This is a genomic window from Aurantimonas sp. (genome assembly GCF_964217435.1).
Taxonomy (GTDB): Bacteria; Pseudomonadota; Alphaproteobacteria; order Rhizobiales; family Rhizobiaceae; genus Aurantimonas; species Aurantimonas coralicida.
In genome coordinates this window covers 1-109,386 of record NZ_CAXPJM010000054.1, presented here as the reverse complement: position 1 = coordinate 109,386, position 109,386 = coordinate 1, and the positions used below count along the sequence as shown (strand labels likewise).

Annotated in this window: 114 protein-coding genes, 1 tRNA gene and 1 pseudogene (1 of these 116 only partly in view); 59 read left to right on the top strand and 57 right to left on the bottom strand. The window is 67.4% G+C overall.

Features of this window, described 5'->3' with window-relative positions; genetic code table 11:
- Positions 1-141 carry the 5' portion of a nicotinate phosphoribosyltransferase gene (gene pncB, locus ACEQX1_RS18725; RefSeq protein ID WP_024349695.1) on the bottom strand. The gene continues 1,164 nt to the left of window position 1, outside the view, so only the first 141 of its 1,305 coding nucleotides appear in the window; its start codon is at positions 139-141; the stop codon falls past the left edge of the window.
- A gap of 257 nt (positions 142-398) precedes the next feature.
- On the opposite strand from pncB, the gene ACEQX1_RS18720 reads away from it, so the two are divergent.
- The 3 genes from ACEQX1_RS18720 to ACEQX1_RS18710 all read left to right on the top strand — a co-directional run bounded on the left by ACEQX1_RS18720 (position 399) and on the right by ACEQX1_RS18710 (position 2,708).
- Positions 399-1,076 carry a glutathione S-transferase family protein gene (locus ACEQX1_RS18720; RefSeq protein ID WP_370197343.1) on the top strand — a complete coding sequence of 226 codons (678 nt, stop codon included), beginning with the start codon at positions 399-401 and terminating at the stop codon, positions 1,074-1,076.
- A 124-nt stretch (positions 1,077-1,200) separates the two neighbouring features.
- Positions 1,201-1,926, top strand: a complete 726-nt coding sequence (locus tag ACEQX1_RS18715) for a class I SAM-dependent methyltransferase (RefSeq protein WP_370196070.1) — start codon at positions 1,201-1,203, stop codon at positions 1,924-1,926.
- A gap of 341 nt (positions 1,927-2,267) precedes the next feature.
- Entirely contained in the window at positions 2,268-2,708 is a 441-nt protein-coding gene (locus ACEQX1_RS18710; RefSeq protein ID WP_370196068.1) for a MarR family winged helix-turn-helix transcriptional regulator, read from the top strand.
- Positions 2,709-2,718: 10 nt separating this feature from the next.
- On the opposite strand, the gene ACEQX1_RS18705 is transcribed toward ACEQX1_RS18710, so the two are convergent.
- From ACEQX1_RS18705 to ACEQX1_RS18695, 3 genes are all read right to left on the bottom strand, one after another.
- The gene (locus ACEQX1_RS18705; RefSeq protein ID WP_370196066.1) at positions 2,719-3,465 is read right to left on the bottom strand and encodes an endonuclease/exonuclease/phosphatase family protein; all 747 of its coding nucleotides are present in this window, start codon (positions 3,463-3,465) and stop codon (positions 2,719-2,721) included.
- The gene (locus ACEQX1_RS18700) at positions 3,446-4,762 is read right to left on the bottom strand and encodes an NAD(P)H-dependent oxidoreductase (RefSeq protein WP_370196065.1); all 1,317 of its coding nucleotides are present in this window, start codon (positions 4,760-4,762) and stop codon (positions 3,446-3,448) included. The genes ACEQX1_RS18705 and ACEQX1_RS18700 overlap by 20 nt, the downstream gene beginning before the upstream one ends.
- A gap of 114 nt (positions 4,763-4,876) precedes the next feature.
- Positions 4,877-5,431, bottom strand: a complete 555-nt coding sequence (locus ACEQX1_RS18695) for a sugar transferase (RefSeq protein ID WP_370197341.1) — start codon at positions 5,429-5,431, stop codon at positions 4,877-4,879.
- A gap of 118 nt (positions 5,432-5,549) precedes the next feature.
- Here ACEQX1_RS18695 and ACEQX1_RS18690 point away from each other — a divergent pair, with 118 nt between their 5' ends.
- The 4 genes from ACEQX1_RS18690 (at position 5,550) to ACEQX1_RS18675 (ending at position 8,732) form a co-directional block, all read left to right on the top strand.
- Entirely contained in the window at positions 5,550-6,476 is a 927-nt protein-coding gene (locus ACEQX1_RS18690) for an NAD-dependent epimerase/dehydratase family protein (protein ID WP_370196062.1), read from the top strand.
- A gap of 86 nt (positions 6,477-6,562) precedes the next feature.
- Positions 6,563-6,739, top strand: coding sequence for a hypothetical protein (locus ACEQX1_RS18685; protein WP_370196060.1), 177 nt, complete (start codon positions 6,563-6,565; stop codon positions 6,737-6,739).
- A gap of 274 nt (positions 6,740-7,013) precedes the next feature.
- Positions 7,014-8,291 (top strand): 5-aminolevulinate synthase, encoded by a 1,278-nt coding sequence (gene hemA, locus ACEQX1_RS18680; RefSeq protein WP_024349687.1) that lies wholly within the window; start codon positions 7,014-7,016, stop codon positions 8,289-8,291.
- A 63-nt stretch (positions 8,292-8,354) separates the two neighbouring features.
- Positions 8,355-8,732 carry a cupin domain-containing protein gene (locus tag ACEQX1_RS18675; RefSeq protein WP_277020432.1) on the top strand — a complete coding sequence of 126 codons (378 nt, stop codon included), beginning with the start codon at positions 8,355-8,357 and terminating at the stop codon, positions 8,730-8,732.
- Here the strand turns inward: ACEQX1_RS18675 and ACEQX1_RS18670 are convergent.
- The 3 genes from ACEQX1_RS18670 to mscL all read right to left on the bottom strand — a co-directional run bounded on the left by ACEQX1_RS18670 (position 8,700) and on the right by mscL (position 11,535).
- Positions 8,700-9,800: an AbrB family transcriptional regulator gene (locus ACEQX1_RS18670; RefSeq protein ID WP_370196059.1), complete on the bottom strand. Its 1,101-nt coding sequence runs from the start codon at positions 9,798-9,800 to the stop codon at positions 8,700-8,702. The genes ACEQX1_RS18675 and ACEQX1_RS18670 overlap by 33 nt on opposite strands.
- Complete coding sequence (locus ACEQX1_RS18665; RefSeq protein WP_370197339.1) at positions 9,797-10,966, bottom strand: pyridoxal phosphate-dependent aminotransferase; 1,170 nt, start codon at positions 10,964-10,966, stop codon at positions 9,797-9,799. The genes ACEQX1_RS18670 and ACEQX1_RS18665 overlap by 4 nt, the downstream gene beginning before the upstream one ends.
- Before the next feature lie 131 nt (positions 10,967-11,097).
- A complete protein-coding gene (gene mscL, locus ACEQX1_RS18660) occupies positions 11,098-11,535 on the bottom strand; it encodes a large conductance mechanosensitive channel protein MscL (protein WP_024349683.1) in 438 nt (145 codons plus the stop codon).
- A gap of 228 nt (positions 11,536-11,763) precedes the next feature.
- On the opposite strand from mscL, the gene ACEQX1_RS18655 reads away from it, so the two are divergent.
- On the top strand, positions 11,764-15,237 hold the full coding sequence (locus ACEQX1_RS18655; RefSeq protein WP_370197337.1) for an ATP-binding protein: 3,474 nt from the start codon (positions 11,764-11,766) through the stop codon (positions 15,235-15,237).
- A gap of 64 nt (positions 15,238-15,301) precedes the next feature.
- On the opposite strand, the gene ACEQX1_RS18650 is transcribed toward ACEQX1_RS18655, so the two are convergent.
- Together ACEQX1_RS18650 and ACEQX1_RS18645 are read right to left on the bottom strand one after the other, a co-directional pair.
- Positions 15,302-15,958 carry a response regulator transcription factor gene (locus tag ACEQX1_RS18650; protein ID WP_024349681.1) on the bottom strand — a complete coding sequence of 219 codons (657 nt, stop codon included), beginning with the start codon at positions 15,956-15,958 and terminating at the stop codon, positions 15,302-15,304.
- A 116-nt stretch (positions 15,959-16,074) separates the two neighbouring features.
- A complete protein-coding gene (locus ACEQX1_RS18645; protein ID WP_370196054.1) occupies positions 16,075-16,497 on the bottom strand; it encodes a secondary thiamine-phosphate synthase enzyme YjbQ in 423 nt (140 codons plus the stop codon).
- Between the two features lie 107 nt (positions 16,498-16,604).
- On the opposite strand from ACEQX1_RS18645, the gene ACEQX1_RS18640 reads away from it, so the two are divergent.
- Positions 16,605-17,585 (top strand): alpha/beta hydrolase, encoded by a 981-nt coding sequence (locus tag ACEQX1_RS18640; protein ID WP_370196052.1) that lies wholly within the window; start codon positions 16,605-16,607, stop codon positions 17,583-17,585.
- 26 nt (positions 17,586-17,611) lie between these two features.
- On the opposite strand, the gene ACEQX1_RS18635 is transcribed toward ACEQX1_RS18640, so the two are convergent.
- Positions 17,612-18,067, bottom strand: coding sequence for a hypothetical protein (locus tag ACEQX1_RS18635; protein ID WP_370196050.1), 456 nt, complete (start codon positions 18,065-18,067; stop codon positions 17,612-17,614).
- A gap of 142 nt (positions 18,068-18,209) precedes the next feature.
- Here ACEQX1_RS18635 and ACEQX1_RS18630 point away from each other — a divergent pair, with 142 nt between their 5' ends.
- Together ACEQX1_RS18630 and ACEQX1_RS18625 are read left to right on the top strand one after the other, a co-directional pair.
- Positions 18,210-18,557, top strand: coding sequence for a DUF952 domain-containing protein (locus ACEQX1_RS18630; protein WP_024349677.1), 348 nt, complete (start codon positions 18,210-18,212; stop codon positions 18,555-18,557).
- Positions 18,554-19,651 (top strand): quinone-dependent dihydroorotate dehydrogenase, encoded by a 1,098-nt coding sequence (locus ACEQX1_RS18625; protein WP_370197335.1) that lies wholly within the window; start codon positions 18,554-18,556, stop codon positions 19,649-19,651. The genes ACEQX1_RS18630 and ACEQX1_RS18625 overlap by 4 nt, the downstream gene beginning before the upstream one ends.
- Positions 19,652-19,689: 38 nt before the next feature.
- On the opposite strand, the gene ACEQX1_RS18620 is transcribed toward ACEQX1_RS18625, so the two are convergent.
- The 3 genes from ACEQX1_RS18620 to ACEQX1_RS18610 form a co-directional block, all read right to left on the bottom strand.
- A complete protein-coding gene (locus ACEQX1_RS18620; RefSeq protein WP_230786485.1) occupies positions 19,690-20,127 on the bottom strand; it encodes a response regulator in 438 nt (145 codons plus the stop codon).
- A 2-nt stretch (positions 20,128-20,129) separates the two neighbouring features.
- On the bottom strand, positions 20,130-21,251 hold the full coding sequence (locus ACEQX1_RS18615; RefSeq protein WP_370196046.1) for a PAS domain-containing protein: 1,122 nt from the start codon (positions 21,249-21,251) through the stop codon (positions 20,130-20,132).
- A 130-nt stretch (positions 21,252-21,381) separates the two neighbouring features.
- Entirely contained in the window at positions 21,382-22,800 is a 1,419-nt protein-coding gene (locus ACEQX1_RS18610; RefSeq protein WP_370197437.1) for an MATE family efflux transporter, read from the bottom strand.
- Positions 22,801-22,896: 96 nt separating this feature from the next.
- Here ACEQX1_RS18610 and ACEQX1_RS18605 point away from each other — a divergent pair, with 96 nt between their 5' ends.
- Together ACEQX1_RS18605 and ACEQX1_RS18600 are read left to right on the top strand one after the other, a co-directional pair.
- The gene (locus ACEQX1_RS18605) at positions 22,897-23,799 is read left to right on the top strand and encodes a histone deacetylase (protein WP_370196043.1); all 903 of its coding nucleotides are present in this window, start codon (positions 22,897-22,899) and stop codon (positions 23,797-23,799) included.
- 118 nt (positions 23,800-23,917) lie between these two features.
- Positions 23,918-24,454, top strand: coding sequence for a hypothetical protein (locus tag ACEQX1_RS18600; protein ID WP_370196041.1), 537 nt, complete (start codon positions 23,918-23,920; stop codon positions 24,452-24,454).
- 34 nt (positions 24,455-24,488) lie between these two features.
- On the opposite strand, the gene ACEQX1_RS18595 is transcribed toward ACEQX1_RS18600, so the two are convergent.
- From ACEQX1_RS18595 to ACEQX1_RS18585, 3 genes are all read right to left on the bottom strand, one after another.
- Complete coding sequence (locus ACEQX1_RS18595; RefSeq protein ID WP_370196040.1) at positions 24,489-24,746, bottom strand: DUF6460 domain-containing protein; 258 nt, start codon at positions 24,744-24,746, stop codon at positions 24,489-24,491.
- 126 nt (positions 24,747-24,872) lie between these two features.
- Positions 24,873-26,549, bottom strand: a complete 1,677-nt coding sequence (locus ACEQX1_RS18590; protein ID WP_370196039.1) for a cisplatin damage response ATP-dependent DNA ligase — start codon at positions 26,547-26,549, stop codon at positions 24,873-24,875.
- A 100-nt stretch (positions 26,550-26,649) separates the two neighbouring features.
- Entirely contained in the window at positions 26,650-27,552 is a 903-nt protein-coding gene (locus tag ACEQX1_RS18585) for an exonuclease domain-containing protein (RefSeq protein ID WP_370196038.1), read from the bottom strand.
- A gap of 95 nt (positions 27,553-27,647) precedes the next feature.
- Here ACEQX1_RS18585 and ACEQX1_RS18580 point away from each other — a divergent pair, with 95 nt between their 5' ends.
- The 3 genes from ACEQX1_RS18580 (at position 27,648) to ACEQX1_RS18570 (ending at position 30,224) form a co-directional block, all read left to right on the top strand.
- Positions 27,648-28,604 (top strand): NAD(P)H-dependent flavin oxidoreductase, encoded by a 957-nt coding sequence (locus tag ACEQX1_RS18580; RefSeq protein ID WP_370196084.1) that lies wholly within the window; start codon positions 27,648-27,650, stop codon positions 28,602-28,604.
- 142 nt (positions 28,605-28,746) lie between these two features.
- Positions 28,747-28,822 (top strand) — tRNA-Thr (locus ACEQX1_RS18575).
- A gap of 235 nt (positions 28,823-29,057) precedes the next feature.
- Positions 29,058-30,224 carry a diguanylate cyclase domain-containing protein gene (locus tag ACEQX1_RS18570; RefSeq protein WP_370196037.1) on the top strand — a complete coding sequence of 389 codons (1,167 nt, stop codon included), beginning with the start codon at positions 29,058-29,060 and terminating at the stop codon, positions 30,222-30,224.
- A 138-nt stretch (positions 30,225-30,362) separates the two neighbouring features.
- Here the strand turns inward: ACEQX1_RS18570 and ACEQX1_RS18565 are convergent, their stop codons facing one another.
- The 8 genes from ACEQX1_RS18565 to ACEQX1_RS18530 form a co-directional block, all read right to left on the bottom strand.
- Positions 30,363-30,722 (bottom strand): DUF2934 domain-containing protein, encoded by a 360-nt coding sequence (locus ACEQX1_RS18565; RefSeq protein ID WP_370196035.1) that lies wholly within the window; start codon positions 30,720-30,722, stop codon positions 30,363-30,365.
- Positions 30,723-31,002: 280 nt separating this feature from the next.
- Complete coding sequence (gene gph, locus ACEQX1_RS18560; protein ID WP_370196034.1) at positions 31,003-31,689, bottom strand: phosphoglycolate phosphatase; 687 nt, start codon at positions 31,687-31,689, stop codon at positions 31,003-31,005.
- The gene (locus tag ACEQX1_RS18555) at positions 31,689-32,246 is read right to left on the bottom strand and encodes a thioredoxin family protein (protein WP_370197331.1); all 558 of its coding nucleotides are present in this window, start codon (positions 32,244-32,246) and stop codon (positions 31,689-31,691) included. The genes gph and ACEQX1_RS18555 overlap by 1 nt, the downstream gene beginning before the upstream one ends.
- Before the next feature lie 83 nt (positions 32,247-32,329).
- A complete protein-coding gene (locus tag ACEQX1_RS18550) occupies positions 32,330-33,115 on the bottom strand; it encodes an SDR family NAD(P)-dependent oxidoreductase (RefSeq protein WP_370196031.1) in 786 nt (261 codons plus the stop codon).
- Positions 33,115-34,161, bottom strand: coding sequence for a phosphotransferase (locus ACEQX1_RS18545; RefSeq protein WP_370196030.1), 1,047 nt, complete (start codon positions 34,159-34,161; stop codon positions 33,115-33,117). The genes ACEQX1_RS18550 and ACEQX1_RS18545 overlap by 1 nt, the downstream gene beginning before the upstream one ends.
- A 10-nt stretch (positions 34,162-34,171) precedes the next feature.
- A complete protein-coding gene (locus ACEQX1_RS18540; RefSeq protein ID WP_228239461.1) occupies positions 34,172-35,374 on the bottom strand; it encodes an acetyl-CoA C-acyltransferase in 1,203 nt (400 codons plus the stop codon).
- Between the two features lie 50 nt (positions 35,375-35,424).
- Positions 35,425-35,880 (bottom strand): MaoC family dehydratase, encoded by a 456-nt coding sequence (locus ACEQX1_RS18535; RefSeq protein WP_370196083.1) that lies wholly within the window; start codon positions 35,878-35,880, stop codon positions 35,425-35,427.
- Between the two features lie 56 nt (positions 35,881-35,936).
- Positions 35,937-36,755 (bottom strand): SDR family oxidoreductase, encoded by an 819-nt coding sequence (locus ACEQX1_RS18530; protein WP_230786623.1) that lies wholly within the window; start codon positions 36,753-36,755, stop codon positions 35,937-35,939.
- 118 nt (positions 36,756-36,873) lie between these two features.
- On the opposite strand from ACEQX1_RS18530, the gene ACEQX1_RS18525 reads away from it, so the two are divergent.
- The 10 genes from ACEQX1_RS18525 to ACEQX1_RS18480 all read left to right on the top strand — a co-directional run bounded on the left by ACEQX1_RS18525 (position 36,874) and on the right by ACEQX1_RS18480 (position 47,052).
- Positions 36,874-37,629 carry a TetR/AcrR family transcriptional regulator gene (locus tag ACEQX1_RS18525; RefSeq protein ID WP_370196029.1) on the top strand — a complete coding sequence of 252 codons (756 nt, stop codon included), beginning with the start codon at positions 36,874-36,876 and terminating at the stop codon, positions 37,627-37,629.
- Between the two features lie 17 nt (positions 37,630-37,646).
- Positions 37,647-38,876, top strand: a complete 1,230-nt coding sequence (locus ACEQX1_RS18520) for an acyl-CoA dehydrogenase family protein (protein ID WP_277021833.1) — start codon at positions 37,647-37,649, stop codon at positions 38,874-38,876.
- A 92-nt stretch (positions 38,877-38,968) separates the two neighbouring features.
- Positions 38,969-39,232 (top strand): BrnT family toxin, encoded by a 264-nt coding sequence (locus ACEQX1_RS18515; protein ID WP_370196027.1) that lies wholly within the window; start codon positions 38,969-38,971, stop codon positions 39,230-39,232.
- Positions 39,219-39,434 carry a type II toxin-antitoxin system BrnA family antitoxin gene (brnA, locus tag ACEQX1_RS18510; RefSeq protein ID WP_024349613.1) on the top strand — a complete coding sequence of 72 codons (216 nt, stop codon included), beginning with the start codon at positions 39,219-39,221 and terminating at the stop codon, positions 39,432-39,434. Before ACEQX1_RS18515 ends, brnA begins: the two co-directional genes overlap by 14 nt.
- 81 nt (positions 39,435-39,515) lie before the next feature.
- Complete coding sequence (locus ACEQX1_RS18505) at positions 39,516-40,484, top strand: NADPH:quinone oxidoreductase family protein (RefSeq protein ID WP_370196025.1); 969 nt, start codon at positions 39,516-39,518, stop codon at positions 40,482-40,484.
- Between the two features lie 78 nt (positions 40,485-40,562).
- Positions 40,563-41,609 (top strand): alcohol dehydrogenase catalytic domain-containing protein, encoded by a 1,047-nt coding sequence (locus tag ACEQX1_RS18500; RefSeq protein WP_370196024.1) that lies wholly within the window; start codon positions 40,563-40,565, stop codon positions 41,607-41,609.
- 156 nt (positions 41,610-41,765) lie between these two features.
- Entirely contained in the window at positions 41,766-43,541 is a 1,776-nt protein-coding gene (locus tag ACEQX1_RS18495) for an N-acetylglutaminylglutamine amidotransferase (protein ID WP_370196023.1), read from the top strand.
- A gap of 7 nt (positions 43,542-43,548) precedes the next feature.
- Positions 43,549-45,360 carry an N-acetylglutaminylglutamine synthetase gene (gene ngg / locus ACEQX1_RS18490; protein WP_024349609.1) on the top strand — a complete coding sequence of 604 codons (1,812 nt, stop codon included), beginning with the start codon at positions 43,549-43,551 and terminating at the stop codon, positions 45,358-45,360.
- Positions 45,360-46,514, top strand: a complete 1,155-nt coding sequence (locus tag ACEQX1_RS18485) for an osmoprotectant NAGGN system M42 family peptidase (protein ID WP_024349608.1) — start codon at positions 45,360-45,362, stop codon at positions 46,512-46,514. The genes ngg and ACEQX1_RS18485 overlap by 1 nt, the downstream gene beginning before the upstream one ends.
- Before the next feature lie 103 nt (positions 46,515-46,617).
- Positions 46,618-47,052, top strand: coding sequence for a hypothetical protein (locus ACEQX1_RS18480; protein WP_370197328.1), 435 nt, complete (start codon positions 46,618-46,620; stop codon positions 47,050-47,052).
- 21 nt (positions 47,053-47,073) lie between these two features.
- Here the strand turns inward: ACEQX1_RS18480 and ACEQX1_RS18475 are convergent, their stop codons facing one another.
- The 3 genes from ACEQX1_RS18475 to ACEQX1_RS18465 form a co-directional block, all read right to left on the bottom strand.
- Complete coding sequence (locus ACEQX1_RS18475; RefSeq protein ID WP_188076092.1) at positions 47,074-47,934, bottom strand: polysaccharide deacetylase family protein; 861 nt, start codon at positions 47,932-47,934, stop codon at positions 47,074-47,076.
- Between the two features lie 94 nt (positions 47,935-48,028).
- Complete coding sequence (gene fdhD / locus ACEQX1_RS18470) at positions 48,029-48,889, bottom strand: formate dehydrogenase accessory sulfurtransferase FdhD (RefSeq protein ID WP_370196013.1); 861 nt, start codon at positions 48,887-48,889, stop codon at positions 48,029-48,031.
- A gap of 106 nt (positions 48,890-48,995) precedes the next feature.
- Positions 48,996-49,880, bottom strand: coding sequence for a LysR family transcriptional regulator (locus tag ACEQX1_RS18465; RefSeq protein WP_370196011.1), 885 nt, complete (start codon positions 49,878-49,880; stop codon positions 48,996-48,998).
- A 108-nt stretch (positions 49,881-49,988) separates the two neighbouring features.
- On the opposite strand from ACEQX1_RS18465, the gene queF reads away from it, so the two are divergent.
- The 4 genes from queF (at position 49,989) to ACEQX1_RS18445 (ending at position 52,841) form a co-directional block, all read left to right on the top strand.
- Positions 49,989-50,450 (top strand): preQ(1) synthase, encoded by a 462-nt coding sequence (gene queF, locus ACEQX1_RS18460; RefSeq protein ID WP_024349603.1) that lies wholly within the window; start codon positions 49,989-49,991, stop codon positions 50,448-50,450.
- A gap of 165 nt (positions 50,451-50,615) precedes the next feature.
- Positions 50,616-51,743, top strand: coding sequence for a 3,4-dihydroxy-2-butanone-4-phosphate synthase (gene ribB / locus ACEQX1_RS18455; protein WP_230786540.1), 1,128 nt, complete (start codon positions 50,616-50,618; stop codon positions 51,741-51,743).
- 300 nt (positions 51,744-52,043) lie between these two features.
- Positions 52,044-52,349 (top strand): hypothetical protein, encoded by a 306-nt coding sequence (locus ACEQX1_RS18450; RefSeq protein ID WP_187389853.1) that lies wholly within the window; start codon positions 52,044-52,046, stop codon positions 52,347-52,349.
- Positions 52,350-52,421: 72 nt separating this feature from the next.
- Entirely contained in the window at positions 52,422-52,841 is a 420-nt protein-coding gene (locus tag ACEQX1_RS18445; RefSeq protein ID WP_370196010.1) for a hypothetical protein, read from the top strand.
- On the opposite strand, the gene ACEQX1_RS18440 is transcribed toward ACEQX1_RS18445, so the two are convergent.
- Together ACEQX1_RS18440 and pcaQ are read right to left on the bottom strand one after the other, a co-directional pair.
- Positions 52,822-53,436 carry a hypothetical protein gene (locus ACEQX1_RS18440; RefSeq protein WP_370196009.1) on the bottom strand — a complete coding sequence of 205 codons (615 nt, stop codon included), beginning with the start codon at positions 53,434-53,436 and terminating at the stop codon, positions 52,822-52,824. The genes ACEQX1_RS18445 and ACEQX1_RS18440 overlap by 20 nt on opposite strands.
- A 117-nt stretch (positions 53,437-53,553) precedes the next feature.
- Positions 53,554-54,477, bottom strand: coding sequence for a pca operon transcription factor PcaQ (gene pcaQ, locus ACEQX1_RS18435; RefSeq protein WP_370197325.1), 924 nt, complete (start codon positions 54,475-54,477; stop codon positions 53,554-53,556).
- A 98-nt stretch (positions 54,478-54,575) separates the two neighbouring features.
- On the opposite strand from pcaQ, the gene pcaC reads away from it, so the two are divergent.
- The 6 genes from pcaC to pobA are packed head-to-tail and all read left to right on the top strand — an operon-like array spanning position 54,576 to position 59,163.
- Positions 54,576-54,983: a 4-carboxymuconolactone decarboxylase gene (gene pcaC / locus ACEQX1_RS18430; RefSeq protein WP_370193342.1), complete on the top strand. Its 408-nt coding sequence runs from the start codon at positions 54,576-54,578 to the stop codon at positions 54,981-54,983.
- A complete protein-coding gene (pcaH, locus tag ACEQX1_RS18425; RefSeq protein ID WP_370197323.1) occupies positions 54,980-55,702 on the top strand; it encodes a protocatechuate 3,4-dioxygenase subunit beta in 723 nt (240 codons plus the stop codon). The genes pcaC and pcaH overlap by 4 nt, the downstream gene beginning before the upstream one ends.
- Entirely contained in the window at positions 55,702-56,328 is a 627-nt protein-coding gene (gene pcaG, locus ACEQX1_RS18420) for a protocatechuate 3,4-dioxygenase subunit alpha (RefSeq protein ID WP_370193343.1), read from the top strand. The genes pcaH and pcaG overlap by 1 nt, the downstream gene beginning before the upstream one ends.
- Positions 56,329-56,345: 17 nt before the next feature.
- Positions 56,346-57,203, top strand: a complete 858-nt coding sequence (locus ACEQX1_RS18415) for a CoA transferase subunit A (protein WP_370193344.1) — start codon at positions 56,346-56,348, stop codon at positions 57,201-57,203.
- Entirely contained in the window at positions 57,203-57,985 is a 783-nt protein-coding gene (locus ACEQX1_RS18410) for a CoA-transferase subunit beta (RefSeq protein WP_370197321.1), read from the top strand. The genes ACEQX1_RS18415 and ACEQX1_RS18410 overlap by 1 nt, the downstream gene beginning before the upstream one ends.
- The gene (gene pobA, locus ACEQX1_RS18405) at positions 57,982-59,163 is read left to right on the top strand and encodes a 4-hydroxybenzoate 3-monooxygenase (protein ID WP_370193346.1); all 1,182 of its coding nucleotides are present in this window, start codon (positions 57,982-57,984) and stop codon (positions 59,161-59,163) included. Before ACEQX1_RS18410 ends, pobA begins: the two co-directional genes overlap by 4 nt.
- A gap of 15 nt (positions 59,164-59,178) precedes the next feature.
- On the opposite strand, the gene ACEQX1_RS18400 is transcribed toward pobA, so the two are convergent.
- Complete coding sequence (locus ACEQX1_RS18400; RefSeq protein WP_370197319.1) at positions 59,179-60,066, bottom strand: rhodanese-related sulfurtransferase; 888 nt, start codon at positions 60,064-60,066, stop codon at positions 59,179-59,181.
- 176 nt (positions 60,067-60,242) lie between these two features.
- Here ACEQX1_RS18400 and ACEQX1_RS18395 point away from each other — a divergent pair, with 176 nt between their 5' ends.
- The 3 genes from ACEQX1_RS18395 (at position 60,243) to ACEQX1_RS18385 (ending at position 63,960) form a co-directional block, all read left to right on the top strand.
- Complete coding sequence (locus tag ACEQX1_RS18395) at positions 60,243-61,625, top strand: hypothetical protein (RefSeq protein ID WP_370197317.1); 1,383 nt, start codon at positions 60,243-60,245, stop codon at positions 61,623-61,625.
- Positions 61,626-61,817: 192 nt separating this feature from the next.
- Positions 61,818-63,350: a YifB family Mg chelatase-like AAA ATPase gene (locus tag ACEQX1_RS18390; protein ID WP_370193350.1), complete on the top strand. Its 1,533-nt coding sequence runs from the start codon at positions 61,818-61,820 to the stop codon at positions 63,348-63,350.
- Positions 63,351-63,357: 7 nt separating this feature from the next.
- Entirely contained in the window at positions 63,358-63,960 is a 603-nt protein-coding gene (locus ACEQX1_RS18385; protein ID WP_370193349.1) for a trans-aconitate 2-methyltransferase, read from the top strand.
- 328 nt (positions 63,961-64,288) lie between these two features.
- Here ACEQX1_RS18385 and pheT read toward each other — a convergent pair whose 3' ends face one another.
- The 5 genes from pheT to rpmI all read right to left on the bottom strand — a co-directional run bounded on the left by pheT (position 64,289) and on the right by rpmI (position 69,224).
- On the bottom strand, positions 64,289-66,703 hold the full coding sequence (pheT, locus tag ACEQX1_RS18380; protein ID WP_370197315.1) for a phenylalanine--tRNA ligase subunit beta: 2,415 nt from the start codon (positions 66,701-66,703) through the stop codon (positions 64,289-64,291).
- A gap of 120 nt (positions 66,704-66,823) precedes the next feature.
- A complete protein-coding gene (locus tag ACEQX1_RS18375; protein ID WP_024349587.1) occupies positions 66,824-67,237 on the bottom strand; it encodes a hypothetical protein in 414 nt (137 codons plus the stop codon).
- Positions 67,238-67,322: 85 nt separating this feature from the next.
- Positions 67,323-68,408, bottom strand: coding sequence for a phenylalanine--tRNA ligase subunit alpha (pheS, locus tag ACEQX1_RS18370; RefSeq protein WP_370196144.1), 1,086 nt, complete (start codon positions 68,406-68,408; stop codon positions 67,323-67,325).
- A 157-nt stretch (positions 68,409-68,565) separates the two neighbouring features.
- Positions 68,566-68,985 carry a 50S ribosomal protein L20 gene (rplT, locus tag ACEQX1_RS18365; RefSeq protein WP_009210961.1) on the bottom strand — a complete coding sequence of 140 codons (420 nt, stop codon included), beginning with the start codon at positions 68,983-68,985 and terminating at the stop codon, positions 68,566-68,568.
- A gap of 38 nt (positions 68,986-69,023) precedes the next feature.
- On the bottom strand, positions 69,024-69,224 hold the full coding sequence (rpmI, locus tag ACEQX1_RS18360) for a 50S ribosomal protein L35 (protein ID WP_009210962.1): 201 nt from the start codon (positions 69,222-69,224) through the stop codon (positions 69,024-69,026).
- A 345-nt stretch (positions 69,225-69,569) separates the two neighbouring features.
- Here rpmI and ACEQX1_RS18355 point away from each other — a divergent pair, with 345 nt between their 5' ends.
- Entirely contained in the window at positions 69,570-70,472 is a 903-nt protein-coding gene (locus tag ACEQX1_RS18355) for a hypothetical protein (RefSeq protein ID WP_370196145.1), read from the top strand.
- Between the two features lie 113 nt (positions 70,473-70,585).
- Here ACEQX1_RS18355 and infC read toward each other — a convergent pair whose 3' ends face one another.
- On the bottom strand, positions 70,586-71,125 hold the full coding sequence (gene infC, locus ACEQX1_RS18350; RefSeq protein ID WP_024349584.1) for a translation initiation factor IF-3: 540 nt from the start codon (positions 71,123-71,125) through the stop codon (positions 70,586-70,588).
- Positions 71,126-71,363: 238 nt separating this feature from the next.
- On the opposite strand from infC, the gene ACEQX1_RS18345 reads away from it, so the two are divergent.
- Complete coding sequence (locus ACEQX1_RS18345) at positions 71,364-72,164, top strand: alpha/beta fold hydrolase (RefSeq protein WP_370197313.1); 801 nt, start codon at positions 71,364-71,366, stop codon at positions 72,162-72,164.
- A 351-nt stretch (positions 72,165-72,515) separates the two neighbouring features.
- Positions 72,516-73,082, top strand: coding sequence for a transglutaminase-like cysteine peptidase (locus ACEQX1_RS18340; RefSeq protein ID WP_370196148.1), 567 nt, complete (start codon positions 72,516-72,518; stop codon positions 73,080-73,082).
- Between the two features lie 57 nt (positions 73,083-73,139).
- Here the strand turns inward: ACEQX1_RS18340 and yacG are convergent, their stop codons facing one another.
- From yacG to murA, 4 genes are all read right to left on the bottom strand, one after another.
- Positions 73,140-73,343 (bottom strand): DNA gyrase inhibitor YacG, encoded by a 204-nt coding sequence (gene yacG, locus ACEQX1_RS18335; protein WP_024349581.1) that lies wholly within the window; start codon positions 73,341-73,343, stop codon positions 73,140-73,142.
- On the bottom strand, positions 73,340-73,990 hold the full coding sequence (locus tag ACEQX1_RS18330) for a Maf-like protein (RefSeq protein ID WP_029702811.1): 651 nt from the start codon (positions 73,988-73,990) through the stop codon (positions 73,340-73,342). The genes yacG and ACEQX1_RS18330 overlap by 4 nt, the downstream gene beginning before the upstream one ends.
- A gap of 12 nt (positions 73,991-74,002) precedes the next feature.
- Positions 74,003-74,221, bottom strand: coding sequence for a translation initiation factor IF-1 (infA, locus tag ACEQX1_RS18325; RefSeq protein ID WP_024349579.1), 219 nt, complete (start codon positions 74,219-74,221; stop codon positions 74,003-74,005).
- A 204-nt stretch (positions 74,222-74,425) separates the two neighbouring features.
- Positions 74,426-75,718 carry a UDP-N-acetylglucosamine 1-carboxyvinyltransferase gene (gene murA / locus ACEQX1_RS18320; RefSeq protein ID WP_187389869.1) on the bottom strand — a complete coding sequence of 431 codons (1,293 nt, stop codon included), beginning with the start codon at positions 75,716-75,718 and terminating at the stop codon, positions 74,426-74,428.
- 197 nt (positions 75,719-75,915) lie between these two features.
- Between murA and ACEQX1_RS18315 the strand changes: the two genes are divergently transcribed.
- Together ACEQX1_RS18315 and ACEQX1_RS18310 are read left to right on the top strand one after the other, a co-directional pair.
- Entirely contained in the window at positions 75,916-76,557 is a 642-nt protein-coding gene (locus tag ACEQX1_RS18315) for a DUF5343 domain-containing protein (protein WP_370197310.1), read from the top strand.
- 1 nt (position 76,558) lies between these two features.
- Positions 76,559-77,140 (top strand): Swt1 family HEPN domain-containing protein, encoded by a 582-nt coding sequence (locus ACEQX1_RS18310; RefSeq protein ID WP_370194508.1) that lies wholly within the window; start codon positions 76,559-76,561, stop codon positions 77,138-77,140.
- A gap of 81 nt (positions 77,141-77,221) precedes the next feature.
- On the opposite strand, the gene lpdA is transcribed toward ACEQX1_RS18310, so the two are convergent.
- The 5 genes from lpdA to ACEQX1_RS18285 all read right to left on the bottom strand — a co-directional run bounded on the left by lpdA (position 77,222) and on the right by ACEQX1_RS18285 (position 82,600).
- Positions 77,222-78,619, bottom strand: coding sequence for a dihydrolipoyl dehydrogenase (gene lpdA, locus ACEQX1_RS18305; protein ID WP_370197308.1), 1,398 nt, complete (start codon positions 78,617-78,619; stop codon positions 77,222-77,224).
- Positions 78,616-80,007: a dihydrolipoamide acetyltransferase family protein gene (locus ACEQX1_RS18300; RefSeq protein ID WP_370197306.1), complete on the bottom strand. Its 1,392-nt coding sequence runs from the start codon at positions 80,005-80,007 to the stop codon at positions 78,616-78,618. The genes lpdA and ACEQX1_RS18300 overlap by 4 nt, the downstream gene beginning before the upstream one ends.
- 2 nt (positions 80,008-80,009) lie before the next feature.
- Complete coding sequence (locus ACEQX1_RS18295; protein WP_370194511.1) at positions 80,010-81,023, bottom strand: alpha-ketoacid dehydrogenase subunit beta; 1,014 nt, start codon at positions 81,021-81,023, stop codon at positions 80,010-80,012.
- A gap of 69 nt (positions 81,024-81,092) precedes the next feature.
- Positions 81,093-82,379 carry a 3-methyl-2-oxobutanoate dehydrogenase (2-methylpropanoyl-transferring) subunit alpha gene (locus ACEQX1_RS18290; protein WP_370197304.1) on the bottom strand — a complete coding sequence of 429 codons (1,287 nt, stop codon included), beginning with the start codon at positions 82,377-82,379 and terminating at the stop codon, positions 81,093-81,095.
- 62 nt (positions 82,380-82,441) lie between these two features.
- Positions 82,442-82,600, bottom strand: a complete 159-nt coding sequence (locus tag ACEQX1_RS18285) for a hypothetical protein (RefSeq protein ID WP_169513616.1) — start codon at positions 82,598-82,600, stop codon at positions 82,442-82,444.
- 236 nt (positions 82,601-82,836) lie between these two features.
- Between ACEQX1_RS18285 and ACEQX1_RS18280 the strand changes: the two genes are divergently transcribed.
- Positions 82,837-85,056 (top strand): methyl-accepting chemotaxis protein, encoded by a 2,220-nt coding sequence (locus ACEQX1_RS18280; protein ID WP_370197302.1) that lies wholly within the window; start codon positions 82,837-82,839, stop codon positions 85,054-85,056.
- 150 nt (positions 85,057-85,206) lie between these two features.
- Here the strand turns inward: ACEQX1_RS18280 and ACEQX1_RS18275 are convergent, their stop codons facing one another.
- From ACEQX1_RS18275 to betB, 3 genes are all read right to left on the bottom strand, one after another.
- Complete coding sequence (locus tag ACEQX1_RS18275) at positions 85,207-85,935, bottom strand: anti-sigma factor domain-containing protein (protein ID WP_370197299.1); 729 nt, start codon at positions 85,933-85,935, stop codon at positions 85,207-85,209.
- On the bottom strand, positions 85,932-86,465 hold the full coding sequence (locus tag ACEQX1_RS18270) for a sigma-70 family RNA polymerase sigma factor (RefSeq protein WP_228239495.1): 534 nt from the start codon (positions 86,463-86,465) through the stop codon (positions 85,932-85,934). Before ACEQX1_RS18270 ends, ACEQX1_RS18275 begins: the two co-directional genes overlap by 4 nt.
- Positions 86,466-86,601: 136 nt before the next feature.
- Complete coding sequence (gene betB, locus ACEQX1_RS18265) at positions 86,602-88,065, bottom strand: betaine-aldehyde dehydrogenase (RefSeq protein WP_370197297.1); 1,464 nt, start codon at positions 88,063-88,065, stop codon at positions 86,602-86,604.
- 293 nt (positions 88,066-88,358) lie between these two features.
- Between betB and ACEQX1_RS18260 the strand changes: the two genes are divergently transcribed.
- Together ACEQX1_RS18260 and ACEQX1_RS18255 are read left to right on the top strand one after the other, a co-directional pair.
- Positions 88,359-88,790 carry a glyoxalase superfamily protein gene (locus ACEQX1_RS18260; protein ID WP_370192283.1) on the top strand — a complete coding sequence of 144 codons (432 nt, stop codon included), beginning with the start codon at positions 88,359-88,361 and terminating at the stop codon, positions 88,788-88,790.
- A 130-nt stretch (positions 88,791-88,920) separates the two neighbouring features.
- Positions 88,921-89,286 carry a DUF427 domain-containing protein gene (locus ACEQX1_RS18255; RefSeq protein ID WP_370192280.1) on the top strand — a complete coding sequence of 122 codons (366 nt, stop codon included), beginning with the start codon at positions 88,921-88,923 and terminating at the stop codon, positions 89,284-89,286.
- Positions 89,287-89,334: 48 nt separating this feature from the next.
- On the opposite strand, the gene ACEQX1_RS18250 is transcribed toward ACEQX1_RS18255, so the two are convergent.
- Positions 89,335-89,622: a SelT/SelW/SelH family protein gene (locus tag ACEQX1_RS18250; RefSeq protein ID WP_187389878.1), complete on the bottom strand. Its 288-nt coding sequence runs from the start codon at positions 89,620-89,622 to the stop codon at positions 89,335-89,337.
- Between the two features lie 99 nt (positions 89,623-89,721).
- Between ACEQX1_RS18250 and ACEQX1_RS18245 the strand changes: the two genes are divergently transcribed.
- The 6 genes from ACEQX1_RS18245 to ACEQX1_RS18220 all read left to right on the top strand — a co-directional run bounded on the left by ACEQX1_RS18245 (position 89,722) and on the right by ACEQX1_RS18220 (position 94,006).
- Complete coding sequence (locus ACEQX1_RS18245; protein ID WP_187389879.1) at positions 89,722-90,540, top strand: potassium channel family protein; 819 nt, start codon at positions 89,722-89,724, stop codon at positions 90,538-90,540.
- A gap of 98 nt (positions 90,541-90,638) precedes the next feature.
- On the top strand, positions 90,639-90,989 hold the full coding sequence (locus ACEQX1_RS18240) for an ArsR/SmtB family transcription factor (RefSeq protein ID WP_370192279.1): 351 nt from the start codon (positions 90,639-90,641) through the stop codon (positions 90,987-90,989).
- On the top strand, positions 90,986-91,525 hold the full coding sequence (locus ACEQX1_RS18235; RefSeq protein ID WP_188076122.1) for an arsenate reductase ArsC: 540 nt from the start codon (positions 90,986-90,988) through the stop codon (positions 91,523-91,525). Before ACEQX1_RS18240 ends, ACEQX1_RS18235 begins: the two co-directional genes overlap by 4 nt.
- Entirely contained in the window at positions 91,522-91,947 is a 426-nt protein-coding gene (gene arsC, locus ACEQX1_RS18230) for an arsenate reductase (glutaredoxin) (protein ID WP_370192276.1), read from the top strand. The genes ACEQX1_RS18235 and arsC overlap by 4 nt, the downstream gene beginning before the upstream one ends.
- Positions 91,937-92,668, top strand: a complete 732-nt coding sequence (gene arsH, locus ACEQX1_RS18225; RefSeq protein ID WP_370192274.1) for an arsenical resistance protein ArsH — start codon at positions 91,937-91,939, stop codon at positions 92,666-92,668. The genes arsC and arsH overlap by 11 nt, the downstream gene beginning before the upstream one ends.
- Before the next feature lie 30 nt (positions 92,669-92,698).
- Complete coding sequence (locus ACEQX1_RS18220; RefSeq protein WP_370197295.1) at positions 92,699-94,006, top strand: arsenic transporter; 1,308 nt, start codon at positions 92,699-92,701, stop codon at positions 94,004-94,006.
- 6 nt (positions 94,007-94,012) lie between these two features.
- Here ACEQX1_RS18220 and gndA read toward each other — a convergent pair whose 3' ends face one another.
- The 5 genes from gndA to ACEQX1_RS18195 form a co-directional block, all read right to left on the bottom strand.
- Positions 94,013-95,437 carry an NADP-dependent phosphogluconate dehydrogenase gene (gene gndA / locus ACEQX1_RS18215; protein WP_188076126.1) on the bottom strand — a complete coding sequence of 475 codons (1,425 nt, stop codon included), beginning with the start codon at positions 95,435-95,437 and terminating at the stop codon, positions 94,013-94,015.
- Between the two features lie 87 nt (positions 95,438-95,524).
- Complete coding sequence (locus ACEQX1_RS18210; RefSeq protein WP_024349560.1) at positions 95,525-96,286, bottom strand: ABC transporter permease; 762 nt, start codon at positions 96,284-96,286, stop codon at positions 95,525-95,527.
- Entirely contained in the window at positions 96,283-97,209 is a 927-nt protein-coding gene (locus ACEQX1_RS18205; protein ID WP_009210988.1) for an ABC transporter ATP-binding protein, read from the bottom strand. Before ACEQX1_RS18205 ends, ACEQX1_RS18210 begins: the two co-directional genes overlap by 4 nt.
- 262 nt (positions 97,210-97,471) lie before the next feature.
- Positions 97,472-97,630, bottom strand: a complete 159-nt coding sequence (locus ACEQX1_RS18200; protein WP_081651831.1) for a DUF3563 family protein — start codon at positions 97,628-97,630, stop codon at positions 97,472-97,474.
- A gap of 148 nt (positions 97,631-97,778) precedes the next feature.
- Positions 97,779-98,255, bottom strand: a complete 477-nt coding sequence (locus tag ACEQX1_RS18195; RefSeq protein ID WP_188076129.1) for a GreA/GreB family elongation factor — start codon at positions 98,253-98,255, stop codon at positions 97,779-97,781.
- 14 nt (positions 98,256-98,269) lie between these two features.
- Here ACEQX1_RS18195 and ACEQX1_RS18190 point away from each other — a divergent pair, with 14 nt between their 5' ends.
- Positions 98,270-98,536, top strand: coding sequence for a hypothetical protein (locus ACEQX1_RS18190; protein ID WP_370192337.1), 267 nt, complete (start codon positions 98,270-98,272; stop codon positions 98,534-98,536).
- Between the two features lie 91 nt (positions 98,537-98,627).
- Here the strand turns inward: ACEQX1_RS18190 and ACEQX1_RS18185 are convergent, their stop codons facing one another.
- The 3 genes and pseudogenes from ACEQX1_RS18185 to ACEQX1_RS18175 all read right to left on the bottom strand — a co-directional run.
- Entirely contained in the window at positions 98,628-98,954 is a 327-nt protein-coding gene (locus tag ACEQX1_RS18185; RefSeq protein ID WP_230789760.1) for a hypothetical protein, read from the bottom strand.
- A 1,115-nt stretch (positions 98,955-100,069) separates the two neighbouring features.
- Positions 100,070-100,675, bottom strand: a complete 606-nt coding sequence (locus ACEQX1_RS18180; RefSeq protein WP_230789764.1) for a hypothetical protein — start codon at positions 100,673-100,675, stop codon at positions 100,070-100,072.
- Positions 100,676-100,819: 144 nt separating this feature from the next.
- A pseudogene (locus tag ACEQX1_RS18175) lies at positions 100,820-101,248 on the bottom strand (TniQ family protein); the annotation flags it as partial.
- 635 nt (positions 101,249-101,883) lie between these two features.
- Between ACEQX1_RS18175 and ACEQX1_RS18170 the strand changes: the two are divergent.
- From ACEQX1_RS18170 to ACEQX1_RS18150, 5 genes are all read left to right on the top strand, one after another.
- Complete coding sequence (locus tag ACEQX1_RS18170) at positions 101,884-102,597, top strand: TnsA endonuclease N-terminal domain-containing protein (protein ID WP_230789766.1); 714 nt, start codon at positions 101,884-101,886, stop codon at positions 102,595-102,597.
- Between the two features lie 268 nt (positions 102,598-102,865).
- The gene (locus tag ACEQX1_RS18165) at positions 102,866-105,085 is read left to right on the top strand and encodes a DDE-type integrase/transposase/recombinase (protein ID WP_230789767.1); all 2,220 of its coding nucleotides are present in this window, start codon (positions 102,866-102,868) and stop codon (positions 105,083-105,085) included.
- Positions 105,085-106,182 (top strand): TniB family NTP-binding protein, encoded by a 1,098-nt coding sequence (locus ACEQX1_RS18160; protein WP_230789770.1) that lies wholly within the window; start codon positions 105,085-105,087, stop codon positions 106,180-106,182. The genes ACEQX1_RS18165 and ACEQX1_RS18160 overlap by 1 nt, the downstream gene beginning before the upstream one ends.
- Entirely contained in the window at positions 106,182-108,023 is a 1,842-nt protein-coding gene (locus tag ACEQX1_RS18155) for a TniQ family protein (protein WP_230789772.1), read from the top strand. Before ACEQX1_RS18160 ends, ACEQX1_RS18155 begins: the two co-directional genes overlap by 1 nt.
- A gap of 186 nt (positions 108,024-108,209) precedes the next feature.
- Complete coding sequence (locus ACEQX1_RS18150) at positions 108,210-108,794, top strand: hypothetical protein (RefSeq protein ID WP_230789774.1); 585 nt, start codon at positions 108,210-108,212, stop codon at positions 108,792-108,794.
- Positions 108,795-109,386 lie beyond the last annotated feature (592 nt).

The following is a 109,386-nucleotide window of genomic DNA, read 5'->3' as shown; positions in this document are numbered from 1 at the left end:
CGCCTGCACGTCCGGGTGCTGGCCCCGGATCATCTGCAGCATCAGGAGCTTGTAGAAATCCGTATCGAGCAGGCTGCGCACGATCGGGTCGAGCTTGAACGTGTGGCTCCAGACCCGGGTTGCGATATCCGTGGCCACCATGCCGGCCTCCTCAAAGTTCCCGGATGCCGCCGCCCATGCCTGCGGCACCCCCTCCGTGCGGGTCCATCGGCAAGCCGTTACATGACTTGCCCATCGGGATAAAGCGTGCGGATGAAGCGCGTGCCGACCGGCCGATCGCCAGCAGCCGGCCGGCATCGCGTCGGCAGCCAACGATGAACGCAGCGTCGTCCTTGCCTTCGCCCCCCTCTGTCACAGCATATGCGGTCGACAATCTGCCAATGGGGGACCTCGCACAGATGCTGAAATTCTACTTCCACCCGACGCCGAACCCGATGAAGGTCGCGCTCTTCCTCAAGGAAGCCGGCCTCGATTTCGAGCTTGCGCCGGTCGACACGCTGAAGGGCGAACAGCACGAGGCCGCGTTCCGGAAGATCAATCCCAACGGCAAGCTGCCGGCGATCGAGGACGACGGCAAGCGCATCTTCGATTCCAACGCCATCCTGCTCTATCTCGCCGACAAGCACGGCAAGTTCGCCGGCAAGGCCGAGGACCGCGGCGAGCTCCTGTCCTGGCTGATGTTCATCGCCACCGGTGTCGGCCCCTATTCCGGCCAGTCGGTGCATTTCCGCACGGTCGGCAAGGACAAGTCCGACTATGCCGCCAACCGCTATCTGCGCGAGGCCCAGCGGCACTACCAGGTGCTGGACGACCACCTGGCGGGCCGCGAATTCTTCGTCGGCGACGACTACACCATCGTCGACATGGCGGCCTGGGGCTGGATCGACCGGGCGAAGATGGTGCTGGGCGAAGGCGAACTCGCCAACTATCCGAACCTGTCGCGCTGGTTCGCGGCCATCGATGCCCGGCCGGCCGTGGCCGAGGCCCGCAAGGTCGGCAGCGATGTCGGCTTCAAGTCCGAGCGCGACGAAGCCGCCCTGCGGGCGCTGTTCCCGCAGAACTACCCGGCCGGCTGATCCGGTCCGCCGGAGCGCCCCGGCGCTCCGGCCCTTGCTCGCTGGCCCTTGTTCGCCGGCGGTTGGCCGCTATCGTCGCGCCGGGCAGGAATCGTCCTGTCCCCGCATGCTGCAGGAACCGGCCATGAGCGATCCGAAGACCATCCAGAGCGCCCTGAACACCGCCTTTGCGGCCGGCGACACCGCCGCCGTCATCGGCGAGGTGCTGGCCGGGGAATCCGCCGGCTCCGTGCTCGACATCGGCTGTGGACGCGGCGCGCTCGCCCGCAGCCTCGTGAAGCGCGGCTTCGCCGTGACCGGGATCGATCCCAGCGAGGCGGCCATCGCTGCGGCCCGCGACAGCGTCCCGGAGGCCCGTTTCGAAGTGGCGGCCGCCGAAGCCCTCCCCTTCGACGATTCCGGCTTCGATGCCGCCGTGATCCTCAACGCCCTGCACCACGTACCGGTCGCCGCCATGGCGACGGCGCTTGCGGAGGCGGCGCGCGTCACGAAGCCGGCCGGCACGGTGCTGATCGTCGAGCCCCTGGCCGAAGGTCCGTATTTCGAGGCGATGCGCCCGGTCGAGGACGAGAGCGAGATTCGCGAGGCGGCCGGCGTCGCTGTGGCGGATGCGGTGCGCAACGGCAGCTTCGTCCTGCGCGGCAACGTCGTCTATCAGCGCAGCGAACGCTTCCGCGACGTCGCCCAGTTCATCGAGCGGCTGGAAGCCGTTGATCCGCTGCGCGCGGCTGCCGTTGCGGACAATCGCAGCGCGGTGGAAGCCCGCTTCGAGGCCGAAGCAGAGACCGAGGACGGCATGCGCGTCCTGGCCCAGCCGCTCCGCGTCTACTGGCTGCGCACGCCCGACTGATGCCGCCGCCCCCTATGCGCACCGGCCGCCCAAGGCCGTCCTCAATCTCGCCGGATTGAGCAGGCACATCTGCGGGCAGTCGGGCCGCAGCCGTCATCGATGCGAGCGGCCCATGAGGCCATTCCATGCACGACAGGACGCACGGCACGTGTCCGACACCAAGTCCCGCCACGATCTGACGCATGAGATACTTACAATTCTAAATACTGCCTGCACGGCTCCTTAGGACTGCAAGCAGGCATGATTGGATAAACTTCGTCGATCCTCATATATGCACGCCCAGCAAGGTTCGATGCAGGCAGGCATGCGGACGGGGCTCTCAGGAAGACAGCGGAATTTCGATGATACCCACGACGGATCTGGCCAGCCAGCTGGAGCAGATTGCGAGGCGCCTGCACTCGCAGGGATACGCGTCCAAGCTGTTCCCGGCGCAATGGGCGGCCCTGCGCTACATCCATTCCGCGCCCGTGCCGCTGCGCACGGCCATCGATCTCGCCCGGTTCCAGGGTCTCGCCTCGGGCGCCGTGGCCCGCACCGTGCGCACGCTGATCACCAAGGGCTACGTCACCAAGCTGGGCAGCGTCGGACGCGGCCGCGCCGAGGAACTCGGCCTGACCGACCGCGGTCGCGCGCTGCTGAAGAAAGACCCGCTGCAGCGCATCTGCGAGGCCCTCGAGCCGCTCGACGAAGACAGCCGCAAGTGCCTTGCCGAAGGTCTCGACATCGTCATCCGCTCGACCCGCCCGGATCAGGCGGGGGACAAGACCGAGCCGTCCGGCTAGCCCCGCGCCTTCAGACCCTCTCCGGCCAGGCGAGATCCGCCGTGACCGCCAGATGATCGGACGCGGGCCGCGAGGCATGGCCCGGTCCATGCGTGACCAGCGAGAACCCTTCCGAGGCGTAGATCCGGTCCAGCCGGAGCATCGGCCAGCGCGCCGGAAACGAGCGCGGCGCGGTGTGCACCGGCAGCCGCGGCGCCAGCGCGCCATGCAGCGCGCCCCCTAGCCTCAGATCGTTGCCGTCCCCCATCGCCAGCGTCGGCACGTCCCGCGCGTCGACGCGCTCGGCGAGGAACTGCGCCTGCGCCCGCCGCTGGCGCCGCAGCAGACCGAGATGGAATGCCAGCACTCGCAGGTGCCCCGAGGGCGCGGCGATCACGGCCTCGATGGCGGCGCGCGGCTCGACCCCGGGTTCCGGCAGGGCATGGATGGTCGCGCTGACGATCGGCCAGCGCGACCACAGCAGATGGCCGTAGTCGCGATCCTCGCGCGGAACGGTGCGCGCCTCGACGATCTGCGATCCCGCCGTCTTCAGAAGCTCCTGCCCCAGGGTCTCGAAGGCGCGCTGCCGGCGGCCGAGATGCGAACGGCCGTCGACCTCCTGCAGTGCCAGAATATCCGGGCCGAGCCGCGCGATGGTCGCAAGGGTGCGCTCCGGGTCGCAGCGCCGATCGGCGCCGATCGAGCCGTGGCAGTTCCAGGTGACCGCCCGGATGACGCCGCGTTCGGAGGTTTCCGGTTCAGGCTGCGAAGCGGCCATCGGCGGCATCGAGTTCGGCCCGCATCCGGGTCACGAGCAGGCTCTCGTCGGGGGCGCAATTGTCGTGGGTCAGAAGCTCGCCCGCCCTGATCGGCTGCACCACCTTCGCCTTTTCGACGAGCCCGATCGGCAGCGCCCGGCGCGTGCGCCCGTCCTCCCAGGTCATGGCGTAGCCGCGATAGTCGGCCTCGCCGATCCGGCCGAGCGTCTCGCCGGGCGTCAGGTCGCGCTTGGCCAGCGCGCCGCACTCGCCGACGGGCCGGTCGATCGGCACCATGTCGGGCCGCCGGTGGATGACCGCACGCACCGCCGAGAGCGGGGTCTCCAGGCTGGTCAGGTGGAACGGCCGGATCAGGCCGAAACAGGGGCCGGGACCGACCTTCAGATCGGCCATGCGCTCGATGGCGCGGGGATGGCGCGGCTTGACCACGCAGAAGACGCCGGGGGCCACGCCCTTGCCGATCGTGTAGTCGACGCAACCCGACCGCGACAGGATCCCGCCATCCTCGGTGGTGCAGAGCACCTGCCCCAGGTTCTCGCTGGTCGCTTCGGGTCCGTGCATGCCCGCAACGTCCGGCGTCAGGCCGGTGCAATTGGCGATGGCGGTCATCTCGACCATGGTCTTGGAGCCGTCGATGAACTCGACCAGCATGCGGGCATTCATGTTCCGCGCGCGGGCCTCCTCCTCGTATTCCTCGGGAATGGCGGAATGGCGCAGCGGGTTGTTCTTGCCCTTGCCCGCCGCGACGATCTCCATGCCGAGGCTCTGGGCGAAGGCGATGAGCTCCAGCGTCGAGGCCGGCTCGTCGCCGGCCGAACCCGTATAGACGCGGCCGGCTTCCTTCGCCTTGCGGGCCAGGAGGCGGCCGACGGTGATGTCCGCCTCGACATTCAGCATGACGATGTGCTTGCCGTTGCGGATCGCCTCCAGCGCGAGGAAGGTGCCGACCTCCGGGCTGCCCGTCGCATCGACGACGACGTCGATGCGTCCGGCGGCACAGAGCGCGCCGAGATCGTCGGTGACGGCGATGCGGCCCGCCTCGATGGTCCGGTCGATGTCGGATGCGTTCGCGGCGAAGCTGCCATGGTCGGCGGAATGGCCCGCCATGGCGATCGCTTCGGTCGGACGGCGCGGGCTGTTGGCGGCAATCGCCCCGATCCGCACGCCGGTCATCAGCGCCACCTGCACGACGATGTCCGTGCCCATCTGGCCGGCACCGGCGAGACCGATGGTCACCGGACCATGCCGGTCGGTATAGGCGGCGAGTTCGGCGGCGAAGCCGACGCGTTCGATCATGGAGCTGGCATCCTCGGATTGCTGGTGACGCGCATGCGGCGGGACGGATTGGAGCCCTCCCCGCTCCGCGCCGGACACCTAGCGGATTTCAGCGTGGTTGTAAGCCGCCCGGCCTCAGCCGCGCACCCGGTCGCCGCGACCGCCGCCGGCCACCGTCTGCAGGATCAGCGTCAGATCGCCGAGGAAGCTGCGGTTGTTCACATAGTGCGCGTCGATCTCGGCGAGGCGCACCGGGTCGGACATGTCGACACCCTGCACCTGCGCTTCCCCGGTGATGCCGGGGCGCACCGAAAGGACGCCGCGCCGGCCACGCTCCTCGATCAGCAGGGTCTGCGACGGCAGGCAGGGCCGCGGACCGACAAAGCTCATCTCGCCCTTCAGGACGTTCCAGAGCTGCGGCAACTCGTCGAGCTTCAGGGCGCGCAGCCTGCGGCCCAATCCGGTGACCGCCGAGGCCGGTGTCTCGTGCGAGGCGGCCGACACGGTAGTCCGGTGCATGGTGCGCAGCTTGTAGCAGGTGAAGACCGCGCCATCGCGGCCGACCCGCGGCTGGGCATAGATGCCGGGGCCGTCGCTGTCCCGCTTCACCAGGATCGCGAGAAGGCCGATCAGCCAGCCCAGACAGACAAGGCCGACGAGGCTGGCGGTGAAATCGAAGAGGCGCTTCATGGCCCTTCCGCTACAGCATCGCCCGCGATTGGCAAATCGGTTTTCGCCGCGCCGGCGTTGCGCATGGGCCGCGGCTTCGCCAGAACCGGTTCGAACGGTTCCACGGAGTGTCCTCGTCTTGCGCATCCTTCTGACAGGCAGCAGCGGTTTCGTCGGGCGCCGGCTCAAGACCGCGCTCGCGGCGGACGGCCACGACACCGTCCTCCTGCGCCGCGGCGGGCCGGGCGGCGATGGCGTCTTCGCCGCACCGACGCAGCTTGCCGACATCGAGACGGCGGCGGACTGGCCCCGGGGCATCGACGCCGTCGCGCATCTCGCCGCCGCCAATCCCGAGCGCGGCACGGCCGACGCCGCCGATGCCGCGGCCCTTGCGGCGGTCAATCGCGACGGCACCGCCGCGCTGGCGCGCCGCGCAGCGCGCGAGGGCGTCCGGTGGATGGTCTTCGTCAGCACGGCAAATGTCCACGCCGCCTCCCCCGACCCGGTCGACGAGGCATCGCCGATCGCGCCCCAGAGCGCCTATGCGCGCTCCAAGCACGAGGGCGAGCGTGCCTTCTGGCAGGCCCTGTCCGGCAGTGCGACGACGGGCTGCGTTTTGCGACCGGTGCCGGTGTTCGGCCCCGGCGGGCGGGGTGGCATCGCAGCGCTGGCGAAACTGGCCCGCATGCCGGCGCCGCTTCCGCTGGGCGGCTTTGCGGCGCCCCGTAGCCTCGTTGCCGTCGACGATCTCGTGCAGGCGATCGTGCTGGCGCTCACCGCGGAACAGGCCGCCGGCGAGACCTTTCTCGTCGCCGGCGATCCGCCGCTGTCGACCGCCGCGATCGTGACGGCCCTCCGCCACGGGCTCGGCCGCCCCCCTCGCCTGATCCGGGTGCCGCCCGCCTTGCTGCGAAAGCTCGCCGGACTGGCCGGGCGCGAGGCGATGGTGGCGACCCTCGACACACCCTTCGTCGTGAATGCCGGGCATCTGCGACACACGCTCGGCTGGGCGCCGGCCCGGTCGACGCCGGACGCGCTTGCCGCCATGACGACTGACGCGCGCTGAGGCCCCGACGGAACCGTCACGCCGCGGATCGATTGACCAAGCCAGCCTGCCGATCGCCGCAACGATCGCGAACAAGGTGCAGACAGATGAGCCAGGACGACACCGGAAGCACGCCGCCCAAACTCAGCCGGCAGGAACGGCTGGAGGCGCAATTGCGGGAGAATTTGCGCAAGCGCAAGGAACAGGCCCGCGCCCGCCGGCAGAGTGCGCAGGCATCGCAGATGGACGACAACCCTGACCCGGCAGGAGCGGGCGACGACTGACCGGAGCCCCAGCCGATCCGGTCACCACACAAGCGCGACGGCACGGCCGGCAGGCGCGGCTTTATCGCCCCGCCCTGCGACATTTCCGCTGGGCCGCAAAACCGCCGGGCATCGCGCCGCTGCGATCCCCATCTGCGCAGCGGCGGCGAAGTCCCTGTTCGCGCTTCGCTTCCCGGCAAAACGACAATTGAACGCATGGTGCCCGAATGCCCGGCCGAAGATGGACTTTGACTGGAACGGCTCTTAGAAAGGTTCTGACAAGGAGTATGGGATGATCGATTATCAGGGCCAGTTCGAGTCTGCGATCGAGGCTTTGCATGCCGAGAAACGCTACCGGGTCTTTGCCGATCTCGAGCGCATTGCCGGCCGGTTTCCGAAGGCCATCTGGCGCCATGACGGCGAAGCCACCGAGATCACCGTGTGGTGCTCCAATGACTATCTCGGCATGGGCCAGCATGCGGATGTCATCTCGGCGATGACCTCGACCGTCTCAGCCATGGGCTCGGGCGCCGGCGGTACCCGCAACATTTCCGGCACCAACCACCCGCTGGTGGAACTGGAGAAGGAACTGGCGGATCTGCACGGCAAGGAAGCCGCGTTGGTCTTCACCTCCGGCTTCGTCTCCAACGAGGCGTCGATCTCGACCATCGCCAAGCTGCTGCCCGACTGCCTGATCCTGTCCGACGAGCTGAACCACGCCTCGATGATCGAGGGCGTGCGCAAGTCCGGCGTCAAGAAGCAGGTGTTCCGACACAACGACCTCGCCCATCTGGAAGAGCTTCTGAAGGCGGCCGAGCCGAACCGGCCGAAGCTGATCGTCTTCGAGAGCGTCTATTCCATGGATGGGGATATCGCGCCGATCGCCGAGATCGCCGATCTGGCCGAGCGCTACAATGCCATGACCTATATCGACGAGGTCCATGCGGTCGGCATGTACGGCGCGCGCGGCGGCGGCATCTGCGAGCGCGACGACGTCGCGCACCGGATCGACGTGATCGAGGGCACGCTGGCCAAGGCCTTCGGCGTCCTCGGCGGCTACATCACCGGCACCCGGGCGCTGATCGACGCGGTCCGCTCCTATGCGCCGGGCTTCATCTTCACCACCGCCCTGCCGCCGGCGCTCGCCGCCGCGGCCGTCGCCTCCATCCGCCACCTGAAGACCAGCCAGGCCGAGCGCGATGCGCAGCAGCGCCAGGCCGCCCAGGCGAAGCTGGTGTTCGGCGAGGCCGATTTGCCGGTGATGCCGTCCGAGACCCATATCGTGCCGGTGCTCGTCGGCGATCCGGACCTGTGCAAGAAGGCCAGCGACCACCTTCTCCACGCCCACGGCATCTACATCCAGCCGATCAACTACCCGACCGTGCCCCGCGGCACCGAGCGTCTGCGCATCACGCCGACGCCGCTGCACGACGACGCGCTGATCGACACGCTGAAGGACGCCCTGGTCGAGACCTGGAACGCCATCGGCATTCCCTTCGCCAGCCAGCAGCCGGCCCAGGCCGAGCGGTCCACCAAGGTGACCCCGCTGGTCGTGTCGCAGGCCGGCGGCTGACACGTCCCACACCGGCCGCGCACGACGCGGCCGGGTGACGACCCGCGTCGAAAGGAGCGCTCCATGAAGATTTCGCTGGCGCAGCTTCTGGACAGATTGCCCCTGCCCGCGACCGAGCAATGGCCGGACGGCGTCTTCGCCGCCGAGGCCATCTCCCACGGCACCATGTCGCTGGAAGTGTTCGCGCCGCGCGGCACCGACCACCAGCGCCCGCATCTGCAGGACGAGCTCTACATCGTCGTCTCGGGCCGGGCCGCCTTCTGGCGCGAGGGCCAGACCGACGACGTGGCGGCGGGCGACGCGCTGTTCGTGCGCGCCGGACAGGACCACCGCTTCACCGACATGTCGGACGATTTCGTCACCTGGGTGATCTTCTGGGGACCGGAGGGCGGCGAAGCGCCCGCCCCGTCACCGTCGGTCTTCGCCGCCATCGACGCCTGAGTCCTCAGGCGGCACCGCCACGGTGTCGCCCGGCCGCGCGATGTGCTTGGCCAGGAGCGGCACCATCAGGGCGATGCAGACGAAGCGCACGACGTGATGGGCCGCCACATAGGCCGGATCGACGTCGAACTGGAACGCCAGAACGGTCAGCGCTTCGAGCGCCCCCGGCGCATAGGCCAGCGCCACCTTGCCGACCGAGATCTCCAGCACCAGCACCGCCACGGCGACCGAGATCGCCGAGATCACGATGCCGATGGCAAACGAGCCGATCGCCGCGGGCAGCAGCGCGAAGACGCCCCTGCGGTCGAGCCCCTGCAGCCGCGACCCGATCAGCGCGCCCAGAAGGATCAGGCTCGGCACGGCGAGAACCGGCGGGATGGCGACGGTGGCGAATTCGCCGACATGCATGAAGGCGCTTCCGATCAGCGCGCCCAGCATCATCCCGCCCGGCAGCCGCACCAGATGGCCGAGGCCCGCCGCCGCGACGCAGACGAACAGCAGCAGCAGATATTCCGTCAGCGGCCCGTCGGTGCCGCGCGAGGCCGCGACCACGTCCTCGCCGCCTTCGAACCAGCCCAGCACCGGCGTCAACGCGCCGATCAGGATCAGCAGCCGCACGCTCTGGACGATGGTCACCCGCGGCAGGTCGGCCCTTGTTTCCGAGGCCGCCGCCAGCACGAAGGACAGCGCCCCCGGCAATGAGGCGAAGAGGGCGGTGTCCCGGTCCCAGCCGAGACCGTGGCGCAGGAAGGCGCGCGTCACGATGATGACGCCCAGAACGCCGAGCATCTGGACGGCGAAGGAGAGCGGCCAGATCGCCATCTGGTCGAGGACGGCGGGCGTCACGCCGGAGCCGGCCTGCATCCCGAGAATGAAGAAGGCCAGTGTCCGCAGCGCCTGCGGCAGCCGCGTATCGAGACCGGCGACGCTGGCCGCCGAAACGGCGAGAACCGGGCCGAGCAGCCAGGCGACCGGCAGGCCGAGCACCGCCGCCACGCCCCCGCCGAGGGCGGCCAGTGCCAGCGTGGCGGCGAGATTGCCGACCCGGCGCCGGTCCCAGCCTGTCACGCCGAACGGCCGATCCAGTCGGCCAGCCGATCCGCCGCCTTCTCCACCTCGTCGAGCCGGCGATGGAAGCAGGCCCGGAACGAGCCCGGCGACACCGGCCCGAAGGCGGTGCCGGGCGCAAGGCCGACCTTGGCCTCGTCGACGATGCGGAAGGCCGTCTCGCGGGTCTCGGTGATGCCGTCGATGGCGAAGAAGGAATAGAAGGCGCCCGCCGGCTGGACGATGGCGACCCGGTTGGTCGCCGCCAGCCGCTCGGTGAAGATGTCGCGCGCCTTGTGGGCCCGCTCGACCTGCATCGCCACGAAGGGCTCGCCCTCGGTGATCGCGGCGATGGCGCCGCGCTGCATGAAGGGGGCGACGCCCGAGGTCGAATACTGGGTGAGATTGGCGATGACGGTGCCGATGGCCGGGGTGGTCTCGATCCAGCCGACCCGCCAGCCGGTCATCGCCCAGTTCTTGGAGAAGGAATTGACGAACAGGATCGCGTCGTCCGGCTCCATGATGTCGTGGAAGGACGGCGCCCGGTCAGCGGCGTAGTAGAAGCGGCTGTAGATCTCGTCGGCGATGATCGTCAGGCCGTGCTGACGGGCCAGCGCCAGGATCGCCTTCAGCGTCGCCTGGTCGGCCGTCCAGCCGGTCGGGTTCGCCGGCGTGTTGACGAAGATGGTGCGGGTCTTCGGGCCGATGGCCGCGGCGACCTTGTCGAGGTCGAGCTGCCAGCCGGCATCGGTCCAGTCGAGCGCGACTTCGCGGGGCACGGCGCCGCGCACGCCGCAGGCGGCGGCGAAGTTCGGCCAGGCCGGGCCGAAATAGATCAGCTCGTCGCCGGGCGAGGCGCTCGCCGCGATCGAGATCTGGATCGCCTGCATGCCCGAACCGGTGACGAAGAAGCGTTCCGGCGAGGATTCGATGCCGTAGAGCCGGGCGGTGTAGTCGCTCAGCGCCTGGCGCAGTTCCGGCAGGCCGCGCTGATAGGTGTAGAAGGTCTCGCCCGCCGCAAGGCTCGCGGTCACCGCGTCTGCGATGAAGCCCGGCGTCGGCAGGTCGCCTTCGCCGGCCCAGAGCGGGATCACCCCCTCATGGCCGCGGGCATAGTCGATGACGGCGACGATGCCGCTCGCCGGCGCTTCCACAGCCTCGCGGCTGAGCCGAAATCTGTCGCTCATCAGGGTGCCTTCCGGGGGAGACTCGAACGAAAACGGCGTCGCCTGACGCCGTGCCCGGCATCGCGCTTCGTCCCGGAAAATGCAAGCCCGCCGCTCTCGGCGGCGGGCTTCGTCGTCGGTTCAGTGAAGCGTCAGACCCGGGTTTCGCGGTTCGAGGCGCTGGCCAGCAGGTCGCGGATTTCCTCCAGCAGCTTCTCGTTGCGCGGCACCTCGGACACCTCCGGCGGCTTGGCCTCTTCCTTGCGCTTCAGCCGGTTCATCGCCTTGACCACCATGAACAGGATGAAGGCGACGATCAGGAAGTTGATCGACAGGGTGACGAACTGGCCATAGGCGAGCACCGGCCCCTGCTCGCGCGCCGCTTCCAGGCTGGTGGCGGTGACGCCGTCGTCGAGACCGACGAACTTGTTGGTGAAGTCGACGCCGCCCGAGATCGCGGCGATGACCGGCATGAACAGGTCCTTGACCACCGAATTGACGAGGCCGGAGAACGCCGCGCCGATGATGATGCCGATCGCCAGATCGACCATGTTGCCCTTCAGGGCAAATTCCTTGAATTCCTTGAGCATCTCATGATTCCTCTGACGATGGGGCGTCCACTCTACAGTTGCGCGGCAGGGGCACAATCACGCCACACGCGGAAAATCGGCCATCGCCGGCACCGGCGGGGTCGCGATCTGGACTTGCGCGGGCACCGGTGGTTGTGTCGAACAGGCTGCGGCCTGAAGCGGCATCCCGGCTCACCTGACCCGCAGGGGCGCCGCTCCGCTCCCGTCAGGCCGCCGGGAGGATGAGAATTGCATAGCGGGATCATCGTCTTCACGGCGATCGTCTATCTGTTGCTGCTGTTCGCCGTGGCCTGGTGGGGCGACCGCCGGGCGGCGGCCGGCCGGGCGCGCATCAGCCGGCCGGGCGTCTATGCGCTCAGCCTCGCCGTCTATTGCACCTCCTGGACATTTTTCGGCTCGGTCGGCGTGGCGGCGCGCGACGGGCTTTCCTTCCTGGCGATCTATCTCGGCCCGATCCTCGTCTTCGTCTTCGCGCCGGGCTTCATCGAGCGGTTGATCCGCCATGCCAAGGCCGAGCGCATCACCACCGTCGCCGATTTCATCGGCTCGCGCTACGGCAAGAACCCGTCGGTCGCGGCGCTCGCCACCGTCATCGCCATCGTCGGCACGGTGCCGTACATCGCCCTGCAGCTGAAGGCGATTTCCACCAGCGTCGCCAGCCTCGTCGCCCATTACAGCGCGACGCTGGAAATGCCGCCGCTGTTCAGCGATCTGGCGCTGCTCGTCGCCACCGTTCTCGGCATCTTCGCGGTGCTGTTCGGCACCCGCCACGCCGACGCCACCGAGCATCAGGACGGCCTCGTCCTGGCCGTCGCGATGGAATCGCTGGTCAAGCTCACCGCCTTCCTGGCGGTCGGCCTGTGGGCGACCTTCGTCCTGTTCGAGCCCGGCGAATTGTGGAATGCGGCGCTCGCCAGCCCGCGGGTCCTCGCCTCCTTCCAGGGCGGCATCGGCGGGCATTTCATCGCCTCGCTCGGCCTCAGCGCGCTGGTGATCCTGCTCCTGCCGCGGCAGTTCCACATGACCGTGGTGGAAAACCGCACCCGCCACGAGATCCGCCGCGCCCGCTGGCTGTTCCCGCTCTATCTCGTCGTCATCAACCTCTTCGTCGTGCCGATCGCCGTGGCCGGGCTGATCACCCTCGGCCCCAGCGTCGATGCCGATCTCTACGTGCTGTCGCTACCGCTGTCGCAGGGCCAGGACGCGCTGTCGCTGGTCGCCTTCATCGGCGGCCTGTCGGCCGCCACCGCCATGGTGATCGTCGCCAGCGTCGCCCTGTCGATCATGATCTCCAACGACCTGGTCCTGCCGTGGCTCCTGAAGCGTCGCGACCATGCGGTCGATCCCACCCGCGACGAGACCCGGCTGATCCTCAATGTCCGGCGCTCGGCGATCTTCGTCGTCGTGTTTCTCGGCTACGGCTATTACCGCTACGCCGGGGCCGGCAGCGGCCTCGCCTCGATCGGGCTCCTCTCCTTCGCCGCCATCGCCCAGCTCGCGCCGCCCTTCCTCGCCGGGCTGTACTGGAAGGGCGCCAATGCCCGCGGCGCCACGGCGGGCCTCATCGCCGGCATCATCGGCTGGGCCTGGACGCTGCTCCTGCCGGCGCTCCTACGTGGCCAGGCCATCGACGCGACGGCGGTCACCGCCGGCGCCGACCCCGCCGCCGCGCCGCTGCTCGATCCCCTGCTCTATGGCTGCCTCGTCAGCCTGTCGGCCAACATCTTCTTCCTCGTCGTCGGCTCGCTCAGCCGCAAGGCGACGCCGCTGGAGCGCATCCAGGCCGCCGTCTTCGCCTCCAGCGACGTCGGTCCCGCGGCCGGTGTGCGGCGCACCCGCGCCGGGGTCAGCATCCGCGAACTCAAGGCGACCATCGCCCGCTATCTCGGCTCGGACCGCACCGAACGCTCGTTCCGCAGCTTCGCCGAGGCCGAGCACCGGACCATCGACGACGACGACACGGCCGATTCCGCCACGATCCGTTTTTCCGAGCAGCTTCTGGCGGCGGCCATCGGCTCGGCCTCGTCGCGGCTCGTCCTGTCGCTCCTGTTCCAGCGCCATGCCGATTCCAGCCGCTCGGCGCTGCAGCTCCTCGACGACGCCTCCGAGGCGCTGCAATACAATCGCGACCTCCTGCGGATCGCGCTCGAACAGGTCGACCAGGGCCTCGCCATCTTCGACGCCGACTACCGCCTGACCTTCTGGAACCGGCAGTTCCGCGATCTCGTCGGCCTGTCCTCGGAGTTCGGCCAGATCGGCACGCCGATGACCGTCGTCCTCGACGAGCTGATCGAGGCCGGCGAGATCGACCGGCCAGAATACGACACCAGTTTCGAGGTGCTGACCCGGCCGCCAGCGCTGCGCCAGATCAGTCTGCGGCGCTCTGGCCGCGTCCTGGAATTCCGCTCCAACCGCATGCCGGAAGGCGGCCTCGTCGCCACCGTCTCGGACATGACCGAGCGGGTGCGCCGCGCCGCCGCCCTGCGCGAGATGAACGAGAGCCTGGAAGAGCGGGTGCGCATGCGCACCGGCGAGCTGACGACCGCCAACGAAGAGCTCGGCAAGGCGCGGCTGGCGGCCGACGCGGCCAATCTCGGCAAGACGCGCTTCCTGGCCGCCGCCGGGCACGACATCCTGCAGCCGCTCAATGCCGCAAGGCTCTACGCCGCAGCGCTGGAAGAGCGCAGCCTCGGCGGCCAGGAGACCGAGATCGCCGCCAATATCGGCTCGTCGCTGGAGGCCGTCGAGGCGATCATCGGCGCGGTGCTCGACATCTCGCGGCTGGAAGCCGGCGGCATGCAGGCCAAGATCGAGGATTTCCCGCTCGACCGGCTGCTGCGCCAGATCGAGACCGACATGAAGCCGCTGGCCGACGAAAAGGCCATCGCGCTGCGCTTCGTGCGCACCGGCGTGTCGGTCCGCTCGGACCGCAACCTGCTGCGCCGGCTGATCCAGAACCTCGTCTCCAACGCCATCAAATACACCCGCGCCGGCAAGGTCGTGGTCGGCGTGCGCCATCGCACCGGCGGCCGGATCGACGTGGAGATCGCCGACAGCGGCATTGGCATTCCGGCCGACAAGCTGGAGGCGATCTATCACGAGTTCGTCCGCCTCGACGAAGGCAGCCGGACCGCCCGCGGGCTGGGGCTCGGCCTGTCCATCGTCGATCGCATCGCCCGGGTGCTCGACCATCCGATCGAGGCGACGTCGGAGCATGGCCGGGGCACCCGCTTCCGGGTGACGCTGCCGGTGGCCGACGTGACGCCCGTCACCGCGCCGCAGACCGCGCTGCTGCCCGCGCGGGCCGGCCTGGCGCTCGCCGGAACGCGGGTCCTGTGCATCGACAACGAGGTGGCCATCCGCGAGGGCATGCGAGTGCTTCTGGCCGGCTGGGGCTGCGAGGTTGAGGCCTATGGGTCCGCGTCGGAGGCGATCCCCGATCTCGGGCGGCGCGGCATCGTGCCGGACATCGCCCTCGTCGACTATCATCTCGACGAGGGGACAGGCCTCGACGCGGTGACGGCGCTGCGCCGGGTGTTCGGCCCCGAACTGCCGGTGATCCTCGTCACCGCCGACCGGTCGCCGGGCCTGCGCGAGCAGGCGGCGGGGATGGAGGTGGACATCCTGACCAAGCCGCTGAAGCCGGCCTCGCTGCGCGCCGCCATGGGCCGCAAGCATGGTCGCCGCGAAGCCGCGGAATAGGCGATCGGCAGCAGCGCCGTTCCATGGCGCATGGCTTGGACGGGATACGTCCGCGGCCCGCGGCTCAGCCGGCGAGGCCGCTTTCCAGATCGATGCCGAGCCGCGACAGGCGGATCACCGCCTGGGTGCGGCTGTCGACGCCGAGCTTCAGGAGCACCGCCGAGACATGCGCCTTGATGGTGGCTTCGGAGATGCCGAGCTCGTAGGCGATCTGCTTGTTGAGAAGCCCGCGCCCCAGCATGGTCAGGACCCGCGTCTGTTGCGGCGTCAGGGTGCGGATGCGCTGGATCAGTTCGGTGACCTCCGGGTCGCGCTCCGATTCCAGCGAGATGTCCGGCGGCAGGAAGACTTCGCCGGCCAGAAGCGCCAGGATCGCCTCGCGGATCTCGGCAAAGCCGGAGGATTTCGGGATAAAACCGGAGGCGCCGAGATCGAGCGCCCGCGCCACGATCGGCGCGTCCTCGCTGCCCGAGACGATGGCGATGGGCACCGAGGGGTGGTCGGCGCGCAGGAGCGCCATGCCCGACAGGCCGCTGGTTCCCGGCATGTTCAGGTCGAGCAGCATCAGATCGGCCTCGGGATTGGCGGCCAGCGCCGCCGCGGCCTGGTCGAAATCCGCCGCCTCGACGATCTCGGCCGTGTCCGGCAGCGACGTCAGGATCTCCCGCAGCGCGCCGCGAAACAGCGGATGATCGTCGGCCACGATGAAGACGTAGCGCATGCCCCTGTTCTCCCCCCTGCCTTTTCAACCGGATACCGGCTGCGACGCGCTCCCACTTCGTCGCGGCCCTTCTTGGCCCGGCTGCCCGGTAGGATCAACCCGCGGTGGTTCCGGCCTCAGCCCAGCGTACCGGAAAAGTGCAGCACGATCTCGCGCGAATGCGCGCGTGCCCGATGCTCGACGACATAGATGCCCTGCCAGGTGCCCAGCATCATGCGGCCGCCCGACACCGGCACGGCGACGCTGGTTCCCGTCAGCACGGTCTTGATGTGGGCCGGCATGTCGTCCGGGCCCTCCATGGTGTGGAGATAGGGCGCGTCGGCGGGTGCCAGCCGGTCGAGGGCGTTCAAGAGGTCGTGCTGGACGTCGGGATCGGCATTCTCCTGGATGGTCAGCGACGCCGAGGTATGGCGAATGAACACCGTCAGCAGCCCCTCGCGGGCGCCCGCCGCGGTCAGCCGTTTGGCGATCGCGGCGCTGATGTCGGTCATCGAGCGCCCTTTCGCTGCGACGCTGAGGGTTTCGATATGCTGGTCCATCGGCTTGCCCCGTTGTCGTTGGATGCGGCCGGCGCCTTTGCCACACGCCGCGCCCTACACCTGTGGAGGCCATGTCCTAGCTTCTCCGGCGCAACAGGGAAACGGCAATGACCAAGACGCGACTGACCATCGACCCGGCAGCATTCGACCCGGCGCAGGCGGACCCCGAACTGGTCGCCCTGAACGAGAAGATCATCAGGGATCAGAGGGCGCTGCCCGATCCCTGGTCGCTGCCGGTGGAGACGGTTCGCAAGGCGCGGCGCGAGGGCCGCGGCATCCTGCCGATCGGACCGCGCGAGAAGAACGCGGAGGAGATCATCCATATCGGCGGCGCCGGCCGCGAGATTCCGGTGCGGGTGTTCCGCCCGCGCGACGGCCAGACCCGCGGCACCTTCCTGCATATCCATGGCGGTGGCTGGGTGTTCGGCGCCGCCGACGAGGCCGATCCGCGCCTGCGCCGGATGGCCGACAATACCGGACTGACCGTCGCCTCGGTCGAATATCGGCTGGCACCCGAATTTCCCCATCCGGCGGCCCTGCACGACTGCACCGACATCGCGGTGGCGCTGGCCAACGGCCATCTCGACCTGCCGCGCGGCTTCCTGGCCATCGGTGGGGAATCGGCCGGGGCGCATCTCGCCGTCCTGACGATGCTGCGGCTGCGCGACGAATACGGCCTGACGCCGTTCCGCGCCGCCAATCTGGTCGCCGGCTGCTACGATCTGTCACTGACCCCGAGCGTGCGCAACTGGGGCAAGGAGCGGCTCGTCCTCAACACCGACGACGTCATGGAATTCGTCATGCGGCTGGTGCCGGAGAGCGTCTCGCTCAAGGACCCGGCGGTCTCGCCGCTTTATGCCGACCTGACCGGGCTGCCGCCGGCGCTGTTCAGCTGCGGCACGCGGGATCTCCTGATTGACGACACGCTGTTCATGGCGATGCGCTGGATGGGCAGCGGGATCGAGACGGAACTGTCGTTGACCAATGGCGGCTGCCACGTCTTCGAAGTGTTTCCGACCGCCGCCGGGGAGCGCTCCCTCGACACGATGGAAGCCTATCTGAGGCGCCGGGTCAGCTTCCCGGTCTGACGCCAGCCCGTCCCTTCCGTGGCGCGTCAGGTCCGGCCGGGCATGTCCGTATCGGTGTCCGCATCACCCGACGGGGTCTCGCCGCGAATGTCCTCGTCGAGCTCCCGGACGATGTCGGCGAAGCCGCGAAACAGCTTCTGCATCTGGTCGACGGCGCGATCGGCGTCGTCGCTGTCGATCAGCGCCCGGCGGCCCTCTTCCAGTTCTTCCACCCGGGCTTCGAGATCGTCGAGGCGGGCTGCAAGATCGCCGTCACCGCTGGCGTCGTTGCCCCCGCCGAGTGTCGCATCGGTGCAGACGATGGCGTCGCCGGCGACCCGGCAGAACTCGACATCGCCGGTCACCGTGTCGAGCCGCGCGACGCCGCCATCGACGGGCTGCATCTCGTAGCGTCCGCCGGCCGTGTCGATGAGCGACTGGGCGGCCGCCGGCGTCGCCAGCAGCGCGGTTGCGGTCAGGATCGTCAGCACATATCCGGCCATGGCGGCCTCCCGTTGCTTGGGTGGATGGCCGGCACGCTCCGGCCCTTTCGGCGACGCTAGACCGGGGACGTGACCACCTCGTGGCGGCAGACGGCATTCGGCGCGATTGCTTTTTGCCGGTGCCTCTGGCAACCGAAGGAGCATGGTTGAGCCGATATACAAGATCGCGCCGCGGGCGCTGTGGGAGGCCGCGAAGGCCAAGGGCCGCTTCGACGGCGCACCGGTGGACGAGGCGGATGGCTACATCCATTTCTCGACCGGCCAGCAGGCCCGCGAGACGGCGGCCCGGCATTTCGCCCGCCAGGACGATCTCCTGCTGATCGCGGTCGATCCCGCCCGGCTCGGCGAGGCCCTGCGCTTCGAGCCGTCGCGCGGTGGCGCGCTGTTCCCGCATCTCTACGGTCCGCTGCCGCTGGACGCGGTGCTGTGGGTCGAGGATCTGCCGCTCGGCGCCGACGGCAATCACCAGTTCCCCGGCTCCGTCAGGTGAGACGTCTCTACCGGCTGGCACGTCCGGCCATCTTCCGTCTCGATCCCGAGCGCAGCCACAGCCTGTCGATCGCTGCCCTGAAGAGCGGCCTCGTGCCGCGCGCCGACACCCCGGTGGACAACCGTCTGCGCGTCGCGGTCGCGGGCATCGGCTTCCCCAATCCGCTTGGACTTGCCGCCGGCTACGACAAGAATGCCGAGGTTCCCGACGCCGCGCTGCGGCTCGGCTTCGGCTTTGCCGAGGTCGGCACGATCACGCCGAAGCCGCAGGAGGGCAATCCCAGGCCCCGGGTCTTCCGCATCACGGCGAAAGAGGCGATCATCAACCGCCTCGGCTTCAACAACCAGGGCCATGCCGAAGCCTTCGCGCGGCTGTCGGCCCGCGCCCGCAAGCCGGGCATCGTCGGCGTAAATGTCGGGGCCAACAAGGACGCGATCGACCGGGTCGCCGACTATGTCGAGGGCATCAACGTCTTCGCCCCGGTCGCCAGCTACCTGACGATCAACATTTCCTCGCCCAACACGCCGGGCCTGCGCGCGCTGCAGAGCGGCTCGGAACTCGACCGGCTGCTGCGCTCGGCGGTGGCGGCGCGGGACGGCTACGCCGCCCTGTCGGGCACGTCGAAGACGCCGCTGTTCCTGAAGGTGGCGCCGGACCTGACCGAGGAGCAGATCGAGGAGATCGCCGGCGAGGTCACGCGGCGCGGCATCGACGGCATGATCGTCTCCAACACGACCCTGTCGCGCGAGGGGGTCACCGGCCTGCCGGACGCCACCGAGGCGGGCGGCCTGTCGGGAGCACCGCTGGCGGCGCGCGCGACCTATGTGCTGGCGCGGTTCCGCAAGGCGTTCGGCCCCGACATGCCGCTGATCGGGGTCGGCGGGATCGACAGTGCCGCCGAGGCGATCCGGCGGATCGAGGCGGGCGCCGACCTCGTGCAGCTCTACACGGCGCTGGTCTATCATGGCCCCGAACTGCCGGGCGCCATTCTCAGGGGAATCCTGCGCTATCTCGACCGCGCCGGGATCGACAGCCTGCGTGAGTTGCGCGACCGCGGCGTCGATGCCGTTCTGGCCAATCCGCCCGCGACCTGAGCGGCAAGCGCTTCACAGCGTAGGGCGACGTCGCGGGTTCAGGCCCAGGCGAAGGCGAGACCTGGCGAGGCGTGGAAGCTCGCCGGCGGCTTGCAGTGCGGCGGCGGGTTGGACATCCCCTCCTGCAGATACTGCATGATGCGGAAGACGTCATGGCGCACGAAGGGCTTGGGCAGGACGCCATGTCCACCGGCAAAATCCTCAGGCAGCTTGCGCGGATTGCCGGTCACGAAGACCACCATCGTATCGGGCCAGATGCTGCGGATATGGGTGCAGACATCGAGGCCGCTCGAATTCTCGGCCAGATGCAGATCGACGAAGGCGACGTCCGGCGCCAGATCTCGGGGCAGCGCCTGCACCTCGCGCAGCGACGCGCATTCGCCGGCCACCTCGTAGCCCGCATCCTCGATCATGGCTTCCATGTCCATGGCGAGGAGCGCTTCGTCTTCGACGATCAGGAACTTGAGCGCGGGCATGTTCAGGCAGCTCCTGCTTCGTCCGGTTGGTGCAGCGGGAAGCGGATGGACACGTGGGTTCCGGAGGCGGCGCCGTTCCACTCGGTTTCGGCGCCGATCTGGCGCGACAGACGCGCGATCAGCGAGCGGCCCACCGAGCCGGTGGTGATCCGGTCCGCGTCGAACCCCGGACCGTCGTCGCGCAGATCGATCATGGCGTGGCCGTCGAGCTGCCGGACCTCGAGGCGCAATTCGCCGCTCCGTCCGTCGGCATAGGCGTGCTTGACGGCATTGGTGATCAGCTCGTTGAGGATCAGCCCGACCGGTGCCGCCTTGCTGGCGGCGATTGCGACGGCCTCGCACTGGCTGTTCAAACGGATGTCCTCGCGACCGCTGGCGCCCAGCACGTCCGAGGCGAGGCTGTCGGCGAAGGCGCCCACGTCGAACCGGGTCACGTCGTCGGCCTGGTAGAGCCGGCGATGGACGGCGGCCAGCGCGTCGATGCGCTCCAGCATGGTCTCCAGCGTCTCTCGGAACTTCGGATCGGGGATCGAGCGCATCTGCAGCCGCAGCAGCGAGCCGATCATGGTCAGGTTGTTCTTGACCCGGTGATCGACCTCGTTGAGCAGCAGCGTCTTGGCTTCCAGCGCCGCCTGCAGGTCGCGGGTGCGGGCATGCACCTGCGCCTCGACATCCTCCTTGCGGCGGGCGAGCGCCTGCTCGGCCTCGACCCGATCGGTCATGTCGAGCTGCGAAGCGAAGAAGAACTGGACGTCGCCGTCCTCGCCCCGCACCGGGCTGACATAGAGCGAATTCCAGAAGGCGCTGCCGTCCTTGCGGTAATTGCGCAACTGAACATTCACCGCCTCTTCGCGTGCGATCGCCTGGCGCAGACGATCCACCTCGGCGGGATCGGTGTCGGCCCCCTGCAGGAACCGGCAGTTGCGGCCGATGATCTCGTCACGCGCGTAGCCGGTGAGATCCTGGAACGCCTTGTTGGCGAAGACGATCGGATTGTCCGGCTGCCGCGGATCGGTGATGATCATCGGCATGCGGGTTCCGCGAATGGCAGCCGCGAAGGGATCGCCCCGGCCCTGCTCGTGGCCGATGATCTCGGTAAGGTGCCAGTCGTCGCGCTGTCTCATGTCCTGCTGCCGTCGGTTCCCGTAAGTCCGGTCGGCGGCGAGGCGCAACCTGAGGGTGGGTAAAGATGGTCAGCTAACGGCAAGTCGCGGTTTCCGTTCCGTCGAACTTTCGTCTTGTCTGTGGACAAAGTTACCGCACTGCAGCGCCTTCGCGTCCGCCCGGCCATGACGGCGCGGCGAAGGTCTCGGCCCGCCGCCGCGGCACCAGCGCCAGCAGGCTGAAGCCGCGAAAGCCGAGAAAGCCCAAAAGCGCCAGCCACAGGCCCGTATTGCCGTAGAACGGCGTCAGCGCGTAGGCGGCGGCCGCGAAAACGAGGAAGGCCGCGATCATCATGTTGCGCATGGTCCGCGACCAGGTGGCGCCGATGAACACGCCGTCCATGATGAAGGCCAGCGCGCCGGCCACCGGCGTCAGCGCCGCGAAGGGCAGATAGTCCGTGGCCATCTGCCGCACCGCCGGGTCCGTCGTCAGTCCGGCGATCAGCGCCTCGCCGGCGAAGAGGAACACCGCCGAGACCACCAGCGAGACTGCCATGCCCCACAGGATGGTGAGGCGGACGGCGCGGTCGAAGGCCGGCCGGTAGCGCGCCCCGACCGAACGCCCGACCAGTTGCTCGGTGGCCGTCGCCAGCCCGTCGAGAAAATAGCTGCCGACCGCGAAGAAGTTCATCAGGATGCCGTTGGCCGCCAGCACCAGCGTGCCGAACTGCGCCCCGAGACGCGCGAACAGCATGAATGCGCCGAGCAGGCAGAAGGAGCGGATCATGATGTCGCGATTGACCGCGATCATCCGCACGAAGCCGGCCCGCTCGAAGACCCGCGCACGGGACGGCCGGTCGGCGGCGTCGAAACGCCGCAAGACGACGAGGAAGCCGACAAGGGCGCCAATCGCCTCGCCGCAGACCGTGCCGACGGCCACGCCGGCAATGCCGTACTCCATCACCAGGCCGAACAGGATCGACAGGGCGATGTTGGTCCCATTGACGACGAATTGCAGCGCGAGCCCCAGCCCGCCCCGGCCGCAGCCCAGCACATGGCCGAGAATGGCGTAGTTGAGAAAGGCGAAGGGCGCCGAGAACATCCGCACGAAGACGTAGAGCCCGGTCGCGGCAACGACGCCCGGCCCCGGCGCGATGGCCAGAAGACCGAGCCCGGTGATCAGCGGCTCGGCGGCGATCAGCCCGGCGCCGATCAGCAGCGACAGCACCACCGAGCGCCAGAACACCGCCTGCACCTCGCGGCCGTTCTCCTCGCCGGCCGCCTGCGCCGTCAGCCCGGTCGTGCCGGAGCGCAGAAAATTGAAGGTGGCGAAGGCGAAATCGAAGATCAGCGCGCCGACCGCCAGGCCGCCGAGCGCCGTCGCGTCGCCGATCCGTCCGACCACAGCCGTATCGGTCAGACCGATCAGCGGCGTCGTCAGGAAGGCCAGCGTCATCGGCAGCGTGATCTTCCAGACATCGCGATGGGTGACCGCGAAGGGGCGCGAGCGTGGCGCCGGCCCACCCGGCTCCGCGCCGCTGCTGCCGCGTCTGTCGTCCTGATCGATCATCTCGTGCATGGCCGGCAGGTTGCACCGGCATTGCAGGCACGCAAGCGAAACCTTGCCGCGGTGAATCCCGGCGAGGCCGCCCTAGCTTGTCGCCGAATGCCGCTTCCGATCATCCATCATCCCGCCTTCGACGCGGATTTCGACGCCGCACACCGGTTTCCGATGTCGAAATTTTCGCGGCTCGCCGAAATCCTCGTCGAGGACGGGCTCGTTGCGCCCGGCGGCTACCACGAACCGGCCCCGGCGCCGCAGGACTGGCTGCGGCTGGCGCATGACCCGCTCTATGTCGACCAGGTGCTGTTTTCGGCCGTGCCGCCGGAGATGGAGAAGGCGATCGGTTTCCGGGTGGACGAGAAGGTGGCGTTGCGCTCGCGCTGTGCCACCGGCGGCACGGTGCTGACCGCCCATCTGGCGCTCGTCGAGGGGCTTGCCTGCAACACGGCCGGCGGCAGCCATCATGCGGCGCGGGACGGCGGCGCCGGCTTCTCGGTGTTCAACGACGTGGCGGTGGCGGCGTCGCTGCTCCTGGCCGACGGCGATGCCGGCCGCGTCCTGATCGTCGATTGCGACGTCCACCAGGGTGACGGCACGGCCCGCATCTTCGAGAACGAGCGGCGGGTCTTCACCCTGTCGCTGCATGGCGCCAAGAACTATCCGGTGCGCAAGGCGCAGTCCGATCTCGACGTGCCGCTGGCCGATGGCACTGGCGACGCCGCCTATCTCGACGCCCTCGTGCCGGCGTTGGCCGAAGGGCTCCGCCGGTCGCTGCCCGACATCGTCTTCTACAATGCCGGGGTCGACCCGCACGAAGACGACCGGCTCGGCCGTCTGGCGCTGAGCGATGCCGGCCTGGCCGAACGCGACCGCACGGTGATCAGAACCTGCCGCAACGCCGGCATCCCCGTCGCCTGCGTCATCGGCGGCGGCTATTCCCGCGACATCGACGCGCTGGCCCGCCGCCATTCGATCCTGCACCGGGTGGCATGGGAGTTCGCCTGAGCGGTCCGTGTCCCGCGGTCATGGGTCGGCGCAGCCGATCTCTTGTCGGCACGACAGCAGGCAGGCATGATGCCAGATATTCCCTTATGGAATATCCTGCGCCCGAGGTGCCCTCGCCATGTATGGTTCGACCTTCCTGAAGTACACCGCATTCCTATCAGCTTTGGCTCTGGTCGCGCTGACTGTGTGGTTTCTGAAGAATAAACCAGACTATTTCCTGCTGGCCCCCATCGAAACGGGGACGATCGTTGCCATCCTCGAACGGCTCGGCATCTTCGTCGTGCTGGCCTTGTTCGTAGAGCGGGCGACCGAGGTCTATGTGGCGGTGTTTCTCGAGCCCTACCAGCCCAAGGCGAACTTCGTCGGACCGCTTGCGGAAACAGCGATGGACAGCGAAGCGATCAAGTTTCGCACCACGATCTTCTCGCTCATTCTGGGGCTCTTCATTGGCCTCGCCGGCGTCAGCATCCTCGGCGCGCTGCTACCGACCGGCTTCAAGATGGGCGTGGTCCTGCGTCTGGCCGACATCGTGCTCGTCGGCGCGCTGTTGTCGGGCGGCGCCGAACCGATCCACCAGATCATGGAGGCGATCTCCGAGAGCGCCGCGGCGGTCAAGAAGCGCGCGCAGGCGCAGAAGGCCGCAGCGACCGTCTGACCCTGCTCGCTCCGGATGCTCCGCGTCGAACCGCCTAGCGGCGGCCGAGGGTCAGCAGGCGCGAGATGATGAAGATCGGGATGACGATGGCCGCGCCGAGCAGGAAATAGTCCAGCGCCCGGTCGAGCGAGCCGAAGATGTTGTACCAGAGCCAGTCGAACAGGCTGACTAACCAGTCGACCACGTCGGCGGGGCTCCAGGACAGCCAGGACAGGATCACGCCGACGACGATCGACAGCAGGATCAGCCGCATGATCACGCCGAGCGGCGAGCCACCGAGAAACCTGTTCACCCGTTCCGACATCTTGCACTGCTCCGCTGCGTCCCTGCCCGGCAGGTAGGCGGTCGCGCCGCGCGGCACAAGCCCGCAGCACCGGCCCACCGGCGTGCGGCCCTGCCCCGGCAACCCTGCGGCGCCCTATTCCGGCATCGGCTCGGGCAGCATCGCCTGCAGCGTTTCCAGCCGGTCCGCCTCGAAGGCCGGCTTGTCCCATCTCAGCCGCGAGACGCGCGGAAAGCGCATGGCGACGCCGCTCTTGTGGCGGCTCGACCGGGCCAGCCCCTCGAAGGCGACTTCCAGGACGAGGCCGTGATCGGGCTCGGCCCGCACCGAGCGCACGGGACCGAAGCGCTCGATCGTGTTGTCGCGGACATATTTGTCGAGCTGCTTCAGCTCCTCGTCGGTGAAGCCGAAATAGGCCTTGCCGACCGGCACCAGCTCGGGATCGTCCATCGGGCCGGTCCAGACGCCGAACGTATAGTCGGAATAGAAGCTCGACCGTTTGCCGTGGCCGCGCTGGGCATACATCAGCACCGCGTCGACCAGATGCGGGTCCTGCTTCCACTTGAACCACGGGCCCTTCGGTCGGCCCGGCACATAGGTCGAGTCCCAGCGCTTCAGCATCACGCCCTCGATCACCGGATGGGGCGGGCCGGCGCGCAGGCGTGCGAGTTCGTCGAAATCGGAAAAGGCCAGGAAGGGCGAAACGTCGAAGCGGGTCGGCTCGAGGCCGGCGACGAAGCGGTCGAGCCGCTTGCGGCGCTCGGCAAAGGGCAGCGCCCGCAGATCCTCGTCACCGTCCTGCAACAGATCATAGGTCCGCAGGAACACCGGATAGCGCTTCAGGACGGCCGCCGAGACCGTCTTGCGGTTCAGTCGCTGCTGCAGATCGGAGAAGGTGCCGACGACGATGTCGTCGCGCGGTGCCCCCTCATGTGCCTCGACCTTCGGCGTGCCGCCGCCCCGGGGCTGCGGCGTGGCGACCAGCAGCTCCCCGTCGAGCGCGCCCTCATAGGTCATGAAGTCGAGAAGATCGGGAAAGGCGTTGGAGATGTCGTCGCCGGTGCGCGAATACAGACGCCGCGTGCCGTTCTCGGCCGTCGCCTGGACGCGGATGCCATCCCATTTCCATTCGGCCGCATAGGTCTCGGGATCGATGCGGCCGTAATCCGGCTCCTCCAGCGCCTGCGACAGCATCACCGGGCGGAACGGCGAGGCCGCCGCCGAGACCGGCTTGTCGTCGCGGCCTTCCAGCCAGGCGAAGAGGCTCTCATAGGGCAGTTGCAGCCCGTGCCAGAGCTCCTCGATCTCGGCCACCGGCCGGTCGCCGAACTCGGCCAGCGCCTGCTTGGCGAGGCGCGAGGAGACGCCGATGCGCATGGCGCCGGTGACAAGCTTCAACAGCGCGTAGCGGCCCGAGGAATCCAGCCGGTCGAGCCAGGCCTCGACGAGCGCCGGGCCGTCCTTGCGGGTCGCGGCATCCAGCGTCTCCACCACCTCGGCCAGCGTCGGCGGATCGGCCGGCCGGGCGGCGCCATCCAAGGGCGACGGCCAGACCAGGGCGATGGTCTCGGCCAGATCGCCGACATAATCGTAGGAATAGCCGAACAGCACCTCGTCCATGCGGCTCGCCATCAATTCGCGCAGCATGGCCGGCTTGACGCTGCGCACGTCGAGATCGCCGGTGATCGCCGCCAGCGCATAGCCGCGCTCGGGATCGGGCACCTGGCGGAAGAAATCCACCATCAGGCGCAGCTTGCCGTTGCGCGACGGCGTCAGGACCAGGCGGTCGAGGAGTTCGGCAAAGCGCTTCATGGGGTCCTGGAACGGCTACGGATCGGCGATGGCGAGGCACATAGGGCGCGTGCGCCGGGCCGCATCGCCCCCGAGGCAGCGCGTGACGCCTCCGGTCGACTCAGACCGCGGTCGCCGGCATTTGCCGCGCACCGCGCACGCTGCGCAGCCGCAGATGGTGGCGGGCGGTGAAGACCGCGTCGGCCTCCATGCCGGGCTCGCGCAGCAGCCATTCCAGATAGGCGTCCGGCACCTCGGCGAGGGCGACGCCCTTGTGGCGGCCGAAGCGCAGCCGCGCCAGCAGCGCCGGCTCGTTCGAGACCCGTTCGGCCCGCTCGAGAAAATCGTCGACGTCGTGACAGCGCGGCATCAGCGTCGCCGCGATGGTCCGCAAGAGCACCGCCGTGCAGACTGCGTCGTAGAGCGCCCGGTGCGGATGCAGCCCCTGCAGCATCGGCCGCACCTCGGACAGGTCGAGCGGCACGTATTTGACCAGGCTCTGCAGGCCATGCGCCCGCACCTGCGGAAAGGCCCGCAGCGCCAGCTTGTAGGTGCACAGCCAGCGCCCGGTCAGCCGCAGGCGCGAGCGATCGAAGCTGGCGCGCTGGGCGGCATAGAGGCCGGCCGACGCGAAGGGCCGGACCGCCTCGGCAAAGGGCGGTGCGCCTTCCAGCATGGCGTCGCTGATCTGGTGGACCTTGCGGGCATGCGGATTGATCGCGACGCCGCCGGGATCGCACAAGGTCTGCAGCGGGTTGCCGATCGCCCCGGTCGCCAGATCCACGTCGATCGAGCCGATCTCGATCACGGCGTCTTCTTCCAGCCGGTGGCCAGCCGTCTCCACGTCGATGACGCGGACGGTTGTCGGCCCGGGCTCGGCGAAGAGCGAGGGCGTGGTGGGCGCGGGCGGGAACAGGTCGGACATCGCCTGCCAAGATCGGTCGTCGCGGGCCGGCGCGCAAGGTGGTGCGACCGCCTGTCCGGCAAAGCGGCGCCCTGCCCGGACGATGGTGCTATCGAACACGCGCCGGGCCACCCCCGACACCGATCTTTGCAGGGCCCGAGCGATCTGCTACGACCCCATACTCTTACGTTTACGTCAAAATCATAGGTGTGATCCTGGCCCTCCCCACGCTTCTCGAAGGTCGCCTGCGGCTGCCGGTCATCGCCGCGCCGCTGTTCATCATCTCGCATCCGGCGCTGGTCATCGCCCAGGCCAAGGCCGGCATTGTCGGCGCCTTCCCGGCGCTGAACGCCCGGCCGGCGGCCCAGCTCGACGAATGGCTCTGCGAGATCGAGGAGGCGCTGGCCGCCCACGACCGCGCGCATCCCGAGCGGCCGGCCGCGCCCTTCGCCGTCAACCAGATCGTCCACCGCTCCAACACCCGGCTGGAGGAGGACCTGGCGGTCTGCGTCAAGCACAAGGTGCCGATCGTCATCACCTCGCTGGGCGCACGACCCGAAGTGAACGAGGCGGTGCATTCCTATGGCGGCATCGTGCTGCACGACGTCATCGACGACCGCTTCGCCCGCAAGGCGATCGAGAAGGGCGCCGACGGCCTGATCGCGGTGGCAGCCGGTGCCGGCGGCCATGCCGGCACGCTGTCGCCCTTCGCGCTGATCCAGGAAATCCGCGAATGGTTCGACGGGCCCGTGTTCCTGTCCGGCGCGATCGCCACCGGCGATGCGGTGCTCGCGGCCGAGGCCATGGGTGCCGATGGCGGCTATATCGGCTCGGCCTTCATCGCCACCGACGAGGCGCGCGCCGCCGAGGACTACAAGCAGGGCATCGCCCGCGGCCGGGCGAGCGACATCGTCTATACCGACCTCTTCACCGGCATCCACGGCAACTACCTGCGCGAATCCATCGTCGCCGCCGGCCTCGACCCGGATGCCCTGCCCGGCAGCGATCCCAGCCAGATGGATTTCGGCGGCAGTGCGAAGCCCAAGGCCTGGAAGGAGATCTGGGGCTCGGGCCAGGGCATCGGCGCGGTGCGCTCGGTCGGTCCGGCCAGCGCCCTGGTCGATCGCCTCGCCGCCGAATACGAGGCCGCAAGGCGCCGCATCTGCGGCTGACGCAGCCCGCCACACCCCACCGGCCGGCGGCGCATCGCACAATCGTGCGGCGCCGCCGGCCCATGTCGCTTTCCCGCTTGAACCCGACCGCGTTTCCCGCTATCAGGGCGCCGTCCGCGGATTTCGATCCGATCCGGACCGTGCCGCTTTAGCTCAGTTGGTAGAGCACGTCATTCGTAATGACGGGGTCGCGTGTTCGAGTCACGCAAGCGGCACCATTTCTTCCCTTTGACATCGATGATGCCTGATGTGCCGACGGTGCTGCTCGCGCCGCAGCAAGCCGCTGTCCGGCATCGGCGCCTCTGCGCCCCACGCAGCACACCGCATTGCGGCACCCCCGCATGTCGTTGATGTGGCTGCATCCCGCCACGGCAATCCGCTCCCGCGCTGCAACGTCCCGTAAACGACTGTTGTGATATCGAACTGTCTTCGTCACAACGATCAGAATGGCTGATGCTGCGTCACACCGAGTCCGTCGAGGTCTACAAAGCTCTGGTCTCGGCACTGGCCGACAATCTTCTGCCCACCGCTTCGATCGGCGTGACCTTCTTCATCATCGGGTTCTACGCCTATCTTGAAACCGGTGCGGTCGCGGCGCTCACCATCACGGTCTTCGGGGTCGCGGCCTCGCTCGGCAAGGCGCTGTTCATCCTCATCCATCGCCGGACCATCGCCGGGCCGACGCCCGCGCTGGCTGACTTCCGCAAGGTCGAAGCCGGACACGCGATCACAAGCTGGTGCATGGCGGCGCCGATGGGCGCGCTCGGCGCGTTCCTGTTCTCGCATCCGGACCTGTCGCTGCATATCGTGGCGACGGCGCTGCTGTTCGGCTATTGCGCCGGCGTTGCCACCCGGATCTCGGTGCGTCCGCGGATCGCGACGGGCGCGGTTCTCCTGGCGGCGGGACCGGCGATCGTGTCGGCGGCGTTCTACATCGAGGATGCGAGGCTTCTCACCGGCGCCGTGTTCCTGGTGTTCCTGATCAGCGCGCTCGAAACCATCGCGCATCTCCATCGCAGCGCCTGCCGCCTGATCACCATGCGCCTGCAGATGGCAACGTTGGCGCGGCGCGATCCGCTGACCGAACTCTTCAACCGCCTGGGCCTGCGCAAGGCATTCGACGCATTGCCCCGAGAGGATCGCAGCCGGGTCGCCGTCCACGTCTTCGACCTCGACGGCTTCAAGGCGGTGAACGACACCTTCGGGCATGGCGTCGGGGACCGGCTTCTCGAGGAGGTGGCCGCCCGCCTGCGCCGGATCGCCGGAGAGGGGGACATCGTCGCCCGCATCGGCGGCGACGAGTTCGTGGTCGTCCAGCCGGGTATCGCGGAGCCGGCCGCCCCGGACAGACTCGCCCAGCGCATTCACGCCGGCCTGAGCGAAGCCTATGAGATAGACGGCGGGCAGGAGATCCGCGTCGGCCTCAGCCTCGGCTACAGTATCGCATCGTCCGACACCGCCTCCCTCGACGCGCTGCTTCGCGACGCCGATGCGACCTCCTACGCGGTCAAGCGGGACGGCGGCGGTTTTCGCCCGCACCGGCAGAGCGCGCGCAACACGCCGAAGACCTTGCCGACCGACGCGATGGCGGCTGGACCGCAGGCGGTCGCGACGGCCTGACGGGCAGCGGTCACGCAGACCCGCGTTCGAGAGGCTGGGCGGTCGCGCGATCGCGGGCCGCGCTCATGTCATGGCTTCCCGGAAAGACCGCCACAGGCCTTTTCAAGTTCAACGCAGGTCATCACCCGCGCGGGACGATCACCCCCGCGCACCACCGCCGGCCGGCCGACCCTCGACCACCGGCACCGGGGACGGCTGGGCGCGGCGCGACCAGCTGCGGGGCTTGGGATTGGCCATCCGCTGGCCGAACAATTCGGTGGAGAAGGGTTCCGGCGTCCACAGCGCACGGCGCAGGGCTTCGGCTTCGGCGCGCTCGGCCTCGATGCGGTTCCAGCGCGGTTCGTCCGCCGGTTCCGCCGCCGTCACCGGGTTGCGCGCGGCCATGATCCGGTTGGCCTCGGCCCAGTGCTCATGCTCGCGGCCGGTCGGGCGACCCTCGCGTTCCCAGATTTCGTAGGCCAGCCTGCGCACGGCCTCCGCGTCGTCGATCCTGACCATGTCTCGTCTCCAAACACTTTGAAACGGAACTAGGATTCGCATTCAGCGAAGCAGGAGACTGCGACGGGGAAATGACGTTAGCCGCGCATTCATCCGACCTGCGACGCGGAACCTGCAACATCTGTCGAGATGTCCCGGCGCCGCCGGACCACACAAGGTTCGACGCGCGGTCACCGATACGCTTGATATAGGGCCGCAAATGTCGCCGGGAAGCCTGGCCGCGCAGGATCCCGGCGCAGCCAGGCGCGCATCGTCCACCCCGTTTCTCGGGAGACCGGCGTCAGGCCGAGGCTGGCCGCAGGGTCGAGACGGCAGCGCCGAGCCCGTCGAGGCGATCGAGGACCGCATCCGCGCCGAGGTCGTCGGCGGCGATGCTCGTATAGCCGCCCCGCAGCGCCACGACGGCCATGCCGGCAGCCTTGGCGGCGGCCACGTCGTTCTCGCTGTCGCCGACGAAGACGACCTGATCGACCGCAAGGCCCAGACGCTCGCAGGCGAGGAGCAGAAGGCCCGGCTCGGGCTTCTTCGCCGGGCCGGCATCGCCGCCGACCACCACCTGCATCAGTTCCGACAGGCCGAAATGGCTGAGGATCTCGCGCGTTGCGGCCTCGGGCTTGTTGGTGACGACGCCGATCGGGGTGCCGGCATCGACCAGCGCACGGGTCGCCTCGCTGGCGCCGGCGGTGAGCGTCGTCAGTTCGGTGGCGCGGGGCTCGTAGATCGCCAGGAAGCGCGCGACCACGCGGTCGCGCTCGGCCGGGTCGATGCTCTTGCCGAGCGCTTCCCAGGCCCGTTCGATGAGCACCGGCACGCCGCGGCCGACCATGCGGGTCACCGCCTCCAGCGTGAAGGGCGGCTCGCCATAGCTTGCCAGCGTCTCGTTCAGCGCGGCGTGGATGTCGGGGGCGGAATCGACGAGGGTGCCGTCGAGATCGAAGAGGACCGCCTGCGGCCAGCTGCCGGCCATCAGGCGGTTTCCTTCCATTTGATCGAACAGCCGATGGAGGGGATTTGCTCCGCCGGCCCCTTGCCGGTCTCGGCGACCTGGCGCATGGCGTCGAAGAGGTCGCGCGTCGTGCCCTCGGGCGCGACGACCTTGCGGGAGGCATCGATGCGGCCGCGATATTGCAGGCCGAGATCGCCGTTGAAGCCGAAGAAATCCGGCGTGCAGACCGCGCCATAGGCCCGGGCGACGCTCTGGTCCTCGTCGTAGAGATACGGGAACGGGAATGCGTGCTGACGCGCGAAATCCTGCATCCGCTCGAAGGAATCCTCCGGGAAGCGCTCGGCGTCGTTGGAGGAGATCGCCACCGTGCCGATGCCCAGCTCCGCCAGTTCGGCCGCGTCGCGGACCAGCCGCTCGATCATCGCCTTCACATAGGGGCAGTGATTGCAGATGAAGGCGACCAGCAGGCCGTTCTCGCGCTTGTGGTCGAAGATGCGGTGCGGCTTGCCGTCGACGCCGATGAGCTCGGCATCGATCGCCTTCCAGCCGAAGTCGCAGATCGGTGGCTGTGCGGCCATGGTTCGTCCTTCTCGCTTCGGGCGCCCGCCCGAGACCTAGGGGAAACGCGCCGGAAAATCGAGCCAGACGGCCGGCCCGCGGCTCAGATCGCGGTCAGGCCGCCATCGACGGGGATGGCCGTGCCGGTCATGAAACCGTTGGCCGGGTCGGCCGCAAACAGGACCGCCGTCACCACCTCGTCGATCTCCGCGAGACGGCGCATCGGAATGCCGCGGACGATCTTCTGCTCGGCCTCGCTCGCCTCCGTGGCCCCGGCCAGCGAGCCGGGCGCGCCCAGCACCATGGCGGTGCGGGCAAAGGACGGGCAGACGGCGTTGATGCGCAGGCCGCGCCGGGCGTTCTCGGCGGCGGCGGATTTGGTCAGGCCGATCACCCCGTGCTTGGCGGCGGCATAGACCGACAGAAGCGGCGCCCCGCCGAGCCCTGCGACCGAGGCGACATTGACGATCGCCGTCTTGGTGCCGTCGCGGGCAAAGCGCGCATTCATCGCCGCGATCTGGTGCTTCATGGCGAAGAACACGCCCATCAGGTCGACGGCAATCACCCGCTCGGCCTCTTCGGCACCGATCTCCTGCAGGCGCTTGTAGTCATGGGCGATGCCGGCATTGTTGATGGCGATGTCGAGGCCGCCGAAGCGCTCGGTCGCCAGATCCACCAGCGCGGAGGCGGTTGTCTCGCGCGAGACGTCGCCGGACAGCGTCACGATGTCCGTGCCGGTGAGTTCGGCGGCAAGGGCCTCCAGCGAGCCTTCGTCCCGGTCGGTGAGGACCAGCTTGGCCCCTTCGGCGGCGAGCGCCGTGGCAATCGCCCGGCCGAAACCGCCGGCCGCCCCCGAAACGAGAACCGCCCTGCCCGCAAAGCGCGCCATCAGGCTTCCTTCTCGATCAGGTCGACGGCGAGCTGCGCCAGGACCGGCACGTTGCGGCCATAGACCTTGGCCTTCTCCGGATTGGAGGCGTTGCCCTGGGTGTAGCGCTTGAAGACGCCCTGCAGGATCGCCGCGAGCCGGAAGAAGGAGAAGGCGACATAGAAGGGCCAGTGGTCGATGCCGTCGATGCCGCGCCGCTCGCAATAGCGCGCCACATACTGCTCCTCGGTGGGAATACCGAGGGCCGCCCGGTCGAGATCGCCCAGCCCCTTGAAGGAGCCGGCATTGGGCAGGCGCCACTGCATGCACTGGTAGGAGAGATCGGCCAGCGGATGGCCGAGCGTCGACAATTCCCAGTCGAGAACCGCCAGGATCGTCGGCTCCTTCTTGGCGAAGATCATGTTGTCGAGGCGGAAATCGCCATGGACGAGGCCGGAGGCGCCGTCATCGGGCGGCAGGTTCTTCTCCAGCCAGGCGATCAGCTCGTCCATCGCCGGGATCGGATCGATCTTCGACTGCCGGTACTGCTCGGTCCAGCGCGAGAGCTGGCGCTCGAAATAGCTTCCCGGCCGGCCGAAATCGGCGAGACCCACCGAATCCACATCCACCGAATGCAGCGCCGCCAGCGCGGCGTTCATGGCGTCGTAGATCGCCCCGCGTTCCTCGGTTGTGGCGATTTCCGGCAGGGCCGGGTCCCAGAAGATGCGGCCGTCGCAATGCTCCATGACGAAGAAGGTCCGGCCGACGGGCGACTGGCTCTCCGTCGCCAGATGCAGCATGCGCGGCACCGGCACGTCGCTGCCGGCGAGCGCCTGCATGACGCGGAACTCGCGGTCCACCTGATGGGCGGATTTCAGCAATTCGCCCGGCGGCTTGGCGCGAAGGACATAGGTGCCGCTCTCGGCATCGAGCCGCCAGGTGGGGTTCGACTGCCCCGCCTGGAACTTGACCATCCGTTCGAGCCCGTGGAACCCCTCCACATGCTCTTCCAGATATTGGCCGAGCGCCGCTTCGTCGATCGTCCGGTCGTCGCCGTCAGTCGTCATCGTGCGCCTTTCACAGGACCTCGAAGAGGCCGGCCGCGCCCATGCCGCCGCCCACACACATGGTGACGACGACCCAGCGCACGCCGCGCCGCTTCCCCTCGATGAGCGCGTGGCCGGCCATGCGGGCGCCGGACATGCCGTAGGGATGGCCGATCGAGATCGCGCCGCCATCGACATTGAGGATCTCGCCGGAAATGCCGAGCCTGTCGCGGCAATAGATCGCCTGGGAGGCAAAGGCCTCGTTCAGCTCCCACAGGCCGATATCGCCGATCTTCAGGCCGTTCTTTTCCAAGAGCTTGGGCACCGCGAAGACCGGGCCGATGCCCATCTCGTCGGGGTCGCAGCCGGCCACCGCGATGCCGGCATAGCGGCCCAGCGGCTGCAGGCCGCGGCGCTCGGCGTCGCGCGCTTCCATCAGCACCGCGGCGGAGGCGCCATCGGAGAGCTGCGAGGCGTTGCCGGCGGTGATGAAGCGCCCTTCGGCGACCTCCTGGCCGTCCTTGAAGACCGGGTTCAGCTTCTGAAGATCGGCGAGCGTCGTCTGCGGCCGGTTGCCCTCGTCGCGGTCGATAGTGACCTCGCGGTCGGAGATCTCGCCGGTCTCGCGATCCTTGACCTTCATGGTCACGGTCATCGGCACGATCTCGTTGTCGTAGCGGCCGGCCTGTTGGGCTGCGGCCGTGCGCTGCTGCGACTGCAGCGCGAAGGCGTCCTGGTCCTCGCGCGAGATGCCATAGCGGTCGGCGACGATCTCGGCGGTCTCCAGCATCGACATGTAGAGGTCGGGCCGGTGCTGGCGCAGCCAGGGATCGGCGGCGCGGAACATGTTCATCTTGTCGTTCTGGACCAGCGACACCGATTCAAGCCCGCCGCCGACCGCCACGGTCATGTTGTCCTGGACGATCTGCTTGGCGGCGATGGCGATGCCCATCAGGCCGGAGGCGCATTGCCGGTCGACCGACATGCCGGCGACCTGCGTCGGCAGGCCGGCGCGCAGCGCGCACTGGCGGGCGATGTTGGTGCCGGTGGAGCCCTGCTGCAGGGCCGCGCCCATCACCACGTCCTCGATCTCGGCCGGATCGACGCCGGCGCGCTCGACCGCGTGGCGGATGGCGTGCCCGCCCAGCGCCTGGGCCTGGGTGTCGTTGAAGGCGCCGCGATAGGCCTTGCCGATCGGCGTGCGGGCCGTCGAGACGATGACCGCTTCTCTCATGGGTTAGGTGTTCCCTCGGTTGGTGCGCGCGTGTGGCGGTGTGCGTCGGCTCAGTCGGTCGGCGGTTCCAGCACCGCAAGCGTGATCCATTGCGCGGTCAGGGCCGGCTTGGTGGCGCCCTCGATCTCGATCGCGGCGTCCCAGGTGGTCTGCAGGCTGACCGCGCGCTCGGCGAGCGCGACCATCTTGAAGACGCCGCGCACCCGCGCCCCGGCCTTGACCGGATTGAGGAAGCGCACGCGATCGAAGCCGTAATTGATGCCCATCCGGGTGGTCTTCACGCCGGGCAGCGCGTCATAGGCGAGCGGCGACAGCAGCGAGATGGTCAGGAAGCCATGGGCGATGGTGCCGCCGAAGGGCGTCTCGGCCTTCGCCCGCTCCGGGTCCACATGGATGAACTGGTAGTCGCGCGTCGCGGCCGCGAAGCCGTCGATCATCGTCTGGTCGACGGTCATCCAGTCGGAGGTGAGCGGCGCGCCATCGAGATGGGCGCGATAGGCCTCCATCGAGACCAGGCGGGCCTTCAGGGCCGCCTCGGTCGCGGCGACCGAATCCAGTTCCATCAGTGCTCCTCGAACAGTTCGTGACCGGTCTCGACCCCGATGCCGCCGTCCAGCGGCAGGATCGCACCCGTGGTATATGCGCCGCCGCGTCCGCAAAGGAACAGGGCCGCCCCGGCAATATCGTCGGGCGCGCCGATCCGGCCCATGGGAACGCCGCGCCCGACCGCGGCGGCCTTTTCGTCCGTGCCCGTCGCGAAGGCCGTCATCTTCGACTGGAAGGGACCCGGCGCAAAGGCGTTGACGGTGATGTGGCGCGCGGCGAATTCCTTGGCGAGGCAGCGCGTCAGATGATGCACGGCCGCCTTGGAGGCCGCATAGGAATAGACATTCTCGGCCAAGGGCGCGGCGCCCATCACCGAGCCGAGATTGACGATCCGGGCCGGGTCCTCGGCGCTGGCGGCCTTTTCCAGCAGCGGCAGCAGCCGCTGGGTCACGGTGAAGAGGCCGGCGACATTGACCCCCATGACCTTCGCCCAGGCGCTGTAGGGAAACTCTTCCAGCGGCGCGCCCCAGGAGACGCCGGCATTGTTGAACAGGATGTCGAGCCGGTCGGTGCGGGCCTGCACCGCTTCGGCCAGCGCCGCGACACCGGCCTCGCTGGACACGTCGCCGGCAAAGCCCTCGACCGTGCCCGGATGACCCTCGGCATTGATCTCGGCCGCCGTCGCCTCGCAGGCCTCGGCCTTGCGGGAGGCGATGAGAACCCGCGCGCCGCCGCCGGCGAGCGCCGTCGCGATCATCCGGCCGATGCCCGTCGCACCGCCGGTCACGAGGGCGGTCTTGCCCTCGACGGAAAACAGGCGTTCCAGCATCGGCATGGTCATCGGCGGTCCCTCCCGGTCTGCTTGCGGCGACGCCCGTCCGGTGACGGCGCGACGCGAAATCCTTCGTGCCGCAATTGACATCATACTCGCGAGTATGTCCAGTGGTGACAGGATGACGAGCGCGAGAACCACAGGCGATACTCAGGAGATCGGGGCCCGGCCGCGCCGGGCGGCGCCGTCGCGCTCGCGGCGCGACCGGGACTTCGTGGCAGCGCGCGGCGGTGATGGCGATCCGGACGGCGTGCGGGCGGCAATCCTGGCCGCCGCGGCCAAGGCCTTCGGCGAGAGCGGCTATGCGGCGGCGTCCATCGACGACGTCGCCCGCCGCATGGGCGCGACCAAGGGCATCGTCTATCATTACTACCGCTCGAAGAATGATCTGTTCTTCGACGTCTGCCAGCACGGCATGACGCTGGATTTCGCCGCCGTCACCCCGCATGCCCAGTCGCGCGACCGGGCGGTGACGCGGCTGCGGGCCATGGCCGAGGCGCACATCATGACGATGATGCACGAGGTGCACTTCCAGCTGGTGATCCTGCAGGGCGTCTCGCGGCATCTCAACAATCCGACGACGCCGGAAGACAAGGCGTCGCTCGACACGCTGATCGCCGAGCGGGACCGCTACGAGGCGCTGTTCCGCGGGGTGATCGCCGAGGCGCGGACCCAGGGCGACCTGCCGGCGACGAGCGACATCTCCCTGGCGGGCAAGACATTCCTGGCGGTGATCAACTCGCCGGTCTTCTGGTATCGGGAGCGGGACGGCGAGACGGCGGACGATCGCCGGACTATCGCCCGCGACCTGGCATTCTTTGCATTGCGCGGCGCCGGTGCCGACGACAGCATTCTTGAGGAGGAATTCGACCGATGAACGAACAGAACGGCGCGATGGCGCTGGGCATGACCGAGCGGCTGAAGCCGATCCACGCGGCGGTGCGCGACATGGTCCGCAACGAGATCACGCCGGCCGGCGAGGAATTCCTGGCCGAGGTGCCGAAGGAAGGCCGCTGGGTCTACACCGCGCGCCAGAAGGAAATCCTCGAAGGGCTGAAGGCGACGGCCAAGAGCCGCAAACTGTGGAATTTCTGGCTGACCGATTCCGAGCGCGGCTACGGCCTCTCCACCGTCGAATATGCCTATCTCGCCGAGGAGATGGGCAAGACGCATCTGGGCGCCGAGACCTTCAACTGCTCGGCTCCCGACACCGGCAACATGGAAGTCTTCGAGCGCTATTGCACGCCCGAGCAGCAGGCGCCGTGGCTGCCCCGCCTGCTCGATGGCGAGATCCGCTCGGCCTATCTGATGACCGAGCCGGATGTCGCCTCCTCCGACGCAACCAACGTGTCGATGCCCTGCGTCGCCGACGGCGACGACTACGTGCTGAACGGCGAGAAATGGTGGTCGTCCGGCGCCGGCGATCCGCGCTGCGAGATCTACATCGTCATGGTCAAGACCGGCGGCGATGACCTGCCCAAGCACAAGCGCCATTCGATGATCCTGGTGCCGGCCGACACGCCGGGCATCGAGATCCTGCGCGCCATGACCGTCTATGGCGACGACGACGCGCCCCACGGCCACATGCATATCCGCTTCACCGACGTGCGGGTGCCGAAATCGGCAATGATCCTGGAGGAAGGCCGCGGCTTCGAAGTGGCCCAGGGCCGGCTCGGACCCGGCCGCATCCACCATTGCATGCGCGCCATCGGCCATGCCGAGGCGGCGCTGGAGATGATGTGCGCCCGCTCGCTGCGCCGCGAGGCCTTCGGCAAGCCGCTGGCCCAGCTCGGCGCCAATTACGACATCATCGCCAAGTGCCGCATGGATATCGAGATGGCCCGCCTGCTCTGCCTGAAGGCGGCCTGGATGATGGACCAGGGCGACCAGCGGGCCGCCGCGCCCTGGATCAGCCAGATCAAGGTCGTCGCCCCCAACGTCGCCCTGTCGGTGATCGACGAGGCGGTACAGATGTTCGGCGGCGAAGGCATTTCCCAGGACACGCCGCTGGCCCGCATGTGGACCCATGTCCGCACCCTGCGGCTTGCCGACGGCCCCGACGCCGTGCACCGCCGTCAGGTGGCGCGCTGGGAACTGGCCAAGCACACCCAGCAGAAGGTCTGACGCCGGACTTGCGAGACCGGGGCGGTCAGGCCGCCTCGGTGAGCATGGTGGAAAGGTATGGAAACTGCGCCGTTTCCATACCAATATGACCCATGCAGTTCGAGTACGATCCGAACAAGAGCACGGCGAACAAGGCCAAGCACGGTATCGACTTCGAGGAGGCCCAGCGCATCTGGAACGATCCGTGGATGATCGAGGCGCCGGCCCGCACCGACGACGAACCCCGCTTCCTGGCGATCGGCCGGATCGGCGAGAAACACTGGGCGGCCATCTATGCCGTTCGCGCCGGCAGGGTCCGGCTGATTTCCGTGCGGCGGGCCAGACAACAGGAGGTCGCATTCTATGAAAGCGCATGATCTCGATGCGGCATTCGACGCCGGCGAGGATGTGAGCGACCAGATCGACTGGTCGAAGGCCCGGCGGCCCAATGTCGAAACCCGGCGCGTCAATGTCGACTTCCCCGCCTGGGTCGTGACGGGTCTGGACCAGCAAGCACGGCGCCTCGGCGTGACCCGCCAGGCGCTGATCAAGCTGTGGATCGCCGAACGCCTGTCCTGAAACCTGGCCGGCCCCGTCTGCGCAGCCTCCGCGCAACCGCGATGCCGTGACGGCGTCGGCCGCAAGCCCTTAGGAACTTCCATGAAAGCCATCGTCTGCGAAGACTACGGTCCGATCGAGAACCTCGCCTACAAGGATGTCGATGAACCGTGGCCCTCGGGCCGCGAGGTCGTCATCGAGGCCGAGGTGGTCGGCGTGAACTATCCGGACGGCCTGCTCGTCCAGGGGCTGTATCAGGCCAAGCCCGATCTGCCCTTCGTTCCGGGCATGGAAAGCGCCGGTAGGGTCGTCGCGGTCGGCCCCGAGGTGAGCCGGCTCAAGATCGGCGACCGGGTCGTCGCCTCGATGCGGCTCGGCGCCTTTGCCGAGAAGGTCGCGGTGGACGAGGCCGCGGCCATGCCCCTGCCCGACGGCTTCGATGCCGGCATCGCCTGCGCCCTCGTCTGCGGCTACGGCACCGCCCATCATGCGCTGAAGCAGCGCGCCGACCTCAAGCCCGGCGAGACGCTGCTCGTCCTCGGCGCAGCCGGCGCCACCGGGCTTGCCGCCATCCAGATCGGCAAGACCATGGGCGCGCGGGTGATCGCCGTCGCCTCGTCGGCCGAAAAGCAGGCGCTGGCCAAGGCCGAGGGCGCCGACGAGGCGATCGGCTACGACGATCTGCGCGGCGACATCAAGCGGCTGACCGACGGCGCCGGCGTCGACGTCGCCTTCGACCCCGTCGGCGGCGAGGCCTTCGACGCGCTGGCTCGGTCGATGGCGTGGAACGGCCGCCTCCTGGTCATCGGCTTTGCCTCGGGCACCATCCCGAAGCTGCCGGTCAATCTTGCCCTGGTGAAGGGCTACAGCCTCGTCGGCGTGTTCTGGGGCGCCTTCACCCGCAAGGAGCCAGAAGTCTTCGCCGAGAACATGCGCGAGCTGATGGGCTGGGCCGTCGACGGCAGCGTCCGCCCGCACGTTTCGGAGCGGGCGAAGCTCGCCGATGCCGCCGATGTCCTGCGCCGCATGCACGACCGCCAGACCACCGGCAAGATCGTCCTCGTTCCGTAAGATGCAGCCTCCGCCGGGCCGAAACCGACGGCCCGGTCACGCGTTCGCACACAAGACATCCCGTTTCCGGAGACATCCATGTCCGCCATTCCCGATACGATGCAGGCGCTCGTCCTCAAATATGACGGCTATTCCGGCACCGCCGAAGGCCCGACCATCGCGGATCTGAAGGACTGGGTCTCGCTGGAGGAGATCGCCGTGCCGAAGCCGGAAGGCCGGCAGGTGCTGGTCCGCATCGGCCTTGCCAACATCAACCCGTCCGATCTCCACTACATCAAGGGCGAGTACGGACAGCCGCGGCGCAAGGGCGTCGCCGCCGGCTTCGAGGCGATGGGCGAGGTCGTGGCGGCCGGCGAAGACCCGGCGGCGGCCAAGCTGGTCGGCCAGCGCGTCGCCGTCTCGGTGGCGCGCACCGGGACCGGCGCCTGGGCGCAATATGCCCTCACCGATGCCGGTGCGGTCGTCCCGCTGGCCCCGCAGATGCGCGACGAGGATGCGGCGGCGCTGATCGTCAATCCGCTCAGCGCCTGGGCCATGGTGCATCTGGCCAAGGAGCACGGCGCGAATTCCTTCGTGATGACCGCCGGCGCCAGCCAGCTCTGCAAGCTGATGGCCTCGCTCGCCCGTGACATGGGCATGCACGCCATCGCGGTCGTGCGCCGCGAGGAGCATCGCAGCACGCTCGAAGGCCTCGGCGCGGGCACGGTGCTGAACACCGCCCGGGAGGATTTCGAAGAGATGCTCCTGCAGGCGATGAAGCAGAACCAGCCGAAGATGCTGCTCGACGCCGTGGCGGACAATCATTCGGCGACGATCTTCTCGGCCATGCCGGCCGGGTCGCACTGGGTGATCTACGGCAAGCTCTCGCAGGAGGCGCCCCGCCTGCCGGCACTCGGCCAGATGGTGTTCATGAAGAAGGTCATCGAGGGCTTCTGGCTGACCGAATGGCTCGGCCGCGCGACGCCCGAGCAGCGCGTCGAAGCCTTCACCGAAGTACAGAAACGCTTCATCAGCGGCGCCTGGAAGACCGATGTCGCCGAGACGATCCCGCTCGCCGAGGCGCCGGACCGGCTCGCCGGGGCTCTCGAGGGCATGAACCGCGGCAAGGTCTTCCTGCGGCCCTGAGGGCGGCCTGCCGCGGCGCGACCTCGCTGCACCGCGGCAAAATCTCGGCCGCTTCGGTTCATGTCCGGCCGGCGCGGCCTATATGCCCGTTTCACCCGAGCGCCCGGCCGCATCGCAGGCGGGCGCCACGACGACGAGACAGGCTCTGGAGGCGACATGTGCGGAATTTGCGGTGAGATCCGGTTTGACGGAAATTCGGCGTCGCCGGAACGCATTTCCAGAATGTCCGCCTGCCTCGAGCGCCGCGGCCCGGACGGCTCCGGTCAGGTGGTGCGCGGCCGGGTCGGTCTCGGCCATCGCCGGCTGAAGATCATCGATCTGAGCGAGAAGGCCGAGCAGCCGATGGTCGATCCCGATCTCGGCCTGACCATCGCCTTCAACGGCTGCATCTACAATTACCCGGAACTGCGCCAGGAGCTGGAGGGCAAGGGCTACCGCTTCTTCTCCCACGGCGATACCGAGGTGATCCTGAAGGCGTACCACGCCTGGGGCCGCGACTGCGTCAAGCGCTTCCACGGCATGTTCGCCTTCGTCCTGCACGAGCGGGAGACCGGCCGGGTGCTGCTCGCCCGCGACCGCTTCGGCATCAAGCCGCTCTATCTGTCGCAGAATGACAAGCGCCTCTATGTCGGCTCGTCGCTGCAGGCGATCCTGCGCACCGGTGACGTCGACACCTCGATCGACCGCGAGGCGCTGCACCACTACATGACGTTCCACGCGGTGGTGCCGCCGCCGCTGACCATCGTGAAGGGCGTGCGCAAGCTGCAGCCGGCGACGACGCGGCTGATCGAGGCCGACGGCAGCTACAGCGACGAGATGTTCTGGGCGCCGAACTTCGCTCCGCTGCCGGGCGACGAGAAGCTGTCCTCCAACGACTGGCGCGACCTCGTCATGGAGTCGCTGAAGACCGCCGTCGCGCGCCGCATGGTCGCCGACGTGCCGGTCGGCGTGCTGCTGTCGGGCGGCGTCGATTCCTCGCTCATCGTCGGACTTCTCGCCGAGGCCGGCCAGAAGGACCTCAACACCTTCTCGATCGGCTTCGAGGACGCCAATGGCGAGGTCGGCAACGAGTTCGAGTTCTCCGACCTGATCGCCAATCACTACGGCACCGAGCACCACAAGATCTTCGTGCCGGGCTCGGAGCTGATGGAGCATCTGCCGGGCACCATCGCCGCCATGTCGGAGCCGATGGTCTCCTACGACAATGTCGGCTTCTATCTTCTGTCGCGCGAGGTCTCCAAGCACATCAAGGTGGTCCAGTCGGGCCAGGGCGCCGACGAGATCTTCGGCGGCTATCACTGGTACCCGCCGATGGTCGGCGCCAACGATCCGCTGGCCGCCTACAGCCGCGCCTTCTTCGACCGCTCCGACGAGACGCTGCGCCGGCAGATCTCGCCGGAATGGCATGCCGACAGCGATGTCAGCCGCGAATTCGTCGAGCGCCATTTCGCCATGGCCGGCGCCACCAACCCGGTCGACAAGGCACTGCGGGTCGACGCCCACATCATGCTGGTGGACGATCCGGTCAAGCGCGTCGACAACATGACCATGGCCTGGGGCCTGGAGGCGCGGGTGCCGTTCCTCGACCACGAGCTGGTCGAGCTGGCCGCGCGCGTGCCGGCCGAGGAAAAGCTCAAGCAGGAGGGCAAGGGCGTTCTCAAGGAGGTCGCCCGGCAGGTCGTCCCGTCCGAGGTGATCGACCGCAAGAAGGGCTATTTCCCGGTCCCGCAGCTCAAATACATTTCCGGCCCCTATCTCGACATGGTGCAGGACACGCTGCGCTCAGACAGCGCCCGTTCGCGCGGCCTGTTCCGCGACGACTATCTCGACACGCTGTTCGCCAATCCGGCGGACCACATCACGCCGCTGCGCGGCTCGGAACTCTGGCAGGTCGCGCTTCTGGAAATGTGGCTTCAGCAGCAGGAGCTGTGATCGCGCCATGGCCGACATGAGAGACAAGCAGCAGCACGGGGTCGACAAGCACCGCCTGCGGCGGATGCATCGCGACGGCATGAAACCGCCGATCAACCAGCCGGGCGGTGCCGCCTACCAGGCGCAGGAAAACGCCATTCTCGATTGCGGCTGGGGCCGGCTGGTCTTCGGCCAGACCTTCGACGACCCGAAAGAACTGGTCAGCAGCCTGCGCGAGGAAGGCACGGCGCGGCGCGACATTGCCTTCTATGTGCGCGATCCGCATGTCCTGCTCAGCCACGCGCCGCAGGAGATCTTTCTCGACCCGTCCCACACCTACCGGCTGGACCTCGCCACCTATCGTAGCGATCCGCGCCGGCCGCGCGGCTATTTCATCCGCCGCATGTCGTCGGAACAGGATGCCAACGAGGTCAACCGCATCTACCAGAGCCGCGGCATGGTGCAGGTGCATCCCGGCTTCTTCTGGTCGAACCGCGACAACCGGGCGCTGACCTATTTCGTCGCCGAGGACGAGACCACCGGCGCGATCATCGGCACCGTCACCGGCGTCCACAATCGCCGCGCGTTCAACGACCCGGAGAACGGCTCCTCGCTCTGGTGCCTGGCCGTCGATCCGCAGGCCACCCAGCCCGGCATCGGCGAAGCGCTGGTGCGGCGCCTCGCCGAGCATTTCCAGGCGCGCGAATGCGCCTTCATGGATCTGTCGGTGATGCACGACAACGACAAGGCGATCGCCCTCTACGACAAGCTCGGCTTCTACCGGGTCCCGTATTTCGCCGTGAAGCGCAAGAACGAGATCAACGAGAAGCTGTTCACCGGCACCGACGACGATTACGACCATCTCAATCCCTACGCCCGGATCATCGTCGACGAGGCCCGGCGGCGCGGCATCCATGCCGAGGTCACCGACGCGCCGGGCGGCTTCTTCCGCCTGACCCAGGGCGGTCGCACGATCCATTGCCGCGAGAGCCTGTCGGAGCTCACCTCCGCCATCGCCATGTCGATCTGCGACGACAAGTCGGTCACCCGGCGCACCGTCGAGGCGGCCGGCGTCAAGGTGCCCGAACAGATGGACGCGGATGTCGGCGACGAGGCCATCGCCGCCTTCATCGAGACCCATAGCAGCATCGTGGTGAAGCCGGCGCGCGGCGAACAGGGCCGTGGCATCGCCGTCGGCATCGACAATCTGGAGGACGCGAAGACCGCCATCGCCGCGGCCCGCCAGCAATCCGACCGGGTGCTCCTGGAAGCGTGCTTCAACGGCGAGGATCTGCGGCTCATCGTCATCGACTACCGGCTGGTGGCCGCCGCGCTGCGCCGCCCGCCGCACATCACCGGCGACGGCCGCTCCAGCGTGCGCGAGCTGATCGAGCATCTGTCGCGTCGCCGCGCCGCCGCCACCGGCGGCGAAAGCCGCATTCCCGACGACGCCGAGACGGCGCGCTGCGTGAAGAATGCCGGCTACGACATGGATTCCGTCCTGCCCAAGGGCGAATGGATCGCGGTCCGCAAGACGGCCAATCTGCACACCGGCGGGACCATCCACGACGTCACCGGCGAGGTCCATCCGACGCTGGTCCAGGCGGCCATCGCGGCGGCCCGCGCGATCGAGATCCCGGTGACCGGCATCGACCTGATGGTCAAGGATCCGCGCCGTCCCGACTACGTCTTCATCGAGGCCAACGAGCGGCCGGGTCTGGCCAATCACGAGCCGCAGCCGACGGCCGAGCGTTTCATCGACCTCTTGTTTCCCCTGTCGATACCGTTTTCAGTGCGCGCAGCCAGGAATCAGCAGCAGAAATCACGGAAGGACGAATAGTGCCGCGGCTTGCCATCGATGCCCAGTATCTGACGGACCAGCTCAAGGCGCTGCTCACCATCCCCAGTCCGACCGGTTACACGGACACCATCGTGCGCCATGTCGCCAAGGAGCTGGAGCGCCTCGGCCTGACCGCCGAACTGACCCGCCGCGGCGCCATCTCGGCCGTCCGCCAGGGCTCGCGCCGAGCCTCGGCCCGCGCCATCGTCAGCCATCTCGACACGCTCGGCGCGCAGGTGAAGCAGCTCAAGGACAATGGCCGGCTGGAACTGGTGCCGATCGGCATGTGGTCGGCGCGCTTTGCCGAAGGCGCCCGCGCGACGCTGTTCACCGAGGCCGGCACCTATCGCGGCACCATCCTGCCGCTGAAGGCCTCGGGCCATACCTACAACATGGAAATCGACACCATGCCGGTGGGCTGGGACTATGTCGAAATGCGCGTCGACGCCCTGTCGCGCAATCGCGAGGAGCTCGACAAGCTGAAGATCGAGATCGGCGACACGGTCGCCATCGATCCGCAGCCCGAATTCATGGAGAACGGCTTCATCGTCTCGCGCCATCTCGACAACAAGGCCGGCGTCGCGGTGATGCTGGCGGCGATCGAGGCGATGGAGCGCGAGGGCGTCTCGACGCCGGTGGACATCCACTGGCTGTTCACCATCGCCGAGGAGGTCGGCGTCGGCGCCGCCTCGATCCTGACCCCCGACGTCGCCTCGATGATCGCCGTCGACAACGGCACCTCGGCGCCCGGCCAGAACTCGTCGGAATTCGGCGTGACCATCGGCATGTCCGACCAGTCCGGCCCGTTCGACTTCCATCTGACCAAGAAGCTGGTGCGGCTCTGCATCGACGAGGACATCAGCTACCAGAAGGACATCTTCAAGTTCTACCGCTCGGATTCGGCCTCGGCGATCGAGGCCGGCCACGACGTGCGCACCGCCCTCATCACCTTCGGCGTCGATGCCTCGCATGGCTACGAGCGCATCCACATGCACGCCCTGCGCTCGCTGTCGGAGCTGATCACCGCCTATGCCACCTCGCCGGTGGAGATCGAGCGCGACCGCAACCAGCATGCCGGCATCAAGGGCTTCACCCGCCAGCCGGCGATCGAGGCGGAACAGGAACTGGCCGAGGATTCCGAACCGGCGGAATGACCCGGGCGGACAGTCCGGGCGACCGTCGAATCCCCTCCCCTTGCCCCCTCGGGCGGGCTAGGATGACCCTGCCGGCATAGGGTCGGCATGACGGGGAAACAGCGTGACGGCGCAGGCATCGATGGCGGTCGCGATGGAATGGCGGGACGCGTGGATCGCCATCGCGACACGCCAGCCGGTCATCGCCGCCGCGGGACTGGCGCTGGCGCTCCTGTCGCTGATCCTGACGCGCAGCGTCGTCATCTTCCTGGCGGCGGTGTTCCTCGCCCTGATCGCCGTCCTCGCCACCGCGCCGGTGGACGATCCGCTGCAGCGCCAGGTCCTCGCCTATGGATGTCTCGCCGTGATCCTCGCGGTCTCGCTGGTTGCCATGGCCCTGCGCGTGCGGCTGCGCGACACGCGGGACCGCTTGCGCCAGTTGCAGGCCCGCGAGGCCGAACTCCAGGGGCTCTATGACAGCGAGGTGCGGTGGCGCCAGGCCGGCGGCGATCGGCGCGAGACGCTCACCCCGGTGCCGAGCGAGACATTCGGGGCCTGAGCCCCGGCGCCTTGCCGCCCGTCAGAAGCTCGCGTCGGACAGGAGCATCGGTCCCGACGGCCGGCCCGCCGGCACCAGCCGCACCACCTTGAAGCCGCGCGCCTGCAGCGCCTGCAGGAAGTCCGGCAGCATCGCCGCCGTGCGCGACTGAATGTCGTGGAACAGCACGATGCCGCGGCCGTGCTTTTCCAGCGACAGCAGGGTGCGGTCGCGCACGATCGACGGCGCGTCGCGGAAATAGTCCTTGGAGTCGATGTCGACGTCGATCGCCACGACGCCCTCGCCCGACAGGCGCTCGCGCAGCGGCCGCGTGTCGGCCAGATAGGGAAAGCGGAAGAACGGCGCCGGACGCCGGCCGATCGGTGCCAGCGCCGCCGAAACGCTGCGCTGGCCGCGATGGATCTCGGCAATGGCCGCGTCGGCGCTGAGGGTGCGCAGATTGGCGTGGCCCTCGGTGTGGGTGCCGATGGTATGGCCGTGCAGCGCCACGTCCTGGGCGATCTTCGGATAGGCGCGGGCCATCTGGCCGACCATCAGGAAGGTCGCGCCGACGCCGTATTCGTCGAGCGCGCGCAGGATCTTGTGGGTCTTCCCCGGAATCGGACCGTCATCGAAGGTGAGCACCACCTCCTTGGGTTGCAGCACGATGTCGGAGATGTGGCTGACTTCCAGCGTGCGACCGTTCAACGGCGAGGATGAGACCGGCGCGAAGGACTGGAACAGCGGGAAGGCGCCGTCTGAAGCATCGGGCGCGAAACCGAGCGCGGCGACCGAAGTCGTGGCGGTCGGGCCCTTCATCGCAAGGCTTCTCGCCTCGTTATGGCCGCAGCCGGCAATGAGGGCGAGCGCCAGAATGGCGGCCCCGGCACGAAACAGTTTCATGACAGCGATCCGGAGAGTTTCGACGCTCCGGTTGTATCGCGTCATGGTTAACGCCCGGTTGCGCACCTCCCCCGTTTCGATCCACCGGGCAGCGTCAGGCGCTCCGGGGCCGGACCTCGCCACTTGCGCGACGATCAGTCGAAGCCGCGTCGGCGCCCGCGATGCGCGCGGGATGGGTGAAGATCTCGAAATTTCCGCCGCGCACCACCGCCACCAGCGTGATGCCGGCGGCCTGCGCCTCCGCAATGGCGAGTTCGGTGGGCGCCGAGATCGCGGCGATCAGGCCGCAACCCATCACCGCCGCCTTCTGGATCAGCTCCACCGAGACCCGGCTGGTGATGGTCAGGAAGCCGGTCGCGGGATCAATGCCGGCCCCGGCCAGATGCCCGGCCACCTTGTCCAGCGCATTGTGCCGGCCGACATCCTCGCGCAGCACCAGCATCTGGCCGCCCGGCCGGTGAAACGCCGCCGCGTGGACGGCGCGCGTCAGCCGCGTCAGCTCCTGCTGCCGCGCCATGTTGGCCACGGCATCGGTCAGTTCGGCGGGCGCGACGGAGAATTCTGGCGCTTCGACGGTCGGCAGGTCGCGGCCGGCGAGCTCCAGCGATTCCACGCCGCAGAGACCGCAGCCCACCGGCCCGGTCATCTGGCGCCGGCGGGCGGTGTAGGTCGCGGCGCGGGCCTCGCTCAGCCACAGCCGGCAGTCGATGCCGAGGTCGCTGTCGACGATCTCCATCCGCTCGATCTCGTCGGGACGGGTGACGATGCGCTCGTTCAACGCCAGGCCGATGCCGAGGTCCCGGATATGGGAGGGCGTCGCCATCATCACCGCATGGGTCGAGCCGTTGACCGAGATGGCGATGGCGGTCTCCGCCGGCACCTGGCGCGTCACCGATGCGAAGGCGCCGTCCCGAAAGACGATGCTCTGCGTGCCCGTCGACGGGTTGCGGGTCATGCCAGGTCCTTCTCGCGGCAGGCGGCGCGGATCGTCGTCCACGCCGGTCCCCTGCCAAGTGGAGCAGACCGGCGTCGCCGCAAGCGCCCTCGTCGCAGCGACGTCTTCAGGCCGCGTCCGGCAGCGCGCTTTCCTCCCAAAAGGCTGTCAGGATCGGCGGGCGCGGATCGCGCCGGGCCGTGACCAGCCCGATGCGGTAGCTGACGTCGCCATCGGTGATGGGGATCGCCACCATCGGTTCGGCGAGGCCCAGCGTGTCGGCAAAGGGACAGGGCATGATCGTCGCCAGGTCCGCCTCCCGCACCTGCGCCAGCAGCGCGATCATCGAGTTCGATTCCATCACCGCCCGGAACGTCCGCCCTTCGGCCCCCAGATGCCGGTTGAGGATCTGCCGGTTCTGCATGTCGCCCGACAGGAGGCAGAGCGGGATCGAGGCCGCCTCCTCCCAGGTGACGCTCGCCTTGTCGGCCAGGCGGCTGCCGCGGGTCGTCACCAGGCAGTAGCGCTCGGCATAGAGCGGCCGTGTATCCAGCCGGCGCAGGCGCTCGTCGTCGAGATAGGTCAGGGCAACGTCGATCTCGAAATTCTCGACGCCCTGCACGAGCTCGGTCGAGGTGTGGGACATGACCTCGAAGGACACATCGGCATGCCGCGCCAGGAAGGGCGTCGTCAGCCGCGCCACCACCGGCAGCGCCGTCGGCACCGCGCCGATCCGCAGATGGCCGGAAAGGCCGGACCGGACGGTGCGGATCTCCTCGCGCATGGTGCGCAGATCGTCGGTGATCCGCCGCGCCCAGATGAGGACGCGCTCGCCCTCCTCGGTCATGCCCTGGAACCGCGAGCCGCGATTGACCAGCGTCACCTCGAGCCGCTCCTCCAGCTGGCGGAGGCCCGCCGACAGCGTCGGCTGGGTGATGCCCAGCCGTTCGGCGGCGCGGCCAAAATGCTTCTCGCCGGCCAGCATGATGAGATATTCGAGCTTGTCGATCATCGCGGCACCCTATCAATCGCCGGCCCACGCTCCTACATGCAACGGCTTCGCGCCGCCGCTGTCCCCAGGAAGCGGCGCAGTCCTTCCGACGGCTTCACGGACGCTTCCATGGTTTCTCCCGACGATCTCTCCCAACTCGGCCGCGACGCCCGTCCCGCCGCCTCGCCCGAAGAGGCGGTGCTGGAAACGGTGCCCTATACGCGCGGCGACGGCGCCCCGGCCATCGTGCGCTTCACCTGCCCGGAATTCACCTCGCTCTGCCCGGTGACCGGCCAGCCCGACTTCGCCCATCTCGTCATCGACTACGCGCCGGACGAGCGGCTGGTGGAATCGAAGTCGCTGAAGCTGTTCCTGACCAGCTTCCGCAATCACGGCGCCTTCCACGAGGATTGCACGGTCTCGGTCGGCCGGCGCATCGTCGCCGCGACCAAGCCCCTGTGGCTGCGCATCGGCGGCTACTGGTATCCGCGCGGCGGCATCCCGATCGACGTGTTCTGGCAGACCGGTCCGGCGCCCGAGGGCGCCTGGGTCCCGGAGACCGGCGTGCCGCCCTATCGCGGTCGCGGCTGACCACTGCGTTCGGGGCGGCCGCATTGATCGCCGGCCGCCCCGCGCCTAAAGCATCGAGAAAGCAAGCGCGACGGCGCGGCGACGGCCCTTCCGGCTCGGCCGGCCGGGGTCGCGGAGACGAGGCGGCATGCCGGGGCGTATGACCTGCAATCGGAGCGGACGGACATGACGGACCAGGACACGCAGCTCGACAGCATCGAATCGGCCATCGCGGCCATCGCCGAGGGCGAACTCGTCGTCGTCGTCGACGACACCGACCGCGAGAACGAGGGCGACCTGATCATGGCCGCGTCGAAGGCGACGCCGGAAAAGATGGCCTTCATGATCCGCCACACCAGCGGCATCATCTGCGTGCCGATGACCGCCGACCGCGCCGACCGGCTGAACCTGCCGCCAATGGTCGCCAACAATCTCGACCCGATGCGCACCGCCTTCACCGTCTCCGTCGACTACAAGGTCGGCATGACCACCGGCATCTCCGCCGAGGAGCGCACCAACACGGTGCGGGCGCTGGCCAACGACAATTGCTCGGGCACCGACTTCCTGAAGCCGGGCCACATCTTTCCGCTGATCGCCCGCGACGGCGGCGTCCTCACCCGCTCCGGCCACACCGAGGCGGGCACCGATCTCGCCAAGCTGGCCGGGCTGGAGCCTGCCGGCGTCCTGGCCGAGATCGTCAATGACGACGGCACGGTGAAGCGGCTGCCTGAACTGCTGGTATTTGCCCGCGAGCACGGCCTGAAGATCATCTCCATCGAGGACCTGATCTCCCACCGCATCCGGCGCGAATCCTTCGTCACCTGCGTGCGCGAGGAGCCGATGAAGGTCGGCGGCGTGGATGCCATGCTGCGCATCTACGAGACGCCCTTCGACCAGATGCAGCACGTGGTGGCGGTGTTCGGCGACGTGCGCGACGGCGAGAAGGTGCCGACCCGCATCCACCGCGAACAGCCGGTGCTCGACCTGTTCGGCCGCACGCGGGAGACCAAGACCTGGGTGGAGATCGCCGTCGACCGGCTGAAGAGCCACGGCTCCGGCGTCCTGATGCTGCTGCGCACGCCCAATGTCGATGATTTCGAGACCGGCGAGACGGTTGCCGACCATGCCGATGGCGAACGCCACGGCAGTGCCCTGAAGCGCCAGCAGCGCTGGCGGGAGATCGGCGTCGGGGCGCAGATCCTGCGCGATCTCGGCGTGCGCTCGATCTCGGTCGTGGCGACGCATGAGCGCGCCTATGTCGGCCTCACCGGCTTCGGCATCGAGGTCGCCGGGACCATTCTCGTCGAGGACTGAGACCGGACGGCGTCACCCCGGCAGCACGCCGCGCATGGCGACTACCGCTCCGTCGCAAACCCGACGGCAACCACCGGGCATACCGCAGAGGAACATGCGGGGATTTCCTCTGCCTTATGAACAACATGGGTCAGATGCGCCGTCCGTCGCGCCATAACAGCACAGATTTTGTCTCAACTTGGCACAACTCGCGCGGTGAAGCAAAAACTTCCCCTAAGTCAGCATAATCCTGTTGATATTCGTCAGATATGATTCAATCCTCCCCTTGCGCTACATCAAAACAACGGAGGCGTTTTTTCCATGCGCAAGGTCCTGCTTAGCATTTCCGCTATCGCTGCGGTGCTCGCGTTTTCGGCGACCGCCGAAGCCAAAACATACAAGCGGCACATCGCCGAAAACAACGAGAAGGCATATTGCGTCGAGTACGTGCCTTCCACCTACATCTACAATACCCGTGGCAAGAAGGTCGTCGGCGAGAGCCGCTCCTGGGTCGGCGACTTCGTCGACGGCGCCACCATCGTCAAGCGCCGCAATCCGGCCGTGTACAAGACCACGCGGAAGCTCGTCGAGCAGGATCACTACACGCTCGTCGAAGGCGCCTGCTGACATCGCACGAAGGGGGAGCGAGCCGATGTGCCCGCTCCCCCTTCACCCTTGCCACAGAAGGAGCGGACGCCGATGACCGTCACCGCCAGCTTCACGGCAGCACTCGTCCTGGCCGCCGGCCTGACCATTCCCTTCGGGGAGAAATCTCCCCCCGCCACTACGCCCGCTCCGCTGCCGGAATACGGGCTCGCCTTCGAATTCGTCGAAGAGGAGCGTGGCTATACGCTGAACGCCCTCGTCCAGGATCGCGCCACCCGCAAGGTGGAGAGCACCACCATCAACCGGTGCGATGCGATCGACATCGAGTCCTTTTCCGAAGGCCTGTTCGGCAGCCCCGTGCGTTGCGACGGGGTGAATTACGTTTTCGAGACCGAGGGCACGGCGATCGTCGTCGAATCCTCCGACACCAAGCCGTCGCGACGGGTCAAGATCCTGCCCCCCGGCCACGCCATCCTGAACGGCATTCCGCTGCTCATGGAGACAGCGCGCTAGAGATCGGGAAGCTCATCCCGTCAAACGCGTCCGGTCGGCGATAGCGGATTTCGCCGTCGATCGTATAGGCCTGCGGCAGCCGGTTCTCCGGCGCGCCGACGGGCGGCGCCGTGCGCGTCGGCGTCACCATCAATCCGGCATCCCAGAAGCGTTCGAGATCGTCCGCCGTCACGCCGTCCTCGTCGTCGGCAAAGGCGATGGCGAGGCCTTGCGTCCCGGTGACCGTCTGCCGCCAGGGTGTCTGGCCTGCGGCCGGCAGCGGCCAGGCGGGCGCCACGGCGGCGTCGGTCGCGTCACCTGCTGGCATTTCCCAATCCGCGTCAGCACCGGCGGGCTCCCCGTCCGCATCCGCGTCGACGGCCGGCTCCCGGGGCACCAGGAATCCTTCATAGGACAGGGCCGCGATGACATAGGGCGGGACGTAATAGGCGGCGTTGGTCGGGGTGATCGGCCGCACGATGAGTTCCGGCCCGGTCTCGCAGGCCTCGGCGGTCGGGCCGCCGCCATTGTCGAGCGTCACATAGCAGCGCGAGGGGATGCTGGTGCATCCGCCGACGATGGCGAGCGTGAACAGGAGTGGCAGAGCTGGTCGCATCGGGTGTCCCTCGCTGCGACCTTCCACATTTATGGTTAGCGGGCCGTTAATGGCGGCTCGCGGCGCCTTGGAAACTGCGTCGGGCCGCCCGCGTGCGAGGCCGACCGTGCTGCCGCGTCAGCGGGCCAGCCCGTGCGCTTCCACCGTGGCGCGGATCGCGGCGATGAACAGCCGGAGTGCCGGTGACGGATCGCCCTCCCCGCGCATGGTCAGGCCGACCGGCCCCAGCGTCTCGGCCATGTCGACGGGCAGTTCCGCCAGCATGCCGTCGGCCACGTCCAGCGCCACCACACCCGACGAGATGAACCAGACCGCGTCGGTCTTGCGGACATAGGCGCGGCCGAAACTGTCGACGACGGTCTCGATGCGGTCGCGGCGGCGGGTCAGGCCATGGGCGATGAAGTAGCGCTCGGCGATCGTCCGGATGGCGGCATCCGCATCGGGAAAGATCAGCGGATAGGCGGCAATCAGGCCGGGATCGGCGGCGCTCAGCAGCGGATGGCCGGGGCGCACGACGAGACTGACCCGCTCGGAATAGAGCTGGGCGAAGCTGAAGCCGGCCATCGCGTCGGGCTGTCCGAGCCGGCCGATCACCAGGTCGAGGGCGCCGGACGCAAGCTGCGACAGGAGATAGGCATTGGGTCCGGAAACGATGGTCAGCCCCGCCTCTGGGGCGGTCCGCGCCATCTCGATTGCCGCGTCCGGCACGATCCGCGCGGCGACGCTCGGCAGCGCCCCGATGGTCAGGCGCAGCTGCGATGCGGCCAGCGTCTCGGCGACGCCCTCGATGCCCTGGCTGAGGGCGGCAAGGCTCGCCGAGGCATAGGAATGGAACATCCGCCCCACCGGCGTCAGCGTCGCCCCGCCGCGCCCGCGGCTGACGAGGCGCGCGCCCAGCATCTCCTCGAGTTCGGACAGGGTCTTGGAGACGGCGGGCTGCGACACGTTCAGCCGCACGGCAGCCTTGCCGAGACTGGCGGAGCGGGCTACCTCGATGAAGGTCTTCAGATGTCTCAGACGAACCCGTGGGTCGATTTCCATAATCTCACGGTTATGCGAACTGCGCTGGAATTCATTTTACATGAGTTTTCAGGCGGCTGATAGTGAACGGGTTGAGCTGACGGAGACCGGGAGGAACCATGCAGCAGGACCCCAGCGAGCGCTACCAGGCGGGCATGAGAGTACGCCGTGCCGTGCTCGGCGACGCCCATGTCGATCGCGCCCAGCGCCAGAGCGACGGGTTCGACGCGCCCTTCCAGAGCTTCATCACCGAGGGCGCCTGGGGCACGGTCTGGTCGCGGCCGCACTTCACCCATCGCGAACGCTCCATCGTCACCATCGCGCTCCTGGCCGCGCTCGGCCAGGACGACGAGGTCGCCATGCATGTGCGCGCCACGGCCAATACCGGCGCGACCCGCGAGGACGTTCTGGAAGCGCTGCTGCACGTCGCCGTCTATGCCGGCGTGCCGGCCGCCAACCACGCCATCAAGATCGCCAAGTCGGTCTATGCCGCGATCGACAAGGCCGCGGAGGCAGGCCCCGCATGAGCGGCGGATCCTTCTTCCAGCGCGACCGCAACTGGCACCCGGCCGCCTATACGCCCGGCTACAAGACGAGCGTCACCCGCTCGCCGCAGAAGGCGCCGATCTCGCTCGACAACACCGTCTCGGAGATGACCGGCCCGGTCTTCGGCCACGACCTGATCGGCGAGACCGACAACGACCTCCTGCGCAATTTCGCCCATGGCGGCGAGCCGATCGGCCAGCGCATCATCGTCCATGGCCGGGTGCTCGACGAGACCGGCAGGGGCGTTCCCGGCGCGCTGCTGGAATTCTGGCAGGCCAATGCGGGCGGGCGTTACCGGCACAAGAAGGAAACCTATCTGGCGCCGCTCGATCCGAATTTCGGCGGCTGCGGACGCACCCTCACCGATGCCGACGGCAGCTACCGCCTGCGCACCATCAAGCCCGGCGCCGATCCCTGGCCGAACGGCGTCAATGACTGGCGGCCGGCCCATATCCATTTCTCGGTCTTCGGCCACGGCTTTGCCCAGCGGCTGATCACCCAGATGTATTTCGAGGGCGATCCGCTGATCTGGCGCTGCCCGATCGTCGCGACGATCCCCGACCGGGCTGCGGTCGAACGGCTGATCGCGCCGCTCGACATGAACAATGCCGTGCCGATGGACAGCCGCGCCTATCGCTTCGACATCGTCCTGCGCGGGCGCCGGTCGACCCTGTTCGAGAACCGGACGGAGGGCAATTGATGGTCCAGCCGCTTCCCTATCTGAAGGAATCGCCGTCGCAGACCGCCGGGCCTTACGTCCATATCGGCTGCACGCCGAACTACAGCGGCATCGAGGGCGTCTATGCCGAGGATCTCGGCGCCCGCATGGTCGACGCCGAGACGCAAGGCGAGCGCATCCGCATCGTCGGCCGCGTCTTCGACGGCGTCGGCACCGCGCTGAAGGACGCCCTGGTCGAGATCTGGCAGGCCGATGCGCAGGGGCTCTATCCCGGCCCGTCCGAGACCCGCGGCACCGCCGATCCGCATTTTGCCGGCTTCGGCCGCTCGCCCGGCGACATGACCACCGGCGAGTTCGTCTTCGAGACCATCAAGCCGGGCAAGGTCCCGTTCAAGGATGGCCGCCCCCAGGCGCCGCATGTGACGGTCTGGATCGTCGCGCGCGGCATCAATCTCGGCTTGCACACCCGCATGTATTTCGGCGACGAGGAGACGGCCAATGCGGCCGATCCGGTGCTGGCGCGCATCGAGCACCGCGCGCGGGTCCAGACGCTGATCGCGCCGCGCACGCAGGAGGGCGACGTGCCGACCTATCGGTTCGACATCCACCTGCAGGGTGAGAACGAGACGATCTTCTTCGACATCTGACGGCTGCAAAGAGATCCATGGCACAGTTCAAGACACTGAAAGACGCCGTCGCCGACAATCTGCGGCCCGGCGACATCGCGGCCTTCGAGGGCTTCACCCATCTCATCCCCCATGCGGCCGCCCATGAGGTGATCCGCCAGGGGATCGGCAACCTGACCCTCGTGCGGCTGACGCCCGACCTCGTCTACGACCAGCTCGTCGGCTGCGGCCTCGTGAAGAAGATGATCTTCTCCTATCTCGGCAATCCCGGCGTCGGCCTGCTGCGGCGCGTGCGCGACGCGGTGGAGAACGGCGTGCCGCAGGCGCTGGAACTGGAGGAACACTCCCACGCCGCGCTCGCCAATGCCTATGAGGCGGGCGCCGCCGGCCTGCCGATGGCGGTGTTCCGCGGCTACAAGGGCGCCGGGCTGAAGGCGGTCAATGCGAACATCCGCTCGGTCACCTGCCCCTTCACCGGCGAGGAACTGGCCGCCGTTCCCGCGATCCGACCGGACGTCACCTTCATCCATGCCCAGAAGGCCGACCGGAAGGGCAATGTCCTGATCGAGGGCATTCTCGGCGTCCAGAAGGAGGCGGTGCTGGCGGCCAGACGCGCCGTCATCACCGTGGAGGAGATCGTCGACGATTTCGACGACGCCCATCCGAACCTCACCATCCTGCCGCACTGGACGATCAGCGCGATTGCCCATGTGCCCGGCGGCGCCCATCCGTCCTATGCCCGCGGCTACTACGGCCGCGACAATGCGGCCTATGTCGAATGGGACGAGATCGCCGCGGACATGGACCGGTTCAGGGCCTGGATCGAGACCCATGTCATGCAGGCCGGGCCGGAGGATTTCGCCGGCCGCGTCGAGACGCTGAAGGGGAAGATGTGATGGCGAGTGCGGACTTCACGCCCGACGAGATGATGACCATCGCCGCCGCGCGGGCGCTGTCGAACGACGACGTCTGCTTCGTCGGCATCGGCGCGCCCTCGGCCGCCTGCAACGTCGCCCGGCTCACCCATGCGCCGGACATCACCCTGATCTACGAGAGCGGCACCATCGCCACGGCGCCGAGCGTCCTGCCCCTGTCCATCGGCGACGGCGAACTCTGCGAGACGGCGCTGACCACCGTCTCTGTGCCGGAGATGTTCCGCTACTGGCTGCAGGGCGGCCGCATCTCCATCGGCTTCCTCGGCGCGGCGCAGCTCGATCCCTTCGGCAATATCAACACCACGGTGATCGGCGACTACGCCTATCCGAAGACCCGCCTGCCCGGCGGCGGCGGCGCGCCGGAGATCGCCTCGTCCTGCGGCGAGGTGTTCATCACCATGAAGCAGACGAAGCGCGGCATGGTGAAGGCGATCGACTTCTTCACTTCCTTCGGCCACGGCAAGGGCGGCTCGGACCGCCAGGACCTCGGCATCACCACCAGGGGGCCGACGCTGCTGGTCACCGACATGGCAGTCTGGCGGCCGAACCCGCAGACGAAGGAATTCGAGGTCAATTCCATCCACCCGGGCGCCTCGCGCGAGGCGATCGCCGCGAGCTGCGACTGGGACGTCGTCTATGCGGCCGATGTCGGCGAGACGCCGCCGCCGACCGAACTGGAGCTCTCCACCCTGCGCGAGATCAAGGCCCGCACCGCGGCCGCACATCGGCGGAACGCCGCGTGACGACGACCCGCACCCGCGTCGCCATCATCGGCGGTGGCCCGGCCGGCCTGCTGCTCGCGCTCATCCTGCACCGCGCCGGCATCGAGAGCGTCGTCCTGGAGCGCAAGAGCCGCGACTACGTCCTGTCGCGCATTCGCGCCGGCGTCCTCGAACAGGGCACCACGGATCTCCTGCGCACCGTCGGCCTCGGCGCGCGGATGGACCGCGAGGGGCTCGTCCATGACGGCTTCGACATCGCCTGGCGCGGCGAGATGCTGCATGTCGACCTGCGCGAACTGACCGGCGGCAAGACCGTCACAGTCTATGGCCAGACCGAGGTGACCCACGATCTCTACGACGCCCTCGACGAGGCCGGCGTGCCGGTCGTCCACGAGGTCGAGGACGTCACGCCCCAGGACATCACCGGCAACGCCCCCTTCGTCACCTACCGCACGCGCGACGGCGAACAGCGGCTGGAATGCGACTTCATCGCGGGCTGCGACGGCTTCCACGGCGTCTGCCGACAGGCGATCCCCGCCGCCAGCATCGAGACCTTCGAGCGGGTCTATCCCTTCGCCTGGCTCGGTGTCCTGTCCCGCACGCCGCCGATCCAGGAAGAGCTGATCTACGCCAATCACAGCCGCGGCTTTGCGCTGTGCTCGCTGCGCAATCCGCAGCTCTCGCGCTATTACATCCAGTGCGATGCCGACGACGATGTCGCCAACTGGCCGGACGAGCGCTTCTTCGACGAATTGCAGGCGCGGCTGCCCTCCGCGGTCGCCGGCAATCTGGTGCGCGGGCCGTCGATCGAGAAGTCGCTGGCGCCGCTGCGCTCCTTCGTCGCCGAGCCGATGCGCTACGGCCGGATGTTCCTCGCGGGCGACGCCGCCCATATCGTGCCGCCGACCGGCGCCAAGGGGCTCAACCTGGCGGTCTCCGACATCCATTACCTGTCGCGCGCCCTGATCGCCCATTATCTCGACAAGGATGACGGCCTGCTCGACGCCTATTCCGAGACCGCGCTGGCGCGGGTGTGGAAGGCCGAGCGCTTCTCCTGGTGGTTCACCTCGATGATCCACCGTTTCGAGGAGCATGGCGCCTTTTCGCAGCGGATCCAGGAGGCGGAATTCGACTATCTAGCCGATTCCGAGGCGGCGCAGACATCGCTTGCCGAGAATTATGTGGGGCTGCCCTTCTGACGGCCGGCGGGCCGCTCAGCCGCGCCCGGTCTCCCGCATGATCTGCCGCTGCCGCTCGCGCAGCGACGCGGCCTTTTCCTCGGTCAGCCGGTCGATGCAATGGGCGCAGGAGACCCCCTCCTCGAAGGCCGGGTCGGCGCGCTCTTCCGGCGACAGCGGCTGGCCGCAGCCATAGCAGGCGGTCCAGTCCGTCTGCGCCAGGCCGTGGCCGACGGCGACGCGGCCGTCGAAGACGTAGCAGTCGCCCTCCCAGCGGCTGTCTTCCTGCGGCACGTCCTCGAGATATTGCAGGATGCCGCCCTTGAGGTGGAAGACGCTCTCGAACCCCTTGGACAGCATGTAGGCCGAGGCCTTCTCGCAGCGGATGCCGCCGGTGCAGAACATCGCCACCTTGCGGTGCTCGGCCGGGTCGAGCGCTGTCTCCACATAGGTCTTGAAGTCGGTGAAGCTGTCGATCGCCGGATCCACCGCGCCGGCAAAGCCGCCGACCTTGGTCTCGTAGCGATTGCGGGTGTCGAGGACGAGCACCTCCGGATCGTCGATCAGGGCGTTCCAGTCGGAAGGGGCGACATAGGTGCCGACGCGCCGGGAGGGGTCGGCCTCGGGCGCCCGCATGGTGATGATCTCGGGCCGGATGCGCACCTTGGTGCGGGCAAAGGGCCAGTCCTCGGCCGCCGAGAATTTCAACTCGCCGCGGCCGATGCCGCAGCGCCGGTCGAGATGCGCGACCATCGTCGCCACGCCGTCCTGCGGCCCCGCCAGCGTGCCGTTGATCCCCTCCGGGGCGATGAGGATCGTGCCGCGCGTCCCGGTGTCGGCGCACAAGGCGGCAAGCTCGGCCTTCAGCGCGGGAAGGTCGTCGAGCGTGACAAAACGATAGAAGGTGGCGACGGTCAGGGGCATGGCGCGTCATACCGCCGGTCTGCCCGCGTGACAAACCCCCGCCGCCCCGCGCCGCTCCCCGATCCCCAGGCGACGATCCGGTGCAAATCTCGCCGGCGAGACGTGACGCGCCGCCCGGGAATGCTAAGACAGAGGGAGTTTCCCGCCGCCTCGTCCCTCCGCGGAGTTCGCAAGCGTTGATCGACCGTCTCATCGGTGTCGTTCTGATCGTCACGGGCGTCGCCATCCTTCTGCGCGAATGGGTGGGCAGCGCGGGCGCAGGGCTGGTCGCGGCCGCCGGCATCCTCGTCTTCCTGGTTCTCGCCACGCCGCGGGCGCCCTGGTCGCGCCAGGCCTTCGTGGCGCTCGGCCTCGGCCTCGTCGCCATCGCCCTCTTCACCCGTGCCGACTGGCTCGCCATCACGATAAAGGGGCTCGAACAGGGCGGCTTCATCGCGGCCTTCTTCATCGCGCTCGCCTCGCTGCGCGGTCCCGCCGCCGCCTCGCCGGCGATCGAGCGATGCGGGCAGTATCTCGCCAGCCAGCCGCCCGGCAAACGCTATCTGGCGCTGACCACCGGCGGCCATCTCTTCGCGCTGATCCTCAGCTACGGCGCGATCTCGCTTTTGGGCGGGCTGACCGAAAGCATCGCCAGCCGCGAGCCCAATGCCGAGATCCGCGAGATCCGCAACCGGCGCATGCTGCTGGCGATCCAGCGCGGCTTCGTCGCCTCGCTCACCTGGTCGCCGCTGGCCTTCGCCATGGCCATCTCCACCTCGGTCATTCCCGGCTCGTCATGGAGCGGGGCGGCCGTCTTCGCGATCTTCAACGCGGCCCTCGTCACCTTCATCGGCTGGGCGCTGGACACCTATTTCAAGCCGAAGCTGACCCAGCCGGCGCCGGCACGGCGCGACCCGATCGGCGGCTGGCGCGACCTGAAGCCGCTCTTGGCGCTGCTCGTCCTGCTCTTTTCGGGCGTCGCGGTACTGGAGCTTCTGACCGGGCTGCGGGTGATCGCGGTGGTGATGCTGCTGGTGCCGACCATCGCCATCGGCTGGATCGTCATCCAGTCCCGCGGCGAGAGCGGAACGGCGGCGCGCACCGCCACGCGGCTGAAGCGGCTAGCCCTCATCGACATCCCCTCCTTCCAGTCCGAGCTGATCCTCCTGGTCATGGCCGGCTTCATCGGTGCCACCGGCGGCGAGTTGCTGCAGCCGCTGATCGCCGATCAGGCCCTGGCGCTGGACGCCATCCCGGTCTCGGTGATCCTTGTCGCCATCGTCTGGATCATCCCCCTGCTCGGCCAGCTCGGCATGAACCCGATCCTGTCGGTATCGCTGCTGGCGCCCCTGCTGCCGTCGGCCGCCGCCATGGGCGTGTCGCCGAATGTCGTGGTCGTCGCGCTGACCGCCGGCTGGGCGCTCACCGGCGCCTCCTCGCCCTTCACGGCGACGACGCTGCTGATCGGCCGGCTCGGCCATACCAGCGCCTTCCGCGTCGGGGTGGTCTGGAACGGCGGCTTCATGGTGGCGGGCCTGCTGGCCCTGTCGGCCACCGTCTTTCTCATGGCGCAGCTTTGAGCCCCGCGCGGCGCGCGCCATCTGCTTGACGCGTTAACGATGGCTTAACCATCAAGCCGTCGCTGGGCGGCGACTCACTCTGGCGCCGATTTGTTTCTGTCCTGTTCTTGTTTCATTCCGATTTCCATGCTTACCTAACGTCGCTTTCCGGCAAAATGAGTGGGCCGGAGTTCATCACGAGGGGTGGTGGCGATGGTATCGCGGGTCAAGACGGTGGCGTTTCAGGGCATCGAGGCGATTCCCGTCGACGTGCAGGTGATGGTGGCGCCGGGCAAGGTCGGCATCCAGGTCGTCGGCCTGCCGGACAAGGCGGTGGCCGAGAGCCGCGAGCGCGTCCAGGCCGCCCTGCATGCCTCGGGCCTGTCGATGCCGCCCAAGAAGGTGACCGTCAATCTCGCCCCCGCCGACCTGCCCAAGGAGGGCAGCCATTACGACCTGCCGATCGCGCTCGGCCTGATGGCGGCACTCGGCGCGATCCCGTCCGATGCGCTGGCCGGCTATGTCGTCTTGGGCGAACTCTCCCTCGACGGCATGACCACCGCGGTCGCCGGGGCGCTGCCCGCGGCAATGGGCGCCAATGCCATCGGCCTCGGCCTGATCTGCCCGGCCGAGAGCGGCGCGGAGGCGGCCTGGGCGAGCCAGGACATGGACATCGTCGCCGCCCGCAGCCTGATCCAGATCGCCAATCATTTCCGCGGCACGCAGATCATCGCCCGGCCGGAGCCGGCCATCCGGGCCGCGCCGTCCGACCTGCCGGACCTTGCCGAGATCAAGGGCCAGATCGTCGCCAAGCGGGCGCTGGAGATCAGCGCGGCGGGCGGCCACAATCTCCTGATGGTCGGACCGCCCGGTTCGGGCAAGTCGATGCTGGCGCAGCGCCTGCCGTCGATCCTGCCGGCGCTGACGCCGCGCGAACTCCTCGAAGTGTCGATGATCGCCTCGATCGCCGGGGAATTGTCCGGCGGCAAGCTGTCGGATCGCCGTCCGTTCCGCGCGCCGCATCATTCGGCCTCGATGGCGGCGATGGTCGGCGGCGGCCTGAGGGCGCGGCCCGGTGAGGTCTCGCTCGCCCATCGCGGCATCCTCTTCCTCGACGAATTCCCCGAATTCTCGCCGGTCGTGCTGGATTCCCTGCGCCAGCCGCTGGAGGCCGGCGAAAGCGTCATCGCCCGGGCCAATCACCGGGTCACCTACCCGGCCAAGATGCAGCTCGTCGCCGCGATGAATCCCTGCCGGTGCGGCATGGCGGGAGAGCCGGGCCGCAGCTGTGCCCGTGGCCCGCGCTGCGCCGCCGACTACCAGGCCCGCATCTCCGGCCCGCTGATGGACCGGATCGACATCCGCGTCGACGTGCCTGCGGTGACGGCCGCCGACCTGATCAGGCCGCAGCCGGCGGAATCCTCGGCCGACGTCATGGCGCGCGTCGCCGCCGCCCACGCCCTGCAGACGGAGCGCTACGAGAGCCTCGGCCTGCCCGGCTCGACCCGCAACTCCCATTGTCCGGCCGCCCTGATCGAAAGCGTCGCCGAGCCCGACCGGGAGGGCCAGCGTCTCCTGCAGGACGCGGCGGAACAGATGCGCTTCTCCGCCCGCGCCTATCACCGCATCCTCAAGGTCGCGCGCACCCTCGCCGATCTCGACGGCGACGACATGGTCCGGCGCATCCATCTGGCCGAGGCGATCTCCTACCGCATGGCCGGCGAGCGACTGGCCGCCGCGGCATGACGGCGACATGAGCGCGGAGCTGCACCCCGCCGTTGCGGGCTACGACATCATCGCCGACCGCTTCGAGGCCGCGCGCCGGCTGAAGCCCTGGGAGCCGCCCTTCTACGCGCAACTGGCGGCGGCGCTACCGTCCGGGGCGCGGCTCTTGGATTGCGGCTGCGGTACCGGTCACGCGGGGCTGGCGCATCTTCTGGAGGCCGGCATCTCGGTCACCGCCCTCGACGGCTCGGCCGCCATGCTGGCGCATTTCCGGCGGGCCTACCCGCAGGTGCGGACCATCCTGTGCGACATGCGGGCCTATCTCCCGGCCGTGTCCTTCGATGCAATCGTCGCCTGGGACAGCTTCTTTCATCTGGACCATGGCGACCAGACCGCGATGATGGGCCGCTTCGCCGCCTGGCTGCGTCCCGGCGGCTGGCTGCTGTTCACCAGCGGACCGTCCCATTCGAGCGTCCGCGACACGATGTTCGACGTGCCCTTCGCCTATGCCAGCTACTCCGATGCCGGTTACCGGGTGCTCCTGGCGGAGGCCGGCTTCACCGTCCGCATGGCGGTCTTCGACGAGCCGCAGGGTGCCATCCATAAGGTCTGGATGGCGCAGAAGACCTGATGCAGTTCGAGGTCTATTAAGGCGTGAATACGGACGCCGCCGGGCCACCGGCACCCGCGAGGCGGCTGCGACGCCACAGCCGCAATAACAGAGCCCCTTTCAGGCAGCCCCGCCAAAGCGGGCCGCCGCCCGGTGGCGAACGCCCGCACGTTGCTCCGGCAGCGCCATGTCCCCTCGACGGGCAGTGCACTCCATCAACGCGCGTCATCCTCGGGTTCAACCCGAGGACCCATGCCCCAGCGCCGATGCGGCCCGCTCCACAGCAGAACCACACGCCGCCGCCCGACAGCAACGCGCGCCGAGTGCGCCCGCCGGACGCTCCGGACGGTTACGCTCGCAGCGTGCCGCCGGTGGCTTTTTCGACCTGTGCGACGATCTTGGCCGACACCGCCTCCAGATCCTCTTCGGTCAGGGTCCGCTCGACCGGATTGAGGGTGACTTCCAGCGCCACCGACTTGCGGTTCTCGCCGAGCGCCGCGCCGGTGAAGACGTCGAAGACGCGGACCTCGCCGACCAGCTTGCGGTCAGCGCCCTCGGCGGCGCGCACCAGCTTCAGCGCGTCCACGTCGCTATCGACGACGAAGGCGAAGTCGCGGCGCACCGGCTGGAAGGCCGACAGGGCCAGCACCGGCTTGGTGCGGGTCGCCTTGCGCTTGGGCGTCGGGATCGCGTCGAGAAACACCTCGAAGCCGCAATGCGGTCCCGATGCATCCAGCGTCTTCAGCGTCCTGGGGTGGAATTCGCCGAACTCCGCCAGCACCACCTTCGGCCCCAGCTTGATCCGGCCGGAGCGGCCCGGATGGTACCAGTCGCTCGCCGGCGCCTCGATCATCAGCCGGTCGACCGGCGCGCCGGCGGCCTCCAGCGCCGCGATGGCGTCGGCCTTGGCGTCGTACACCGAGACGGCGGAGGCATTGCCGTTCCACGACCGGCCGCCGCCGGACATGATGGCGGTGCCGCGGCGCAGGCCGCCGGCGACGCGCAGCTGGCCGTCCGGCTCGTCCGAGCGGTAGATCGCCGCCACCTCGAACAGCGCCGTATCGCCATGGCCGCGGGCGGCGTTGCGCGCCGCCGCCGCGATCAGGCCCGGCAGCAGCGAGGGACGCATGTCCGACATGTCCGCCGAGATCGGGTTTTCCAGCTTCAGCGCCGCCGCGCCGCCGCCAAAGGCCACTGCGTGGCTCTCGGCAATGAAGCTGTAGCTCACCGTCTCCACCATGCCTCGGGCGGCCAGCGCCCGGCGCGCGGCGCGGTCGCGGATCTGCGGCACGGTGAGGATGCGTCCGCCAACGGCACCGGCTGAGGGCAGCGGCTGCGGCGCGATCGTGTCGACGCCGACGAGGCGCATGACTTCCTCGACGAGATCGGCCTTGCCGTCGATGTCCGGGCGCCAGCTCGGGCTGACGACGCTGGCGGTCTCGCCGTCCGGCAACACGGCAAAGCCGAGGCTTTCCAGAATGGCGACCTGCCGGTCGCGGTCCACCTGGATGCCGGTCAGGCGCTCGGTCTCGGTGAAGGGCAGGACGATGGGCGCCGGCGCCGGCGTGGTGCTCTCGACGACGACGCGGCGCGATGGCGTGCCGCCGCACAGATCGAGGACGAGACGCGTCGCCAGATCGAGGCCCGGCTCCATGAAGTCGGGATCGACGCCGCGCTCGAAGCGGTAGCGCGCATCGGTGATGATGCCGAGGCTGCGGCCGGTGCGGGCGATGGCGCGCGGGTCCCAAAGCGCCGATTCGATCAGGACGTCGGTCGTCGCCGCATCGCAGCCCGAATGCTCGCCGCCCATGATGCCGGCGATGGATTCGACGCCGTTGTCGTCGGCGATGACGCACATGCCGGCCGACAGCGCGTAGGTCCGCTCGTCGAGGGCCAGAACCTCCTCGCCGTCGCGGGCATCGCGCACGACGAGGCCGCCGGCGACCTTGGCGGCGTCGAAGACGTGCAGCGGGCGACCGCGGTCGAAGGTGACGTAATTGGTGATGTCGACGAGCGCGTTGATCGGGCGCAGGCCGATCGCCTTCAGCCGCTTCTGCATCCATTCCGGCGAGGCGCCGTTGGCGACGCCCGAGACCTTGCGCAGGGCAAAGCCGGTGCAGGTCGCGCTTTCCACCGACAGGGCGACGGGGCAGTCGCCCTCGCCCTCGATGCGCTCGGGCGCGGCGGTCTTCAGCGTTCCCATGCCCGAGGCGGCCAGATCGCGGGCGATGCCGGCGACACCGGTGGCGTCGGGCCGGTTCGGCGTCAGGTTGATCTCGATGACCGGGTCGGCGAGGTCGGCATAATCGGCAAAGCGCGTGCCCACCGGCGCGTCCGCGGCGAGATCGATGATGCCGTCATGGCTGTCGGACAGCTCCAGCTCGCGCTCGGAGCACATCATGCCGTGGGATTCGACGCCCCGGATGCGGCCGATCGACAGGGTGGTGTCGATGCCCGGCACATAGGTGCCCGGCGTCGCCAGGACGCCGACCATCCCGGCCCGCGCATTCGGCGCACCGCAGACCACCTGCAGCGGCTTGCCGTCATTGACCTCGGGGCCGGCATCGACGCTCAGCACCTGCAGCTTGTCGGCGTCCGGGTGGCGCTCGGCGCTCAGGACACGGGCGATGCGGAAGGGCGCGAAGACGGCGCGGTCGTCGACGGCCTCGACCTCGAGGCCGATCATGGTCAGGCGTTCGCAGATCTCGGCCAGCGAGGCGTCGGTGTCGAGATGGTCCTTGAGCCAGGAAAGCGTGAATTTCATCGGTTCGGTTCAGTCTCGTTGCGGACGGGCCGATCGGCCGTGGGAAATGCGCCGGATGGCTGCGGGGCCGCGGCGCGCGTGTCTTCGCCGGGGCGCCTGCAGGCGCTCCGGCCACGGGGCTCAGAAATCGTCGCGCCGCTTCGGCCCGGCGATGTCGTCGGCGACGCCCTGCGCCAGCGCCGTGGCATGGACGAAGCGATAGGTCAGCAGGGCGACGATGGCAAAGACGACGTAGAGGACGAGCAGCGTGCCCCAGGGCAGCAGCGAATCGAAGCCGAAGCGGTCGAGGATCGCCGGCAGGCCGACACCGGTGAAGAACGAGGCCAGCGCCGCCGGGGTCTGGGACATGGAGCGGTAGTAGAAGGCGAAGAGGCCGACCGTCACCAGCGCCACGACGATACGGCCGGGCGAGGCCAGGAGCGCGAAGAAGCTCGTGTCGGCAAACAGCCAGCTGGCGAAGTCGAGCGCCAGGAGGCCGATGACCGCGCCGGCCACGACGGCAATCACTTCGAGGACGGTCATGCGTGCCGACATGGCGAAGGCTCCTGCTTGCGGGTGGACAGTCAACTCGGAACGACGCGCCGCAGGTCCGAAAAGGACACGGCGGCGGTCATCAATGTCACGTCGACAGGCCGCCGAACAGGGTCGGCATGTCGAGCGGGCGGAAGCCGTAATGCTCCAGCCAGCGCACGTCGGAATCGAAGAAGGCGCGCAGATCCGGCATGCCGTATTTCAGCATGGCGATGCGGTCGATGCCCATGCCCCAGGCAAAGCCCTGATACTCGTCCGGGTCGAGCCCGCCATGGCGCAGCACGTTCGGATGCACCATGCCGCAGCCCAGGATCTCCATCCAGTCCGAGCCCTCGCCGAAGCGCACCTCGCCCGGGTTCGACCGGTCGCACTGGATGTCGACCTCGAGGCTCGGCTCGGTGAAGGGGAAGTAGGACGGCCGGAAGCGCATGTTCAGCGACGGCACCTCGAAGAACGCCTTGCAGAACTCCTCCAGCACCCATTTCATGTTCGCCACATTGGCGGTCTTGTCGATGACGAGACCCTCGACCTGGTGGAACATCGGCGAATGGGTCGCGTCGGAATCCTGCCGGTAGGTGCGGCCAGGAATGACGATGCGCAGCGGCGGCTTCGTCGTTTCCATGGTGCGGATCTGCACCGGCGAGGTGTGGGTGCGCAGCACCTTGCGCTCGCCCGCAGCGTCCGGCTTCAGGAAGAAGGTGTCGTGCATCTCGCGGGCCGGATGGCCCTCGGGAAAGTTCAGCGCCGTGAAATTGTAGTGGTCGGTCTCGATGTCCGGCCCTTCGGCGATGGCGAAACCCATATCGGCGAAGATCGCGGTGATCTCGTCGATGACCTGGCTGATCGGGTGAATGCGGCCGCGGGCGGCGGGGCTGGGGCGCACCGGCAGGGTCACGTCGACCCGCTCGGCGGCGAGGCGCACGGCGATCGCGGCGTCGGCGAGTTCCTCGCGGCGGGCGTTGATCAGCGCCAGGGCGCGATCGCGCAGGCCGTTCAGCTTCGGGCCTTCGACGCGGCGCTCGTCGGGGCTCATCTTGCCGAGACCCTTCAGGAGCTCGGAGATGCGGCCCTTCTTGCCGAGCTCGGCGACGCGGATCGCCTCCAGCTGCGCCTCGTCGGCGGCGGCCGCGACCTGTTCGGAGAGATGGGCTTCCAGTGCCTGAAGATCGCTCATCCGTTGCTCCCATACTGCTTGCGTAGGCCGGACGACCGTGCGCCGAAGGTCCCCGCGCGACATGCGCCCGGACCGCGGCCCGATCGGACCCGCCGACATGAAAAGGCCCGCGCGGCAGTGCGGCGCGGGCCCGTAAGCGTCAAGAGTTGCGCTGGCCTCAGGCCGCGCGCGTCTCGCCAACGGCGCGCTCGTAGGCACCGTCAAATTCGCTTTCCTTGAGGTAGGCAAGCGCCGACTTGGCCTGCTCGCACAGCGCACCGAAGGCCTCGGGCTCGTGGATGGCGATGTCGGACAGGACCTTGCGGTCGACCTCGATGCCGGCCTTGTTCAGACCGTCGATGAAGCGGCCATAGGTCATGCCATGCTCGCGGACGGCGGCATTGATGCGCTGGATCCACAGGGCGCGGAAATTCCGCTTCTTCACCCGGCGATCGCGGGTCGCATACTGCTTCGACCGGTCGACGGCGGCCTTGGCGGCGCGGATGGTGTTCTTGCGGCGACCGTAGAAACCGGCGGCCTGCTTCAGAATCTTCTTGTGCTTGGCGTGGGACGTAACGCCCCGTTTCACTCGTGCCATGATCTAAACTCCTGAATTCTCTAAAAAGCCCGGGCCGCTTAGCGGTTGTAGGGCATGTAGATCTTGACGATCCGCTCGTCGGGCTTGGACAGGATCATCGTGCCGCGCGCATCGCGCAGGAAGTCGTTGGAGCGTTTGATCATGCCGTGGCGCTTGCCGGCGGCGCCTGCCTTGACGCGGCCATTGGCCGTCATCCGGAAGCGCTTCTTGGCGCTGGCCTTGGTCTTCATCTTGGGCATTTTGCTCTCCTTGGTGAGGATCGCGACAATCCGCGGGCAATCGGAACTCCCGATTGCCGGGTCGCCTCTGTGACGATGTCGCGACAGCATTGAGAACCGCCACGGCATGCCCTGCCGGCCGGTTCGCATCTGAACGTCGCGCTTATAGGCAAATCCACGTCGCCGCGCAAGACGCCGCAACGGGGTTCCTCACAGCCCCGAATCCGCCTCGCGGCCAGCCGGGACAGCCGGCGAGGCGCCGTCCTCTCCCTACGGAATATTCTTGACTCCGGCTATTTCCTCACTGAGTTACTTGCCAGATCCCGGACACGATGGAATCATCGGTGGGCATGGAAATGGACGGCAATGACCCTCATACGGTTTCCGCACGGTATCGACACGCTGCGCAAACAACTCCCATGCGCCGCTTTCAGCCGGGAAAACTGGGCCGGGGTCACACAGGCCATCGACGCGATGTTTGCCGGCGCGCGGACGACGCTGCTTCGGGTGGCGACGCAATGCACCGAGCGCCTCGAACTCGCCCTGCCGTTCGGCGGCCAACAGGCCGTCTTCCGCTTCGGTGAAACCGGCCCGCCTCCCGGCACGCCGAACCTCGTTGCGGGGGCGGTGTTCGACAGCCGCCAGATCGAACCTTTCGGAATGCCCCGATCACTGACCTCATGGGCGACCGGACTGGTCCTCCACCACGGCGCGCCATGGACCTGGCTCCTCCTCGTCGAAAGCCCCGACACCCCGACAGAACGCAATGCGACGGCCATCCACACGCTGCTGCGCCGCAATGCCGACGATCTGCGGCGCACCTTCCTGGTATCCCACTGCCTCGGCACCCCGGACGAGCCGGACCGGGAGACGATCGAGGCAAGCTGGGACCCGCTGCCCTTCGGGATCGCGCTTCTGTCCGACCGCCGCACCATCCTCGCCGCCAACACGGCCGCGGAGGACATGATCTCGACGCGCCGTTTCTTCGTGCCGCCCGGTGACACCGATACCCTGCGCCCCGCGACAATGCGGGATCGACGCCAGCTCTACCGCGCGGTCGAACGCGTCGTCGGCGGCGACAGCGACAGCGAGGCCCTCGGCCTTCACGGCCTGCGCCACGGCGCGCCCTTGCCGATCACCCTCCTGCCCTGCGGCCATGGCAACGGGCTCGAACCGTGCGGGGCACCGCCGCCAAGGCGTCTCGACCGGCTGATCGCCGTCATCGGCAAGAGCCAGCACGATCTGAGCGCCGGCTGCTGTGGCGGCTGAGGCGCACGGCACGCGTCGAGGACATACGGGCCCGATTCCAGACCCCACAAAGAAAAAGCCGGCGCCCCCGAGGGATGCCGGCTTTCTGCATGTCTACCGATCGACGATCGATCTCAGCCGCGCGGGGCGAGAACCATCATCATCTGCCGGCCTTCGAGCTTGGGCTCGGCCTCGACCTTGGCGATCTCGCCGGTCTCTTCGCGAACCCGGTTGAGCAGACGCATGCCCAGTTCCTGGTGCGCCATTTCGCGACCCCGGAAGCGCAGGGTGACCTTCACCTTGTCGCCCTCGTCGAAGAAGCGGCGGACCGACTTCATCTTGGTCTCGTAATCGTGCTCGTCGATGTTCGGCCGCATCTTGATCTCTTTGACCTCGATGGTCTTCTGGCGCCTGCGCGCCTCGGCCGACTTCTTCTGGGTCTCGTATTTCAGCTTGCCCAGGTCGAGAATCTTGCAGACAGGCGGGTTGGCCGTCGGCACGATCTCGACGAGATCGAGGCCGGCTTCCTCAGCCATGGCAAGCGCTTCAGAGGTCGCGGTCGGGCCGCGGTTTTCACCGTCGGCGTCGATCAACTGGACCTGAGGAACGCGAATATCCTTGTTGGAACGCGGTCCCGTGTTCTGGGTCGGTGGTGCACGGAATGGTCTGCGAATGGTCGTTGACTCCTGTTGTTGACGACGCAAGACGGCTCTGGGACAACACGCGGCGTCGGATCGGGTTCCTCGAACGAACGGCGGAACCGATCAACGATCACCCACGATGCGGGTCCTTCAGTGGGGCGTATATAGCATCGGCGGGGCCAATTGGCACGCCCCGCGGGTCGAGAAAATGCGCCGGGGGCCCCAGACGGGCGCGTCGGGCGCCGTAGAGTCACCAGAACGGATCATCTTCATGCGCGCCGAACCCTCTGCCGACACGCCCCGGACCCTGACCGTCGGCACCGACGCACGGCGCATCGCCTACCGCACCCAGGCCGGCGCGGGGCCCACCCTCGTCTGGCTCGGCGGCTACCGTTCCGACATGCGCGGCACGAAGGCAGAGTATCTCGCCGAACTGTCGCAGCGCGAGGGTCTCGGCTTCTGCCGGCTCGACTATTCCGGTCATGGCGAATCCGGCGGCCGCTTCGAGGACGGCACGATCAGCCGCTGGGTCGAGGACGCGAAGGCGGTGATCGACGCCGCGGTCGACGGGCCGGCCATCCTCGTCGGCTCGTCCATGGGGGCATGGGTCGCCCTGCGGCTGACGCAGATCGCGCGGGACGCCGGCGACCGCAAACGGATCGCCGCGCTGCTGCTGCTGGCCCCGGCCCCCGACTTCACCGAAAAGCTGATGATGCCGAAGCTCGATGCCGCGCAGCGCGAGGCTTTGGCCCGCGACGGCGTGCTGACCAAGCCGTCGGACTATTCGCCCGAGCCCGACCTCTATACCCGCGCGCTGTTCGAGGACGGCCGGGACAATCTCGTAATGACCGACCTGATCGAGACGGGCTGCCCGGTGACGATCATCCAGGGCATGGCCGACAAGGACGTGCCGTTCTCCCATGCGATGGAGCTGGTCACCCACCTGCCCTTCTCCGGAACGATCATGACGCTGGTCAAGGACGGCGATCACCGCCTGTCCCGGCCGCAGGATCTGGCCCTGATCGGCCGGGCGGTGACCGATCTCGTGACCGCGTTCCGCGACGGCGCGTAAAGGTTCCACCGATTCTGCATCCGCGAAGGCGTTCGCCTCCGGGCTGTTGTGAATTTGTCACAAAGCCAGCGGCCGGATCGGGAAAGCCCCATGGTTTCCGTCGATTAGCCCGCTACGGGTCGCACCCAAATGCCTGTTCGTGCTGCCGTTTCCATCCGGAAATCGGCTGCAGCTTGTGCGTGGCTGGAAAATGATGCGCCGCAGCAACGCCGGTCGCGTTGACAGTTTTCCGCATCCCCAACACCATCAAGACCAGAGAGGGTTGTTCGTCCGAGCGGGGTACGGATGGGGTCTATACGCGCAATTGGCGCCACGATACTGCTTTGCCTGACAGTACAGACCGGATCGGTCATGGCGGAAGCACGCGGGCCGTTCATGGTGGTCGGGGTCACCACGACGCCGCCGGTCGGACACCGGCTGTTCTGCCATACCCATCCCGACGAATGCCGACCCGCCAGCGACCGCGTGGCCGGCCAGACCGTCGAGCCGGTCAAGCTGACCCCCGAGCTGATCAGCGCCGTAGCCGAGACCAATGCCGAGATCAACCGCCGCATCACCGCCAAGTCGGATAACGAGCTCTACGGTGTCGAGGAGCGCTGGACCTATCCCCCGGAGAGCAACGAGGGCGACTGCGAGGACTACGCCCTGTTGAAGCGCAAGATCCTGCACGAGCGCACGGGGATCGATCTGGGCAATCTGCTCCTCACCGTCGTGCGCAAGCGCGATGGCGAGGGCCACGCCATCCTGACGCTCAGGACCCAGCGCGGCGAGTTCATCCTCGACAATCTCGATCGCCGGGTCGTGGCCTGGCGCGACACGCCCTACCGCTTCCTGAAGCGCCAGAGCGTCGCCGATCCCGGCCGCTGGAACCGCGTCGAGGACGGCAATGCCGTGCTGGTGGGGTCGGTCAAGGACTAGAGATCGGCGGCCCGTTCCGTCTGGCTTCGGCCATCGTCACAACGACGCGCGCCGCCGTCAGTTCTCTTCGCCGGTGTCCGGCGCCGAGGGCTCTTCCTCGGTCCCGGGAATGACGTAGCTGCCGCTCAGCCAGCGATTGAGGTCGATCGCCTTGCAGCGCGGCGAGCAGAACGGATAGCTCGCCCGGTCCGACGGATTGCCGCATTCGGGGCATTGCCGCTTGGGACGAAGCGGCGTCACCTTCGCACCGATCGCGTTCATGCCGTTTCCGTCTGGCCCGCTGCGGCCTTCCACCGGTTGTGGATGTCGTAGCCTTCGCCGGCGAGCAGCGCGAGCGTCTCGTAGAGCGGCAGGCCGACGACGCTGGTGTAGGAGCCGATCAGGCGCACGACGAAGCTGCCGGCCAGACCCTGGATGGCATAGCCACCGGCCTTGCCGCGCCATTCATCCGAGGCGATGTAGCAATCGATATCCTCGCGCGACAGGCGCTTGAAGCGGACGCGCGTCTCGATCAGGCGCTGGCGCAGCGAGCCGCTCGGGCCGACCAGCGCGACGCCGGTATAGACGCGGTGCGTGCGCCCCGACAGGGTGCGCAGATTGGCGATCGCGTCGTCGGCCAGCTCGGCCTTGGGCATGATCTGCCGGCCCACCGACACCACCGTATCGGCCGCCAGCACGAAGCGCGGACCGGGCACGTCGAGTTCGCGCAAGGCGCGCACCGCCAGTTCGGCCTTCGCCTTGGCCAGGCGCTTCGCCAGCGAACGCGGATGCTCGTTGCGCAGCGGCGACTCGTCCATGTCGGCCGGCAGCAGGCGGTCCGGCTCGATACCGGCCTGTGCAAGCAGTTCCAGCCGCCGGGGCGAACCCGAGGCGAGAACGAGCACGGGGCGCGCCGCTTTGGTACTCATGCCCTTGCCGACTTACTTGAAGCGGTAGGTGATGCGACCCTTGGTCAGGTCGTAGGGCGTCATCTCGACGAGCACCTTGTCGCCGGTCAGGACGCGGATGCGGTTCTTGCGCATACGGCCCGCCGTATGGGCGATGATCTCGTGCTCGTTCTCGAGTTTGATCCGGAAGGTCGCGTTGGGTAACAGCTCTGTCACCGTGCCCGGAAACTCGAGAACTTCTTCTTTTGCCATATGATGTCGTGCCTTGATCGTGTGTGAGGGCGCGAAGCGTCAGGCTTCGCGACGAGACGAACCGCCGCACTGACGCGGCGACGGAATGGGGATCGGTGCCTTAGATCGGGGCAAACGCGAAAAAAAGCAATATGCGCCGGTCGAGGACGGCCGCCAAGGGGCGCGCCGACGGCGTCGGATCGACCCTCGCCCGCCCCCCGATCCTCAACCGGCCGAGACGCGTTCGATGTCGGCGCCGCAGGCGCTCAGCTTTTCTTCCAGCCGCTCGAAGCCGCGATCCAGATGATAGACGCGGTTGATCGTCGTCTCGCCCTCGGCGACGAGGCCGGCGATCACCAGCGACACGGAGGCGCGCAGATCGGTCGCCATGACCGGCGCGCCGACGAGGCGATTGACGCCCTCGATCGTCGCGACCTGTCCGGACAGGGTGATCCGGGCGCCGAGGCGGACCAGCTCCTGCACATGCATGAAGCGGTTCTCGAAGATCGTCTCGGTGATGTGCGAGGTGCCCTCGGCGCGGGTCATCAGCGCCATCATCTGCGCCTGCAGATCCGTCGGGAAGCCCGGATAGGGGTCGGTGACGACGTCGACCGGCGCGATGCCGCCGCCATTGCGATAGACCCGTATGCCGTCCTCGACCGGATCGACGGTGACGCCGGCGCCCTTCAGGCTGCCGAGTGCGGTCTGCAGGAGCTGGGCATTGGTGCCGGTCAGGGTCACGTCGCCGCCGGTCATCGCAACGGCCATGGCATAGGTGCCGGTCTCGATGCGGTCGGGCAGCACCCGGTGGCGCGCGCCCGACAGGGCCGGCACGCCCTCGATGGTGATGGTGCCGGTGCCGGCGCCCTCGATCCTGGCGCCCATGGCCGAAAGGCAGGTGGCGAGGTCGACGACTTCCGGCTCGCGCGCCGCGTTCTCCAGAACCGTCTGGCCCTTGGCGAGCGTTGCGGCCATCATCAGCACGTGGGTCGCGCCGACCGAGACCTTCGGGAAGACATAGCGTGCGCCGACGAGGCCGCCCTTGGCCTCGGCAACGGCATAGCCGGCATCGATGTCGATGGTCGCGCCGAGCGCCCGCAGGCCGTCGATGAACAGGTCGACCGGTCGCGTGCCGATGGCGCAACCGCCCGGCAGCGAGACCTTGGCCTTGTGCATGCGCGCCAGAAGCGGGCCGATGACCCAGAAGCTTGCCCGCATCTTGGAGACGAGCTCGTAGGGCGCGGTGGTGTCGACGATGTTGCGCGCGTCGAAATGAATGGTGCGGCCGAGACCCGGCTGCTGCCGGAAGCGCTTGCCGATCACCGAATAGTCGACGCCGTGATTGCCGAGAATGCGGATCAGCTGCTCGACATCGGCGAGATGCGGCACGTTTTCCAGCGTCAGCGTGTCGTCTGTGAGCAGCGACGCGATCATCAGCGGCAACGCCGCGTTCTTGGCGCCCGAGATGGGTATCGTCCCGTTGAGCTCGTTGCCGCCGCGAATGCGAATGCGATCCATGATGTCCGGCCTTGCCTGCTATCGTCCCGAAGGCGGGTCTCTACACGAGCGAGGGCGACGATTCAAATAAGACGCACCACCGAGAAAAGCGTCAGCAGCGTTGCACCGCCACCAGTCGTCCAGCGGCTTTCCTTGCCTAGAGTTTCGCAGTCAAGCGTGTATCATCGAACTGATAATGTTTCTCGAGAGATAGTGCCGTGGCCAATAAACTCCCTTACATGCTGTCACCTGGTCTCATTCCAAAGATTTTCGAGAAAATCCAGAATGCACGGCGCCCCGAGCGTTTTACACAAGACTTCCTAGAAACGAAGCTGTCCCACAGCGGCGGCAGCGCACGCGCTATTATACCACTCTTGAAACGGCTGAATTTCCTCGGCTCAGATGGTGTACCAACGCGGCTGTATGATCAACTGCGCAATCCGGAGACTCAAGCCGGCGCCGTTGCCGAAGGAATGAGGATTGCATTCAAAGAGATATTTGATCGCAATGAGTACGCATACGACCTATCACGCGAAAAGCTGACGAATCTTATTGTCGAAATAACCGGTAGCGCAAAAGACGAGCGAACAACTCAGGCAGTCGCCAGTACATTTCTTGCAATGAGAGATCTGGCTGATTTCGAATTTGACCAATCGGATAATACACATCGCGACAATGGCCCGGAGATTGCCACAAATGGGATCTCTAGTTATAATCAGAGACCCGTGAATTCGGATGAACCGGATAATGTCGAGTTAAGGATCGGATATACAATAAATCTGAATCTCCCTGAGACAACCGATCCTGATGTATTCAACGCAATATTCAAATCCCTTAAAGAAAATCTACTGAAAAATTGACATGAGATCCGAAGATTCAATAAAATTGTTTGGCCTCAACAATCTGACAATTGAGGCTGAGATTCGTCAGATTGAGCGGTCTCATTCGGTCGATCTTGGACACAGCAAAGATACAGAAAAGAAAATTGACCAAACGTATTACCCTCAATTTACGGAACGACTTCGATCTGAGGCAACCCGAATGTCCACCAATTATGCAATATTTTATTGCCTCGAGAACAGCATCCGAGAGATGATATCGCAAAGGTTGTATGAGCAGCACGGGGAAGAGTGGTGGAGCATAGCTGTGCCCGAAGATGTGAAGAAAAACGCTGAAGGAAGCCGCAAACGAGAGATCTCTTCGGGCATCACCCCTCGCTCTAGCGACATAATTGATTTTACAAATTTCGGAGAACTCGGAGAGATCATCAAGGTAAACTGGGGAATTTTTGGGGAGATGTTTCGCGATCTCCGCGCCGTCGAGAGGATCCTAGCCACATTGAATACCCTCCGCGCACCTATAGCACACTGCAAATCACTCGCCGAAGATGAAGAGCTTAGACTTCATTTAGGCTTGCGAGATTGGTTCCGTCAAATGGGCTAACTCACAGCTATTGTATCCCAAGAATAGTTTGTAATTCAGCATTTTCTTTTGGACAGTCCTCCAACCGCCCGTCGGGCCGGCTCAGATGTGGATGGCGTGGCCGAGCGCCTTGAAGGCGGCCTCCTGGAATCCTTCCCCTTGAGTCGGATGGGCGTGGATGGTCCCGGCGATGTCTTCGAGGCAGGCGCCCATCTCCAGCGCCAGCGCAAAGGCGGCCGACAATTCGGAGATGCCGGCGCCGACGGCCTGGATGCCGAGCACCAGGTGATTGTCGGCCCGCGCCACCACCCGCACGAAGCCGTCGTCGCGGGCAAGGGTCATCGCCCGGCCATTGGCCTGGAAGGGGAAGAGCCCGATCTTGGTCTCATGGCCCTGCCGCTTCGCCTCCTGCGGCGACAGGCCGACGGTGACGATCTCCGGATCGGTGAAGCAGATCGCCGGGATGGCGCGCTTGTCCCAGGCGAGCCGCGCGCCGGCGACGATCTCGGCGACCATCTCGCCCTCGGCCATCGCCTTGTGGGCCAGCATCGGTTCGCCGCAGACATCGCCGATGGCATAGACGCCGCGCATGGCGGTGCGGCGCTGTTCGTCGACCCGCAGGAAGGGCCCGTCCATCTCCAGCACCAGTTCCTCGCGGCCCCAGCCATCGGTCAGCGGCCTGCGCCCGACCGTGACGAGCACCTGGTCGGCGGCAAGCCGGCGCTCGCTGCCATCGGCGCCTTCCACGAGGAGGTCGCCCCCCTCGCCGGCCAGCCCCATGGCTTTCGCCTCGGTCAGGATCTCGACACCGAGCGCCTCGAGCCGCGCCCGCACCGGCCGGACGAGCTCTGCATCGTAGAGCGGGAGGATCTGTGCCGTCGCCTCGACGATGGTAACCTTGGAGCCGGCCTTGGCGAAGGCGGTGCCGAGCTCGACGCCGATATAGCCGCCGCCGACCACCACAAGGCGCTCCGGCGGCGCGTCGAGACTCAGCGCCTCGGCCGAGGAGATCACCTTGCCGCCGAAGGGCAGCGAGGGCAGTTCGACCGGCACCGAGCCGGTGGCGATGACGACATTCTCGGCGGCGATGCGCTGGGTGCCCGTCTCGCCGGTCACCTCGACCGTCTTGCCGTCGAGAAAGCGCGCCCGGCCGGAGACGAGCTTGACCTTGGCCCGTTTCAGAAGGCCGGTGACGCCGTTGTTCAGGCGATTGACGATACCGTCCTTCCAGTCGACGACCTCGCTCCAGTCGAGGCCGGGCTCGGTCGCACGGATGCCGGGGATCGCGGCGCCGCGGGCGGCCTCGCGCAGCAGGAAATATTCGTCGGCGGCGTGGATCAGCGCCTTGGACGGGATGCAGCCGATATTCAGGCAGGTGCCGCCCGGCTTGCGGTCGTCGACGATCACCGTGTCGAGGCCGAGCTGGCCGGCGCGAATGGCGGCGACATAGCCGCCGGGGCCGGCGCCGATCACCAGGAGCTGGCAGGAAATGTCGGTCATGGCCGCTCCTCGACGAAGATCATCGCGGGGGTTTCCAGAAGTGCCTTGATGCGCTGGACGAAGCGGGCGGCGTCCCAGCCGTCGATCACCCGGTGGTCGAAGCTGGAGGAGAGATTCATCCGCCGGCGCGGCACGAAGCGGGTGCCGTCCCAGACCGGGCGCATCTCGATCTTGTTGACCCCGACGATGGCGACTTCCGGATGGTTGATCACCGGCGTCGTGACGATGCCGCCCATGGCGCCGAGCGAGGTGATGGTGATGGTCGAGCCGGACAGCTCCTCGCGCTTGGCGGTGCCGGACTTCGCCGCCTCGCCGAGCCGGGCCAGTTCGCCGGCGCAGTTCCACAGGTCGCGCGCCTCGGCGTGGCGGACCACCGGGACGACCAGCCCGGCCCCGGTCTGGGCCGCGATGCCGATATGCACGCCGCCATGCTGGTGCAGGACATTGGCCTCGTCGTCATAAAGCGCGTTCAGCGCCGGCTGCTCGCGAATGGCGATGACCATGGCCCGCATCAGGAAGGGCAGAAGGGTCAGTTTCGGCCGGTCGTCGCGGCGATCGCGGTTCATCGCGGCGCGCAGTTCCTCCAGCGCCTCGACGTCGATCTCCTCGACATAGGTGATGTGGGCGATGCGGCTCTTGGCCAGCGCCATCTTCTCGGCGATGCGACGCCTGAGGCCGACCACCTTGATCTCGGTGACCGAACTGTCGGCCTGCAGCCCGCCGCCCGCGGAAGGCTCGGTGCCGCCGCCGTCGAGATAGGCGTCGAGATCGTCCTGGCCGATCCGGCCCGCCGGACCGCTGCCGGCGACGCGGCGCAGATCGATGCCGGCCTCCATGGCCCGGCGCCGCACGGCCGGCGAGGCCAGCGGACGCTCGCCCGGCTTGCGCGCCGGCAAGGTGGACGCCGGCCGTTGCGCCCTGGGCCGGGCCGGGGTCGCTGGGGACGCGCCAGAGGAACCGCCGCCCAACGGCTTTGCCGGCTTATCTGCGGACGCCTCGTGCGCCTTGGCGGCATCGTCGTCGCCGGTCGCGGCCTTGCGGTCGGCCGGTCCCGGCGCCCGTTCGGCCGAGGGCGAACGCGGCGCGTCATCGCTTGTCGCGACCAATTCGTCGGGGTTCTCGTCGGGCTCGTTGGTGCCGCCCTCCCCGTCGACGGTGAGCTTCACCAGCGGCGACCCGACCGCCAGCGTCTCGCCGATCTCGCCGCCCATCCAGGCGACGGTGCCGTCCACCGGCGAGGGAATGTCGACCGTCGCCTTGTCGGTCATCACGGCGGCGAGGACCGCATCCTCGCGCACCACGTCGCCGATCTTCACGTGCCATTCGACGAGTTCGGCCTCGGCGACGCCCTCGCCCACATCCGGCAGCTTGATCGTGTAGGTGCCCATGATCAGCCCTCCATGACCTGTCTGAGAGCCGCCCCGACCCGCGCCGGACCGGGAAAATAGTCCCATTCCTGGGCATGCGGATAGGGCGTGTCCCAGCCGGCGACCCTGAGGATCGGCGCCTCGAGGTGATAGAAGCAATTCTCCTCGACGAGGGCGCAGAGCTCGGCGCCGAAGCCCGAGGTCAGCGTCGCCTCGTGGACGACGACGCAGCGACCGGTCTTTTCCACCGATTGCCGGATCAGGTCGAGATCGAGGGGCACGAGAGTGCGCAGGTCGAGGATCTCGGCATCGACGCCGACCATCTCGGCCGCCGCGATGGCGACATGCACCATGGTGCCATAGGCCAAAACGGTGACCCCGGCGCCCTCGCGGCGCACCACGCCCTTGCCGAGCGGCACGGTGTAGCGGCCCTCCGGCACCTCGCCCAGCGGGTGCTTCGACCAGGGCGTCACCGGCCGGTCGTGATGGCCGTCGAAGGGACCGTTATAGAGCCGCTTGGGCTCCAGGAAGATCACCGGGTCGTTGTCCTCGATGGCGGCGATCAGCAGGCCCTTGGCGTCATAGGGGTTGGACGGCACCACCGTCTTCAGGCCGGCGACATGGGTGAACAGCGCCTCGGGCGACTGGGAGTGGGTCTGGCCGCCGAAGATGCCGCCGCCGGTCGGCATGCGCACCACCATCGGCGCGGTGAAGTCGCTGGCCGAGCGATAGCGCAGCCTGGCCGCCTCCGAGACGATCTGGTCGTAGGCCGGATAGACATAATCAGCGAACTGCATTTCCACGACCGGCCGCAGCCCGTAGGCGGCCATGCCGATGGCGGTGCCGACGATGCCGCTCTCGTTGATCGGCGCGTCGAAGCAGCGGTTCCTGCCGAAGCGCTCCTGCAGCCCGGCAGTGCAGCGAAAGACGCCGCCGAAATAGCCGACGTCCTCACCGAAGACGACGACATTGTCGTCTTCCGCCATCTTCACCGCATGGGCGTCGCGGATCGCCTCGATCATGGTCATGCGCGCCATGGCGTCAGCAACCTTTCCTGCGTTCGCCGCCGGGGCCTGCTCGGTCGTTCCGCCCTGCCGTGCGCATCGTCAATACCCCGCCTGCTGGCGCTGGCGGCGCAGATGCGGCGGCATCTCCTCGTAGACGCCCTCGAACATGTCGCGCACCGAGGGGCGCGGGCCGGTGTGGAGCGTGCCGTGGGTCTCGGCCTCGCGCTGGGCGGCGAGGATCTCGGCGTCGATCTCGGCCTCGGCCTGGACGTGGCGCTCCTCGCTCCAGACTTCCTTCAGGATCAGATGGTTCTTCAGCCGCTTGACCGGATCGCCGAGGGGCCAGGCGTCGGTCTCCTCCTTGGGGCGGTAGGCGGAGGGATCGTCGGAGGTGGAATGGGCGGCGGCGCGGTAGGTAACCCATTCGATCAGCGTCGGGCCGAGATTGCGGCGGGCCCGCTCGACGGCCCATTTGGACGCCGCGTGGACGGCCAGATAGTCGTTGCCGTCGACCCGCAGCGAGGGAATGCCGAAGCCGAGGCCGCGCGCGGCAAAGGTGCCCGAGCCGCCGCGGGCGATGCCCTGATAGGTCGAGATGGCCCATTGGTTGTTGACGATATTGAGGACCACCGGCGCCTTGTAGGTCGAGGCGAAGACCATGGCCGAGTGGAAGTCGCTCTCGGCCGTCGAGCCGTCGCCGATCCAGGCCGCGGCGATGCGGTGATCGCCCTTGATCGCCGAGGCCATCGCCCAGCCGACCCCTTGCACGAACTGGGTCGCCAGATTGCCGGAAATCGAGAAGAAGCCATGCTCCTTCGACGAATACATGATCGGCAGCTGGCGGCCCTTCAGCGGGTCGCGGCGGTTGGAATAGATCTGGCACATCATGTCGACGAGCGGATAATCGTCGGCGATCAGCAGCCCCTGCTGGCGATAGGTCGGAAAGTTCATGTCGCCGGGGCCGAGCGCCTTGCGGAAGGCGCAGGCGATCGCCTCCTCGCCGAGGCACTGCATGTAGAACGAGGTCTTGCCCTGGCGCTGGGCCATCAGCATGCGGCGGTCGAAGGCGCGCACCCGCATCATCGTCTTCAGCCCGGCCAGGACCTCCTCGTCGCTCAGCGTGCCGGCCCATTCGCCGACCGCCTCGCCGGAACGGTTGAGAACGCGGATGATCGAATAGGCCAGATCGCGGATCTCGGCCGGATCGACGTCGACCGGCGGGCGGCGCACCGTGCCCGCCCGGGCGATCTTCACGCCGCTGAAATCGGGAGTGCCGCCGGGCCGGACCTCGGGCTCGGGCACATGCAGGCTGAGCGGCTGATCGTCCGGCAAGGTCCACCCCCTTCGTCGCGATACATGCGCGACGTTGCGACCGCGCCGAGGCATCCGTCAAGGTGGCGTGTGGGGACAGCCGCGTTTGTCCGCCGGGGTCTGCCGGCGCGGCGCGACTATTGCGGCCGGATCAGCACCGTCGCCATGAAGGCGAAGATGCCCAGAAGCGCCAGCTTCCAGAAATCGCCGCGCTTGCGCAGACCCGGCACGCCGAAGGGCCGGATCAGATGCGCGATCATCAAAAGCAGGAAGATGACGGAAAAGAGCTTGCTCATCGGGGCAGCGTTACCGCATCGGCCGACCCCGCGCCATGGCTGAATGACCGGCTTACAAAGACCGCGAACGGCGCCCGCCGCACAATCTTGCGTCAGGCTCGGGGCAAATCGAAAGCAACTGCGGCGCGTTCGCACATTGTTAAGTGCTGTTGATCAAATTCCTGTGTGCCGATGATCATTGCCCGACGCCGCGACACTACCGGTAGGCGTCAGACCCGCGAAAGAAGTTCGAGACGATGAAGACCAAGGCCGAGGTCGCACGACCGCTCTGGATCCGCATTACCGCCTACGGGTTTGCCGCCGTCCTGTTTGCCAGCTGCATGATCGGCGGCCTCGCCTGGTATCGCCAGGCCGTGATGAACGACGCCAATGTCCATGCCGAGATGGCCAATGACCTGTCCTTCGTCATGGCCGACATCGAGGCGCAGAAGCGCGCCGCTTCGGCCCTGGCGCTGGCGCTGGCTGCCGATCCCGGCGTCGCCGACCTCGTGATGGCGAACGACCGCGATGCGCTGCTGGCGCGCTACGGCGGCAATTACGAAGAGATCGTCGAAAAGGGCGCGATGCAGCTGATCACCTTCAGCCAGGCCGATACTACCGTCGTGGCGCGCATCCACGAGCCCGGCAAGTTCGGCGACAAGCTCGCCGGTCGGCGCAAGATGGTGGAAGCGGCGATCGCCGGCGGTCAGATGACGGCGGGCATCGAGCCGGGCCGCACCGCCGTCAGCATGTTCGCCTCGGCTCCGGTGATCCGCAACGGCGTCGTCGTCGGCATCGTCGATATCGGCACCAAGCTGACCGAGCAGTATTTCGCGCGCCTCGCCGAGAGCCGCAACGCCGCACTCACCGTCAAGATCTTCACCGACGAGGGCTTCGTCACCCAGGCTTCGACCATGGCGTCGGAAGGCCTGCTCGACCTGTCGGAAGTGCAGACCGTTTATGGCGGCACCACGGTGGAGAAGATCGCCGATGTCGGCAATGTCAGCTACGCGGCCACCGCGATCCCGCTGACGAACTATTCCGGCACCAATATCGGCGTCCTGGAAGTTGCTTCCGACGTCAGCGCCATGGCCGCGGGCCGCAGCGCCGCGCTCTGGTCCACCATTGTCGGCACACTGGTCGTCTCGCTCCTGTCGCTTCTCGGCTTCATGCTGTTCGCCCGTTCCCTCGGCGGTGCCATCCAGCGCCTGACGGCGACCATGGGCACGCTGGCGACCGGCGATCATTCGGTCGAGGTCCGTGGCCAGGAGCGCGCCGACGAGATCGGCGCCATGGCCCGCGCCGTGCAGGTCTTCAAGCAGACCGCCATCGACCAGGAACGCCTGGAAGAGGAGGCCGAGTCCACCCGCATCAGCCAGGAAGAGGCCAAGAAGCGCCAGGCGGCCCTCGACAATGCCAAGGCCGAGGATTTGCGGGCCTTTGTCGGCGTCGTCGAAGTGGGCTTCGAGCGCCTGTCGGCCGGTGACCTGACCGTGCGCATGCAGGACAGGGTGGCCGAGGAATTCGAGCCGATCCGGGCCAAGTTCAACGCCAGCGTCGCCTCGCTGGAAGAGGCCATCGGCCATGTCGTGACCTCGATCGCCTCGATCCGTACCGGTCTCGGCGAAATCAACACCGCCTCAAACGATCTGGCGCATCGCACCGAGCAGCAGGCGGCGAGCCTCGAGGAAACCGTCGCAGCCCTTGGCGAAGTGACCCAGGCCGTCAACGAGACCGCCGAGGGTGCCGGGAAGGCCCAGCAGGTGGCGTCCGGTGCCCGCGAAAAGGCCCAGAAGGGCGGCGAGGTCGTCGGCAAGGCGGTCGCGGCCATGGGCCAGATCGAGCAGTCCTCGGAGAAGATCAACTCGATCATTTCCGTCATCGACGAGATCGCCTTCCAGACCAATCTCCTGGCGCTGAATGCCGGCGTCGAGGCGGCACGGGCCGGCGAGGCGGGCAAGGGCTTTGCCGTCGTCGCCCAGGAAGTGCGCGGGCTCGCCCAGCGCTCGGCGGAAGCCGCCAAGGAGATCAAGACCCTGATCGCCACGTCCCGCGAGCAGGTCGGCACCGGCGTCGAGCTGGTCACCGCATCCGGCAAGTCGCTGGAAGAGATCGTCACCGAGGTCAGCGCCATGGCGGAACTCATCTCGACGATTGCCTCCTCGGCTCGCGAACAGGCGACGAGCCTGCGCGAAGTCTCGGGTGCCGCCGACCAGATGGACAAGGTGACCCAGCAGAACGCCGCGATGGTGGAAGAGGCGACGGCGGCCAGCCAGACGCTGGCCAACGAGACCGACGAACTGGCCCATGCCATGGCCAAGTTCAGCACCAGTGCCGGCAATGCCGGTGCGCGCCGCAGCGAAGGCCGGGCGCAGCCGCATCGCCACGGGGCGCCGTCGCGCGGCGTCACGCAGCTGCGGACCATCGACGGCGGTGCGGCACCGAAGCCGGTCGCCGACAGCTGGGACGAGTTCTGAGAAACAATAGCCGGGCGCGTTCGCGCGTGCCCGGCCACCGGACCGACTGACCGAGCCGGGAAACCGGCGATCCAAGACGCTTCCGATCACATGCAGACAGGCCGGCCGATCTCTCGCGAGGTCGGCCGGCCTGTTTGTTTCGTCAGGCGATCAGATCGAATGCAGCGGGCCGGAGGCGACCACGGGACCCGTCGGCAGGCCGGTGGGCGAACCACCCTCCGGCTCCATCGACACCGCGAGCGCGGCATCGGTGGCGCCATATTCGGGATCGCTGAGAACCAGCCGCAGGGGATGGGTCATGTCGATCAGGCCGAGCGAACGCGGCGCACCGCCGGCCGGCGGTACCAGCCAGAGCTCGGGCACCCGGCCCGCCTCCTGCGCAGCGACCACGGGGATCAGCGTCGCCTCAGCGGTGCCGGTATCGATCACCACCGTCAGGAGCGGGGTGCCGTCATCGGCGCTGAGCGTCGCGGTCAGCGTCCCGCCCGGCGCCTGGGGCGGCGCGGCGATGTCGCGGCCGGCGACCAGGATGAGCATGGCCAGGCTGGTGACGGCGAGCCCCATGCCGCCGAGTCCCAGCCATTGCCAGATCGGCGACACCCTGCGGCCGCGCGGCACCGCCGGGGTCGCGGCACGGCGCGTCATCCAGTCGATCTCACCGGCAATGCGGGACCAGACGCTGGCGGGCGGCGCCACCGCCGGCACCGTCTGCGCCAAGGGCCCGAGGCGCTCGGCCCAGGCGTCGATCTCGCGCGCGAAGGCGGCATCCGTCGCCGCCCGGCGCTCGACCGCACGACGCTCCGCGCCATCCAGGACGCCGAGCACATACTCGGCGGCCAGATCCGCATCGTCCCGTTCGTGGTCTTGCGCCGCGGTCATTGCGACAGGCATCCCTTCAGTTTCTGCAGCCCGCGCCGGATCAGGCTCTTCATGGTGCCGAGCGGCACCCCGGCATGGCCGGCCAGCGTTTCATAGGTCGCGCCGCCGAAAAAGGCCGCGGTGATCGCGCTGCGGGCGCGCTCCTCCAGCGTGTCCAGGCATGCGGCGAGCTGCTGCCCCTCCTGCGCGCGGTGCAGCAGCTCGAAGGCGTCGGGCGTGCCGTCGGCAAGATCCAGGGCGGCGTCGACCGGCTTGTCGGCGCGGCGGGGGCCGACCTGGCGCAGCCGGTCGATCGACCGGTTGCGGGCGATCGTCGCCAGCCAGGTGATCGGGCTCGCCCGCCCCGCATCGAAGCTCTCGGCCTTGCGCCATATGATCAGATACACATCCTGCAACACGTCCTCGGCTTCCTCGCGGTCCCCCAAGATACGCAGACAGATGCCGAAAAGCTTCGCCGATGTCAGATCATAGACGGCCTGCAGGGCCCCGCGGTCGCCCGCGGCGACAGCGCGCAGGCGTTCCACGAGCACGGCCCGGCCTTCCTCCGCACTTGTCGACATCAGGACCGGGTTCTCGCTGCTTCGCCGCACATGCAGACAGCCGAACAATGGCGGCGGGGGAAAGTCAACGCCTGCGCCCTGACGGTCCCGTGACCGGCCCGTTCCGTCAGTAGGGCGCCTCGCTGGTGCCCATCTCGACATAGACCGACTTGACCTGGCTGTAATGCTCCAGCGCCGCGCGGCCGTTCTCGCGGCCGATGCCGGAGCGCTTGAAGCCGCCGAAGGGCATTTCCACCGGGGTCAGATTGTAGGCGTTGATCCAGCAGGTGCCGGCCTGCAATTTCGCCACGACGCGGTGGCCGCGCTGGATGTCGCGGGTGTAGACGCCCGCCGCCAGGCCGAATTCGCTGGCATTGGCGCGGGCGATCGCCTCCTCCTCGTCGTCGAAATCGAGGACGCACATGACCGGGCCGAAGATCTCCTCGCCGGCGATGCGCATGTCGTCGGTGACGTCGGTGAAGACCGTCGGCCCGACGAAGACGCCCTCGGGAAAGCCGTCGACCTTCGCGCTGCCGCCGCCGCAGGCAACCGTCGCGCCTTCCTGCCGGCCGATCTCCAGATAGGAGAGCACCTTCTCGTACTGGGCGCGCGAGACCAGCGGGCCGAGATCGGTGGTCACCCGCAGCGGATCGCCGAGGGTGATCGCCCTGGTGCGCGCCACCAGCTTCTCGACGAAGGCAGCCCGCACCGAGCGCTCGACGAAGACGCGGGTGCCGTTCGAGCAGATCTGGCCGGTGGAGTAGAAATTGCCGAGGATCGCGCCGGAGACCGCCGCATCGAGATCGGCATCGGCAAAGACGACGATGGGCGACTTGCCGCCCAGCTCCAGGGTCACGTGCTTGGTGGTCTGCGACGCCGCCTGCATCACCCGCGCGCCGGTCGGCACCGAGCCGGTGACCGACACCTTGGCGATCTGCGGATGGCCGGCGAGCGCCGCGCCGACCGGGCCCATGCCCTGCACGACGTTGAAGACGCCGGCCGGCACGCCCGCTTCGGACAGGATCTCGGCGAGTTTCAGCGCCGTCAGCGGCGTCACTTCAGAGGGCTTGAAGATCATCGCATTGCCGCAGGCCAGCGCCGGGGCGGCCTTCCATGAGGCGATCTGGATCGGGTAGTTCCAGGCGCCGATGCCGGCGCAGATGCCCAAGGGCTCGCGGCGCGTATAGGCGAAGGAGCCGCCGAGATCGATGTAGTCGCCGGTGATGTCGGCGGCCAGCGCCCCGAAATATTCCAGCGCGTCGGCGCCCGAGGCGGCGTCCGCCACCAGCGTCTCGGACAGTGCCTTGCCGGTGTCGAGCGTCTCCAGCTCCGACAGCGCCTCGTTGCGGTCGCGCATGATCGCCGCGGCACGGCGCAGGATGCGGCCGCGCTCGGCGCCGGTCATCGCCGCCCAGACGGCCTGCCCCTTCTGCGCCGCGGCGATGGCGCGCTCGATCAGGGCCGGGGTGGCGGCATGCAGTTCGGCGATGGTCTCGCCGGTGGCCGGATAGATGCTGGCGAAGGCTTCGCCGCTCTCGTCCTCGACATAGCCGCCGTCAATGTAATGGGATCCGTTGGGCTGGGCGCGCATGGCTTCGTCCTCTTCCTTCGTTGCCGCTTCTGTAACGCCGCCGGCCGCCGCGCGCCACCATGACCCGTCCCGCGGAGGCCGCCGGCATCGCCGCGCTTGACGTTGCGGCCGCGACCCTCCATCTGTGCTGCGGGCCGAGGGAGCCTGCCGCTCGCGGGCGAAAGCCGTGGTGAATTCCCTTTCCGATCATCCGTGACGCCATTTCACGTTGGCATGCGGCCTGACGGCAATCGCGAGCCCCGACTTCAAGACGCCGCATGCGACGACCTCGAAAGGTTCAGCAGATGACCGGCATGCCCCACACCCCGACCGCCACCGACTACAAGGCCCAGGCCAGGCGCCTGCGCGCCGGACTGGCCGATACGGGACACGACCTCACCCACAGCGCCGCCCTGGAACTGGTCGCGCGCCAGCACGGTGTGCGCGACTGGAACACGCTGAATGCGCTGGCCGCACGCGGCCGCTCCGTCGCCGATCTGACCATCGGCTCGACGGTGGCCGGCCGCTATCTCGGCCACGACTTCACCGGCGAACTCGTCGCGCTGCACGCTTTGTCCAAGAGCGGGCGCTACCGGGCCTCGATCCAGTTCGACACGCCGGTGGACGTGGTCGCCTTCGACAGTTTCTCGGCGTTCCGGCGCCGGGTGACCGTCACCGTGGATGCGACCGGCGCAACGACTGAGAAGACCTCGGACGGCCGGCCGCATCTGCAACTCGCCCTCTAGGGCGCGGCCAAAACTCCGTGCCGGGCGCCCGTCCCGGCACGGCAGCCGATCCGGACGCTTCGCCGCAGCCGCGGAACGGCCTTGTCACGGGTACCTTTTCCTTGCCGACCCCTGCAATTGGAGAAGCCCGATGACCACAGACCTCGAACAGCGTACCCGCGAGCGGATCCGGATCGAGCCGGCCGCCGGCTCCGTCGTGGTGAATTTCCACGGCGCCATCCTCGCCTCCACCGACAAGGCGCTGGTGCTGCACGAGACCGGCTACGATCCGGTCTATTACATCCCGAAGGACCGGGTGGAGATGGCCTATCTGCGCGAGAGAGACCGGCGCACGACCTGCCCGTTCAAGGGCGAGGCCCGCTACTGGTCGATCACCGCCGAGGCGCAGGCCGCCGACGACGCGGTCTGGGCCTATGACACGCCCCATGCCGGCGTCGCCGAGATCGCCGGCCATGTCGCCTTTGATCCGAAGAAGGTGACCGTCGCCGTCAGCTGACCGGCCGGACCCTCCATGCTGCGCGGGGCCGCCACCGGCTCCGCCGCCTCAGCGGTCGCTGTGGCCGAGGTCGCGGGCCGGGTCGAGCCGGTCGCGCACCCGCTGCTTCAGGATCTTGGCCTCGGGAAAGCCGCCATCGGCCTTGCGCTCCCAGATCGTCTCGCCCTCATAGCGGATCTCGAAGACCCCGCCGGTGCCCGGCACCAGCGCCACCTCGCCCAAATCCGGGCCGAAGGTCGACAGCAGTTCCTGCGCCATCCAGGCCGCCCGCAGCAGCCACTGGCACTGGGTGCAATAGGTGATCGCGATCCTCGGGGCCGCCACGTCGTCGCTCATTGCCTGTACTCCTGAAGCCTGCCGCGCTACCTCGGACATCGGAACGGCACTCCGGCCGATCCGCGCGACGCGCCCTCCCGGACCCAACGATCGGCCGCAATGCTGCAATCCGCCCGTCCTGCACATGGCTGGCACCGCCGCCGGCTCAAGACCCGGATCGCCCGTGCTCGGGTCCGCCTGCGCCGGCTCTATCACGGTCATACCCGAAACGCCCTGCGCTTCCAGATGGCGGTGCTGTCGGTGGACATGGCGATCATCGCCTTCTTCGTCTTCAGTCCGATCCTGCGCGAAAATCCGTCCTTCCTCTTCGTCGATTATTCGGTCGCCGCGATTCTCGCCGCCGACGTCTCGGCGCGGTGCTTTGCCGCCCGCAATCCGCTCAGATGGCTGCGCCAACCCTTCGTGCTCCTGGATCTGGTGATCCTGGCGACGCTGCTGTTTCCCTACACGCTGATCAATTTCGGCTTTCTGCGGATCGTCCGGCTGTGGTCGATCTCCCAGAGCGGCGTCCTGTGGCGTCCCCTGCGGCGCTGGGGCCACCGGGACTGGGAGCAGCTCGCCCGGGCGATGGTCAATCTGATCACCTTCCTGTTCCTGGCGACGGGCTTCGTCTACACGACCTTCTTTCGGAAAGGGTCGGGCCTCGAGGGCTATCTCGACGCCCTTTATTTCACCGTCGCCTCGGTGACGACGACGGGCTACGGCGACATCACCCTGCCGGGCAGCTGGGGCAAGCTGACCTCGGTGGTCATCATGATCATCGGCATCTCGCTGTTCGTGCGCCTGGCGCAGGCGATCTTCCGGCCGCACAAGGTGGATTACCCCTGCCCCAATTGCGGCCTGCAGCGCCACGACCCCGACGCCGTCCACTGCAAGGCCTGCGGCCAGCTCCTGAAGATCCCCGATCCCGGCGACTGACCGAACGGCCGCCGCGCGACGCCGCCGCTGCGGGCCCCCGCGCCCGGTGGTCGCATCGCCGCGCTTGCACACTACAAATATCCTTGTAATATTGCAGCATGGATGAAGACAGAGCCGTCGCGGCGCTTGCCGCCCTCGCCCATGCCGACCGCCTCGCCGCCTTCCGCGCCCTCGTGCAGGCGGGACCCGAGGGACTGCCCTCCGGCGTGATCGCGGAGCGTCTCGGCGCAGCCCCCACCCGGATGAGCTTTCATCTCGCCGCCCTCGAGCGCGGCGGGCTGATCGGCTCGCGGCGGGACGGACGGCGCATCCTCTATGCCGTTCGCTACGACGAGATGCGCGGCCTGCTCGGCTTCCTCACCGAGGATTGCTGCGGCGGCCGACCCGAGCTTTGCGGCGATCTTGCCGCGCTGGCGCCCGCCTGCGGGACAGAGGAGGCCTGCCGATGACCCGGTCCGATCCGTTCAACGTGCTGTTCCTGTGTACGGGCAATTCCGCCCGCTCGATCCTCGCCGAAGCCATTCTGCGCAAGGACGGCGGCGGGCGCTTCAACGCCTTTTCGGCGGGCAGCTTCCCCAGGCCCGACGTCCACCCGATGAGCCTCGAGCTCCTGGCCGAGCACGGCTATCCGACCGAGGGGCTGCGGTCGAAGACCTGGGACGAGTTCGCCGAGCCGGGCGCGCCGAAGATGGATTTCGTCTTCACCGTCTGCGACGACGCGGCCGGCGAATCCTGCCCGGTCTGGCCGGGCCAGCCGATGACAGGACACTGGGGCATCGAGGATCCGGCGGCGGAAACACGCGGCGGAATGTGGCAGCGCGCTGCCTTTCTGCGTGCGCTGCATTACATGCGCAATCGCATCGCCGTCTTCACGGCGTTGCCGATTGAAACGCTCGAGCGCAGCAGCCTGACCGCCGAGATCCGTGCCATTGGCCGGTTGGAGGGGACGACGGCGACCGCTCCCCAGCCAGCAGAGGCCCCATGACCGTCACGATCTATCACAATCCCGACTGCGGCACCTCGCGCAACACCCTCGCCATGATCCGCCAGTCCGGCGAGGAGCCGCAGGTCATCGAATATCTGAGGAACCCGCCCAGCCGCGAGACGCTGATCGAGCTCCTCGACATGATGAAAATGAAGCCGCGCGACCTGCTGCGCGAAAAGGGCACGCCCTATGCCGAGCTCGGCCTCGACGATCCGAAGCTGCCGGACGAGGAGATCCTCGCCGCGATGATGCAGCACCCGATCCTGATCAACCGGCCGATCGTGGTGACCGACAAGGGCGCCCGGCTGTGCCGCCCGTCGGAGACCGTTCTGGAGATCCTGCCGGATCCCGAGATCGGCCTGTTTACCAAGGAGGACGGCGAAGTGGTGATCGAAGGAAGCGAACACTACCATGACGGATGAGCCTGCAACGCCGTTCGACCTGCCGAACATCGCCGCCGACCAGCTGGAACGGCCCGATGTCGCGGCGCTGGCCGGGCCGGACGGTCCGGCCCACGCGCCGCGGATCCTCGTCCTCTACGGGTCGATCCGCGAACGCTCCTATTCGCGCCTTGTCGCCGAGGAATCGGGCCGGCTGCTGCGCTGGTTCGGTTGCGAGGTGAAGACCTTCGATCCGCGCGACCTGCCGCTGCCCGACGGCGCCGAGCCCTCCCATCCGAAGGTGAAGGAGCTGCGCGAACTCGCCATGTGGGCCGAGGGCATGGTCTGGGTCAGCCCGGAGCGCCACGGCGCGATGACGGCGATCATGAAGGCGCAGATCGACTGGCTGCCGCTGTCGCTCGGCGGCGTGCGGCCGACCCAGGGCAAGACGCTTGCGGTCATGCAGGTGTCGGGCGGCTCGCAATCCTTCAACGCAGTCAACCAGATGCGCATTCTCGGCCGCTGGATGCGCATGGTCACCATCCCCAACCAGTCGTCGGTGGCCAAGGCCTTCAACGAGTTCGACGAGGCGGGGCGGATGAAGCCCTCCGCCTATTACAACCGCATCGTCGATGTGTGCGAGGAACTGGTGAAGTTCACCCATCTCGTGCGCGGCCGGTCGGACTATCTGACCGATCGCTATTCCGAACGCGTGGAGAGCGCGGAAGCCGTCTCCCTCAGGGTCAACCAGCGCTCCATCTGAGCTTTTCCCCTCCCCGTCCCGGACATTGCCATGCTCGCCTTCGCGATCTTCCTCGCCACCCTGATCCTCGTCATCTGGCAGCCGAAGGGCCTCGGCATCGGCTGGAGCGCGCTCGGCGGCGCGGCGGTCGCGCTGGCCGTCGGAGTGGTCGATCTCGCCGATCTTGGCGTCGTCTGGGACATCGTCTGGGATGCGACCTTCACCTTTGTCGGGCTGATCGTCATCTCGCTGATCCTCGACGAGGCGGGCTTCTTCCACTGGGCCGCGCTGCATGTGGCGCGCTGGGGCGGCGGCAACGGCCGGCGGCTGTTCCCGCTTGTCGTGCTGCTCGGCGCGGTGATCGCGGCCTTCTTCGCAAATGACGGCGCGGCGCTGCTTCTGACGCCGATCGTGCTGGCGATCCTGGTGCGGCTCGACTTCCGCCCCGAGGCCGCGCTGGCCTTCATCGTCGCCACCGGCTTCGTCGCCGACACGACCAGCCTGCCGCTGGTCATCTCCAATCTCGTGAACATCGTCTCGGCGAATTATTTCGACATCAGCTTCAACCGCTACGCGCTGGTGATGGTGCCGGTCGACCTCGTCGCCCTGGCGGCGACGCTGGCGGTGCTGTGGGTCTATTACGGCCGGGCGATCCCGGCAGCCTATCCGGTGGAGGAGCTGGAAGCGCCGCGCTCGGCGATCCGCGACCCGCTGGTGTTCCGCGCCGCCTTCCCGCTGCTTGGCCTCCTGCTGATCGCCTATTTCGTCACCGGCCCGTTCGACGTGCCGATCGCCTTCGTCACCGGCGCAGCGGCCCTGCTGCTGCTGGCCATCGCCGGCCGCTGGATCGGCAAGGGCGCGGCGGTGGTGCCGATCGGCCGGGTCCTGCGCAATGCGCCCTGGCAGATCGTCCTGTTCTCGGTGGGCATGTATCTGGTGGTCTACGGCCTCGGCAATGCCGGCCTGACGGATCTGGCCGCCGGCCTGCTGGTCTGGCTCGGCCAGCAGGGCGATGTCGTGGCGACCGTCGGCAGCGGCTTTGCCGCCGCCATCCTCGCCTCGGTGATGAACAACATGCCGGCGACGCTGGTCGGGGCACTGGCCATCGACCGGGCGGACGTCGCGCCGCTGACCCGGGAGCTGATGATCTACGCCAATGTCATCGGCAACGATCTCGGGCCGAAATTCACCCCGATCGGCAGCCTCGCCACGCTGCTCTGGCTGCATGTCCTGGCCACCAAGGGACATCGCATCACATGGGGCCAGTACATGAAGGTCGGGCTTGTCATCACGCCACCAGTGCTTCTGGCGACGCTTCTCGCGCTGGTGGTCTGGCTGCCGCTGGTGAACGGCAGCTAGGCCGGATCAGACGGCCGGCCAGCGATGGTGGAAGACACCGTCGCGGTCGAGCCGGTGGAAGGTGTGGGCCCCGAACAGGTCGCGCTGCGCCTGGGTCAGGTTGGTGGTGCCGCGCGCCCGGCGATAATCGTCGAAATAGGCAAGCGCCGCCGACAGCGCCGGCACCGGGATGCCGGCCATGGACGCCTTGGCGACGACCTTGCGCAGCGCCGTCTGCCCCGCCTCGACGCGGCCGATGAAGGCCGGCGACTGCAACAGGTTGACCACGCCGCCGGTCTCGTAGGCGCCGGCAATGTCGTCGAGGAACTGCGAGCGGATGATGCAGCCGGCGCGCCAGATCTCGGCGATGGTACCGAGCGGCAGGTTCCAGCCGAACTCCTCCGAAGCCGAGGCCATTGTGGCGTAGCCCTGGGCGTAGGCGATGATCTTGGCCGTCTCCAGCGCCTGCTCCAGCTCGGCGATGCCGGCGGCCTCGCCGGAGAAGTCCGCCGCCTCGGTGGCGATGCCGGCATAAAGGCGGCTCGCCTCGGCCCGCTCGGAGCGGCGCGAGGAGACGCCACGCGCCGAGACCGCGGCCTCGATGGTGGTGGCGCCGACGCCCAGCTTCTGCGCCTCGATGACCGCCCAGCGGCCGGTGCCCTTCTGGCCGGCCTCGTCGACGATCAGATCGACTAGCGGCTTGCCCGTCTCGGGGTCCTTCTCGGCGAGATTCACCGCGGTGATCTCGATCAGGTAGGAGGACAGGCCGCCCTTGTTCCACTCGGCGAAGATCGCCGCCATGGCGTCCGCCTGCATCCCCATGCCGTCGCGCATGATGCCGTAGATCTCGGCGATCATCTGCATGTCGGCATATTCGATGCCGTTGTGGATGGTCTTGACGAAATGGCCGGCGCCGTCCGGGCCGAGCCAGGCGACGCAGGGCGCGCCTTCGTATTTCGCCGCGATCTTGGTCAGGATCGGCTCGAGCTGCGGATAGGTGTCCTTCGCCCCGCCGACCATGATCGAGGGGCCATGGCGGGCACCGAGCTCGCCGCCGGACACGCCCATGCCGACGAAGTTGAGGCCGGTGCCCTCCACTTCCCTGGAGCGGCGAACCGTGTCGTTGAAATCGGCATTGCCGGCGTCGATCATCACGTCGCCGGGCGACAGCAGCGGCGCCACCTCGGCCATCTCGTCATCGACGATCTTGCCGGCCGGGACCATGAACAGCACCAGCCGGGGGCTCTTCAGCGAGGCGACGAATTCCTTCAGCGTCGAGGCCGGCACGACATTGTCGCCGATGCCCGGATTGTCGTCGCGCAGGGCAAAGCCCTTCTCGACGGTGCGGTTGAAGACCGCCACCCTGAAGCCCTTCTCGGCGATGTTGAGCGCGAGATTGGCGCCCATCGTCCCGAGACCATAGACCCCGATATCGGCCGGCCGATCAACCATCTGACTTCTCCTGTCTTCCCCCGCCCCGGGCGATGCGCCACGCTGGACGGTCCGTCGAATTGCGTTTCGCGGCGGTCGCCGCGCGTGTCAGCTCTTCAGCCGCCAGCCGGTGCGGAAGATCCAGCCGATGACCAGCAGGCTGGCCACCAGAAAGACCAGCGTCATGGCCAGGCTGACCCCGATCGACACGTCCGACGTGCCGTAGAAGGCCCAGCGAAAGCCGCTGATCAGATAGACGACCGGATTGACCAGGCTGACGTCCTGCCAGAACTCCGGCAGCATCTTGATGGAATAGAAGCTGCCTCCCAGAAAGGCCAGTGGGGTGATGATCAGGAGCGGCACGAGCTGCAATTTCTCGAAGCCGTCGGCCCAGATGCCGATGATGAAGCCGAACAGCGAGAAGGTGATCGCCGTCAGGACGAGGAAGGAGAGCATCCAGATCGGATGTTCGATCCGCAGATCGACGAAGAACCAGGCCGTGGCGAGGATGATCAGGCCGAGCATGGCCGATTTGGTGGCGGCCGCGCCGACATAGCCGAGCACGATCTCGAAGGCCGAGATCGGCGCCGACAGGATCTCGTAGATCGTGCCGACGAATTTGGGGAAATAGATGCCGAAGGCGGCATTGGTCAGGCTCTGCTGCAAGAGCGACAGCATGATCAGGCCGGGCACGATGAAGGCGCCGTAGGAGACGCCGTCGATCTCCTCGATGCGCGAGCCGATGGCCGCGCCGAAGACGACGAAATAGAGCGAGGTCGAGATGACCGGCGAGATCACGCTCTGCATGATGGTCCGCCAGGTGCGGGCCATCTCGAACTTGTAGATTGCGCGGACCGCAGCGAAATTCATGCCTCGTCCCTCACCAGGTTCACGAAGATTTCCTCCAGCGTGGACTGTTTGGTCGACAGGTCGCGGAAGCGGATGCCGGCGTCCGACAGGCGGCTCATCAGCGTGGCGATGCCGGTGCGCTCGGCCGTGGTGTCGTAGCTGTAGGTCAGGCTCTCGCCGTCCGGCGCCAGCGTAATGTCGTAGTCGTCGAGCCCGTCGGGCAGGCGCTGGATCGGCTCCTGCAGATGCAGGGTCAGTTCCTTGTGGCCGAGCTTGCGCATCAGCTCGGCCTTGTCCTCGACCAGGATCAGCTCACCGCGGGAGATGACGCCGATGCGGTCGGCCATCATCTCGGCTTCCTCGATATAATGGGTGGTCAGGATGATGGTGACGCCGGATTCGCGCAGCTTGCGCACGACTTCCCACATCTCGCGGCGCAGGCCGACATCGACGCCGGCCGTCGGCTCGTCGAGGAACAGCACCTCCGGTTCGTGCGACAGCGCCTTGGCGATCAGGACGCGGCGCTTCATGCCGCCCGACAGGGTCATGATCTTGCTGTCGCGCTTGTCCCACAGCGACAGGTCGCGCAGCACCTTCTCGATATGGGCCGGATTGCGCTTCTTGCCGAACAGCCCGCGCGAGAAGGAGACGGTCGCCCAGACGCTCTCGAAGGCGTCGGTGGTCAGTTCCTGGGGAACGAGGCCGATCATTGAGCGGGCGGCGCGGAAGTCGCGGTCGATGTCGTGGCCGCCGACCGAGATCGAGCCCTCGGTCAGGCCCGCAATGCCGCAGATGATCGAGATCAGCGTCGTCTTGCCGGCGCCGTTGGGGCCGAGCAGCGCGAAGATCTCGCCCTTGTCGATGGACAGGTCGATGTTCTTCAGCGCCTGGAAGCCGCCCGCATAGGTCTTCGAGACGTTCTGGACGGAGAGGATCGGTGCCATGGAGAGATGCTACCGCTGCAGGAGACGGCCGGAGCGAGCGAATGTCGCCGGGCATTTCACCCGACATAGCCGTTCGGCCAGCTTTGGCCAGAGGCAGTCGGACGGACGGATCGTCAACCGGCATACCCGCAGACGAGAACGCCCGCAAACGGCGGGGCAGCGGGAAGCTGGCGCGTCGTTTGCGGGCGGTGAATCCGGCCCGTCGCGCGCAGGCCGTGCCTGCGCCGGGCAGATCGAGGCGGGAGATGCCTCCCGCGCCCTGTCAGAAGGGGTAGCTGCGTGCCGAGAAACGGCCCTGGTCGACCTCGCGGAGACGGCGCTCCAGGTCGGACATGGACACGGACTGGTCCAGATAGGCCCGAACCCGCTCCTGCTCGCGGTTGCGGCGGAAGGCGCCGCGGATCTTGTCGGTGATGTTCATGATCGGTCTCCTTTCCGCCCTTAGATGGAAGCTTTGCCGCAATGCAGCAATGCCGCGCGATGCAAGGCAGCCATGCCGTGGCGGCACGGCGGCGGAAAGGATTCGTTAACGATCCACGGCCCGCAGCCTCAGCCGGCCGGGATGCGGCTCAGGCGGCTTCCTCGGAAATCGCGACGATCTCGGCATCGGCCGTGCCGGCGCGCACGACGTCGCCGACGGTCCGGCCGATCAGGCTGCGGGCCAGCGGCGACAGATAGGAGATCAGCCCGGCGGACGGATCGGCCTCGTCGATCCCGACAATGGTGAATTGCTGGGTGCGGCCGTCCTCGCGCTCGATCGACACGACGCTGCCGAACTGCGCCGTGCCGCCGGTGTCGCGCGGCCGGATCAGTTCGGCGGTGGCGCGGCGGGCATTCCAGTAGCGCAGGTCGCGATTGATGTTCGCGATCGCAATCTTGTCGTCGGCCTGCCGCGCCGCCTCCTTGCGCTCGTTCAGCGCGGCGATCTCGGCATCGATCAGCGCCAGCCCGCGCGGCGTGACGAGATTGGGCTCGGTGCCCAGATCGCGATCCGGCAGCACCTCGACCTGGTCGTCATTGGGTTCCTTGACGAAAGCGACACTCATCGGACGACATCCTGTTGTTGTACAAGGGATGTAGGGTCGCCGACGACGCGCTCAACCGGCCCGGCAAGGCGGGTGCATCCGACGAACGGACGCCCGCCCCGCAGAGCGGTCTGTTCCGTGGAAGCCATCCGACACGAAACGCGACCGGTGCAACACCGGTCGTGTGCCCGCTTTCAAAAAGGCTTTCTGGCGCCTCAATAATAACAACTGCTTATTCGGAGCAAGGCAAGGAATTGCGCTATCTCTACAAGGACTTCGGCTTCTGGGTATCGCCCGATTGAAGCACTAAGAGTGACTGGGCGTCTCGGCCCAAACGCGTCTGCTCTTTGACATAGCCTGAGAGGCACCGTGCCGCGAGTTCCACTGCCGCCGCTACCGCGGCGTCGGCCCGGTGCCATATCCGCCTAGGGGAATGTCAGATTGCACTTCGCCTTCCTCACAGAAACGAACGCTCCACGCCTCCTTGCTGCCTGCCCATCTGACGGCTTCGACGAATGCTTCCGAGTGACCGGCGTCGCGAAGCTTCTGCAGCCTGTTTTCCAGAATGGTTCCCGGTCGCCACCACCCACCCGTGCCGACCGTGAAGCCGTCGTCGATATTCATGACCGTTATCGGAGCATCGATCCGCCAGAACGACAAAAGATCTGCGTCCTCCTGAGTGAGATGCTGCCATGAGATTTTGAGGCGTTCCTGGCTCATATCGTTCTCCCTGATACAGGGTCAGGCTATGGGCGAAGTACGCAAGGGACACGGCTGGCCGAGAGCCAACCTCCCGCCGGGTGCCCGGCGAGAGGTCATGGCGAGGGCATTCCGACGTCCTCATCCTTCGCTCGCGCCGTTGCAGCCAGCGCTTCGGTTCCTGCTCGAACATCGCCGGCGTCGGCGCTCTCGATCGATTTGCCGAGAAAGCGATCGCCTGTCTTGGCGAATGGCAACCTCAGTTCGAATTCGAGCGAGCAAGCATTCGTGACACCATCCGCGGCCACGGAACCAAGCGGCATTAGGTAGCAGAAACCACCAGATATGGTTGGCTTTTCCGGGTACGAATCTGAGAGGATTGCGGGAGTTCGTTCAATGGGTTTCGAGGAAGATCTGAAAGCTCGCCGGGTGGGCATCGAGGCGGAAATCGAGAAACTCCGCGCGAGGGTTGCGACCCTATAGAGCGTACTCTTGTCGTTGGACGGGGTCATCGCCTTCTACGACCCGACGGCCGCGGCCCCGACTCCGAAACCAAAGCGGACGGCACTGCCGCTCCCGCCACAGCTTCAGCGGATTAATGAGACCTGTGCGGTGTTCGACGCTGCACGACCAATCCCTTCGCCCTTAAATGACGGACGCGATCGGCTGGAGACGCATAAGGCTTTGTGTAGCGCCGCAATCGGGATCCAGAAACGAATAAGGGCCGCCCTTTTCCACCTCCTTGCGGAAGTGTGGCGACCCATGACACTGATGAATATTCGGTCCAACGCTACTAGAGTCAAGGGTGCCTTCGTGGCGCGGAAAATGCCTGTCCATCCTCCCTCTAGCAGTCAGGGCCTCCGGCTTGGAAGACTAACTTCTGAAGGCACCCGTCGCTCTGTGCCCGTCCCCGCTTCGAGCCATTTCCGGTCATGCATGTGACCGTTATTGCATGACGTTTTATAGTCGGCCGTGGTTTTTGCTACCTAATGCCGGAACCAAGGGCGCCTGCAATCGAGCAAATCAGGTCGTCCAGATGTGCGCGAGCAAATCGGTTTGGCGGCTTGCTCCCTTCGTCAAAGAAAGCGTCCAACACGCCGAGTCGATCCGAAACGGCAAGTTCCCCAATCCTGATCCTAAGGCGCACGCAGCGCAGCTCGAGCGGCAGGGACGCTCCGGGCGCGTGCGTCTCGGACCGCCTCGACGTCTGCCCTCGCGATGCCCTCTCTGCGGATCCTGTCAGCGGTGGTCCTGATTCCGAACGCATAGATCAGCGCGCCCATGGCTCTCCTCTCGACACCGCAGATCTGGGCCGCATGTACCATGTTCACTCGAAGACTTTGTTTTGGCTGCTTCCGGAACAGCGTCTCGTTCGGCCCGAAGGGATAGGCTTCCAGCGCGTGGGCCTCGAACACGTCCTTGAGGATTTCCCGGCCGGTGTGGCTGTCGCGGTTGGAGCGGTCGTCGTAGAGGCGCGAGTAGAACCGACCGTAGATACCCTTGAAGCCTCGCGCGGCTTGCGGCCTTCCATGCAGGAGTTCCAAGAGTCGAGCGTGGATCCTGCCGGGCCATTCCCCCGCCAATTCGAGGCCCTTGGATCTGAATCTTGCCGCGTCTCCAGGCGACATTGAGCGTATGTCCGTAGGCTCGGTTCCGTTCGCCAGTTCACCCAGCCACGAAAGCAGCGCCGACGCCTCTCCAAGTGGCAGGCCATCCAGGATGGGGTGAGTAAGTTCGGGCATCGCCCCGAGCCTACCCAATACGTAGCGGTCCGCCTCTACGTCGGAGGCGGGAACCGGCGCGGAGTCGATCCCCTCGCACGCCTTCCAGAACGGCAGCGGTTCCGCCCCGTCCTGTTGGGTATGTACCCTAGCCAGCGCGCAGAGGTGAATTGGGCACGTTTGCACATCCCGCAAGCACCACCATGCACGGACGTAGGGGCGGAAGGCGCGAGGGCCGGAACCGTAACGCAAATCCGAACCAATGCAGCGCGGACATGCCCTCGCCGCCGGCGCGCTGAATCCTCCGTCCCAATCAAACGGGTAGCGCAGCACTTGCCCGCGCAAACAGATTTCGTTCTTCCCTACGGGGACCGGTGACCACTCGGCGAGACCTTCGGCCGGCAAACCCGAGACGAGGGAGAGGTCGGCCGTCCCGAAACCGCGAACCTGCGCTTCGAAGTCCAAACCGAAGGCTACCCCGAACTCGCGCGGCTCATGATACCCGTTGCGTTCCCCGAGCCTCCGCATAAGCCACGATGCAGGCTCCCCAGGTCGCTCCCTGACGCGTAACGGCGCTCTCCTGACCTGCGACATGCTCATCCTCCCGTCTACCTTGGGTAGCGTGATGAGGTGAACGCGAGGTTGCCGGATTGGAAGTGGCACTGAAGCGGTTGTTGAAAGATGCCGCCGGACGGGCGCGTCGACACTAGTTCAGAGCCCGCGGCACGGGGTGTCTCGCAAGGGAACGCCTGAGAATGGCGGAGCGTCAACCCCGAATCACTGTTGACTATTTCCGGGCATCATGTTTTATTTTTATCAAGTACAGACAGCGGAAATGAACATCTTCCTGGCGATCGGCGAAGTCCGACCGCAATCGATGAATCGCGTGTATCTCGTAGGATTTGTCACCGATGCCCCGACCGCTCGCCCCCCACAGGTTTCGCATCGCCTACACCGCTGACGCCATCGGCGGAAAGCGCGCGCTCCCTCACTGCCGCGGGCCAGGCTGAAACCCTTCCCGGGCGCTTTCTTCGGCCGTCTAACCTCAGTCCAAACCTACGGCAGACGGCTTAAAGCGGGAAATGGTCCCGCTGTGGCCGGATCGCCCCGCGTCTCTGCCTGGCCGACGGTTGCCAGTCCTTCCGACCACCGGACCAGACGACCCGCACCCTACTCCGGCGGCTGGAGACGCTTGTCCGAAACGCTTCGACGGAACGAGAGGAAACAACGTGAACACCACGAACGACAATGGTTTCGGCCATCTTCCCGCACGACGGATGCTCGACGGGCGACACCGCCGGTCCTGCACTGGATCCGTTCCGACGCCGAAGGGGGGCGGCTTGGTACCGTTCGAAAGCCTCCTCGAGGGCGACTTGATATTGAGGGCGGCATCGGATCCCGACGTGGTCGCGGTCCGCGCGCAGCCGGAGACCTTCCGCTGGCTCGACGGCGTATCGGGGCGCAGGCGGCGTTACACGCCCGACCTGCTCGTCACCCTGCGGGACGGATCGAAGGTGTACAGGGAGGTCAAGCCGTACGCCCTCTTGGTAAGGGATCCGGAACTTAGGGGGCGGCGTCGACGGATCGAGGCTGAGTGCCTCGCGCGCGGCGCCAAGTTCGAAATCTGGACCGAGTACGAGATCCGAGAGACTCCGGACAGGCCCGCCCTTTTGCGGGCCGCTACGCTCGAGGAGGCACGGCGGCACGCGGTGGCTCTCGCCGAGCCGTTCGCCGCCGGGGGCGCTCAACTCACTATGGCCCCAGCGTACGTTCGCGAACTCGCGTCTCTGATATCGTTGGCCGATATCCGCCGCGTCGACGAGGGCTGGATCGGGCGCTCTGGACTCACCGGCATTCTGACGGCGCTTTTCTGCGACCTCGTGACTTGTCCCAGAACGCGGATGGTTGTTTGGGCGAGACGCCCGGAGGTCGACCTCCCATAGGATTCGCCGACCTCACGAAACGGGGCGTTTATCCTGTCGGAAGACCGCTGGAAGGATTCGCCGCGCCCTAACGATCCGGTAGGCCGGAACGAGCGATCGTGCCGTGCGCGGCGACCGGACTGCGCCGGGAGACGGAGACTCATGATGCACGAGACACCCACGAACGCAGGGCCACGACCGGATGTGACGGAACGATTTGGCTTCGGATTCTTGGCGAAATGCTGCGTGTTCCGTCAGCCCGGCGCCGCTTCGGAAGCGAGCTGACTCCATGGCCCCGTTCCGATTCAAGGCCACGCGCCTCAACTGGCAGGTAGGCGACAGCATCAGGCTGGTGCGCGCTGACGACAGCGCCAAGCTCTACGAACTCGTCGGGCGGAAACCCGGCGGATACAACTTCAAGGCCAAGGACGGCGAGGAGCGCTTCCTCTCCGACGACGAGATATCGCTTCGGCGTGCGCGAGGGAACGGCGAGCTCGAGCACTACCCGGTCACCGAGAAGGGCATCTCCCTTGAATTGCACCGGAACCTGACGCGCGCCTTCTCGATCCACCCGCCGGCGATTCAGCTCGTGGCGGAGATCAAGGCGGCCTACTGCCGGCGCGTCAACGAGCTGCTGGAGAAAGAAGTCCATATCGACGAGTGCTTCCGGCGCGCGGCGGCGGAAGTGCATGCCGAAAGCGAAGAGGAATGGCGAAAGGAATTCCTGCGGCTCAAGAGCATGAAGGAGGCGCTGGCACGCCAGCGCGCGCTTCTGCCGGACGGAATGCGGAAGGAAAGCAACGTCGGCGAGAGCTACGCCAAACCAGTGAAGCCTTCGACGGTCGAGACATGGTACCGCCTGTGGGTCCACTGCGACGAGGACATCCGCGCACTCGTGCCGCTGTTCGAGAACCGGGGCGACCACCGTCCCAAGAAGCTCGTCCTCTATGCGACGATGATGCACCACATCGAGGAGTTCTATTTCAAGCCGGAGCAGGCCACGCTGGCCGCGGTCTACAGGAACATGTGCGACGACAAGGACTTCAAGAAGCTGAAGGAAACCATCAGCTACACCGCTTTCAACAACTTCCTGAAGCGGACCTACTCCAGTTTCCTGATCGCCGCGAAGCGTCAGGGCCTTACTCGGGCGAAGTTGCGTCACGACGTGTACCAGCGCCTGCGTCACGACACGAAGGCTATGGAAGAGATCGAGGTGGATCACTGCCTGATCGACGTGATCGTGGTTGACGAAAGGTCCGGGCGCATCCTCGGACGTCCGTGGCTCACGGTGGCGATCTGCCGCGGCACGCGGATGGTGGTTGGCTGCCACCTCTCGTTCGAGGTGCCAAGTTGGGCGTCGCTCCAGAGATGCCTGGCCCACGCCTTCTGGCCCAAGAACCTCGAGGGTCTCGGTCTGAACAATCCATGGCCTTGCGAAGGCATTCCGAAGAAGGTGATCACGGACAACGGTAAGGAATTCAAGTCTCGCAGCATGCGGCAAGCGGAGCTCGCGTTGGGATTCACGGTGGTCAACCTCCCCGGCCGCTCCCCTTGGCTGAAGGGCATCGTGGAACGGTTCTTCGGCACGATGCAAATGCAGGTGCTCAGCTTCGTCGAGGGCAAGACCTTCGGCGACACCAAAAAGCGCGACGACTACAACTCGACCAAAAAGGCCCGCATCAAGCTTTCAGAATTGAAGTCAAAGCTTCTAAGGTGGATAGTGGACGACTACCACGTCAGGTTCCACGAGGGCCTGCGCGGGTTCCCCATCCACGAGTGGCAGAAGCGGATGCCGGAAGACGGCATCGACGCCGTGCCTAGGTTCGAGAGCATCCGTGAGTTCCTCGGTGCGGCGCACCTGAAGCCGATCGGGAAAAAAGGGGTTGCTCTCTACGGGCATTACTATTTTCACCCTGACCTCAAGCAGATCCGAAGGGACAGGGGGCCGAAGCAAAGGTACGAGATCCGGAGCGATCCTTACGACATCGGCGCGATCGAGCTCCTTACGCCCGACGGTCAGTGGCTTCGCGTATGGAGCGACAGGCCAGAGCTGACTGTCGGCGTCAGCATGCACCAAAGCGAGGTGCACGACAGGCTGGCGAAGAAGCTCGCTCCGAAGGGCGAGGCCGTCACCGATGCGTACCGTTTGGAGGCCCTCGAGCGGGCTCAGGCGGAAAGCGCAGAAATCATGGACGACGGCAAGGGAAAGACCACCGTCCGGAATGTGGCCCGCTACCATCACGACAACGGGGTCTTCATGACTCCGGTCTCGGGTCAGTCCGGAGGAAGGGCCGCCAACGACGACGCTCCTGTGGTGCCCGGAGCGATTGGAGAGGCCGTTGCGGAGGAAGTCGCCGCTACGACGGACTGTAAACCCGAGGCCGTCGTGCGGGCGGCCAACGAACGCGGGGCAAAGGCCACGAAGGCCGCCTCGGACGAAACCGTCAGTGCCGAAGAATTTGCCGCCTACCAAGCACAACGGAAGGCAGCCATGAGGAGGGCTAGTTGATGGACACGCATATTTCCGATGTTCCACACCGCAACCCCGCGGAGACCGTTGCCGACTTCGAGAGCAGGATCACCGAGCACGAGCAACTCGTAGAGGCGACTACCGCGATCTCGCGATTGCGCACCCGTTACAGGGGGCCGGGCCAGCGAAAGCTGGCGGCTCGCGCGCTCCTCGTCGTCGGTGCGCCCGGATCGGGCAAGAGCACGATCCTCGAGAGCTACATGGACAAGCACGGCCAGGTGGAAGAGACGCCCGATGGGGACATTCGCCGCGTGATCGCCCTCGAGATGCCCCACAGCCCGGGCCGCAAGCAGGTCGTGGCGGCAATCCTCCGTGCCCTAGGCTACCCGGCGAGGGATGACTGGGACACGAACATGATCCTTGACCGGATCAGCACCCAGTTGCGGGAGCAGCGCGTCGAACTCCTGCTCATCGACGAGGCGCACCACATCGTCGAGAACCGCAAGGAGGAAGCCGAGGAGGACGTCTCCGAGTTCCTCAAGTCGCTCCTGAACCGCTCCGGCACCCAGCTTGTCCTGTTCGGTCTTCCCATGCTGCTCGGCCTCAAGGAATACCCGCAGCTCGACCGACGCTTGGAGGCCTCTGTCGTCATCGAGCCCTACAGTTGGGACACCCTTGAGGGCCGCGGCGAGTTCACGATGGTTGTCGACCTGATGGAAGAGGCAATGGACCTGCCCGAGCCGTCAGGTCTCTCCGAGCACCGCGTTGCGGTTCGCCTCTACTGCGTGACGGGCGGACATGTCGGTCTCGTGTCGAAGTATCTCAGCGAGGCGTTCCGGCGCGCGCTGGAGTCCGGCCTGCGGGAGATCGACCTGACGCTTCTCGGGCAGATCCACTCCGACTTCACGCGCCGTTACAAGACGCAGGAGTTGAGCGACGACTTCAACGCCGCCCCGAAGAGGGCGAAGCGCGAGATGGATTCCGCGAAGAACCCTTTTCTGGTGGACGACAAGAAGCTCCTTCCGCTCTGGAAGGCGATGAAGGCCAAGCGCGACAAGATGGTCACCATGGCCAACCGTCGCCATGCCCGGGCCACGCGAATGGTGGGCACGGGAGCGGAACCCTCGGCCTTCTGATGCGCCCCGTCTGGTGCCCCCCACTGAGATTGTACCCGAATGCGGGAGAGGACGCGCGGTCCTATCTCGTGCGGTGGGGCGTGCGGAACGGAGAGTGGAACTCCGCAAGGTTCGCGGTGAACGTCGGCGTTTCGATCGACGGCCTGCGGACTGGACGCCAGGTCGGGGTCATGGAAAGTGCGGCTAGGCTTCCCGAAGGCACATTGGCCGCTTGGTCGCCCAAGACCGACACGCGTTCGCGCACCATCAAGATCGGCGCGGAGGTCGTCCGCATGCAAGATTGGAGCGCGTCCGCCCGGCGTTGGTGCCCTGCCTGTTTCGCTTTGGACCGAAATCCCACCGTTGCGTTGGGCCGCGCGGAAGGCGACGGGATGCCCTGGCACCGCGCGGTCTGGAACTTGGCGGCGCTCGAACAGTGTCCCGAGCACGGGACGACGCTCCGGTCCTGCTGCCCGTCATGCGGTTCGGCGCAGGAATGGGACCATGCTCCGCTCGACACCTGCGCATGCGGAACGCGGCTGCAATCGGAAAACTTTTCCGTTGGGGACCCGGACGGGATATCGACGTTCGTCGCCAACCGAGTCCGAGGCGCAAACGCGAACGGCCCAGCGCTTCTCGATGGCCTGTCGCTCGACCGCTGCCTGCCGTTGCTCGAGCGCATCGGGCTTTCGGCGTTGGGCAAACCAGGCGCTCGATGGGCATCTGTAAGGGCGAGCGGTGTGGCACGATGTACGGCTCGGGGATACGAGATCGCATCGTCGTGGCCAAGCCAATTCATCGAAGTCCTTGACGGGATCGTGGCCGCGCGCAGCGTGGAGGCGATTTCCCACGGTGGCATGACCCTCACGTACGGGTGGGTGCATGAGCATTGGATCAGCCCGATGCCGTCGGACGATGCCGGCAGGATGCTCAAGGCCGCCCTCCTCGACCACGCGACGGCGCACGGCATCGTGTCCGAACACGAAATGCTTTTGGGTCGCGAAGCCTCAACGTCGTCGTTGACGCTATCGCAGGCGGCGAGCGAGCTAGGGATGGGTCATGCGCGCGCCCGGAGGCTGCTTGTCCGCCGTGAAGCCCTTCCGGCCGGCAGACGCCGAAGTGTCGGAATGACGATCGACCGACGCGAGGTCGAACGACTGCGTCAGGAGCGTGCCCGCCGCATCGACGCCCGCACCGCTCGGGGTCGCCTCGGTCTCGGAAAGATCCCGTTCCGCGGCCTTGTGGAGCTCGGTTTGCTCGTGCCTGCGGACGACGGGCATGGCAACGAACGATTTGAGGGCAGCGACGTCGAGCGGCTGCTGGAAAGGATCAGGGGCAGTGCCCCGATCACGGACACCGTCGCCGAGGGCTGCATGGCGTTGCCGGAAGCGTCCCGGAAGTTCGGCGTATCCATAGCGGAGTTGGTCCGTCGCATCGCAACGTCGGAGCTGTGCGTCCACGGCTCGGTCCACGGGGGCGGAGCTCTCTCCGCCGTGTTCGTTCAAGCGTCCGATCTCATCGGCCCCGCGTGTGACGGCAAGAACGTGCTCACGCTCCAAGAGGCCTCTGCCAAACTCTCGATACATCCGGAGGTCGTTCTCCATGTCGCAAGGACCGGGATGCTTGCGGGTTCAAGGGAGGGACGCGCCTGGAGTTTCAGCGCGGTAGCTGTCGACGCCTTTGATGCGGCGCACGTCTCCAATTCACGAATGGCAGCGTCGGTGGCCGCCTCCCCCCGCTCGACCATCGCCCGGCTGGCGGGAATGGGCATCCGCCCAGTCGTCGGGCCGCCGACATGCCGCCAAGCGATCTTCGTGAGGAGTGCGGCCGAGCAAGCCCTTGGCATTTCCTGCTGCCCTTAAGCGGTATCGATGCAATTCTCAGGCGGATATCCAAACATCACGAGCTACTTCGAAATGCTTTCGCGACCCCGTGGTTCTTTGGCTAATTTGCAACCTTGTGGGTTGACGAGGCGTTGCAGCGGCACTCGTGGTCTTCTGCAGGTCCCTGCGCTCTCCGCGACATCATCCGAAAAAGGAGGACTACCCATGAACAAGCTTCTGATGACGACTGCCGCCACACTGGTCGCAATGGGTTCGACCGCGTTCGCGCAGAACATGATCGACACCACCGACGTGAAGGCCGAGGGCAACACTGCGACTTTTGCCAAGGTGTCTTCTGACAACGGCGGCTATTTGGTCCTGCACGAGGTCAAGGACGGCGCGCCTGTAGTACCCGGCTCGATCGGCCACGTTGCCATACCGGCTGGCGAGAGCATGAATGTCTCAGTCGAGGCCGAGATGGATCTCGCCGGCGACACCGAGTACATGGCCATGCTGCACGACGAGACCAACGGCAACGACACCTATGATTTCGGCGAAGGCTCGACCGATGTCGACACGCCGACCATGACGGATGGCAAGCCGGTAGTAATGCCGTTCACGGCAATGGCGTCGATGGATAGCTCGGCTGGTGCGTCTGCGACGACAGACATGGGCGCGGCGGGCGCCGGTGCTGCGATGGACTCGAAGGCTTCGGGCTCCACCACCGCGACCAGCGGAGAGCCCGGCGCCAATAGCGACGAGGTCACAACGCCATCGGGTGGCGTGGTCCCCGGCCAGACCCCAAACTAATAGCTCGATCTCAATTGGTAATCACAAGCCGTCTCGCTTCATGCGAGACGGCTTGCGATCTATATCTGCAGCTTAGCAGGGTCGGTTATGTGGTAAGATGCTTGCAGCTTCTCACATAAGTTCATCATCGCATCCGACCGGTCACGCAGCTTGACCTGAATGGACGATCTGTCGGACGTAATATTCCGCGAATGTGCACGCAGGTGTGTAGGTGAGAGGATTCGACGCTGCTGCCATTGTGGCCCACTGTGCCCGACAAGCGACCGGCGATAAGGCTGCTACGGGAATATCGCCGGGATCACACTGCTTTGAGGTGCCTTGCGACTGAGCTGTCAAGGCGCGAGGTAACTCGCTCCGCTCAGTGGGTTGACTAAGCTCCCCCATCCGACCTAGCCAACCTCATCCAAGGTTCAGCGAGCTTGCAGAGGGTGCCTCCGCAAATCAACCGAAATGAACATGTCAGCATTGACCTGAGACCCCAATCTCCTCCGGTTTGAGGGAGAGTCCTGAGTTTCGTTCTTGGCCTTAAGCGGCCTGTGTTTCCAGTGTGGATTTCATTGCGAACTCGGCCGGCGGCACGTTGCCGAGGGCC

What these genes read in the sequence shown, in the direction of transcription:
- ACEQX1_RS18605 (WP_370196043.1), top strand. Translation starts at nt 22,897, where the DNA reads ATGCCGCTTCCGATCATCCATCATCCCGCCTTCGACGCGGATTTCGAC.
- ACEQX1_RS18515 (WP_370196027.1), top strand. Translation starts at nt 38,969, where the DNA reads ATGCAGTTCGAGTACGATCCGAACAAGAGCACGGCGAACAAGGCCAAG.
- pheS (WP_370196144.1), bottom strand. Translation starts at nt 68,408, where the DNA reads ATGAGCGATCTTCAGGCACTGGAAGCCCATCTCTCCGAACAGGTCGCG.
- ACEQX1_RS18465 (WP_370196011.1), bottom strand. Translation starts at nt 49,880, where the DNA reads ATGATCGACAAGCTCGAATATCTCATCATGCTGGCCGGCGAGAAGCAT.
- ACEQX1_RS18410 (WP_370197321.1), top strand. Translation starts at nt 57,203, where the DNA reads ATGGCGAGTGCGGACTTCACGCCCGACGAGATGATGACCATCGCCGCC.
- ACEQX1_RS18165 (WP_230789767.1), top strand. Translation starts at nt 102,866, where the DNA reads ATGGCCCCGTTCCGATTCAAGGCCACGCGCCTCAACTGGCAGGTAGGC.
- ACEQX1_RS18220 (WP_370197295.1), top strand. Translation starts at nt 92,699, where the DNA reads ATGCTCGCCTTCGCGATCTTCCTCGCCACCCTGATCCTCGTCATCTGG.
- ACEQX1_RS18630 (WP_024349677.1), top strand. Translation starts at nt 18,210, where the DNA reads ATGGTTGAGCCGATATACAAGATCGCGCCGCGGGCGCTGTGGGAGGCC.
- ACEQX1_RS18400 (WP_370197319.1), bottom strand. Translation starts at nt 60,066, where the DNA reads ATGCCCCTGACCGTCGCCACCTTCTATCGTTTTGTCACGCTCGACGAC.
- ACEQX1_RS18375 (WP_024349587.1), bottom strand. Translation starts at nt 67,237, where the DNA reads ATGTCGGCACGCATGACCGTCCTCGAAGTGATTGCCGTCGTGGCCGGC.
- ACEQX1_RS18180 (WP_230789764.1), bottom strand. Translation starts at nt 100,675, where the DNA reads ATGCCCGAACTTACTCACCCCATCCTGGATGGCCTGCCACTTGGAGAG.
- ACEQX1_RS18565 (WP_370196035.1), bottom strand. Translation starts at nt 30,722, where the DNA reads ATGGTCAGGATCGACGACGCGGAGGCCGTGCGCAGGCTGGCCTACGAA.
- ACEQX1_RS18285 (WP_169513616.1), bottom strand. Translation starts at nt 82,600, where the DNA reads ATGAGCAAGCTCTTTTCCGTCATCTTCCTGCTTTTGATGATCGCGCAT.
- ACEQX1_RS18250 (WP_187389878.1), bottom strand. Translation starts at nt 89,622, where the DNA reads ATGAGCGACGACGTGGCGGCCCCGAGGATCGCGATCACCTATTGCACC.
- lpdA (WP_370197308.1), bottom strand. Translation starts at nt 78,619, where the DNA reads ATGACCGACATTTCCTGCCAGCTCCTGGTGATCGGCGCCGGCCCCGGC.
- ACEQX1_RS18720 (WP_370197343.1), top strand. Translation starts at nt 399, where the DNA reads ATGCTGAAATTCTACTTCCACCCGACGCCGAACCCGATGAAGGTCGCG.
- ACEQX1_RS18195 (WP_188076129.1), bottom strand. Translation starts at nt 98,255, where the DNA reads ATGAGTGTCGCTTTCGTCAAGGAACCCAATGACGACCAGGTCGAGGTG.
- ACEQX1_RS18615 (WP_370196046.1), bottom strand. Translation starts at nt 21,251, where the DNA reads ATGAGACAGCGCGACGACTGGCACCTTACCGAGATCATCGGCCACGAG.
- ACEQX1_RS18150 (WP_230789774.1), top strand. Translation starts at nt 108,210, where the DNA reads ATGAACAAGCTTCTGATGACGACTGCCGCCACACTGGTCGCAATGGGT.
- ACEQX1_RS18210 (WP_024349560.1), bottom strand. Translation starts at nt 96,286, where the DNA reads ATGAATTTCGCTGCGGTCCGCGCAATCTACAAGTTCGAGATGGCCCGC.
- ACEQX1_RS18185 (WP_230789760.1), bottom strand. Translation starts at nt 98,954, where the DNA reads ATGAGCCAGGAACGCCTCAAAATCTCATGGCAGCATCTCACTCAGGAG.
- ngg (WP_024349609.1), top strand. Translation starts at nt 43,549, where the DNA reads ATGGCCGACATGAGAGACAAGCAGCAGCACGGGGTCGACAAGCACCGC.
- fdhD (WP_370196013.1), bottom strand. Translation starts at nt 48,889, where the DNA reads ATGACCCGCAACCCGTCGACGGGCACGCAGAGCATCGTCTTTCGGGAC.
- ACEQX1_RS18665 (WP_370197339.1), bottom strand. Translation starts at nt 10,966, where the DNA reads ATGAGCGACAGATTTCGGCTCAGCCGCGAGGCTGTGGAAGCGCCGGCG.
- ACEQX1_RS18590 (WP_370196039.1), bottom strand. Translation starts at nt 26,549, where the DNA reads ATGAAGCGCTTTGCCGAACTCCTCGACCGCCTGGTCCTGACGCCGTCG.
- ACEQX1_RS18540 (WP_228239461.1), bottom strand. Translation starts at nt 35,374, where the DNA reads ATGAGAGAAGCGGTCATCGTCTCGACGGCCCGCACGCCGATCGGCAAG.
- ACEQX1_RS18385 (WP_370193349.1), top strand. Translation starts at nt 63,358, where the DNA reads ATGAGCGCGGAGCTGCACCCCGCCGTTGCGGGCTACGACATCATCGCC.
- ACEQX1_RS18440 (WP_370196009.1), bottom strand. Translation starts at nt 53,436, where the DNA reads ATGCGACCAGCTCTGCCACTCCTGTTCACGCTCGCCATCGTCGGCGGA.
- ACEQX1_RS18570 (WP_370196037.1), top strand. Translation starts at nt 29,058, where the DNA reads ATGCTGCGTCACACCGAGTCCGTCGAGGTCTACAAAGCTCTGGTCTCG.
- rplT (WP_009210961.1), bottom strand. Translation starts at nt 68,985, where the DNA reads ATGGCACGAGTGAAACGGGGCGTTACGTCCCACGCCAAGCACAAGAAG.
- ACEQX1_RS18260 (WP_370192283.1), top strand. Translation starts at nt 88,359, where the DNA reads ATGCCCCACACCCCGACCGCCACCGACTACAAGGCCCAGGCCAGGCGC.
- ACEQX1_RS18155 (WP_230789772.1), top strand. Translation starts at nt 106,182, where the DNA reads ATGCGCCCCGTCTGGTGCCCCCCACTGAGATTGTACCCGAATGCGGGA.
- ACEQX1_RS18715 (WP_370196070.1), top strand. Translation starts at nt 1,201, where the DNA reads ATGAGCGATCCGAAGACCATCCAGAGCGCCCTGAACACCGCCTTTGCG.
- ACEQX1_RS18550 (WP_370196031.1), bottom strand. Translation starts at nt 33,115, where the DNA reads ATGGCGCGCTTTGCGGGCAGGGCGGTTCTCGTTTCGGGGGCGGCCGGC.
- ACEQX1_RS18340 (WP_370196148.1), top strand. Translation starts at nt 72,516, where the DNA reads ATGGCGGAAGCACGCGGGCCGTTCATGGTGGTCGGGGTCACCACGACG.
- ACEQX1_RS18415 (WP_370193344.1), top strand. Translation starts at nt 56,346, where the DNA reads ATGGCACAGTTCAAGACACTGAAAGACGCCGTCGCCGACAATCTGCGG.
- ACEQX1_RS18445 (WP_370196010.1), top strand. Translation starts at nt 52,422, where the DNA reads ATGACCGTCACCGCCAGCTTCACGGCAGCACTCGTCCTGGCCGCCGGC.
- rpmI (WP_009210962.1), bottom strand. Translation starts at nt 69,224, where the DNA reads ATGCCCAAGATGAAGACCAAGGCCAGCGCCAAGAAGCGCTTCCGGATG.
- ACEQX1_RS18600 (WP_370196041.1), top strand. Translation starts at nt 23,918, where the DNA reads ATGTATGGTTCGACCTTCCTGAAGTACACCGCATTCCTATCAGCTTTG.
- pheT (WP_370197315.1), bottom strand. Translation starts at nt 66,703, where the DNA reads ATGAAATTCACGCTTTCCTGGCTCAAGGACCATCTCGACACCGACGCC.
- ACEQX1_RS18390 (WP_370193350.1), top strand. Translation starts at nt 61,818, where the DNA reads ATGGTATCGCGGGTCAAGACGGTGGCGTTTCAGGGCATCGAGGCGATT.
- arsC (WP_370192276.1), top strand. Translation starts at nt 91,522, where the DNA reads ATGACCGTCACGATCTATCACAATCCCGACTGCGGCACCTCGCGCAAC.
- ACEQX1_RS18450 (WP_187389853.1), top strand. Translation starts at nt 52,044, where the DNA reads ATGCGCAAGGTCCTGCTTAGCATTTCCGCTATCGCTGCGGTGCTCGCG.
- ACEQX1_RS18710 (WP_370196068.1), top strand. Translation starts at nt 2,268, where the DNA reads ATGATACCCACGACGGATCTGGCCAGCCAGCTGGAGCAGATTGCGAGG.
- ACEQX1_RS18610 (WP_370197437.1), bottom strand. Translation starts at nt 22,800, where the DNA reads ATGATCGATCAGGACGACAGACGCGGCAGCAGCGGCGCGGAGCCGGGT.
- ACEQX1_RS18635 (WP_370196050.1), bottom strand. Translation starts at nt 18,067, where the DNA reads ATGGCCGGATATGTGCTGACGATCCTGACCGCAACCGCGCTGCTGGCG.
- infA (WP_024349579.1), bottom strand. Translation starts at nt 74,221, where the DNA reads ATGGCAAAAGAAGAAGTTCTCGAGTTTCCGGGCACGGTGACAGAGCTG.
- gndA (WP_188076126.1), bottom strand. Translation starts at nt 95,437, where the DNA reads ATGGTTGATCGGCCGGCCGATATCGGGGTCTATGGTCTCGGGACGATG.
- ACEQX1_RS18640 (WP_370196052.1), top strand. Translation starts at nt 16,605, where the DNA reads ATGACCAAGACGCGACTGACCATCGACCCGGCAGCATTCGACCCGGCG.
- ACEQX1_RS18300 (WP_370197306.1), bottom strand. Translation starts at nt 80,007, where the DNA reads ATGGGCACCTACACGATCAAGCTGCCGGATGTGGGCGAGGGCGTCGCC.
- ACEQX1_RS18685 (WP_370196060.1), top strand. Translation starts at nt 6,563, where the DNA reads ATGAGCCAGGACGACACCGGAAGCACGCCGCCCAAACTCAGCCGGCAG.
- ACEQX1_RS18295 (WP_370194511.1), bottom strand. Translation starts at nt 81,023, where the DNA reads ATGGCGCGCATGACCATGATCGAGGCGATCCGCGACGCCCATGCGGTG.
- mscL (WP_024349683.1), bottom strand. Translation starts at nt 11,535, where the DNA reads ATGCTCAAGGAATTCAAGGAATTTGCCCTGAAGGGCAACATGGTCGAT.
- ACEQX1_RS18695 (WP_370197341.1), bottom strand. Translation starts at nt 5,431, where the DNA reads ATGAAGCGCCTCTTCGATTTCACCGCCAGCCTCGTCGGCCTTGTCTGT.
- ACEQX1_RS18280 (WP_370197302.1), top strand. Translation starts at nt 82,837, where the DNA reads ATGAAGACCAAGGCCGAGGTCGCACGACCGCTCTGGATCCGCATTACC.
- ACEQX1_RS18475 (WP_188076092.1), bottom strand. Translation starts at nt 47,934, where the DNA reads ATGAAACTGTTTCGTGCCGGGGCCGCCATTCTGGCGCTCGCCCTCATT.
- ACEQX1_RS18495 (WP_370196023.1), top strand. Translation starts at nt 41,766, where the DNA reads ATGTGCGGAATTTGCGGTGAGATCCGGTTTGACGGAAATTCGGCGTCG.
- pcaH (WP_370197323.1), top strand. Translation starts at nt 54,980, where the DNA reads ATGAGCGGCGGATCCTTCTTCCAGCGCGACCGCAACTGGCACCCGGCC.
- ACEQX1_RS18235 (WP_188076122.1), top strand. Translation starts at nt 90,986, where the DNA reads ATGACCCGGTCCGATCCGTTCAACGTGCTGTTCCTGTGTACGGGCAAT.
- ACEQX1_RS18200 (WP_081651831.1), bottom strand. Translation starts at nt 97,630, where the DNA reads ATGAACATCACCGACAAGATCCGCGGCGCCTTCCGCCGCAACCGCGAG.
- ACEQX1_RS18555 (WP_370197331.1), bottom strand. Translation starts at nt 32,246, where the DNA reads ATGGCCGCACAGCCACCGATCTGCGACTTCGGCTGGAAGGCGATCGAT.
- ACEQX1_RS18310 (WP_370194508.1), top strand. Translation starts at nt 76,559, where the DNA reads ATGAGATCCGAAGATTCAATAAAATTGTTTGGCCTCAACAATCTGACA.
- ACEQX1_RS18500 (WP_370196024.1), top strand. Translation starts at nt 40,563, where the DNA reads ATGTCCGCCATTCCCGATACGATGCAGGCGCTCGTCCTCAAATATGAC.
- ACEQX1_RS18675 (WP_277020432.1), top strand. Translation starts at nt 8,355, where the DNA reads ATGAAGATTTCGCTGGCGCAGCTTCTGGACAGATTGCCCCTGCCCGCG.
- ACEQX1_RS18545 (WP_370196030.1), bottom strand. Translation starts at nt 34,161, where the DNA reads ATGACGACTGACGGCGACGACCGGACGATCGACGAAGCGGCGCTCGGC.
- ACEQX1_RS18245 (WP_187389879.1), top strand. Translation starts at nt 89,722, where the DNA reads ATGCTGCAATCCGCCCGTCCTGCACATGGCTGGCACCGCCGCCGGCTC.
- ACEQX1_RS18525 (WP_370196029.1), top strand. Translation starts at nt 36,874, where the DNA reads ATGACGAGCGCGAGAACCACAGGCGATACTCAGGAGATCGGGGCCCGG.
- ACEQX1_RS18520 (WP_277021833.1), top strand. Translation starts at nt 37,647, where the DNA reads ATGGCGCTGGGCATGACCGAGCGGCTGAAGCCGATCCACGCGGCGGTG.
- ACEQX1_RS18345 (WP_370197313.1), top strand. Translation starts at nt 71,364, where the DNA reads ATGCGCGCCGAACCCTCTGCCGACACGCCCCGGACCCTGACCGTCGGC.
- ACEQX1_RS18160 (WP_230789770.1), top strand. Translation starts at nt 105,085, where the DNA reads ATGGACACGCATATTTCCGATGTTCCACACCGCAACCCCGCGGAGACC.
- queF (WP_024349603.1), top strand. Translation starts at nt 49,989, where the DNA reads ATGGTTTCTCCCGACGATCTCTCCCAACTCGGCCGCGACGCCCGTCCC.
- ACEQX1_RS18535 (WP_370196083.1), bottom strand. Translation starts at nt 35,880, where the DNA reads ATGGAGGCCTATCGCGCCCATCTCGATGGCGCGCCGCTCACCTCCGAC.
- pcaQ (WP_370197325.1), bottom strand. Translation starts at nt 54,477, where the DNA reads ATGGAAATCGACCCACGGGTTCGTCTGAGACATCTGAAGACCTTCATC.
- ACEQX1_RS18645 (WP_370196054.1), bottom strand. Translation starts at nt 16,497, where the DNA reads ATGGACCAGCATATCGAAACCCTCAGCGTCGCAGCGAAAGGGCGCTCG.
- ACEQX1_RS18330 (WP_029702811.1), bottom strand. Translation starts at nt 73,990, where the DNA reads ATGAGTACCAAAGCGGCGCGCCCCGTGCTCGTTCTCGCCTCGGGTTCG.
- ACEQX1_RS18290 (WP_370197304.1), bottom strand. Translation starts at nt 82,379, where the DNA reads ATGCCTCGGCGCGGTCGCAACGTCGCGCATGTATCGCGACGAAGGGGG.
- pcaG (WP_370193343.1), top strand. Translation starts at nt 55,702, where the DNA reads ATGGTCCAGCCGCTTCCCTATCTGAAGGAATCGCCGTCGCAGACCGCC.
- ACEQX1_RS18530 (WP_230786623.1), bottom strand. Translation starts at nt 36,755, where the DNA reads ATGCCGATGCTGGAACGCCTGTTTTCCGTCGAGGGCAAGACCGCCCTC.
- ACEQX1_RS18700 (WP_370196065.1), bottom strand. Translation starts at nt 4,762, where the DNA reads ATGATCGAACGCGTCGGCTTCGCCGCCGAACTCGCCGCCTATACCGAC.
- ribB (WP_230786540.1), top strand. Translation starts at nt 50,616, where the DNA reads ATGACGGACCAGGACACGCAGCTCGACAGCATCGAATCGGCCATCGCG.
- brnA (WP_024349613.1), top strand. Translation starts at nt 39,219, where the DNA reads ATGAAAGCGCATGATCTCGATGCGGCATTCGACGCCGGCGAGGATGTG.
- ACEQX1_RS18205 (WP_009210988.1), bottom strand. Translation starts at nt 97,209, where the DNA reads ATGGCACCGATCCTCTCCGTCCAGAACGTCTCGAAGACCTATGCGGGC.
- arsH (WP_370192274.1), top strand. Translation starts at nt 91,937, where the DNA reads ATGACGGATGAGCCTGCAACGCCGTTCGACCTGCCGAACATCGCCGCC.
- ACEQX1_RS18620 (WP_230786485.1), bottom strand. Translation starts at nt 20,127, where the DNA reads ATGCCCGCGCTCAAGTTCCTGATCGTCGAAGACGAAGCGCTCCTCGCC.
- ACEQX1_RS18275 (WP_370197299.1), bottom strand. Translation starts at nt 85,935, where the DNA reads ATGACCGCGGCGCAAGACCACGAACGGGACGATGCGGATCTGGCCGCC.
- ACEQX1_RS18355 (WP_370196145.1), top strand. Translation starts at nt 69,570, where the DNA reads ATGACCCTCATACGGTTTCCGCACGGTATCGACACGCTGCGCAAACAA.
- ACEQX1_RS18505 (WP_370196025.1), top strand. Translation starts at nt 39,516, where the DNA reads ATGAAAGCCATCGTCTGCGAAGACTACGGTCCGATCGAGAACCTCGCC.
- betB (WP_370197297.1), bottom strand. Translation starts at nt 88,065, where the DNA reads ATGCGCGCCCAGCCCAACGGATCCCATTACATTGACGGCGGCTATGTC.
- ACEQX1_RS18705 (WP_370196066.1), bottom strand. Translation starts at nt 3,465, where the DNA reads ATGGCCGCTTCGCAGCCTGAACCGGAAACCTCCGAACGCGGCGTCATC.
- ACEQX1_RS18650 (WP_024349681.1), bottom strand. Translation starts at nt 15,958, where the DNA reads ATGCGCTACGTCTTCATCGTGGCCGACGATCATCCGCTGTTTCGCGGC.
- yacG (WP_024349581.1), bottom strand. Translation starts at nt 73,343, where the DNA reads ATGAACGCGATCGGTGCGAAGGTGACGCCGCTTCGTCCCAAGCGGCAA.
- gph (WP_370196034.1), bottom strand. Translation starts at nt 31,689, where the DNA reads ATGGCCGGCAGCTGGCCGCAGGCGGTCCTCTTCGATCTCGACGGCACC.
- ACEQX1_RS18240 (WP_370192279.1), top strand. Translation starts at nt 90,639, where the DNA reads ATGGATGAAGACAGAGCCGTCGCGGCGCTTGCCGCCCTCGCCCATGCC.
- pcaC (WP_370193342.1), top strand. Translation starts at nt 54,576, where the DNA reads ATGCAGCAGGACCCCAGCGAGCGCTACCAGGCGGGCATGAGAGTACGC.
- ACEQX1_RS18255 (WP_370192280.1), top strand. Translation starts at nt 88,921, where the DNA reads ATGACCACAGACCTCGAACAGCGTACCCGCGAGCGGATCCGGATCGAG.
- murA (WP_187389869.1), bottom strand. Translation starts at nt 75,718, where the DNA reads ATGGATCGCATTCGCATTCGCGGCGGCAACGAGCTCAACGGGACGATA.